Source organism: Anaerotignum neopropionicum (assembly GCF_001571775.1).
GTDB classification, from domain to species: Bacteria; Bacillota; Clostridia; order Lachnospirales; family Anaerotignaceae; genus Chakrabartyella; species Chakrabartyella neopropionicum.
Genome location: NZ_LRVM01000005.1, coordinates 57,672 through 173,014 on the forward strand (window position 1 = coordinate 57,672; position 115,343 = coordinate 173,014).

General features: G+C 40.3%; 116 protein-coding genes, 2 tRNA genes, 1 other RNA gene, 2 pseudogenes and 1 other annotated feature (1 of these 122 only partly in view). Of the genes and pseudogenes, 32 read left to right on the forward strand and 89 right to left on the reverse strand.

Annotation, left to right across the window (positions count from 1 at the left end):
- Nucleotides 1–23: 23 nt before the first annotated feature.
- Both CLNEO_RS08915 and CLNEO_RS08920 read left to right on the forward strand, forming a co-directional pair.
- Nucleotides 24–545, forward strand: coding sequence for a peptidylprolyl isomerase (locus CLNEO_RS08915; RefSeq protein ID WP_066087592.1), 522 nt, complete (start codon nt 24–26; stop codon nt 543–545).
- A gap of 75 nt (nt 546–620) precedes the next feature.
- Nucleotides 621–704: transfer RNA gene (locus CLNEO_RS08920), tRNA-Leu, on the forward strand.
- A gap of 57 nt (nt 705–761) precedes the next feature.
- Here CLNEO_RS08920 and CLNEO_RS08925 read toward each other — a convergent pair.
- Nucleotides 762–1,238: a spore coat protein gene (locus tag CLNEO_RS08925; RefSeq protein ID WP_242864193.1), complete on the reverse strand. Its 477-nt coding sequence runs from the start codon at nt 1,236–1,238 to the stop codon at nt 762–764.
- A gap of 321 nt (nt 1,239–1,559) precedes the next feature.
- Here CLNEO_RS08925 and CLNEO_RS08930 point away from each other — a divergent pair, with 321 nt between their 5' ends.
- The 4 genes from CLNEO_RS08930 to CLNEO_RS08945 all read left to right on the forward strand — a co-directional run bounded on the left by CLNEO_RS08930 (nt 1,560) and on the right by CLNEO_RS08945 (nt 3,979).
- On the forward strand, nt 1,560–2,192 hold the full coding sequence (locus CLNEO_RS08930) for a CatB-related O-acetyltransferase (protein ID WP_066087595.1): 633 nt from the start codon (nt 1,560–1,562) through the stop codon (nt 2,190–2,192).
- A 163-nt stretch (nt 2,193–2,355) separates the two neighbouring features.
- Nucleotides 2,356–3,012, forward strand: coding sequence for a DNA alkylation repair protein (locus CLNEO_RS08935; RefSeq protein ID WP_066087598.1), 657 nt, complete (start codon nt 2,356–2,358; stop codon nt 3,010–3,012).
- Between the two features lie 48 nt (nt 3,013–3,060).
- On the forward strand, nt 3,061–3,456 hold the full coding sequence (locus CLNEO_RS08940; protein ID WP_066087601.1) for a polyketide cyclase: 396 nt from the start codon (nt 3,061–3,063) through the stop codon (nt 3,454–3,456).
- Between the two features lie 82 nt (nt 3,457–3,538).
- A complete protein-coding gene (locus tag CLNEO_RS08945) occupies nt 3,539–3,979 on the forward strand; it encodes a hypothetical protein (RefSeq protein ID WP_066087604.1) in 441 nt (146 codons plus the stop codon).
- A gap of 343 nt (nt 3,980–4,322) precedes the next feature.
- Here the strand turns inward: CLNEO_RS08945 and CLNEO_RS08950 are convergent, their stop codons facing one another.
- The 5 genes from CLNEO_RS08950 to polA all read right to left on the reverse strand — a co-directional run bounded on the left by CLNEO_RS08950 (nt 4,323) and on the right by polA (nt 10,861).
- Nucleotides 4,323–5,276, reverse strand: a complete 954-nt coding sequence (locus tag CLNEO_RS08950; RefSeq protein WP_066087607.1) for a galactose-1-phosphate uridylyltransferase — start codon at nt 5,274–5,276, stop codon at nt 4,323–4,325.
- Between the two features lie 10 nt (nt 5,277–5,286).
- Complete coding sequence (locus CLNEO_RS08955) at nt 5,287–6,894, reverse strand: ABC transporter substrate-binding protein (protein WP_066087610.1); 1,608 nt, start codon at nt 6,892–6,894, stop codon at nt 5,287–5,289.
- A gap of 15 nt (nt 6,895–6,909) precedes the next feature.
- Nucleotides 6,910–7,464: a lytic transglycosylase domain-containing protein gene (locus CLNEO_RS08960; RefSeq protein WP_066088057.1), complete on the reverse strand. Its 555-nt coding sequence runs from the start codon at nt 7,462–7,464 to the stop codon at nt 6,910–6,912.
- Between the two features lie 131 nt (nt 7,465–7,595).
- Nucleotides 7,596–8,189 carry a dephospho-CoA kinase gene (gene coaE / locus CLNEO_RS08965; protein WP_066087613.1) on the reverse strand — a complete coding sequence of 198 codons (594 nt, stop codon included), beginning with the start codon at nt 8,187–8,189 and terminating at the stop codon, nt 7,596–7,598.
- A gap of 17 nt (nt 8,190–8,206) precedes the next feature.
- Nucleotides 8,207–10,861 carry a DNA polymerase I gene (gene polA, locus CLNEO_RS08970; protein WP_066087616.1) on the reverse strand — a complete coding sequence of 885 codons (2,655 nt, stop codon included), beginning with the start codon at nt 10,859–10,861 and terminating at the stop codon, nt 8,207–8,209.
- 192 nt (nt 10,862–11,053) lie between these two features.
- Between polA and CLNEO_RS15825 the strand changes: the two genes are divergently transcribed.
- From CLNEO_RS15825 to CLNEO_RS08990, 5 genes are all read left to right on the forward strand, one after another.
- On the forward strand, nt 11,054–11,269 hold the full coding sequence (locus tag CLNEO_RS15825) for a hypothetical protein (protein WP_162266469.1): 216 nt from the start codon (nt 11,054–11,056) through the stop codon (nt 11,267–11,269).
- 283 nt (nt 11,270–11,552) lie between these two features.
- Nucleotides 11,553–12,554, forward strand: coding sequence for an ABC transporter substrate-binding protein (locus CLNEO_RS08975; RefSeq protein WP_066087619.1), 1,002 nt, complete (start codon nt 11,553–11,555; stop codon nt 12,552–12,554).
- A 472-nt stretch (nt 12,555–13,026) separates the two neighbouring features.
- On the forward strand, nt 13,027–14,412 hold the full coding sequence (locus CLNEO_RS08980; protein WP_066087622.1) for a beta/alpha barrel domain-containing protein: 1,386 nt from the start codon (nt 13,027–13,029) through the stop codon (nt 14,410–14,412).
- Nucleotides 14,413–14,427: 15 nt separating this feature from the next.
- Nucleotides 14,428–16,356, forward strand: coding sequence for an aconitate hydratase (locus CLNEO_RS08985; RefSeq protein WP_066087625.1), 1,929 nt, complete (start codon nt 14,428–14,430; stop codon nt 16,354–16,356).
- 131 nt (nt 16,357–16,487) lie between these two features.
- On the forward strand, nt 16,488–17,486 hold the full coding sequence (locus CLNEO_RS08990) for an isocitrate/isopropylmalate dehydrogenase family protein (protein ID WP_066087628.1): 999 nt from the start codon (nt 16,488–16,490) through the stop codon (nt 17,484–17,486).
- Nucleotides 17,487–17,572: 86 nt separating this feature from the next.
- On the opposite strand, the gene CLNEO_RS08995 is transcribed toward CLNEO_RS08990, so the two are convergent.
- The 16 genes from CLNEO_RS08995 to CLNEO_RS09075 all read right to left on the reverse strand — a co-directional run bounded on the left by CLNEO_RS08995 (nt 17,573) and on the right by CLNEO_RS09075 (nt 37,727).
- Nucleotides 17,573–19,144, reverse strand: coding sequence for an S-layer homology domain-containing protein (locus CLNEO_RS08995; RefSeq protein ID WP_066087631.1), 1,572 nt, complete (start codon nt 19,142–19,144; stop codon nt 17,573–17,575).
- A gap of 82 nt (nt 19,145–19,226) precedes the next feature.
- Nucleotides 19,227–19,439, reverse strand: a complete 213-nt coding sequence (locus CLNEO_RS09000) for a hypothetical protein (RefSeq protein WP_066087634.1) — start codon at nt 19,437–19,439, stop codon at nt 19,227–19,229.
- 67 nt (nt 19,440–19,506) lie between these two features.
- Nucleotides 19,507–21,081: an acyl CoA:acetate/3-ketoacid CoA transferase gene (locus tag CLNEO_RS09005; RefSeq protein ID WP_066087637.1), complete on the reverse strand. Its 1,575-nt coding sequence runs from the start codon at nt 21,079–21,081 to the stop codon at nt 19,507–19,509.
- A 109-nt stretch (nt 21,082–21,190) separates the two neighbouring features.
- A complete protein-coding gene (locus CLNEO_RS09010; protein WP_066087640.1) occupies nt 21,191–22,315 on the reverse strand; it encodes a 2-hydroxyacyl-CoA dehydratase subunit D in 1,125 nt (374 codons plus the stop codon).
- 16 nt (nt 22,316–22,331) lie between these two features.
- Entirely contained in the window at nt 22,332–23,600 is a 1,269-nt protein-coding gene (lcdA, locus tag CLNEO_RS09015; RefSeq protein WP_066087643.1) for a lactoyl-CoA dehydratase subunit alpha, read from the reverse strand.
- Between the two features lie 15 nt (nt 23,601–23,615).
- Nucleotides 23,616–24,395, reverse strand: coding sequence for an acyl-CoA dehydratase activase (locus tag CLNEO_RS09020; protein WP_066087646.1), 780 nt, complete (start codon nt 24,393–24,395; stop codon nt 23,616–23,618).
- Nucleotides 24,396–25,472: 1,077 nt separating this feature from the next.
- Nucleotides 25,473–26,882, reverse strand: a complete 1,410-nt coding sequence (locus CLNEO_RS09030) for a peptidoglycan D,D-transpeptidase FtsI family protein (RefSeq protein WP_066087652.1) — start codon at nt 26,880–26,882, stop codon at nt 25,473–25,475.
- Nucleotides 26,875–28,254, reverse strand: coding sequence for an FtsW/RodA/SpoVE family cell cycle protein (locus tag CLNEO_RS09035; RefSeq protein WP_066087655.1), 1,380 nt, complete (start codon nt 28,252–28,254; stop codon nt 26,875–26,877). Before CLNEO_RS09035 ends, CLNEO_RS09030 begins: the two co-directional genes overlap by 8 nt.
- Nucleotides 28,255–28,258: 4 nt before the next feature.
- Nucleotides 28,259–30,688, reverse strand: coding sequence for a DUF3656 domain-containing U32 family peptidase (locus tag CLNEO_RS09040; protein ID WP_162266470.1), 2,430 nt, complete (start codon nt 30,686–30,688; stop codon nt 28,259–28,261).
- Between the two features lie 179 nt (nt 30,689–30,867).
- A complete protein-coding gene (locus CLNEO_RS09045; protein WP_066087661.1) occupies nt 30,868–31,416 on the reverse strand; it encodes a cell division protein ZapA in 549 nt (182 codons plus the stop codon).
- A 423-nt stretch (nt 31,417–31,839) separates the two neighbouring features.
- Nucleotides 31,840–32,394, reverse strand: a complete 555-nt coding sequence (locus CLNEO_RS09050; protein WP_066087664.1) for a 2-oxoacid:acceptor oxidoreductase family protein — start codon at nt 32,392–32,394, stop codon at nt 31,840–31,842.
- A gap of 1 nt (nt 32,395) precedes the next feature.
- Nucleotides 32,396–33,148 carry a thiamine pyrophosphate-dependent enzyme gene (locus CLNEO_RS09055; protein ID WP_066087667.1) on the reverse strand — a complete coding sequence of 251 codons (753 nt, stop codon included), beginning with the start codon at nt 33,146–33,148 and terminating at the stop codon, nt 32,396–32,398.
- Nucleotides 33,148–34,206, reverse strand: coding sequence for a 3-methyl-2-oxobutanoate dehydrogenase subunit VorB (locus CLNEO_RS09060; protein ID WP_066087670.1), 1,059 nt, complete (start codon nt 34,204–34,206; stop codon nt 33,148–33,150). Before CLNEO_RS09060 ends, CLNEO_RS09055 begins: the two co-directional genes overlap by 1 nt.
- Nucleotides 34,207–34,223: 17 nt before the next feature.
- Complete coding sequence (locus CLNEO_RS09065; RefSeq protein ID WP_066087673.1) at nt 34,224–34,439, reverse strand: 4Fe-4S dicluster domain-containing protein; 216 nt, start codon at nt 34,437–34,439, stop codon at nt 34,224–34,226.
- Nucleotides 34,440–34,467: 28 nt separating this feature from the next.
- Nucleotides 34,468–35,145 (reverse strand): ATP-binding protein, encoded by a 678-nt coding sequence (locus CLNEO_RS09070; RefSeq protein ID WP_066087676.1) that lies wholly within the window; start codon nt 35,143–35,145, stop codon nt 34,468–34,470.
- A 473-nt stretch (nt 35,146–35,618) separates the two neighbouring features.
- Nucleotides 35,619–37,727, reverse strand: coding sequence for a glutamine synthetase III family protein (locus CLNEO_RS09075; protein WP_066087679.1), 2,109 nt, complete (start codon nt 37,725–37,727; stop codon nt 35,619–35,621).
- 294 nt (nt 37,728–38,021) lie between these two features.
- Here CLNEO_RS09075 and CLNEO_RS09080 point away from each other — a divergent pair, with 294 nt between their 5' ends.
- A complete protein-coding gene (locus tag CLNEO_RS09080) occupies nt 38,022–38,282 on the forward strand; it encodes a hypothetical protein (RefSeq protein ID WP_066087682.1) in 261 nt (86 codons plus the stop codon).
- 140 nt (nt 38,283–38,422) lie between these two features.
- Here CLNEO_RS09080 and CLNEO_RS09085 read toward each other — a convergent pair whose 3' ends face one another.
- From CLNEO_RS09085 to CLNEO_RS09155, 15 genes are all read right to left on the reverse strand, one after another.
- Nucleotides 38,423–38,632: a hypothetical protein gene (locus tag CLNEO_RS09085; RefSeq protein WP_066087685.1), complete on the reverse strand. Its 210-nt coding sequence runs from the start codon at nt 38,630–38,632 to the stop codon at nt 38,423–38,425.
- Between the two features lie 51 nt (nt 38,633–38,683).
- Nucleotides 38,684–40,360, reverse strand: a complete 1,677-nt coding sequence (ilvD, locus tag CLNEO_RS09090) for a dihydroxy-acid dehydratase (RefSeq protein ID WP_066087688.1) — start codon at nt 40,358–40,360, stop codon at nt 38,684–38,686.
- Between the two features lie 114 nt (nt 40,361–40,474).
- Nucleotides 40,475–41,410 (reverse strand): AEC family transporter, encoded by a 936-nt coding sequence (locus CLNEO_RS09095; RefSeq protein ID WP_066087691.1) that lies wholly within the window; start codon nt 41,408–41,410, stop codon nt 40,475–40,477.
- A gap of 64 nt (nt 41,411–41,474) precedes the next feature.
- Nucleotides 41,475–42,425: a phosphoglycerate dehydrogenase gene (locus CLNEO_RS09100; RefSeq protein ID WP_242864194.1), complete on the reverse strand. Its 951-nt coding sequence runs from the start codon at nt 42,423–42,425 to the stop codon at nt 41,475–41,477.
- 1 nt (nt 42,426) lies between these two features.
- Nucleotides 42,427–43,815 carry an NADP-dependent phosphogluconate dehydrogenase gene (gndA, locus tag CLNEO_RS09105; protein WP_066087696.1) on the reverse strand — a complete coding sequence of 463 codons (1,389 nt, stop codon included), beginning with the start codon at nt 43,813–43,815 and terminating at the stop codon, nt 42,427–42,429.
- 84 nt (nt 43,816–43,899) lie between these two features.
- Nucleotides 43,900–44,523 carry a bifunctional 4-hydroxy-2-oxoglutarate aldolase/2-dehydro-3-deoxy-phosphogluconate aldolase gene (eda, locus tag CLNEO_RS09110; RefSeq protein WP_066087699.1) on the reverse strand — a complete coding sequence of 208 codons (624 nt, stop codon included), beginning with the start codon at nt 44,521–44,523 and terminating at the stop codon, nt 43,900–43,902.
- A gap of 17 nt (nt 44,524–44,540) precedes the next feature.
- Complete coding sequence (locus CLNEO_RS09115) at nt 44,541–45,491, reverse strand: phosphoglycerate dehydrogenase (RefSeq protein WP_066087702.1); 951 nt, start codon at nt 45,489–45,491, stop codon at nt 44,541–44,543.
- A gap of 11 nt (nt 45,492–45,502) precedes the next feature.
- Nucleotides 45,503–46,141, reverse strand: coding sequence for a bifunctional 4-hydroxy-2-oxoglutarate aldolase/2-dehydro-3-deoxy-phosphogluconate aldolase (locus tag CLNEO_RS09120; RefSeq protein ID WP_066087705.1), 639 nt, complete (start codon nt 46,139–46,141; stop codon nt 45,503–45,505).
- A 35-nt stretch (nt 46,142–46,176) separates the two neighbouring features.
- On the reverse strand, nt 46,177–47,175 hold the full coding sequence (locus CLNEO_RS09125; protein ID WP_066087708.1) for a 2-dehydro-3-deoxygalactonokinase: 999 nt from the start codon (nt 47,173–47,175) through the stop codon (nt 46,177–46,179).
- 63 nt (nt 47,176–47,238) lie between these two features.
- Entirely contained in the window at nt 47,239–48,522 is a 1,284-nt protein-coding gene (locus CLNEO_RS09130) for a TRAP transporter large permease (RefSeq protein WP_066087711.1), read from the reverse strand.
- A complete protein-coding gene (locus tag CLNEO_RS09135) occupies nt 48,516–49,010 on the reverse strand; it encodes a TRAP transporter small permease (protein ID WP_066087714.1) in 495 nt (164 codons plus the stop codon). Before CLNEO_RS09135 ends, CLNEO_RS09130 begins: the two co-directional genes overlap by 7 nt.
- A 193-nt stretch (nt 49,011–49,203) precedes the next feature.
- Nucleotides 49,204–50,253, reverse strand: a complete 1,050-nt coding sequence (locus tag CLNEO_RS09140; protein WP_066087717.1) for a DctP family TRAP transporter solute-binding subunit — start codon at nt 50,251–50,253, stop codon at nt 49,204–49,206.
- Nucleotides 50,254–50,308: 55 nt separating this feature from the next.
- Nucleotides 50,309–51,733: a gluconokinase gene (locus CLNEO_RS09145; protein ID WP_066087720.1), complete on the reverse strand. Its 1,425-nt coding sequence runs from the start codon at nt 51,731–51,733 to the stop codon at nt 50,309–50,311.
- A 24-nt stretch (nt 51,734–51,757) separates the two neighbouring features.
- The gene (gene dgoD, locus CLNEO_RS09150; protein WP_066087723.1) at nt 51,758–52,906 is read right to left on the reverse strand and encodes a galactonate dehydratase; all 1,149 of its coding nucleotides are present in this window, start codon (nt 52,904–52,906) and stop codon (nt 51,758–51,760) included.
- Between the two features lie 12 nt (nt 52,907–52,918).
- Nucleotides 52,919–53,935, reverse strand: coding sequence for a zinc-dependent alcohol dehydrogenase (locus CLNEO_RS09155; protein WP_066087726.1), 1,017 nt, complete (start codon nt 53,933–53,935; stop codon nt 52,919–52,921).
- Between the two features lie 471 nt (nt 53,936–54,406).
- On the opposite strand from CLNEO_RS09155, the gene CLNEO_RS09160 reads away from it, so the two are divergent.
- Together CLNEO_RS09160 and CLNEO_RS09165 are read left to right on the forward strand one after the other, a co-directional pair.
- Nucleotides 54,407–55,099: a GntR family transcriptional regulator gene (locus tag CLNEO_RS09160; protein ID WP_242864195.1), complete on the forward strand. Its 693-nt coding sequence runs from the start codon at nt 54,407–54,409 to the stop codon at nt 55,097–55,099.
- A 163-nt stretch (nt 55,100–55,262) separates the two neighbouring features.
- Nucleotides 55,263–56,021, forward strand: coding sequence for an SDR family NAD(P)-dependent oxidoreductase (locus tag CLNEO_RS09165; protein ID WP_066087731.1), 759 nt, complete (start codon nt 55,263–55,265; stop codon nt 56,019–56,021).
- A 342-nt stretch (nt 56,022–56,363) separates the two neighbouring features.
- Here CLNEO_RS09165 and nadC read toward each other — a convergent pair whose 3' ends face one another.
- From nadC to nadA, 3 genes are read right to left on the reverse strand one after another with little or no spacing between them, the layout of a single operon-like run.
- Entirely contained in the window at nt 56,364–57,221 is an 858-nt protein-coding gene (nadC, locus tag CLNEO_RS09170; RefSeq protein ID WP_066087734.1) for a carboxylating nicotinate-nucleotide diphosphorylase, read from the reverse strand.
- The gene (locus CLNEO_RS09175) at nt 57,187–58,500 is read right to left on the reverse strand and encodes an L-aspartate oxidase (RefSeq protein WP_066088060.1); all 1,314 of its coding nucleotides are present in this window, start codon (nt 58,498–58,500) and stop codon (nt 57,187–57,189) included. Before CLNEO_RS09175 ends, nadC begins: the two co-directional genes overlap by 35 nt.
- 54 nt (nt 58,501–58,554) lie before the next feature.
- Complete coding sequence (nadA, locus tag CLNEO_RS09180; RefSeq protein ID WP_066087736.1) at nt 58,555–59,460, reverse strand: quinolinate synthase NadA; 906 nt, start codon at nt 59,458–59,460, stop codon at nt 58,555–58,557.
- A gap of 554 nt (nt 59,461–60,014) precedes the next feature.
- On the opposite strand from nadA, the gene CLNEO_RS15830 reads away from it, so the two are divergent.
- Nucleotides 60,015–60,158 carry a hypothetical protein gene (locus tag CLNEO_RS15830; protein WP_157723534.1) on the forward strand — a complete coding sequence of 48 codons (144 nt, stop codon included), beginning with the start codon at nt 60,015–60,017 and terminating at the stop codon, nt 60,156–60,158.
- The gene (locus CLNEO_RS09185) at nt 60,155–61,333 is read left to right on the forward strand and encodes a YibE/F family protein (protein WP_066087738.1); all 1,179 of its coding nucleotides are present in this window, start codon (nt 60,155–60,157) and stop codon (nt 61,331–61,333) included. The genes CLNEO_RS15830 and CLNEO_RS09185 overlap by 4 nt, the downstream gene beginning before the upstream one ends.
- Nucleotides 61,334–61,699: 366 nt before the next feature.
- On the opposite strand, the gene CLNEO_RS09190 is transcribed toward CLNEO_RS09185, so the two are convergent.
- The 16 genes from CLNEO_RS09190 to murA form a co-directional block, all read right to left on the reverse strand.
- A complete protein-coding gene (locus CLNEO_RS09190) occupies nt 61,700–62,224 on the reverse strand; it encodes an ECF transporter S component (protein ID WP_066087740.1) in 525 nt (174 codons plus the stop codon).
- Nucleotides 62,225–62,247: 23 nt separating this feature from the next.
- Nucleotides 62,248–63,729: a 4Fe-4S dicluster domain-containing protein gene (locus CLNEO_RS09195; protein ID WP_066087743.1), complete on the reverse strand. Its 1,482-nt coding sequence runs from the start codon at nt 63,727–63,729 to the stop codon at nt 62,248–62,250.
- A 584-nt stretch (nt 63,730–64,313) separates the two neighbouring features.
- Nucleotides 64,314–65,969 (reverse strand): sensor histidine kinase, encoded by a 1,656-nt coding sequence (locus tag CLNEO_RS09200; protein ID WP_066087746.1) that lies wholly within the window; start codon nt 65,967–65,969, stop codon nt 64,314–64,316.
- Nucleotides 65,966–66,640, reverse strand: coding sequence for a winged helix-turn-helix domain-containing protein (locus CLNEO_RS09205; RefSeq protein WP_066087750.1), 675 nt, complete (start codon nt 66,638–66,640; stop codon nt 65,966–65,968). The genes CLNEO_RS09200 and CLNEO_RS09205 overlap by 4 nt, the downstream gene beginning before the upstream one ends.
- Before the next feature lie 14 nt (nt 66,641–66,654).
- Entirely contained in the window at nt 66,655–67,314 is a 660-nt protein-coding gene (locus CLNEO_RS09210; RefSeq protein WP_066087753.1) for an HD domain-containing protein, read from the reverse strand.
- Nucleotides 67,311–67,979 carry a phosphate signaling complex protein PhoU gene (gene phoU / locus CLNEO_RS09215; RefSeq protein WP_066087756.1) on the reverse strand — a complete coding sequence of 223 codons (669 nt, stop codon included), beginning with the start codon at nt 67,977–67,979 and terminating at the stop codon, nt 67,311–67,313. The genes CLNEO_RS09210 and phoU overlap by 4 nt, the downstream gene beginning before the upstream one ends.
- 2 nt (nt 67,980–67,981) lie before the next feature.
- Nucleotides 67,982–68,731 (reverse strand): phosphate ABC transporter ATP-binding protein PstB, encoded by a 750-nt coding sequence (gene pstB / locus CLNEO_RS09220; protein ID WP_066087759.1) that lies wholly within the window; start codon nt 68,729–68,731, stop codon nt 67,982–67,984.
- A complete protein-coding gene (pstA, locus tag CLNEO_RS09225) occupies nt 68,728–69,597 on the reverse strand; it encodes a phosphate ABC transporter permease PstA (protein ID WP_066087761.1) in 870 nt (289 codons plus the stop codon). Before pstA ends, pstB begins: the two co-directional genes overlap by 4 nt.
- Nucleotides 69,597–70,436: a phosphate ABC transporter permease subunit PstC gene (pstC, locus tag CLNEO_RS09230; protein WP_066087764.1), complete on the reverse strand. Its 840-nt coding sequence runs from the start codon at nt 70,434–70,436 to the stop codon at nt 69,597–69,599. Before pstC ends, pstA begins: the two co-directional genes overlap by 1 nt.
- A 336-nt stretch (nt 70,437–70,772) precedes the next feature.
- Complete coding sequence (locus CLNEO_RS09235; RefSeq protein WP_066087766.1) at nt 70,773–71,678, reverse strand: substrate-binding domain-containing protein; 906 nt, start codon at nt 71,676–71,678, stop codon at nt 70,773–70,775.
- 258 nt (nt 71,679–71,936) lie between these two features.
- A complete protein-coding gene (locus CLNEO_RS16420; RefSeq protein WP_278276623.1) occupies nt 71,937–72,059 on the reverse strand; it encodes a hypothetical protein in 123 nt (40 codons plus the stop codon).
- 213 nt (nt 72,060–72,272) lie between these two features.
- Nucleotides 72,273–73,388 (reverse strand): cell division protein FtsZ, encoded by a 1,116-nt coding sequence (ftsZ, locus tag CLNEO_RS09245; protein ID WP_066087771.1) that lies wholly within the window; start codon nt 73,386–73,388, stop codon nt 72,273–72,275.
- A gap of 117 nt (nt 73,389–73,505) precedes the next feature.
- Complete coding sequence (locus CLNEO_RS09250; protein ID WP_066087774.1) at nt 73,506–73,874, reverse strand: small basic family protein; 369 nt, start codon at nt 73,872–73,874, stop codon at nt 73,506–73,508.
- Complete coding sequence (locus CLNEO_RS09255) at nt 73,874–74,590, reverse strand: DUF881 domain-containing protein (protein ID WP_066087776.1); 717 nt, start codon at nt 74,588–74,590, stop codon at nt 73,874–73,876. The genes CLNEO_RS09250 and CLNEO_RS09255 overlap by 1 nt, the downstream gene beginning before the upstream one ends.
- Nucleotides 74,591–74,616: 26 nt before the next feature.
- Entirely contained in the window at nt 74,617–75,402 is a 786-nt protein-coding gene (locus CLNEO_RS09260) for a cell division protein FtsQ/DivIB (protein ID WP_066087779.1), read from the reverse strand.
- 5 nt (nt 75,403–75,407) lie between these two features.
- Nucleotides 75,408–76,661 (reverse strand): UDP-N-acetylglucosamine 1-carboxyvinyltransferase, encoded by a 1,254-nt coding sequence (gene murA, locus CLNEO_RS09265; RefSeq protein WP_066087781.1) that lies wholly within the window; start codon nt 76,659–76,661, stop codon nt 75,408–75,410.
- 132 nt (nt 76,662–76,793) lie between these two features.
- On the opposite strand from murA, the gene CLNEO_RS09270 reads away from it, so the two are divergent.
- Entirely contained in the window at nt 76,794–77,723 is a 930-nt protein-coding gene (locus tag CLNEO_RS09270) for a P1 family peptidase (RefSeq protein WP_066087784.1), read from the forward strand.
- 86 nt (nt 77,724–77,809) lie between these two features.
- Here CLNEO_RS09270 and CLNEO_RS09275 read toward each other — a convergent pair whose 3' ends face one another.
- The 11 genes from CLNEO_RS09275 to CLNEO_RS09330 form a co-directional block, all read right to left on the reverse strand.
- Nucleotides 77,810–78,376 (reverse strand): GrpB family protein, encoded by a 567-nt coding sequence (locus CLNEO_RS09275; RefSeq protein ID WP_066087787.1) that lies wholly within the window; start codon nt 78,374–78,376, stop codon nt 77,810–77,812.
- A 101-nt stretch (nt 78,377–78,477) separates the two neighbouring features.
- Nucleotides 78,478–78,927: a SufBD protein gene (locus CLNEO_RS09280; protein ID WP_066087790.1), complete on the reverse strand. Its 450-nt coding sequence runs from the start codon at nt 78,925–78,927 to the stop codon at nt 78,478–78,480.
- 61 nt (nt 78,928–78,988) lie between these two features.
- Nucleotides 78,989–79,201, reverse strand: a complete 213-nt coding sequence (locus tag CLNEO_RS09285) for a hypothetical protein (protein WP_066088062.1) — start codon at nt 79,199–79,201, stop codon at nt 78,989–78,991.
- Between the two features lie 111 nt (nt 79,202–79,312).
- Complete coding sequence (locus CLNEO_RS09290; protein WP_066087792.1) at nt 79,313–79,522, reverse strand: hypothetical protein; 210 nt, start codon at nt 79,520–79,522, stop codon at nt 79,313–79,315.
- A gap of 369 nt (nt 79,523–79,891) precedes the next feature.
- The gene (locus CLNEO_RS09300) at nt 79,892–80,251 is read right to left on the reverse strand and encodes a NifB/NifX family molybdenum-iron cluster-binding protein (protein WP_066087798.1); all 360 of its coding nucleotides are present in this window, start codon (nt 80,249–80,251) and stop codon (nt 79,892–79,894) included.
- Between the two features lie 75 nt (nt 80,252–80,326).
- Nucleotides 80,327–81,184, reverse strand: a complete 858-nt coding sequence (locus tag CLNEO_RS09305) for a nucleotide-binding protein (RefSeq protein ID WP_066087800.1) — start codon at nt 81,182–81,184, stop codon at nt 80,327–80,329.
- Nucleotides 81,181–82,020, reverse strand: a complete 840-nt coding sequence (locus CLNEO_RS09310; protein ID WP_066087806.1) for a 4Fe-4S binding protein — start codon at nt 82,018–82,020, stop codon at nt 81,181–81,183. Before CLNEO_RS09310 ends, CLNEO_RS09305 begins: the two co-directional genes overlap by 4 nt.
- Entirely contained in the window at nt 82,017–82,379 is a 363-nt protein-coding gene (locus CLNEO_RS09315) for a NifB/NifX family molybdenum-iron cluster-binding protein (protein WP_066088065.1), read from the reverse strand. Before CLNEO_RS09315 ends, CLNEO_RS09310 begins: the two co-directional genes overlap by 4 nt.
- Before the next feature lie 1,120 nt (nt 82,380–83,499).
- The gene (locus CLNEO_RS15420) at nt 83,500–84,783 is read right to left on the reverse strand and encodes a DUF3825 domain-containing protein (RefSeq protein ID WP_157723536.1); all 1,284 of its coding nucleotides are present in this window, start codon (nt 84,781–84,783) and stop codon (nt 83,500–83,502) included.
- A 294-nt stretch (nt 84,784–85,077) separates the two neighbouring features.
- Nucleotides 85,078–85,150 (reverse strand) — tRNA-Thr (locus CLNEO_RS09325).
- A gap of 540 nt (nt 85,151–85,690) precedes the next feature.
- Nucleotides 85,691–86,110 carry a YjdF family protein gene (locus CLNEO_RS09330; RefSeq protein WP_066087808.1) on the reverse strand — a complete coding sequence of 140 codons (420 nt, stop codon included), beginning with the start codon at nt 86,108–86,110 and terminating at the stop codon, nt 85,691–85,693.
- Nucleotides 86,111–86,658: 548 nt separating this feature from the next.
- Here CLNEO_RS09330 and CLNEO_RS15840 point away from each other — a divergent pair.
- The gene (locus CLNEO_RS15840) at nt 86,659–86,823 is read left to right on the forward strand and encodes a hypothetical protein (RefSeq protein WP_157723537.1); all 165 of its coding nucleotides are present in this window, start codon (nt 86,659–86,661) and stop codon (nt 86,821–86,823) included.
- A gap of 115 nt (nt 86,824–86,938) precedes the next feature.
- Here CLNEO_RS15840 and CLNEO_RS09335 read toward each other — a convergent pair whose 3' ends face one another.
- The 14 genes from CLNEO_RS09335 to CLNEO_RS09400 all read right to left on the reverse strand — a co-directional run bounded on the left by CLNEO_RS09335 (nt 86,939) and on the right by CLNEO_RS09400 (nt 97,259).
- Nucleotides 86,939–88,717, reverse strand: coding sequence for an S-layer homology domain-containing protein (locus CLNEO_RS09335; RefSeq protein ID WP_066087809.1), 1,779 nt, complete (start codon nt 88,715–88,717; stop codon nt 86,939–86,941).
- Between the two features lie 195 nt (nt 88,718–88,912).
- Nucleotides 88,913–90,850: a tape measure protein gene (locus CLNEO_RS09340; RefSeq protein ID WP_066087813.1), complete on the reverse strand. Its 1,938-nt coding sequence runs from the start codon at nt 90,848–90,850 to the stop codon at nt 88,913–88,915.
- Nucleotides 90,850–91,311, reverse strand: coding sequence for a hypothetical protein (locus CLNEO_RS09345; protein WP_066087816.1), 462 nt, complete (start codon nt 91,309–91,311; stop codon nt 90,850–90,852). Before CLNEO_RS09345 ends, CLNEO_RS09340 begins: the two co-directional genes overlap by 1 nt.
- 5 nt (nt 91,312–91,316) lie before the next feature.
- Nucleotides 91,317–91,496 carry a hypothetical protein gene (locus CLNEO_RS09350; protein WP_066087819.1) on the reverse strand — a complete coding sequence of 60 codons (180 nt, stop codon included), beginning with the start codon at nt 91,494–91,496 and terminating at the stop codon, nt 91,317–91,319.
- Between the two features lie 91 nt (nt 91,497–91,587).
- Nucleotides 91,588–92,133, reverse strand: a complete 546-nt coding sequence (locus CLNEO_RS09355; protein ID WP_066087822.1) for a sigma-70 RNA polymerase sigma factor region 4 domain-containing protein — start codon at nt 92,131–92,133, stop codon at nt 91,588–91,590.
- 268 nt (nt 92,134–92,401) lie between these two features.
- A complete protein-coding gene (locus CLNEO_RS09360) occupies nt 92,402–92,695 on the reverse strand; it encodes a hypothetical protein (RefSeq protein WP_066087825.1) in 294 nt (97 codons plus the stop codon).
- Between the two features lie 20 nt (nt 92,696–92,715).
- Nucleotides 92,716–93,456, reverse strand: coding sequence for a hypothetical protein (locus CLNEO_RS09365; protein WP_066087828.1), 741 nt, complete (start codon nt 93,454–93,456; stop codon nt 92,716–92,718).
- Entirely contained in the window at nt 93,456–93,815 is a 360-nt protein-coding gene (locus CLNEO_RS09370) for a hypothetical protein (RefSeq protein ID WP_066087831.1), read from the reverse strand. The genes CLNEO_RS09365 and CLNEO_RS09370 overlap by 1 nt, the downstream gene beginning before the upstream one ends.
- Nucleotides 93,816–93,829: 14 nt before the next feature.
- The gene (locus CLNEO_RS09375; RefSeq protein ID WP_066087835.1) at nt 93,830–94,081 is read right to left on the reverse strand and encodes a hypothetical protein; all 252 of its coding nucleotides are present in this window, start codon (nt 94,079–94,081) and stop codon (nt 93,830–93,832) included.
- Nucleotides 94,082–94,170: 89 nt separating this feature from the next.
- A complete protein-coding gene (locus CLNEO_RS09380) occupies nt 94,171–94,536 on the reverse strand; it encodes a hypothetical protein (RefSeq protein WP_066087837.1) in 366 nt (121 codons plus the stop codon).
- Between the two features lie 1,227 nt (nt 94,537–95,763).
- Nucleotides 95,764–96,039, reverse strand: a complete 276-nt coding sequence (locus tag CLNEO_RS09385) for a hypothetical protein (protein WP_066087840.1) — start codon at nt 96,037–96,039, stop codon at nt 95,764–95,766.
- Nucleotides 96,040–96,043: 4 nt separating this feature from the next.
- Nucleotides 96,044–96,415, reverse strand: coding sequence for a hypothetical protein (locus tag CLNEO_RS09390; RefSeq protein ID WP_157723538.1), 372 nt, complete (start codon nt 96,413–96,415; stop codon nt 96,044–96,046).
- 29 nt (nt 96,416–96,444) lie between these two features.
- Nucleotides 96,445–96,888 (reverse strand): hypothetical protein, encoded by a 444-nt coding sequence (locus CLNEO_RS09395; protein ID WP_157723539.1) that lies wholly within the window; start codon nt 96,886–96,888, stop codon nt 96,445–96,447.
- 149 nt (nt 96,889–97,037) lie between these two features.
- Nucleotides 97,038–97,259 carry a helix-turn-helix transcriptional regulator gene (locus CLNEO_RS09400; RefSeq protein WP_066087850.1) on the reverse strand — a complete coding sequence of 74 codons (222 nt, stop codon included), beginning with the start codon at nt 97,257–97,259 and terminating at the stop codon, nt 97,038–97,040.
- A 153-nt stretch (nt 97,260–97,412) separates the two neighbouring features.
- Between CLNEO_RS09400 and CLNEO_RS09405 the strand changes: the two genes are divergently transcribed.
- The 4 genes from CLNEO_RS09405 to CLNEO_RS09420 all read left to right on the forward strand — a co-directional run bounded on the left by CLNEO_RS09405 (nt 97,413) and on the right by CLNEO_RS09420 (nt 100,041).
- Nucleotides 97,413–97,916: a helix-turn-helix domain-containing protein gene (locus CLNEO_RS09405; protein ID WP_066087852.1), complete on the forward strand. Its 504-nt coding sequence runs from the start codon at nt 97,413–97,415 to the stop codon at nt 97,914–97,916.
- Nucleotides 97,917–97,925: 9 nt separating this feature from the next.
- Nucleotides 97,926–98,603 carry a copper amine oxidase N-terminal domain-containing protein gene (locus CLNEO_RS09410; protein WP_066087858.1) on the forward strand — a complete coding sequence of 226 codons (678 nt, stop codon included), beginning with the start codon at nt 97,926–97,928 and terminating at the stop codon, nt 98,601–98,603.
- Between the two features lie 182 nt (nt 98,604–98,785).
- Nucleotides 98,786–99,802, forward strand: a complete 1,017-nt coding sequence (locus tag CLNEO_RS09415) for a tyrosine-type recombinase/integrase (RefSeq protein WP_066087861.1) — start codon at nt 98,786–98,788, stop codon at nt 99,800–99,802.
- A 23-nt stretch (nt 99,803–99,825) separates the two neighbouring features.
- Nucleotides 99,826–100,041: a hypothetical protein gene (locus CLNEO_RS09420; protein ID WP_066087864.1), complete on the forward strand. Its 216-nt coding sequence runs from the start codon at nt 99,826–99,828 to the stop codon at nt 100,039–100,041.
- Between the two features lie 302 nt (nt 100,042–100,343).
- Here the strand turns inward: CLNEO_RS09420 and ssrS are convergent.
- Both ssrS and CLNEO_RS09430 read right to left on the reverse strand, forming a co-directional pair.
- Nucleotides 100,344–100,533: non-coding RNA, 6S RNA (gene ssrS, locus CLNEO_RS09425), on the reverse strand.
- Nucleotides 100,534–100,581: 48 nt separating this feature from the next.
- Nucleotides 100,582–101,040 carry a signal peptidase II gene (locus tag CLNEO_RS09430; protein WP_066087868.1) on the reverse strand — a complete coding sequence of 153 codons (459 nt, stop codon included), beginning with the start codon at nt 101,038–101,040 and terminating at the stop codon, nt 100,582–100,584.
- 150 nt (nt 101,041–101,190) lie between these two features.
- Between CLNEO_RS09430 and fba the strand changes: the two genes are divergently transcribed.
- The 3 genes from fba to CLNEO_RS09445 all read left to right on the forward strand — a co-directional run bounded on the left by fba (nt 101,191) and on the right by CLNEO_RS09445 (nt 104,648).
- Complete coding sequence (gene fba / locus CLNEO_RS09435; protein ID WP_066087872.1) at nt 101,191–102,138, forward strand: class II fructose-1,6-bisphosphate aldolase; 948 nt, start codon at nt 101,191–101,193, stop codon at nt 102,136–102,138.
- Between the two features lie 62 nt (nt 102,139–102,200).
- Entirely contained in the window at nt 102,201–103,100 is a 900-nt protein-coding gene (locus CLNEO_RS09440; RefSeq protein ID WP_066087875.1) for an MBL fold metallo-hydrolase, read from the forward strand.
- Nucleotides 103,101–103,289: 189 nt separating this feature from the next.
- A complete protein-coding gene (locus CLNEO_RS09445) occupies nt 103,290–104,648 on the forward strand; it encodes an MATE family efflux transporter (RefSeq protein ID WP_066087878.1) in 1,359 nt (452 codons plus the stop codon).
- Nucleotides 104,649–104,831: 183 nt separating this feature from the next.
- On the opposite strand, the gene CLNEO_RS09450 is transcribed toward CLNEO_RS09445, so the two are convergent.
- The 6 genes from CLNEO_RS09450 to CLNEO_RS09475 form a co-directional block, all read right to left on the reverse strand.
- A complete protein-coding gene (locus CLNEO_RS09450) occupies nt 104,832–106,007 on the reverse strand; it encodes a M20 metallopeptidase family protein (RefSeq protein ID WP_066087882.1) in 1,176 nt (391 codons plus the stop codon).
- 181 nt (nt 106,008–106,188) lie between these two features.
- A complete protein-coding gene (locus CLNEO_RS09455; RefSeq protein WP_066087885.1) occupies nt 106,189–107,064 on the reverse strand; it encodes a MetQ/NlpA family ABC transporter substrate-binding protein in 876 nt (291 codons plus the stop codon).
- A 75-nt stretch (nt 107,065–107,139) separates the two neighbouring features.
- On the reverse strand, nt 107,140–107,817 hold the full coding sequence (locus tag CLNEO_RS09460; RefSeq protein WP_066087888.1) for a methionine ABC transporter permease: 678 nt from the start codon (nt 107,815–107,817) through the stop codon (nt 107,140–107,142).
- Nucleotides 107,814–108,845, reverse strand: a complete 1,032-nt coding sequence (locus CLNEO_RS09465; RefSeq protein ID WP_066087891.1) for a methionine ABC transporter ATP-binding protein — start codon at nt 108,843–108,845, stop codon at nt 107,814–107,816. Before CLNEO_RS09465 ends, CLNEO_RS09460 begins: the two co-directional genes overlap by 4 nt.
- A gap of 72 nt (nt 108,846–108,917) precedes the next feature.
- Nucleotides 108,918–109,167: a binding site (T-box leader), on the reverse strand.
- Nucleotides 109,168–109,499: 332 nt separating this feature from the next.
- Nucleotides 109,500–109,799, reverse strand: a complete 300-nt coding sequence (locus CLNEO_RS09470) for a hypothetical protein (RefSeq protein WP_066087896.1) — start codon at nt 109,797–109,799, stop codon at nt 109,500–109,502.
- A gap of 72 nt (nt 109,800–109,871) precedes the next feature.
- Nucleotides 109,872–110,330 carry a S1 RNA-binding domain-containing protein gene (locus tag CLNEO_RS09475; RefSeq protein ID WP_066087899.1) on the reverse strand — a complete coding sequence of 153 codons (459 nt, stop codon included), beginning with the start codon at nt 110,328–110,330 and terminating at the stop codon, nt 109,872–109,874.
- Between the two features lie 102 nt (nt 110,331–110,432).
- Between CLNEO_RS09475 and rlmD the strand changes: the two genes are divergently transcribed.
- The 7 genes and pseudogenes from rlmD to CLNEO_RS09510 form a co-directional block, all read left to right on the forward strand.
- On the forward strand, nt 110,433–111,794 hold the full coding sequence (gene rlmD, locus CLNEO_RS09480) for a 23S rRNA (uracil(1939)-C(5))-methyltransferase RlmD (protein WP_066087902.1): 1,362 nt from the start codon (nt 110,433–110,435) through the stop codon (nt 111,792–111,794).
- 48 nt (nt 111,795–111,842) lie between these two features.
- Complete coding sequence (locus tag CLNEO_RS09485; RefSeq protein ID WP_066087905.1) at nt 111,843–112,631, forward strand: alpha/beta fold hydrolase; 789 nt, start codon at nt 111,843–111,845, stop codon at nt 112,629–112,631.
- 204 nt (nt 112,632–112,835) lie between these two features.
- A pseudogene (locus CLNEO_RS09490) lies at nt 112,836–113,162 on the forward strand (permease); the annotation flags it as partial.
- Between the two features lie 15 nt (nt 113,163–113,177).
- A pseudogene (locus CLNEO_RS09495) lies at nt 113,178–113,404 on the forward strand (thioredoxin family protein).
- 173 nt (nt 113,405–113,577) lie between these two features.
- Nucleotides 113,578–113,880, forward strand: coding sequence for an ArsR/SmtB family transcription factor (locus tag CLNEO_RS09500; RefSeq protein WP_066087913.1), 303 nt, complete (start codon nt 113,578–113,580; stop codon nt 113,878–113,880).
- 84 nt (nt 113,881–113,964) lie between these two features.
- Nucleotides 113,965–114,978: a permease gene (locus tag CLNEO_RS09505; protein WP_066087915.1), complete on the forward strand. Its 1,014-nt coding sequence runs from the start codon at nt 113,965–113,967 to the stop codon at nt 114,976–114,978.
- A 32-nt stretch (nt 114,979–115,010) separates the two neighbouring features.
- Nucleotides 115,011–115,343: the 5' portion of a thioredoxin family protein gene (locus CLNEO_RS09510; RefSeq protein WP_066087918.1), read on the forward strand. Its footprint extends 210 nt past the window's final position; only the first 333 of its 543 coding nucleotides appear in the window; the start codon lies at nt 115,011–115,013; the stop codon falls past the right edge of the window.

Genomic DNA, 115,343 nt, shown 5'->3' on the forward strand with positions numbered 1-115,343 from the left:
TGAACTACGAAAGGAAGACTATCATGGCAAAAAATCCAGTTCTAACATTTGAAATGCAAAACGGTGGCGTAATTAAAGCGGAGCTTTATCCGGAAATCGCCCCCAATACGGTAAATAATTTTATTTCCTTAGTCAATAAAGGCTATTATGACGGATTGATTTTTCACCGTGTCATTAACGGCTTTATGATTCAAGGCGGCTGCCCCGACGGCACAGGCATGGGTGGCCCGGGCTACCAGATTCGTGGTGAATTTTCCATCAACGGCGTAAAAAACGATTTGAAGCACGATAAGGGTGTGCTCTCCATGGCTCGTGCAATGAACCCCAACAGCGCAGGCTCTCAGTTCTTTATCATGCACGAAAAATCTCCTCATTTGGATGGACAATATGCTTCCTTTGGTAAGGTAATCGAAGGACAGGAGGTTGTGGATGCCATTGCTACAACTGGTACCAGCCGCGGCGACCGCCCCGTTGAGGATCAAGTGATGGCAAAGGTAAGCGTTGATACCTTTGGAGAAGTGTATCCCGAACCGGAAAAAATGTAATTTTTCAAAAAAAATTTAAAAAAACTGCTTGCATTATAAAAAAATTTATGATAATATAAGCAAGCAGTTTTCCTTGCGGATGTGGCGGAACTGGCAGACGCACCAGACTCAAAATCTGGCGGTAGTGATATCGTGTGGGTTCGAGTCCCACCATCCGCACTTAAAAAGAGTTGTCTAATTTGACAACTCTTTTTTATGTCTTAATATTGCCTTTACTTACGAATACATACTGTTTACTGACATATAATCGTAAATCATTTTGCCGTGACCCTGCTCCTCTTTTTGAATATGGTTCAGAATATTGCGTATTTGTTCATCTTTAAATTCAAAAACGCATGTATCATATAGATGAGAAACATGTTTCTCAGCGGAGAGCACATCCGTGCATAAATAGCTGTCATTTTGCTTCTCCGTCGTATTCGCCGGCCCATAGGCTGCAGTAAACGTGGGCTGTGACTGTGCTTTTCCGCCCTGCGCAGGAATTGTTCCGTTTTCAATTTGCGTAAGGGTGTCATAATGCTGCTGCTCAATTTGTGCAATTTGAGAGAACAAATTCTTAAGCTGTGAATCAACCGCTTCTGAGGAATACTTTTTATATTTATCTACGCAAAGTTTTTCCTGTTCCTTTAAATCTTTTAAAAGGGTCGTTTCTTTTTGTGTTAATTGCATTGCTTTGTTTTGTGTTAATTGCATATTTATCACCTCGGTTTTTAGTATGCGCAATACGAAATCAATCTATACTTTAGGCAAATCTCTTTTTATGGGCTTTGCAAAACTGAATAATATAATGAAACTCCTATAAATTTTTCCTCCTAGCAGTTGCTTTTCAAACCAAAATGAATCATAGTTCAAATTGCAAAAGCTTAAACCATTCTAGTCCAAATCCTTTTATTGTTTTTATTTTTATGGTATAATTAGACAAATGATTTAATAATTATAAGCTGGTGATAAAATGAAAAGGTGCATTGTAATTACTGAAATAGTTGAATAAAAAATAAACCTTAGGAGGTTTTTATGACTATTTCAGATAAAAAAATATTTCCGCGAAAGAATGATTTTGAAACGGTGTATTTAAAAAATATCGTTTTTAATCCTAATATTCTGGTTGGCGACTACACAATATATCATGATTTTTGTTCTGACCCCAGAGAGTTTGAAAAAAATAATGTGCTGTACCACTATCCAATTAACCAAGATAAATTGTTTATCGGTAAATTTTGTTCCATCGCCTGCGGTGCGAAATTTCTTTTTAACAGCGCCAATCACACGCTAAAATCCCTCTCCACCTATCCGTTTCCAATTTTTTTTGAAGCGTGGAATTTAGACAAAAAACAGGTTGCATCTGCTTGGGATCATAAAGGTGATATTGTAATTGGCAACGATGTTTGGATTGGATATGAAGCAGTTATCTTATCCGGCGTTCATATTGGAGATGGCGCAATCGTTGGTTCAAGAGCAGTGGTAACAAAAGACGTTCCTCCATACACAATTGTTGGCGGCATTCCTGCACAAGAAATAAAAAAGCGTTTTAGCGAAGAAACGATAGGAAGTTTACAAAAGCTGCAATGGTGGAATTGGCCTTACGAAAAAATCCAGAAATTTCTCCCCTATATTATGAATGGGGAAATTGACAAATTATTATTTTGAATTCATTCTTGAATGATCCCCTTATACTCTGGGTTTAATTTAACAAAAGCCAGAAGTCAGAATTTCCGGTAAAAAGAATCTCTTTTTTACCGGATTTTATTATGCTATAATGCTTAAGTATTGTAAAATATTTACAAATAAAGCATGAAATGAGGAGTAGTCTATGAGATCTGATACTATTTTTTCAAGCATGGAAAACCTAAAAAACGAAGATGCTGCAATAAAAATGTCGGCCTATATGAGAAATCAGTTTTCCTTTTTAGGTGTGCGTCCACCAGAGAGAAAATCCGTTTGTAAAGAGATTTTTCGGGTAGGAAAGAAAAACAAAACAATTGATTGGGAATTTCTAGACGACTGTTGGGAAAACAAATATCGAGAAATGCAGTATATTGTCTTGGATTATTTGTCGGTAATGCAAAAATTTTTAACCTATGATGATGTACCAAAAATCAAGCACTATGTAAAAACCAAGCAATGGTGGGATACCATTGACGGCCTGGACAGAATTGTTGGAGATATTGGAATTGTAGACGACAGAATAGATGCACTCATGCTCACCTGGTCAAGGGATGAAGATTTTTGGATACGGCGTCTTGCCATAGACCATCAGCTTTCCAGAAAGGAACGAACGAACAAAGAACTTTTGGAGGAAATTATTCTCAATAATTTGGGCAGCAATGAATTTTTCATCAATAAGGCTATCGGTTGGAGTTTGCGGGATTATTCCAAGGTGAATCCCCATTGGGTGGGAAATTTTATTAAAAAATATCAAGATGAAATGAACAGCTTAAGTATACGAGAAGGCAGCAAATATCTTTAACCATTTAACTATGCCCAGCTTTTAGAAAACAAAACAAGGAGTGAAATCATGGCAACTTCAACAATACAAGCTACCTTTCCATGTGATATCCAAAAGGTTTGGAATATGGTAACTTCTCTGGAAAACATTTCATGGAGAAGTGATTTGTGTAAAATTCAAGTTTTAACTCCCACGAAGTTTGTAGAGTATACCAAGGAGGGTTATTCCACAACCTTTACCATTACTCGAACCGAGCCCTGTCAATGTTGGGAATTTGATATGGAAAATAACAGTATAAAAGGGCATTGGGCAGGTGTTTTTTCCTATCAAAACGGCAAAACAACCATTATTTTCACCGAAACCGTTGACGCAAAAAAAGTTTTGCTGAAACCATTTTTGAAAATATATTTAAAAAAACAACAGCTTGCTTATATATCGGATTTAAAAAAAGCATTACAAAACTAATTTTGCGGTTCCGAACGAAACAAAAACATAAAAAATTACTACTTATTTTTTAATGTCTGTTTGAAAAAAAAGGAGGACAATTATGTTTCAAAAGAAAATATTATTATGCCATCTACTCTTACTTATGGCTTGCAGCGGATGCGGTGCAAAAGAGGTAGAAGCAGAAAATCCGTTTAAGATAGATACCTCCGATTACAAACTTTTGCGCCAATCAACAGAGGACTACAACTCCATCGAAGTATATCAGCTTGATGGCGAAATTGTTGTAAACGCAAGGTCAGAAGCTGCTTTCTTTGACGGGGCACAATTTACTGCGACGACAGAAAATGAGTTATCTGCCGACAATGTAGAAATCACTTGGACCACCATAGGCGGAGGTACTGAAAAAACGGAACACAACGCAAGAATTATCGCAGAAATCATTATTCAGGAGGATGAAACAGTCATCCTTGACGAAAAAGTAAATTTTATGAAAAAGGGCTTTGATGCCGTTGGGGATGCAATGAAAAACTCCATGAAATGAAGATACGGATTCTGCCGCAACAAACACTATTCCTTAAGGAGGCTAGAAAATAACTTAAAAGCACGGGCAGGCAAAACATATCCCAGTGAGAAAAATTATGGTACGGAACAGTCAGTTAGTCATGGCAATATCATCACCGCAAACGGCACAGCAGCTTTGGAATTTGCAAAAAGGGTCCTGCTTGCGTTAAGGTTTGCCTCGGAAGAAAAGATCATAGAATGGTACAATTTTCATAAGCTAGGTTTTTACCTCTCCACGATGCTTAAATATAAATTTACAAAATTTAAAACGCCTGATTGCAAGGACTTTCCTTATCATTCGGGCGTCTTTTGTAAGCATCTATTTAATCTTTTTTACGATAATATTCCGCCGCATGTTCCGGTAAAATAGAATTGATATAACTTCCTGTAGCATACTCGAAACCAGCAAAGCCGCCGATTCTGGGCAAAATTTCAATATGCCAGTGAAAGTCCCCATTCACCTCGCCATCAATCAGACAAATATTATACCCCACATCCTTGCGTAAGGACGAAATTTTTGGCAAAAGCCCGTGAAATAAAACAGATAAAGATTTTAATTCCTCAGCCTTCACATTGGCAAAACTGGAAATATGCCTTTTGGGACAAATCCAAAGCTCATAGGGAAACCGAGAGGCATAAGGTGTAATTACTAAAAAATGTTGGTTTTCCTCCACAATGCGTATGCCCTGTTCCTTTTCATAAGTAAGCATTTTGCAAAAAAGACAATCCTCCTTTTGCATATACCGCCGCATCAAATCCTCCCGCTGGGGCATAACAGGCAACCCAACGATCTGCCAATGGGAATGGCAAATACTCATTCCTGCCGAAGGGCCGCAATTCTTAAAAATCTGTATATATTTCACTTCCTCTGACGAAAGCATTTTGCAATATCTCTGCTGCAATACAACAAAAACCCGTTCTAGCTGTGCCAAAGAAAAATGGTCAATGGTCTCCTCATGATGGGGCGTATCCACCAAAACCTCATGGATTCCCTTGCCTAAAATATGTTCGTAAAAAAGGGTTTCCGACTTTCCTTCCGCCTCTTTATCCACCGTGGGAAACATATTGGGGAACACACGAATTCTCCAGCAATCATCCTCTCCATCTTGATAAAGGGGGGGAGTTGTTTTATCCTCATGTCCGCCGCAAAACGGGCACTCCTCGTTCCCACTGCATTTCCGCTCAATTTTATGCAGAAATTCATAGGGACGGTTTTTCCTATTTTGGGCATAATGCGTCCACTCTTTGGTAAAAGGATTTCTTCTCACTTCGGACATAATCTCCCCCCTATTCTTTTTCACTTCCGAAAGTCCACAGATTTATGGAATTATAAATATTTTCTTCCGTAGGTACAATTTCGCCGCCAACACGATGGGAGGTAAGCATCGCCTTATTGCGAAAAGCAATGCTAATATAAGGCAGCTCCTCAGCAATGCGCTTTTGCAGGCTGCTGTATGCAAGCAAGGTTGCCCCCTCCCCAACGGCTTCATTTGCCGTCTTAAGCAAGGCATCCATCTGCTCATCCTGATAGCCTATATAATTTAAGCTTCCGTTTGTGCCAAAAAAATCATACAAATTGGTGACAGAGGACATCTGCCATCCACCAACAACGAGGTCAAAATCCCCATGAATAAATTTTTCCTGATATTCGTCAAAGGGCAGAATATCCAAGGAAACCTCGAAGCCTAAGAGGGTTAATTCGTCCCCCAGCTTCGTAGCAATCTGCCGTCTTGCACTGTTTTCCTCATTTGCTAAAATAGTAAGGTGGAGCTGCTCCTGCCCGTTTTCGCCGTCTTTTTCCAGCCTGCCATCCCCATTTTTGTCAATCCACCCCACATTTTTCAATAAGGTTGCTGCCATATCCGAATCATACTCAAAAGGCGCAACATTTTCCTCATACAGCCATGAGCTTGGGCTTACTGGTGTGTTGGTGAGCCTTGCATATTGCAAATAAACATTATCATAAATTGTTGTTTTGGGCACCACATAAGCAACTGCTTGGCGCATATTTTTATCCTGAAATAAATCTCTATGGAAGTTAAACCCAATAAAATCATATTGGTTGGAAGTAAATTGATATACCCCCACTGCTCCTTCATCGGCATAACGCCCTGCATCGCCGGCATCCGCCACCAAAATATCCGTCATCTTCTGGTTAAAGGCGTAAACATCCGTTTCTGCGCCTCCCGTGGTACGAACGGAAATCGTTTCGATTTCAGGCTTTTGCCCATTATAGGAAGGGTTTAACGTCAATATCATTTCCGACGCCACAGAATATGCTTTCATTGCATAAGGCCCGCTGCCCATAGGCGTAAGATTCACTTGGCTTTTCGGGTCAGTCTGCCCCTTGTAGTATGCTGCGGAAATCACCGGAAACTCTAACGCCGCTAAGTTCTTACTAAACGGGGTGCGAAAAGAAATGTCTATGGAATACTGCCCCGTTTTACGGTAGCTAGAAACATAATCCAACACCCTTTTGTATACGGAATCCTCCTCCGCAGCCTGAATGGTATCAATGGAAAAAGCCACATCATCCGCAGTCAAAGGCAAACCGTTTTGCCAAGTAATGTCCGTGCGAAGCTGCAAAGATAGGGTTAACCCATCCCCAGAAAAGCTCCAGCTCTCCGCAACCGAAGGGCAAGCCTTTCCTGTTTCATCGAAGGCAAGCAAGGGCTGATAAATTAGCTTTAGTATGGTATCCACCGTTTCTTCTTTGTTTCGCAGCGGATTTAAGGTTTCCGGTACACGCATGGAAAGAGTCAAAACATGGGTTTCCCCTTGACTTTTCTCTACATCCCCGATAACCGAAAAATTATTGTTTACTTCTCCGCCTTTCCCGCAACCCGAAAAAATAAGAACGCAAAGAAGGGCTAAAATCATTATTTTTTTCTTCATATGTGCCTCCAAAAACTATAAACCATAAAAAAATTCATAAAGCCTTTGCACAATTTCAACTTTTCTCACATAGCTATTGGTTTCCGGAAAAGGAATCATTTCCAGATGATAGCCATCCTCACTGTATTGATTATCACTAAGCCACTGGCTTACCTTTCCGTGTCCCGCATTATAAGCCGCCAAAACCGTAGGCTGAATCCCGCTGAATTTTTCCTCCAACCATTGCAGATACCATGTTCCCACTGCAATACTGGTTTCTGGGTCCTTTAAATCCAGGGTTTCCTCGTCTAAATAATCCAGGCGGCTGGCAACCCACCATCCCGTTTCCGTCGTTACCTGCATCAAGCCCTTGGCGTCTGCCCTGGAATGGGCATCGGGATCAAAACGACTTTCGCAAAAAATAACAGCGAATATCAAGGATTCCTCCACATCATACAGCTTTGCATATTTTTCAACCTGTTCTTTGTATTTGATGGGCAGCACTTTAGGTAATACTATAAAATACCCCAATGCCGCCACTACCAAAAGCAGAACAATCCGGGTAAGTATTTTTCTGATTAAACGAAGCATATCTTCACCCACGCCTTTAAATTAATGTTTTTTTTCATAAATCCCCCGAAAGATAAATCACTAACTGCCTTTTTACATTTTAAAATACTTGCACAGCTTTCAAAACAAAAAATCTGAATACCTTTCTATTGCTATGCATATTTTTTCATTAAATTTTTTACCTGCACTTGTACCTGTCCTAGTGTGCCGCTGTTATCAATCACCTCTTGTGCATAGCGTTCATACTCCTCCCAGGATTTTTGGGTTGCAATACGTGCCTTAGCCGTTTCCCATGTAATGCCGTCGCGCTCAATCACACGGCGGGCACGAACCTCCTCGTCGGCATAAACAACCCAAACGGCATCACAAACTTCCACAAGCCCTGCCTCCACCAATAATGGCGCATCAATAATCATCAATTTTGCCTTGCCTAATTCCTTGGCCTCTTGGATTTGCCGTGAAATCTCCCGTGCGATATATTTATGGGTACAGCGGTTCAAAAATTCCAGTTTTTCTTTCTCCCGAAACACAATTTCTCCAAGCTTCCGCCGAAAAATCTGGCCATCCTCTTGTAAAATTTGCAACCCAAAATAGTCCACCAGTTCCTCATAAGCCGGCTTTCCTTTTTTTATAATTTCATGGGCAATTTCGTCAGCATCAATAACGGCGGCGCCTGCATCCCGAAGGCATTGGCTCACAATGCCCTTTCCGCTGCCCGTCCCCCCTGTTAAACCAATTACTTTCATGGCATATCCCTCATTTTTTATTTTGCCTCAAACCAAGAATTCCCTTCATGTACCTCTACATCTAACGGAACCGAAAGCTCTGCCGCCTGTTCCATGTTCTCTTTTAAAATCCTAGCCACTGCTTCCCTTTCCTCGATATAGGTTTCAATCAGCAGCTCATCGTGCACCTGCAAAATCAAGCGAGAGCGATAGCCACCTTCTTTCAGCGCTTTATGCACATGAACCATAGCAATTTTTATAATATCCGCTGCACTGCCTTGAATGGGCATATTCATGGCCACACGCTCCCCAAAGGAACGCTGCACAAAATTATTACTCTGTAATTCGGGCATGGCCCTTCTTCTGTTCCAAAGTGTGGAAACATAGCCCTCCTCTGTGGCATGCTGAATGGTTTCATTCAGATATTTTTTGATATTGGGATACTTTGCAAAATAAGCGGCAATATACTGCTCTGCCTCTTTTCGGCTAATTCCCAAATCCTGACTTAAGCTAAAGGAACCAATGCCATAAACAATCCCAAAATTCACCGCCTTTGCATTGCTTCTTTGTAGCGATGTCACCTCATCAAAGGGCACATGGAACACCTGTGATGCCGTTAGCCTATGAATATCTTGATTATTACGGAAGGCATTGATCAGGGTTTCATCTCCCGCAATATGGGCAAGTACCCGCAACTCAATCTGGGAATAATCCGCGTCCAAAAAGCAAAACTCTCTGTTTTCAGGAATAAAAACCTTCCTTAACTCTCTACCCAATTCCAAACGCACGGGAATATTCTGTAAATTTGGCTCTGTGGAGCTGATTCGCCCCGTGGCGGTAATAGTCTGGTTAAAGGTAGAATAAATTTTCTCTGTTTTTTCGTCCATTACAGCCAAAAGACCGTCAGCGTAAGTGCTTTTCAGCTTTGCTAGTTGACGATAATACAATATTTTTTCCACCATAGGATGCTCGTATTTCAATTTCTCCAAAACATCAGCAGCAGTAGAATAGCCTGTTTTTGTTTTCTTTCCGCCTTTTAAACCCAGCTTTTCAAACAAAATAACACCCAGCTGCTTGGGGGAATTCAAATTAAATTCCTCGCCGGAAAGAGAAAAAATTTCCTTAGTAATGATATCAATACTTGTTTCCAAGTTTTTCTGATACAAAAGTAAGGCTTCCTTGTCCACTTTAATCCCATACTCCTCCATATCAGCAAGGACATAAATGAGGGGCATTTCTATATCATAAAAAAGCTCAGTCTGCCCATTTTCCGCAAGCTGCTTTTCCATAATTTTTTTCGCTTCAAAGCACACCTTGGCTTGGGTTACAGCAAAGTTTTTCCTTTCCTCTTCAGAAAGGATACAAAAAGCCTTTTTGCTTTTGCCCTTGCCCAAAACCTCCTCCCCAGAAGGGAAAACCTGATTTAAAAATGTCTTTGCCAAGTCATCATAATCATAAGATGAGCCTGTGGGATTCAAAATATAAGCCCCAATGGCAGTATCAAAGGAAATCTTCGGCATTTCTCCAATAGAAGCTCCTAATATTTTGAGGTCTTTCTTGATGTCATGACCAATTTTTATAAATCTATCATCCGAAAAGAATGGTTTTGCCAACGCAAAAAACTGTTCCTCCGTCAATTCCTCTCCAACTTCAAGCCAAACGCCACCCAAATCCTCTTGATATAAGGCAAGGCCTTGGCACACGCTTTCATCCATTAAAATAATATATGCCGTTTCCTTATTTTCTAAGTTTTGAAAAAAAATCTTTGCTTCGTCAAAAGAATACACACCATGAAAATCTTGTATTTGCGTGGTCTGAACCTCGTCCTTTTCAAAACGGTCAAACATGCTTTTCAATTCCAATCGCTTTACCAAATCGTAGGCAGTTGCGTTAAACATATTTCCAATTTTTGTACCCTCTTTATCCAAGGATATGGGCATATCCCGAATAATGGTGGCCAAAAATTTACTAAGTCTTGCCTGAGCTTGAAATTCCGCCAAGTTTTCCGCGGCCTTTTTAGGCTTTACCTCCGATGCATGGGCAATGGCATTTTCCAAATCATGATATTCCCGAATGATTTTTGCAGCAGTTTTCTCCCCAATTCCAGGAACACCGGGAATGTTATCGGAAGCATCCCCCATCAAAGCCTTTACATCTATAAATTCCAACGGTGTAACACCGTATTTTTCCACAACATCCTTTGCATAGTAATCCTCTGTTTCCGTGCGCCCACCCTTTGTTTTGGGTATACGCACCTTTAAAGTTTCGCTGGCAAGCTGCAATAAATCTCTATCGCCAGAAACAACAACGGGCACAACCCCCTGTTCTTCAGCCTTGGCAGAAAGCGTCCCTAAAATATCATCAGCCTCATAGCCCTCCATTTCATATGTCTGAATGTTCATGGCTTGAAGCATTTCCTTCAGCAATGGCATTTGCGTCCGCAATTCATCGGGCATACCCTTTCTTGTTCCTTTATAACCACCAAATTCCTTATGGCGAAAGGTTGGTGCATGCAAATCAAAGGCAACCGCCAAATAATCCGGCTTTTCCTCATCCATTAGCTTAAAAAGAATATTTAAAAATCCATATACGCCGTTGGTATACTGTCCCGCACTATTCGTCAAGAGGGGAACTCCATAAAAAGCACGGTTTACAATGCTATTTCCATCTATCAACATTATTTTTTCAGTCATAATTGATCTCCTATTTCAGTCAAAAGTATTCGCAAAATCAATACATAATTTTACTCATAACGAACGGTGTTTTTAACACCTCAGAGCGCAGACAAACCTTGGGCGTTGCCCAAACCCACTTGCTTTTTGAAAAAAGCAAGACCAAAAACTTTTATGAAACCCGCATCCTATGCGGGTTTAGGCCGGCCAAGGTTGCAATGGCAAAGAAAAGTACCATCTGTTTTGCGCAGCAAAAGTGATGACCCCTCACTGCCAAGATTGGGCAGACAGCGAAGCTGGCTTTTGCGCAGCAAAAGTGATGACCCCTCACTGCCAAGACAGGGCAGACAGCGAAGCTGGCTTTTGCGCAGCAAAAGTGATGACCCAAACCCTTGTAAGTATTTGAGGGCAAAGCCCTCAAGGTTTTGATTTTGCCTACAGTCCGCGATGTTTACAACGCCTTTGTATTCCTTAGGCGTTTGTGCACAATTAAATACATTCCGCCAGTACCCACACGATTAAAAACGTGGGCGTTCGAAGTCAGTTAAAACCCAATTTAAAGAATTTATGCGTAATTCACCATACTATTATTTATTATACACCAAATCCTTATAAAAACCTATTACAAAAACCGAAAATTTCCCAAGGACAATTTGAATTTAATGTCCTTCTTGCATATAGTAACAATGAAAATATCCGCAGGAGGTCATTTATGAAAAAATTCATTTCTCTTTTGTTAGCAGGTTGCATGGCATTATCCCTATTGGCAGGGTGCTCTTCCCAGCCCACTGCCCAGGCGGAGCAGACTCCCGTTCGGCTTAACGAGGTTGTGCATTCCGTCTTTTACGCACCTCAGTATGTTGCTATGGAATTAGGCTTTTTTGAAGAAGAAGGACTGGATGTATCCGTTGCCATCGGAAACGGTGCAGATAAATCCATGACGGCACTGCTCTCCAACGCTGCCGACATCGCTCTTTTGGGTACGGAAGCCGGCATCTATGTTTATAACGAAGGCAAGGAGGATTATCCTAAGGCCTTCCTGCAATTAACCCAAAGAGCAGGCAACTTTCTTGTATCCCGCGTGGATGAACCCGATTTCACATGGGAAAATCTCCAGGGCAAATCCGTCATCGGTGGTAGATTAGGCGGTATGCCCGAAATGGTTTTGGAATACGTTTTAAAGGAAAACGGTTTGAAATTAAATGAAGATGTTGAAATTATCAACAACATTGATTTTTCCTCCACCGCAGGCGCATTTACTGGAAATGTGGGGGATTATACCGTGGAGTTTGAACCCGTAGCAACCACCTTGGAAAACAGCGGCAGCGGCTATATTGTTGCCTCCTTGGGTGCAGCCAGCGGATATGTGCCCTACACCGTTTATATGGCAAGGGACGATTTTATGAACGAACATCCAGAAACAATCGAAGCCTTCACAAGGGCAATTTATAAAGGCCAGCTTTGGGTGAAAGATCATACCTCCGAAGAAATTGCCAATGTAGTTGCGCCTCAGTTCCCTGATTCCGATGCTAAGACCTTAACTACCATTATTGAGCGTTATAAAGCACAGGATACGTGGAAGGCAGACCCCACCTTCTCAGAGGATGGCTTTAACCTGATTCAAGATATTATGGAGCAAGGCGGACAGTTGACACAAAGAGTGGCCTTTGCTGATTTGATTAGAACAGACTTTGCAGAAAAAGCGATTAAATAATCGTTCGCTTCACATTATGAAAACAGCCCGATTGCCTTGGTTAATTTTACCGGCATTGCGGGCTGTTTTTACTTGCGCAACAAAGAGTTATACAAATGTAATCCGTATAAGTATTTTTCTCTAGTTATAAAATATAAAATTTTACAGCTTTTCCTTTTTTCGTCATGCATATTGATCACTCTTCATAAATTCTTCATAAAACAGAAGAATACTAAACAACCTCCTAAAATCAATTATTAATTTTTTTCATATATTCGATAAGTTAGCACGGTAATATTATTAATTTAAATCAAATCAATTCTACAAACATTTGCAATTTTGTTGTAATATAGGCACTTTTTCGTAATTTGCCCTTTTTTATATATTAATATTATCAATTATTTCATATTGACGGACCGCCAATTTATTGATATATTTTATAAATAAAAAACTTGTTGCTGTGAACATAATATTAGGAAATAGGGGGGATAAAATGCTTTCTTTCAACAAAAAAAGCAACTTATTGGAACTTGGACAATATAAGTATAGCTTGCAAAATGTAGAAAAACCCAACCTTTATCGGGATAATTTTAACTACGACGAAATTCCCAAATGCACCTTTAATCATCGTTTAGTTCCCATGAATCCACCAAATGAAATTTGGATGACAGATACTACCTTTCGTGATGGGCAGCAAGCAAGAACGCCCTACACAGTAGAGCAAATTACAACCCTTTACGAAATGCTCAGTCGTTTGGGCGGGCCAAAAGGAAAAATTCGTCAATGCGAGTTCTTCCTTTACAGCGAAAACGACCGTAAGGCAATTCGTGCCTGTCAGGAGATGGGACTGAAATTTCCCGAAATCACTGGTTGGATTCGTGCCACAAAAGAGGATTTTAAGTTAGTAAAGGATATGAATCTGCAAGAATGCGGAATTTTGGTAAGCTGTTCCGACTATCACATTTTCAATAAGCTGCACAAAACAAGAGAACAGGCTTTGCATGATTATTTAGAAATCGTTAAAGCGGCTTTGGATTATGGAATTCGTCCCCGCTGTCATTTTGAGGATGTGACAAGAGCGGACTACTACGGTTTTGTGGTTCCTTTTGCTACGGAATTGAAAAAACTGATGGACGAATACCAAATTCCCATAAAAATACGTTTTTGTGATACCATGGGCTATGGCGTCCCCTTCCCAGGCGCAACCCTCCCCAGGAGCGTTGCGGGCATTATTTACGGCATTAATCACTTTGCTCAAATTCCCAACGAATTAATTGAATGGCACGGCCATAACGATTTTTATAAAGCGGTAGTAAATGCTACAACGGCATGGCTTTATGGCGCAAGCTCCGTAAACTGCTCCTTGCTTGGAATCGGCGAACGAACGGGCAATACGCCTTTGGAGGCAATGGTCATTGAATACGCTCAAATGCGTGGTACGCTAGACGGTATGGACCCAACGGTGATTACTGAAATCGCTGAATATTATGAATCTGATCTGGGCTACCAAATCCCTGACAGAACACCTTTCGTAGGCAGAGATTTTAACGTAACCCGCGCGGGAATTCATGCGGACGGTATGGCGAAGGATGAAGAAATTTATAATATTTTCAATACTGCAAAGATATTAAACCGCCCCATTGGCGTTGAAATCAATAAAAACTCTGGTTCTGCCGGCATTGCTTACTGGCTGAACCAATACCTTGGCTTAAAGGACGAGAAAATAATTCACAAAAACTCTCCCGAGGCAACGATTCTGCTAAATTGGGTGGACAGTCTGTATGAAGACGGGCGCGTTACCTTCATCAGCAAAGAAGAATTAATTGAAGCAATGAAAACCCTGACACCTCATCTATTCGCACTGAAAAAGAAAAAATAAGGAGGAACCAAGTACATGAACCTTACAGAAAAACTTATCAGCAGCCATCTGATTAGCGGAAATATGATCGCCGGCAAGGAAATTGCCATCAAAATTGATCAGACTTTAACCCAGGATTCCACCGGAACCATGGCATATTTGCAATTTGAAGCAATGGGCATTCCCCGCGTAAAAACAGAGCGTTCCGTTGCTTATATTGACCATAATACACTGCAAACAGGCTTTGAAAATGCTGATGACCATAAATATATCCAAACAGTAGCAAAAAAACATGGAATTTATTTTTCCAAACCCGGAAACGGCATCTGTCATCAAGTGCATTTGGAGCGTTTTGGCAAACCTGGCAAGACCCTTTTAGGCTCCGACAGCCATACACCCACAGGCGGTGGTATCGGTATGCTTGCTATTGGTGCCGGCGGTCTTGACGTTGCCGTTGCCATGGGCGGCGGCGCCTATTTTCTGGCGATGCCTAAGGTTTGCCGTGTCAATTTAACTGGTTCCTTACAACCTTGGGTAACGGCTAAGGATGTTATTTTGGAGGTACTTCGTATTCTTTCCGTAAAAGGCGGCGTTGGCAAGGTTATGGAATACAGCGGCAAAGGTGTAAAAAGCTTGAGCGTTCCCCAAAGGGCAACCATCACAAACATGGGTGCAGAGCTGGGCGCAACCACCTCTGTTTTTCCCAGTGATGAGGTTACAAAGACTTTCTTGGAAGCGCAGAATCGAGGAGAGGATTGGATTGAGCTTTCCGCTGATGCTGACGCTACATATGACGAGGAAATCACCATTGATTTAAGCCAAATCGTTCCCTTGGTTGCCTGTCCTCATAGCCCTGACAATATTAAAAAGGTAAAGGAAATTCAAGGCTTGGCAGTGGATCAGGTTGCCATTGGCAGCTGCACCAACTCCTCCTATACGGATATGATGACCGTTGCGGCTTTACTGAAGGACAAGACCGTTGACCCTAACGTAAGCTTGGTGATTGCCCCCGGCTCCAAGCAGGTTATGAATATGCTGGCGGCAAATGGCGCCCTTTCGGATATTATTTCTGCAGGTGCGCGTATTTTGGAATGCGGCTGCGGCCCTTGCATTGGCATGGGGCAATCTCCCGCAACCAACGCCGTTTCCTTAAGAACCATCAATCGTAATTTTGAAGGCAGAAGCGGTACAAAATCCGCCCAAGTTTACATCGTAAGCCCCGAAACTGCCGTTGCCAGCGCCCTTAGCGGCAAGCTGACAGATCCCCATACTCTAGGTGAAGCGCCTTTGGTTTCCATGCCTGCTCATTTTATGGTGAATGATAACCTAATTATTCCGCCTGCCCCAGAAGGAGAAACTGTAAATGTGGTAAGGGGACCAAATATTCAGCCCTTCCCTAAAAATACAAAAGTGCCTAAAGATGTTGACGGCGGCGCATTGATTAAAGTGACGGATAATATCACCACTGATCATATCATGCCCTCCAATGCGAAGCTGCTTCCTTATCGCTCCAATGTGCCTTATTTGGCGGATTATTGCTTAACTCCTTGTGACCCTAAATTCCCTGCTCGTGCAAAGGCAGCAGGAGGCGGCTTCATTATTGCAGGGCAAAACTACGGCCAGGGCAGCAGCCGTGAGCATGCGGCTTTAGCTCCCCTACAGCTGGGTATCAAGGCTGTTCTTGCAAAATCCTTTGCCAGGATTCATATGGCAAACCTGATTAACAACGGCATTTTACCTTTGGTTTTCGTAAACGAATGGGATTACGATTCCATTCGCCTGGGTGATGAATTTTCAATCAAGTATGCGGCAGACCAAATCAAGAGTGCCGTTAACGGTCAAGATGTAATCGTAACACATTTGCGCACAGGTGCAGAAATTCCTACACGCTTGAATATTTCCGAAAGACAGAGAGATATTCTCTTAGCAGGCGGTTTGTTAAACTATACAAAAGCATCCAACTAATAAAAACCTTATTTTTTAGCATACAAGCAATGCGATTCAGTCGGCGCTTTCCGGCTGTATACGCTTGCCTAAAAAACGATTTTAGAAGTCTATGAATCTTTAATTGGTTAATATTCCAGGAGGAAATAAAAATGGCATATCATGTAACTTTAATTCCCGGAGATGGCAGTGGCCCCGAGGTAATTGCAGCAGCAAGAAAAGTTGTAGAGGCAACAGGGGTTGACATACAATGGGAAGAGGCCCAAGCAGGCGCAGCGATGATTGAAAAATATGGTACACCCCTGCCCGATGAAACAATTGCATCCATTCGTAAAACAGGCGTAGCCTTAAAAGGACCTATCACCACTCCCGTTGGTACAGGCTTTCGCAGTGTAAACGTTGCACTGCGTAAAACCTTTGATTTATATGCAAACGTTCGCCCTGCAAAAACCTATCCCGGCGTTATTTCAAAGTTTGAAAATATTGATTTGGTTATCGTTCGGGAAAATACCGAGGACCTTTATGCCGGTATTGAACGCATGGTAGATGAAAACACCGCTGAAAGCATAAAACTTTTTACGAGAAAAGGATGCGAACGTATTATTCGCTATGCCTTTGACTATGCCGTAAGAGAAGGCAGAAAAAAGGTAACCGCTGTGCATAAGGCAAATATTATGAAATGTACCGATGGCATGTTTCTTGATATTGCCCGGGAAATTGCCAAGGAATATCCGCAGATTCAGTTTAATGACAGCATTGTAGATGCTATGTGCATGCGCTTAGTAATGTACCCTGAGGATTATGATGTATTGGTATGCCCAAATCTTTATGGCGACATTGTTTCCGACCTCTGTGCCGGCTTGGTGGGCGGCCTTGGGCTGACCCCAAGTGCAAATATCGGAGTGAATGGCGCAATTTTTGAGCCTATTCATGGCTCTGCGCCTGATATTGCAGGGCAACACAAAATCAATCCCACAGCAGCAATTCTTTCTGCGTCCTTAATGCTTGCCCATCTAGGCGAAGGAAAGGCTGCAGCAAGCATAGAAAAGGCAGTTGAAAGGGTAATTGGCGAGGGCAAAATCCTTACCCAAGATATGGGCGGCACTGCTTCCACAGAGGAGTTTGCCGAAGCAATTATCACCGCTTTATAAAAAATTATTTTTATTAATCAACTTTAAAAGCTCGTACTTCATTTTCGAAGTACGAGCTTTCTTTTACCTATGAATTTTCTGCTTTTTTAATTGTTCACCACAGTACCACCACAAAAATCAACGGTAACATAAAGATACTTCCCTCGTTGTATTACACCAATGCCAACGGAATCCGCCGTTGGATCTAGCAAACTTCGAAATTGAGCCGCTGTTCTGATCCACTGCTGGTACACGTTAGTAACATCTCCCATTGGCTTGGCAATGACTTCGGAAGCACTGGTAAAAGAAATTTTCTCAGCCAGAATTCTGGTAAACGGACTACTTCCATCGCTTCCCGTATAGCTAAAATAATCTTTTCCTACCATATCAGTGCTATGGGCTAATGCAACCTTCGAAAGCTTTTCAACCTCCGTCAAAAGAGGTAGCCCCTGCTCCTTGCGCTTTACCTGAATTAAATCAAGCAATTCCAACTCTACGACTTTACGCTCTGCAACTGTCAAACCACTACGCACATTGTTGCCATATGCAAATTCTCTACTCTGTAGCAAAATACCCCGAATTGTACCCTCATAGTCCAAAGGAAAACTAGCGTAGGTTGTATCCGTCTCAATAATGCCACTATGCTCCACCAGACTGATATAATTCATTTGCTTAATATCAGCTGAAGTTCCGTCGCCATCTGTCCCTAAGTAGGAAAAATGCTTTGTCGGTACAAATATTTGTATCACTTTATCATCTTTCAAAGTTACAAAAAAGTAATTATCGTAGCCTCCCACATAGACATACCGCTTCAGACCAAATACCGTAGTATCGATTCTATCCGGCTGCCCCCAATCCTCCGTTAGTTGTTTTGAAGTTGTTGCCAAAGACACAGCCTTGTCATTGATATACACTGTTTGATAATCATATTTACTTTTTATGCTATCCCCAGTGGGGATCTGCCCTTCTTCTACCGGAGCTTCTACAGGTACTTCATTTTCCAGGTTTTCTTCTGTAGTATCCACCGGGTTTTCTTCCACAGGAACATCAATTTTGCTCCCGAAACTGAAGTTTTTTTCTGCATAATGATATGCTTTTTCCATGCCAATTACAGCTTCTTGAAACGTTAATGCTCTCATAGGATAAAATTTCCCATCATCGTCCCCCACTAAAATCCCAGAAAACTTTATTTTATTAATAACTTCAATGGACGGCTTCATTAAATTAGAAATATCGTTAAACGCATATTGCTCAGCCCCTGTTGTTAAGGTAATGCCCCAAGCGTTTAACATCCTGTTTAGCATAATTGCCAGCTGTTCTCGTGTCAGGCTTTTATTTGGCTCAAACTTTGTTGGCTCTGTTCCGCTAATAATGCCAGCTTCATACGCCAAAATAACCGATGTATCATCACAATCAGTAAAAGGACTTTTATTTTTCACAGTCAGCTTCTCGCCCTTAGTTTTTTCATATAAAAGCACTACAATTCTACAAAACTCAAGTCTGGTTATAGTCCTTTTCGCATCCAGAAGATCCTCATCCGTAATCAGTCCCTGATTATATGCCAACTCTAAAGAGGCCGTTGCCCATGGCTCCGCGTTTGTTGCCACAGATCCAAAAACTGGAAAGGCAGTGCCCATTATCATAAGCAGCGCCAAAATTACTGTAATAAGCCGCTTCACGCTATCATCCTCTCTATCTTTTTTTACCGGCCGCCTGGTGGAACCTCAGGCTTTTTCTGCATTACTGAAGCCTGTTTTTGTCTCAGAAACCAAATATATTCTTTACATTTTTCCGGCATATTATTCCAAAAAACAAAATCACACCTTGTATTCCTGAAAAGCTTGTAGTAGGAAAGAATATCACTTTAAATTCTAAAACGACAAGGACTTTTTTAGAAACATAAATATTATACCATAATATCAAAAAAACGCAAAAAAAATTCAAAATTTGACGTTTTTTAATCTTTTTTTCCAATTCAAAAACCCCCTGTTTTCTTTCGAAATACAGAGGGTTAATCTTATCTTTAATTAGTCAAGTAGAATCAAGCCTTCATTTCCTTCAGACCCATTAAGCCTTCTGCAAACAAAGCAGCATCCATCAATTTGATTTCGCCGTTTGCATCCCTATCAATAATAGGAGTAAACTCCATAACATCAAGAATTTGTGTTTGCAGGTCAATACCAGGTGCAATTTCAGCCAAATGCATACCGTCTTCTTTCAGTAAGAATACGCATCTTTCCGTAATATAAGTTATCTGCTGCTTGTTTGCAAGAGAAACATCACCATTAAAAGTAATCTGTTCAACAGATTTAATGAATTTTTTCTGTTTACCTTCCTGTGCAATAATAACTTTGCCATCTTCTATTTTTACCTTCAAGCCGCCGGCTGTGAAAGTACCGCAGAAGAATACCTTAGGTGTATTTTGTGTGATATTAATAAAACCGCCGCAACCAGCGATACGAGGGCCAAATCTGGAAACGTTTATATTGCCTTTTTCATCGCATTCAGCTAGTCCTAAATAGCAAAGATCCAAACCACCGCCATCGTAATAATCGAATTGATAACCTTGATCAATAAGCGCATCAGGGTTATAAGAAGCACCAAAGCGAACGCCGCCAGCTGGAACACCACCAATCGCACCACTTTCAGCAGTTAAGGTCATAAAATCAACGATACCTTCTTCATCTGCAACACTGGCTACATATTCAGGTGCACCAACACCTAAATTAACAGCAACATCTTTTTCTAATTCCATAGCACCACGACGACCAATAACTTTCTTTGCGCTCAAAGGAAGGGGCTCTCCTACAACCTCTGGTCTTCTACATTCGCCTGATAATGCTGGGTCATATTCACAGTCTAAAGATTGTTGATGATCTTCTGGGTCAGCTACAACAATATAGTCAACATAAATTGCCGGAACCTTTACATGACGTGGGTCAAGCGTTCCAGCTTTCACTACTTTTTCAACTTGAACTACCACGATACCGCCACTATTTTTAACAGCTTGGCACACAGAAGTTCCTTCCAGCGGTGCAACTTCTTTCTCAAACGTAACATTTCCACTTTCATCAGCGTAAGTACCACGAATAAGAGCCACATGAATAGGAAAAGCGGGGTAGAATAAATATTCTTGACCCTTAATCTCTACTAATTCAACAATATCTTCTTTGGTAATCTCATTAACCTTACCGCCGCCATTTCTTGGGTCGATAAATGTACCTAAACCAACTTTTGTAAATACACCTGGTTTATGAGACGCTATATCACGAAACAGATGACACAACGCACCTTGAGATACATTATACGCCTCCATTTTATTTTCTAGCGCCATTTTACCCAAAGCGGGAACCGTTGCCCAGTGGCCAGCGATGTAGCGTTTTAAAAGACCTTCATGAGCGAAGTGCTCAGCGCCTCTCCCATCTCTGTTGCCTTGAGAACCACAATAAACATAAGTAATGTTTTTGGGTTCACCTGTTTCCAAAAATCTTTTTTCTACAGCTCTATCAAGAGCTTCAGGGATTCCGTTTCCAACGAAGCCGCTTGTTGTAACTGTATCACCGTCTTTAATAAGCTTTGCAGCTTCATCAGCGGTAATTATGGGAACCTTTCTCATCGTCAAAAATCCTCCTAAATCTTAATCTATTTTGTATTTTTGCTTATCACAATACACTGGCGCAGTCACCCACCCCAGTGTATTGTATTTACAGCAATCGTATGTTCAATTACAGCATTTCTACGAAGGACTGCAATCTTGTCTTAACCTGCTCAAAGGAAGAAACTTCCTGGTCAACTTCAATCATCAGACTCTTAATGCCTTTTTCTTCGAATTCTCTGTACATTACAGGGTAATCCCATTCTTCAGGATCACAGAACTTCATCATTGCAACAATAATAGCATCTGCGCCTGTCTGAATTGTTTTGTTGATCAACATCTTGCCGCGGCCTTTCTTTGTATCGGTAGCAACGGAGCAACCATACATTTGCTGCCAAGACTTAGCCAATCTGTAAAGAGGTCCCTCTTGGCCATCAAGAACATCAACACGAATTTGTCTGGATTCTTGAGCCAAATCGTCATCAACAATTGCAATTTTAAATTCGTTGAAGATATCAAGCAGTTCGTTGGGCTCAAGCAAGATGCCAGTAACAACAACCTTCTTGCCATCCCAAGGCTGCGCAGGAGTAGCCTTAACTTCAGCAATGAGCTCTTTCACAAGTGCTGTGTGTTTTTCTTTCAGCATAAACTGTCTTGCTTTGAATACAGCATGACGGCTTACAGCGTCGATTACCTGAGGGTATTCAGCAGCAACCTGTACAAATTCACGCATAACTGCTCTATTTTCGTTGTAAACAACGATAGAATTTTCCAATGCACCATTTGTAATTTTTACACCCAAATTAGCTTCCAACTGGGTCTTTATCAATTCATATTCTGTAACTAAGAACTGATTAGCTGCTTCCAGGCCTCTGTTTTGAGGATGTGTAAATACAATTACAGGGGATGTGCCTTTCCATTTCTGGCTCAAGCATTTCAATGTATCACAAGGTACAGAGAAAATAACTGTTGCAAGGTCATCATAAGCGCCTTCACACTGCAACTCCATAACCTGCTGCATAATTGAACAAGCAAATGCAGGAAGGTATGTACGAGCTTTGGAAATTGATTTGCCCTGTGCACCCCAGATGCCCATAGGCAGGTAACCTGTTGCGTGTACCAATTCTTCAGGAGCATAAATAGGCATAATGCCTACAGCGCCCTTGCCTGTTTCAGCTTTATAATCATCCATTGCTTTTTTAGGATTTGCCGCAATGTCTTTTAATTGGGATAAAATAGCTTCTACTTTACTCATCGTTTTCTCCTCCTTATTATTCTGCTGCTGCCATGTTGGCTTCCATCATTTCAACCAGAGCCTGAACACGTGTATCGAACTGTGCGGGAGAGAATACGCGAGGATCTGTCTGGTCACCGTCAACGCTTACATAAGGCAAACCATTCTTTTCTTTAATGATTTCAGCTGTTTCAACGTTCAGGAAGCTCATAAGCTTGCAGCTTCTGTTCAGGTGGTAGATTGTACCGTCAACCTTGCCTTTTTCCATGATAGCCAACAAAACATCAACCTTGTTTTGTAAGCAGGTATTGATATAAATTCTTGTATAAGCTTCTGCCATAGAGTGCATGGATTCATCGTTTGCATCATAGTGCAAATCCCAAAGTGCAGGGTAAGCTGTGCCTGTCATGATAGAATTGAGACCCTTCATGGACTTAAATGTGTGACCCAAGTGAGGCCATACAGCAATACCTTCCCACTGGAAACGTGTTTTTTCAGCGCCCTTAAATGCATAGATACCAGCCTTCAAGTTTTCTTCCAATTCATCAGCAAATGCTTTAAATGTAATTTCAGCATAATCTAAGGAACGGCAAGCAACGATGAGCGCCATGTAGTTGAACAGGTCAAAGCCGTTCAAAGGTGATGGCTTATACTGAGCCATATCTGCGATTCTGTTCCAGTGATATACAGAACGCTGTGTCTGGTCTTTTACTTCTTTAAACTTCTTCCAGTCAAAAGGTCTGCCGCAGATTACTTCCAGCTGAGAAATAGCGTTTCTGAACTGGTCTGCAATGTAGGCCTTTGCATATTCAGGAATAGGCATTGTATGGTTAAAAGGAACATCGATAACGATGCAAGGAATATCCAACTCTGCTGCAAGGTTTTCATACCATTTCAACAATGTATTACAAATGTTGTTACAAGTAATTACCAAATCAGGGAGAGGAACATCTGCTGCAGGAGAGTTAACCAAAACTTCAGGCTTCACACCTGTAATCGCAGTTTCTTTCAGGCATTCCATGTAACCCATGTTTACTCTACCATAAGAACAGCAGTCAATATTGTAGCCTTTTCTATCAGCAACTTCAAGCATATCCATAGCGCCTTTTCTTGCGCCAATGCCTGCTGCGTGAGTTTCAGGGTAGATCATTGCAATCCCCATTGTTACGCAGAATTCAGGAGGAGCTACAGAAGCAGACCAGCAAACAAGATCGCCTCTTGCTTTTGCTTCTCTTGCATCCTGATCAGCCCTGTTTTGGAAGTAGGCTAACAATTGTTTTGCTTTCATGCCTTGTGTTAAACTCATTCTAATCCCTCTTTCTTATTTTTTTTGTGCCGCTTCATATGCGAACAACGCCGCACCCAGCGCGCCTGTCGTTTGTGGATTCGGTGCCACAATTACATCTGTCTTCAATACACCAGCTACAGCTCTGACAACGCCTGCGTTTTTTGCAACGCCGCCTGTCATTACAACGTCTTTTTCAACGCCACCTCTATAAGCTAAACCACAAGCTCTGCTGGCAACCGAAAGGTGAACACCTTTAATGATATTATTTCTGCTTACGCCGTTAGATAACTGAGAAATAACCTCAGACTCTGCGAATACTGTGCAAGTACTGCTGATTGGTGCAGTATCCGTAGCTTGTTCATCTAAACCGGCCATTTCATCCAGAGTCGTTTCCAAAACTCTTGCCATTACCTCCAGGAAACGCCCTGTACCTGCCGCACATTTATCATTCATAAAAAACTGCTTTATACCACCCTTGTCATCCAGACGAATTGCTTTTGCATCCTGTCCTCCAATGTCAATGATGGTGCGTGCAGTGGGTACCAAAAAAACAATGCCTTTTGCATGGCAACTGATTTCACTGATTTGCTTATCAGCACCAGGAAAATTAAATCTGCCATAACCGGTTGCGACGATATAAGAGATATCCTCTCTTGTCAGTCCGCTTACCTCATAAGCCTTTTCAAGAGCCTTCTGAGGACCCGAAGAGCCCGTTCCAACCTGAACAACCTCAGCAGCTACAATGTCCTTTCCGTCCTTCAAAATTAAAACCTTTGAAGATGCAGAGCCAACATCAACGCCCATTGTGTACATCTTTTGTCCTCCTTCAAACATTATTTGTATTTGTGATGCAATAAAATAACATTTGTTTTTTCAATTTTTAAAGTATTTCTAACTATTTTGCTGTTAAAACACCCAAAAAATCACTTTACAGCATCAAATTATAGTAAGAAATTATAGTAAGGTTAGTTTGCTTTGGCAACAGAAAAAACCTATATCTAATCTTTCTTTTAAATATCAGAATATAAGCTAAATTATCCTAAAAAAGCAATCATTCATGTCCTTACATGAATCTACCTTGTTACCGTTTTGATTATAACACTATTAAAATTTTATTGCAACCTAAATTGTTAAAAATTTATTATTATTTGAAAATTTTTTGGTACTCTCTGTGCAAATTATTCATGCAACAGACTTCGTTTTTTGAAAAAAACAAAATGCAGTCTCAAATTTTTTAACATTATAAATTCTTTTTTAGTAAAAAACAGTCCTTTAAAAATGAATCCAACGATTTTTGTTAATTTTTTTCATAAAATAATCTCTTTTTCTCAAATCAGCAGCAAGACAGTTGTTTTTTTAAAAAACCCCGTATTTCAAGGATTTTCAAAGATGCTTATTAGAAAATCTTTCTTTTTTCAGCACAAATTTCAAGTTTACAATCCAAAAAAATTAAGTTTTGTTTTTTCCAATATTATGAAGAATCAAAAACTTCTCTCTTTTAAAAAAACAATTTTGTGAAGGGCTACCTTTAATAATAGTAGATTTTCCATCCGACAGACATCTCTATAGTTTTGCTAGAAAAACAAAATGCAAAACCTAAGGCTTTTTCAATACAGTTTTTTCTTTCACAATTTTTTGTTAAAAATTACGCAAAAACCCTTTTGTTTCTCTTAGTAATAGGTGTTTAAATTTAACATTATTACTTAAAAACACATAGCCTCAAAGAACTCTTTCCCCGTAAAAAACCCTTTGTCTGAGAAACGTCGTCTGGAATCTGTTTTTGTTTCTGTTTTAATACAATAATTCTTTTATCGGACGATCCCTATATAAAAACTTCACATTATTAGCATGTTTTTCAGGGAATTAACTGTTTATTATTTCAATTATACGCTATTCTTTATTCTCCATCTGCTTTAGTGCTTCCTGAATTACCTTCCCGGCAATGGGTGTGGCACTGCCATAGGCATTAGAATTTTCAATTAAAACAGCCACTGCAACCTTCGGATCCTCCGCCGGCGCAAAACCTACGAACCACGAATGATCATTCCCCGTTGCATTCTCGGCGGTACCGGTTTTTCCAGCCACCGTAACCCCTTTGATGGATGCGGCAGATCCTGTGCCATTTTCTACAACAGAAACCATCATATCTTTTAATGCAGTTGCCTCCGCCGTTGTACATATTTTCGTCAGCTTTTTGGGTACGGTGTATTTCCCTACCTTACCATTGGTATACTGAATATGATCCACAATGTAGGGTTGCATCATAATGCCTTCATTCGCAATAGCCGCTGCAAGCATTGCCATATACAAGGGTGTTACTGCCGTTTGACCCTGACCAATTGCCGTTTCCACAAGCTCGCTTTGCGTTGCATTTGGGTTTAACCCAATTTTATTTTTGCTGTAAGCCAATTCAAACCCTAAAGGTGTTTCTATTCCAACCCGTTTCATTACCTCTCCCAGCTTCGACGCACCAAATTCCGTTGCCATTTGGGCAAAATAACCATTGCAAGAAACGGTCAAGGCCTGCTTCAAATCTACGGTTCCATGGGCCTTCTTGTTATAACAATGAATCACCTTATTTTCAAAGGATGCTCTCCCTGTGCATTCATAAGTTCTGCTTTGCCAATCCTGAATATTTTCCATAACTGCCAAGGAGCTTACCAGCTTAAACGTAGACCCCGGAGGGTATAAGCCTTGGGTCGCCCGGTTGACTAAAGGGCTATTCTCGGCATCCTTCAAATTTTCCCAATTGGCACTAACGGTATTGGGGTCAAAATCGGGATATGCCTGCAAGGCAAGAATTCTTCCCGTAGACGGTTCCACTACCACAACTGCACCCTTAGCATTTCCAAGAAGATTACCTGCTACAGTTTGAATATCCATATCCACCGTAACCACAACGCTGTTGCCTACCAATTCCTTTCCTGTGGCAATTGACATAACACGTTGCAAAAATTCATTGTGCAGCTTCATCATTTCAAAATTTTCCGCAGCTTCAACGCCAGTTTTTCCAACACTACTATACCCCGTAATATGGGCTGCCATGCGGGAACGCAGATATTTTCTTACATACGTTCCATCATTTTGCAATACACTGGTTGCCAGCACCTCACCGTCTATATCAATAATATCCCCACGACGAATTGTATTATCCACATAACGTAAACGTGTATTATAAGAATTTGTGGAAATTGCCACACGATCCATCAGAACCAGCTTTCCCATGTACCCCAATAAAAGGAAAAAGCACAGCACCAAAAGCCAAAAAATTCGTCTTATGCTTCGTTTCATATTATTCATAACCCTGTCCCCCTTCCGTTTCCAAAACAGGAGAGGTTTCCTCATCTGCATCATGCTGTTCACAGTATACGCAAACCCATTGCAAAAGCCCCATCATCATCAGACTGACCAAAACAGAGGTACCGCCATAGCTTACAAAAGGAAGGGTTACCCCTGTCAACGGAATCAGCTTAATGACTCCGCCGATAATAATGAAGGCTTGAAAACACAGCATTGTTATAACGCCAAGCGCCAAAATGCTATAATATCTTCGCTTGCAATCCAACGCAATTCTCACACCCCGATATAACAGCATAATAAAAATGCAAATCACGCCGGCGCCAAAAAGGGCACCGAATTCTTCACAAATTGCAGCAAAAATAAAGTCACTTTCCACAACCGGAATACTTTTAGGCATACCTTTTGTTAAACCGCTACCCAAAAAACCCCACGTTGTTATGGCAAACAATGAGTTTACAATTTGGTAGCCGCCGCGATCAATGTCCACCCAAGGATTTTGCCATGCAGCAACACGCACCCGTACATGAGAAAAAATTTTGTAAGCAAAAGTTGCCGCACCGCTTGCGCAGATCATGCCCAAAAAGAACAAAAACTCATTTGCCGTGGCAATATAAAGCATAACCATGTAGGTCATAAAGAAAATCAAGGCACTTCCCAAATCTTTTTGCAACACCAAAAGTAGAACTACCCCTGCACTGAGCACGCCGGTAACAATAAATTCCTTCCATTCGACCCTTTTGCGAAAAACACTGGCTAAGTAAAAAACAAATAAAAATTTTATCAGCTCTGAGGGTTGAAATGTAATCCCTCCCACTCGCAACCAGTTTGTGGAGCCGTTACGCTCCACACCAAATATTTTCGTACAAAACAATAATCCAAAGCAAATAATTATAAATGCCCATTCAAACACCTCAAAGCGAGGAATCAACCGAAAGAAGGCCGGCAGCAGCAACATCCCCACCAAACCGATAATCATCCACATTAATTGCTTGTATGCCAAGACTGGCGCAAGCCTTTGGAGCATAATCAGGCTTGTATCCATTAAAAACAGCATCCCTGTCCAAATGAGAGGACAGCCTTCATAATAAAACCGATCCAGAAAATGAATGGCCGCCAACAAAAAAACGCAACCCACCGCACCAAATAATACAGTCTGCCAATTATATATCCCCAGTTCCCGATTATATGCCAAAATCAAAAAAGCAGTAATGTGCATCAAAATAATAAGGCGCCTCTGAATAGAAACCGCATGATAAGGGCTGCCCAAAAAGCCGCCCTGTTCATACGCAATATAAACAATGCCCTGCCACAAAAAGAAGCCAATATAGAAAACAAATAAAAATCTGCTAAGCATAATCAACAGATCTAACATAGCCTCACTCCACTCCGCGGAAGAAATGCCCCTTTGTATTTCCCTTTTCCTTCATTTCCTCCAAAAGGTTTCTTGTTTCTGCACTTATTTTATTTGGATTTTGCGTCATTTCTGCATATGCCTTTGTGATTTTTGCCGCACGCCCAGCGCCTTCTTTGGTAAATTCCAAGCGCACACTACCCGTTACGCTTTCTAAAATTTCATCATAAAACTTCAGCGTAAATAATGGCTTACTGTTCAATATGGTGCACACACAGCGTTCGCAATCCGTCATCAGCGGGAACTTCAAGCCCTTTCTGTCCCGCAAGAAATAAAGCTCGGTATTATTCCTTTCGGAACAGTAGAGATGCCCCTCTTTTTCCCCTGCATAATTGCCAATGGGGCATTGCTGTGTCTTCATAAGAGGGAGGTACCCATACACAACCATTTCGCAGTCCTTATCGCCCATGACATTGATTTCTTGGAGATTTGCTTCCACGGAAAGGCAAACCTCATCCGCCCCTTGCTGCTTCCAAAAAGCAACGCCCTCTTCATTCATTACATTTAAAGAATAGTCCACCGTGATTTTCTTCCCACTATCCTTCACCATGCCAAACTGCCCCGCAGAGCGCACCAAAAAACCGTCAATTTCAGTTTTTTTCAGGCTCTCCACCATTGCATCCTCAATTTCCTTTCGCCACTGTCTGCTGATTTTAGGCAAAGCAGCATAAAGACTTACACCAAAACGTCGGCAAAGCTCCAATGCAGAAGGCAAATTCCGCTCCATGTCAGCGGAAGCTTCATAGTAAATCACCCGCAAACCTTTTATGCGGACAACCGCCTCAAGCTGTAAGAAATCCGTTACCAAAACGTGTAACTTTTTTTGAAGCAAATTTTCTTTTTTTCTTTCTTCCTCTTTTTCCTCTCCCTGAAGGCTTGAGCGCTTTGTACTTTTCAAAATCGCCTCCTCCAAGGCTTCTACAGCCATTCTTCTTAATTGATTTAGCGCCCCGATACTTACATAAATATCGTCATCCGCCTCAATCTCCAAGCTTTCCAAAGCAAATGGTGTCGATCCCATTTTTTCCGTTTGCTGCTTTAGCTTTTCCACCGTGGTAGGCTGATTTTCCGCCCTCTCCACCGTATCTCCCGTCACATAAATGTTACTACCTGTCATATCCCAAAGCTGTAATGCCAAGGGCTGACCTTTTTTTGCTTTTAATAAACCAAAAATAGACTTCTTGCGGCTATCCTTTTCCCATGTTTTGCGAAGGGCATCATTTAAGGACTTCCCGTAGGTTCGATAAACAACATCATTTTTTTCAATCTCCCCCTCCAGTGTCAGAGAAATAACTTCTCCTGCCTTGGAAACCTTGGAAATATTTGTCCCAACATGAGGGCCGTTGCTTGTCCAAATCTCAATACCGTCACCGGGCACCAATGGTTCACGGGTTCGAATGGTAACACGTTTATGCTTGGGAATATAATTGTCCACAAACCCAATCTTTAAGCCCCAAGTTTTCGGTCGTTCCACGCTCATCATGTCCTTGCCGCCGGCGGAGGTGTAATAACCTTCCGTAAAGCCACCTCGGTTAAAAAGCTGCGTCAAGGTTTTCACATCCTGAGGGGAAACCTCATACTGGGCTGGATGCTCAAAATACAAGTCTATATATTTTCTATAAATAGCAGTAACGCCTGCCACATACTCAGGATTTTTCATCCGCCCTTCAATTTTAAAGGACGTGATTCCCGCCTCAATTAATTGCGGCAAAATTGTTACCGTCTGAATATCCTTAGGGGAAAGGAGATAGCCCTCCTGCAATTTATCCGCACCCTTGTATAAGGTATAAGGCAAACGGCAGGTTTGCGCACATTTTCCTCGGTTACCGCTTCTTCCGCCCAAAATACTGCTCATGACACATTGACCGGAATAGCTGACACAAAGCGCCCCGTGAACAAAGGTTTCAATTTCCGCCTCACTTTGAACAGTAATCTCTTGTATTTCTTCTAAAGAAAGCTCTCGGCTTAAAACAATTTTAGAAAAACCCAAGCTTTCCCAATAACGAACATCCTCAAGAGAATTGGCGGTCATCTGGGTGCTTGCATGCAAAGGAAAATCCGGATATTTTTCCTTAATGAGTTTTGTGGCACCGCTGTCTTGCAAAATTAATGCATCTACGCCCATTTTATATAGCTTGCCGATAAAATCAATAAATTCCTTTAATTCCTTATCCTTATATAATGTATTTACTGTTACATATACACGAACGCCTCTCACATGACAATAATCGCAAGCCTCTTCCAATTCCTCTAACGAGAAATTCCCCGCATACTGTCTGGCACTAAAAAGCTTTCCTCCTAAATAAACAGCGTCACAACCATTGTTTACCGCCGCTTTCAAACTCTCCATGGAGCCTGCCGGAGCCAATAATTCAGGCTTATTCCTTACCGACATTTTCATTCTCCTCTCTTTATGAACAGACCAATTTTATATCCTCTTTATTATTACCAAAAAAACAAATCACCCTTCGTTTTTATCATAAATAAACGAAAGGCGAGAATGTCGGCACATGCAACATCCTTAAAAAGAAGAATAAAAAGTCTAATTTCTTTACAATGCAATCTTTTCGTTTTTTACCTTCTACGATATTTATCCTTTTTTGATTTTTTAGCCGCATTTTTTCCTGTCTGTCCGCCTTTTAAGCTCATGGCATTTGAATCTGTGGAATTCAAATCTGCGACTTTCAAATCCCCAGGAGGAAGTTTTTGGTCTTCCTCATCGCCACGGCTGACAGTTTCTTCTTTTTGATTGAGCACAAGCTGTCCTGCTGTTTCTTGCCATTGATCATCCGTTAATTCAACCAGTTCTGCTTTCGCCTCGTCCAGTTCCGCTTTTGTTTTATCTAGTTGTGAGGTCAACTCCTCAAGCCTTGCTCTAAGACCCAAATTGCGCCCTTCCAGCTCTGCATTTTTATCTTTTTCCTTAAAATAATCATCTGCAACATTTAAGGCCGCCAACACATAAGCCAAACTGGTGTCCAGCTTCACCGCCGCCGCATTTGTGCGAATTTCCCCTATTTTTTTATGAATATAGGCAGCCACAGCCTGCATATGTGCTTCCGTTTCCTCCCCCACCAGTGTAAAGGATTTTCCGTCCACGGAAATTTTTATTCTGTTTTTCAAAAAACTACACTCCTCTCCTCAGCCCTTCGCAAAACAACATTTAAAAACCGTTACACAATTTCCATTTACAAAATTTCCCCTATGAAATCCCCAAAACAAAACGCTTCCTTTTTAACGCATAACGGTCCATACCGCAGCATCACTCAGCAGAAAAAGCCTTTCTTCTGCCGTTTATGAAATGCTCTCCCACAAATAGGAATTGCTATAACCCCCTGCAAATCCCTGTGTCAATCAAGCTCTATTCATCTATTTCCTTCACAATTTGTTTCTTTTCACAAATTTCATAACATTTTATGGAAACAAATTTGTTTTATAATTATAACATATCAAGTGCCGCTGCGAAATGCTTTTTTATAATAAAAGAAGACCTCTTGACCAGATTTTTCTCGTCAAAAGGCCCTCAATATTTAGGAGATTCAAGTATTATTTGTAGTTTTGTGCAAATTCATAGCCCATTATAAATGCTTTTTTGTTATCGGGAATAAATTTTGCTTTGCTGCCCTCAAATACATGGGTAAAGGCATCGTCAATGCTTTCCACCTTTACAGTATTAATTGACTGAATGACAGCACCTAATAAAATGATGTTTGCTAATTTCGCGCCACCAAATTCCTGGGTGGACATTGTATTTGCAGGTACATTTAAAACACGAATATCCGCCTTATCTTCTTTCAAAGCTGCCAAGTCGGAGTTCACAATTAAAACACCGCCTTTTCCAAGAATATCTACAAATTTATCCAAAGAAGGCTGATTCATTGCAATTACGCAATTTGCATCGCTGGTAACTACCGGAGAGCCGATAGGTTCGTCGGATACGATTACATGGCAGTTTGCAGTCCCACCACGCATTTCAGGGCCATAAGAGGGGCACCAGGAAACCTCGTGTCCTTCCAGCATACCTGCATAAGCCAAAATCTTACCCATAGAAAGAGTACCCTGGCCGCCAAAGCCCGCACAACAAATTCTCTGTGTATTCATATTATTTGCCCTCCTCTGCAGTGATATCTTTATAAACGCCAAGAGGATAGTAAGGGATCATTTTTTCTCTTACAAATTCCATGGATTTCACCGGTGTCAAACCCCAGTTTGTAGGACAGGTGGAAACAACCTCAACAAAGGTAAAACCTAAGCCTTGTCTTTGAATTTCCAAAGCTTTTTTAATGGCTCTTTTTGCCTGTGTCACCTGCGCAGGTGTGGATACACTTACTCTTTCAATATAAACAGGGCCGTCTAAGGTTGAAAGCATTTCGCATACACGAATGGGGTTACCGTTAATTTTAGGGTCACGCCCAGCCTTTGCCGTTGTTGCCTTCATACCGGGTAATGTTGTAGGCGCCATCTGTCCGCCCGTCATCCCATAAATACCATTATTAATGAAAATGGTGGTGATTTTTTCTCCTCTTGCAGCGGCATGAATGATTTCAGCAGTACCGATGGAAGCAAGGTCACCGTCGCCCTGATAAGTAAGAACGATTTTGTCGGGATGTACTCTTTTAATCCCCGTTGCAGTCGCAGGAGCACGGCCATGGGCACACTGAATTGCATCAAAATTAAAGTATTTATTGGCAAATACGGAACAACCAACAGGTACAGCCGCAATTGCGTTTTTGTCTTCGCCCAATTCCTCCAGGGCTTCTGCTACAAGTCTGTGAACGATGCCGTGTGCACAACCAGGACAATAATGCAATTTTACATCAGTTAAAGCCTTTGTTTTTTGAAATACAACTGCCATTATTTGTCACCTCCCATAACCCTCTTACCAAACTCAACGATTTCATCCACCGCAGGAACAACACCGCCTGTTCTGCCATAGAATTCAATTTTATTTTTATCATTGCAAGCATAAGCAACATCCTGAACCATCTGACCCATGCTCATTTCAACGTCCATATATTTCTTAATCTTCTTATCTAATTTTTCAAAAGCCTTTGCAGGGAAGGGCCACAATGTTTTTGGTCTGATCATCCCTACCTTGTAACCAGCTTCTCTTAAATAGCTAATTGCACTTCTCACAATTCTGGAAGATGTGCCGTAGGAAACAAAAGCATATTCTGCATCCTCCATCAAATATTCTTCCCAAGCCTGCTCATTTGCTTCAATTACCGCATATTTTTCAAAGTGACTCTTATTCCAAGCTTCGCATTCGTCAGGTTCAATAACCAAGTTCTGAATCATATGCTTTTCGCCATCACCCTTGCCCGTTAATGCCCATGTTTTGGGAGCCAATTCTTTTTTGCAAACATAATTAAATTCAACTGGCTCCATCATCTGACCAATCAAACCATCCGCCAAAACAATAACAGGTGTGCCGTAATAATCAGCCAAATCAAAGGCTTCCATAACCATATCAACAGCTTCCTGAACGGATGCAGGAGCTAAAACAATATCATGATAATCGCCATTTGAACCGCCTTTTACTGTCATATTATAATCAGCCTGACCAGGTTGAATTGTGCCCAAACCGGGGCCACCGCGCATCATATTGATAATAACCGCAGGCAAACCAGCGTTGGAAATATAACCGATTCCTTCTTGCTTCAAAGCAATACCTGGGGAAGATGAGCTTGTTAATACACGGGCACCTGCACCAGCAGCACCATAAACCATATTGATTGCGGCAACTTCAGACTCAGCCTGAACAAAAACACCGCCAACCTTGGGTAATTCACTGGATAAGTATTCCGGAACTTCACTCTGAGGAGTAATCGGATAGCCGAAGAAATATCTGCAACCCGCCTCAATTGCTGCCTTACCAACTGCTTCGTTGCCTTTCATTAAAACCTTTGCCATTGAAATTTCCTCCTCTCTTAATCGAGCTTTTCTACTGTAATTGCACAGTCAGGGCACATCTTTGCACAACTTGTGCAAGCGATGCAGTCATCATTTACTACTTCTGCTGGGTTGTAGCCTGAAGCATTAATTTTCGTTGTGGAAAGTTGCAGCACATGCTTGGGACAAACAGATACACAAAGCTCACAGCCCTTACAGAGCGTTTCATTGATCGTTACTCTACCTTTTGCCATTCAAATACACCTCCATAAATCTTTAAATTTACATCCAGGTTTGTCTCATATATAACTTCATAGGGAACAACTCCCCGGCAAGACCAAGCGGTACCTCTTCGGCCATGAGTTCTTCTACATAAGAAACATACCTCACAGCGACGCCTGTTTGTTTGGTTACTTCTCTCAAAATGGCATCTCCATCGAAAAGACACTGGGCATTGGTTTCACGAATTAGGTTTGTGTTGTTAATGAAGCCGGTCACCTTTAGACCCGAAGCACACTCAAGCTTCTCCATCTGCTCGATTACACCCTCAGGTGTAGACGTATCGGGACGATAAGTATTGACTACCATAAAAAAATCCACTTCCTCAGGGTCCAAAATAGGTTTTAATCGACCTAGCACCATTGTGCCCACATCGTTTCCGCCCAAATCGACGATATAATCGAAGCTACGCTCCCTCGCCGGCATTGTCATGGCAGCAGAAACCGCAGGCACATCCAGCCCAGCCCCTTCAATTGAAGAAGCAATGACCATAACACCTGCTGCCTCCATCTCCTTCTTTTTTTCCCTAGAACGGAAATAAACATTCACGATATCCAAATCAGCAATGGCAATTTTGCGGCCCATTTGACTGAGCTTCATGGTATAATTTACCGCAAATTCTGTCTTCCCACTACCGTAGTGACCTGTAATAATACGAATTCTTTTATCATCAGTAAGCATGGCATTCACCTCATTATTAAAACATGCACCGATATATACGTCAAAAAATGTGAAGTTTGTACAAAATCAATTTTCAGCTATTCATCATGAACAAATTAAATAAATTTTATACAAGTTTTTAATGCAAATTATTACTATTTTTTCTTTTGTCTGTATACATTATAACGCATTCATATTTTATTTGCAATAAAATCAGTTATTAATTTGTCAAGTATCTAAAAAAAAACATTAAACTTTCTTTTTTTCTGTTTAAAAAAACGATTTACCTGCATTTCTTTTGTTTATTTTAGATATTTCATTGCAATTTTATCTTTTCTTTTTATGGTTTTTTTTACTTGTCTTACAACAGTCGGTTCTTGATAGCAATTCCTTTAACGCTTATAATTCTCCAATAAAAAACCCATTTTCTCTCAAAAGTTTTGAGAAAAAAATGGGTTTTTTTCTAAAAATTATTATGTTGTCCTACAACAAAATTATACATTATATAGCAGCTCCCCGTAGGTAGGGAAAGGCCATGCCTTTTCATCCACCAAAAATTCCAGTCTATCGGCAGGCACACGTAATTTTTCCATGGCTGCAAAAACACGATCACGGTAGAACACTGCTTGTAAACGACTGTCAGCTTTCAGCTGTGCCGCCTCATGAGTAACCTCCGCCAGCTGTTTTAAGGCTTCATGGAATGCTTTGATATTCTCATTGATTTCCTGCAACAGCTCTGTCTCTACGGATGCATCAAAACCGGCGGCTTTCATTGCTGCCAAAGAAGCTGCCACCTCTCCTGCATACTTTACAACAGCGGGACGAATCTGCTTCGATGCAATATCAATCATCGCTTTGGCTTCGATATTGATTTGTTTGATATAGCTCTCATACATAATTTCTGAGCGAGACTGCAATTCCACACGGCTCAAAACCTTATGGCGTTCAAATAATTCAATTGATTTTTCTTCTGTCAAATAAGGAACAGAATCCACCATATTTGTAATATTGCTAAGACCTCTGCGCTCCGCTTCCTGCACCCAATTATCGGAATAGCCATTGCCGTCGAAAATAATCCGTTTATGGTCAATATAGGTTTTGCGAATCAACTCATGCATGGCTGTGTTGAAATCCTCCGCCTTTTCCAGCTCCTCGGCAAACTCTTCCAAAACATCGGCAACAATGGTATTCAATACAAAATTAGGACCCGAAATAGAGCCTGAGGAGGGCGGCATACGGAACTCAAACTTATTGCCTGTAAAAGCAAAGGGAGAAGTTCTGTTTCTGTCCGTTGCATCTCTTTTCAAGTAAGGCAGGGTGTTTACACCAACACGCATTTTTCCGCCCTGAATGCTTGTGGTTGCTCCGCCATGCTCAATCTGGTCAAAAATATCCAAAAGCTGATCTCCAAGGAAAATGGAGATAATAGCCGGGGGGGCTTCCTGTTTGCCTAAACGGTGGTCATTACCGGGGTTTGCCGCCGCCAAACGCAATAGCTCAGCATATTGATCCACGCCTTTAATAATGGCAGTCAAAAATACCAAAAATTGAGCATTTTCATGGGGTGTTTTACCCGGGTTCAAAAGGTTCTGGCCATCATCAGTCCCCAAAGACCAGTTGTTATGCTTGCCGCTGCCATTTACCCCTGCAAAAGGCTTTTCATGAAGCAGACAAGTCAAATTATGATGCCCTGCAATACGCTTCATCGCTTCCATCACCAGCTGATTATGGTCAGCGGCACGGTTGCAATCATCGTAAATAGGCGCAAGCTCATGCTGCGAAGGCGCAACTTCATTATGCTGTGTTTTTGCAGTTACCCCAAGCTTCCAAAGCTCTATGTTCAGCTCACGCATAAAGCAGGCAACTCTTTCTTTAATACTGCCAAAATAATGATCATCCAATTCTTGTCCTTTTGGCGGTGCGGCACCAAAAAGGGTTCTGCCTGTAAAAATCAAGTCTTTCCTCTGGTTATACATACTACGGTCGATGAGGAAGTATTCTTGCTCTGCCCCCGAATATACATTAATCTTCTTGGCAGTTGTATTGCCAAACAGGTGCAAAATGCGCATTGCCTGCTTTGAAACGGCCTCAACAGAGCGTAGTAGGGGTGTTTTTTTGTCCAATGCTTCCCCTGTATAGGAGCAAAATGCTGTAGGAATATATAAGGTAATCCCTGCCGCATCCTCTCTTAAAAAAGCAGGAGAAGTACAATCCCACGCTGTATAGCCTCTTGCCTCAAAGGTTTGGCGTAAGCCGCCGGAGGGAAAAGAAGATGCGTCCGACTCACCTTTAATTAATTCCTTGCCGGAAAACTCCATAATTGCCTTACCATTATTTGGTGGTGCCAAAAAGGAATCATGCTTTTCCGCAGTGATACCTGTCATTGGCTGAAACCAATGGGTATAATGGGTTGCTCCTCTTTCCACCGCCCAATCCTTCATGGCATTCGCAATAATATCTGCGATTGAGGAATTTAGCATTTCCCCCTTTTCAATGGTATTTTTTAATTCCTTGTAAACCTGTTTTGGCAAATGCTCACGCATCATTGCGTCATTGAACACGTTCATGCCAAAAATTTCGGGTATTGAAATTTTTTCGTACATACACTTGTCCTTTCTAGATTAACTTTCATTCTTCTTCATTTTACCATACGTTTTATTATACAAGCGCAAAAAAGGTTTTGCAACGATTTTGCATTCTGCGCTTGGAGAAATCCCATCTGTGATATTTTTTGTAAACTATATTGGTATTTTTTATGCAAATTTGTGCCTAATTATGTGTTTTTTATTTCTCCAAAATCAAAAAACATTTATTCGTCTTTTGGTATAATTTTACCATTGATAAGGAACGTTAGTTCTGATATAGTAATATTAAGTTCGATTGAGGAGGCATTTTGTATGAAGCTTATAAATAAAAATATTGATATGATTTCTTGGACATCTAAGGATGGAGCAGTTACTCCCGTACGTTTTCGTATGGACGAAAACGGAGAAGCAATAACCGTCAAGGTAGACCGTATCATACAAACAGAAAAAAACAAATTTGGTGGTAGTCCCACTCTTTGTTTCCTCTGCAGCAGTATTATTGACGATATAGAAAAAATATATGAACTCACCTGCAATTGCGATAGTCAAAAATGGCTGCTAAAAAAAATATAATTAAAAATACACTTTATCTATAAAAACGTCATACTTTAAATTGTTATATAAATATGGATTTCCAACTTAATTTTATAGCTTCTATAAAAAAACCGGCTATCAATAATGATAACCGACTCAGACTATAGAAAAACCTATTTTTAAGAACGGAAGAATTGAGAAGCGAAGAGTTTCTCAAATGGAATCTCTAGGATGAGCTTTGTCAGCTTGAAAAAAGCTTGAAAGAACCGAGCTTTTTTTAAAGGGTGTCGACTAAGTCGACACCCCAAGCCTAATGACAAACCTTGGGCGTTGCCAAAACCCACTTGCTTTTTGAAAAAAGCAAGATCAAAAACTTTTACTAAAATCATTTTGCAAAACCCCAAACACGTTTATCGCCATTACATCGATCACCTCAGCGTTCAATCTCTTACAGGAATAATCGCCCCTTGGGATGCAGACTTTACATTTTTATAATACTGATATAAATAACCTGTTGCCTGAGGCATTTTACAACGTTTTCCTTGGCTACGTCTTACCTCAAAATCAACCTCCGCAGAAATTGTCCCGTTTTTTACATCCACAACAATCACATCCCCATCCAAAAGATAAGCAATGTTTCCATCGTCTGCCGCCTCAGGACAAATATGCCCAACAAAACAGCCATTATTGGAACCAGAAAATCTGCCATCAGTAATGACACAAACCTTACTTCCCAAGTTCATCCCTACCAACAATTTCATTGCCTTATACATTTCGGGCATCCCCGGGCCGCCCTTAGGGCCTTCGTTGCGGATTACCACAACCTCCCCCGCCTTTACCTCGTGGTTCCGAATTCCACGCAAGGCATCCTGCTCACTTTCAAAAATCCTTGCGCTTCCTTTAAAATATAAAGCTTCCTCAGGAATCGCAGATGGCTTCGTAACAGCACCGTCTAAGGCTAGATTGCCCGTTAAAATGCCAATACCGCCCCTACGATGCACAGGGTTTGATAACGGACGAATGACATCAGGATTATAGTTCCTTGCTTCCTTTAAATTTTCCCGTAAGGTTCGCCCTGTACAGGTCATTGCCTTTGTATCCAGAAGTTCTTTCATTTCCTTCATAATTGCCTGCACGCCGCCCGCCTCATAAAAATCCAGCAAGGTATACTGCCCTGCAGGAATCATGGGCACCAAATGGGGCACATCCTTTGCGCCATTTCCAAAATCGAAAATCGTAAAATCAATTTCTGCCTCATAGGCAATGGCAAGGAGGTGCAGCACTGCATTGGTAGAACCGCCAATGGCTGAATTCACCTTTACCCCATTCAATATTGACACCTTTGTAATAATATCTCTGGGGCAAATCCCCTTTTCCACCAAGTCCATAACCGCCCTGCCGCTTTCATAAGCCATTGCCAGCCGCTTGCTGTAAACAGCAGGAATCGCCGCCACTCCGGGTAACGCCAAGCCCAATGCCTCCGCCAAGCAGCACATAGTATTCGCCGTCCCCAGCATCGCGCAGGAGCCTGGGGTTGGGACCGCATTATTTTCAATCCAATCAAACTGCTCCTGGGTAATCAGCCCCGCCTTTAATGCGCCCTCAGATTGCTGAATAATGGAATGGTCTATGTATTCCCCACCGTAGGGATTGTTTTCCTTCATTCTGCCGGGTAAGGTAGGTCCTCCGTTGATAAAAACCGCGGGAAGATTAACACGAACCGCCCCCATAAGCATACCGGGCACAATTTTATCGCAGGAGCCAATTAATACCATGCCGTCCAACCGATGAGCCTCCATCATGGTTTCAATTTCGTTTGCCAAAACCTCTCTGCCTGGAAGAATATGTCGCATGCCTTTATGTCCCATGGCAATGCCATCACAAGCACCGATAACCCCAAACTCCACCGCCATACCGCCGGCAGCACAAATCCCCTCTTTCACCCTTTGGGAAATCTGCTGCAACAAAAAATGCCCCGGACAAACGGAATTATATGCATTTACCACCGCTATCATGGGTTTTTTCATTTCGCCATCGGTAAAACCGCTGCTTTTATATAAAGCCCTTACATTTGCCCACTCCGGGCCCCTCAATATGTCCTTACTTCGAATAATCATGCTTACCTCCTTAACCTTTCGCCCTTTCAAAAGGTCTTGGATAACCTTTTTAGAGCAAGGCTTCTTCTCAATTTCCAATTTTTTAATGTGAAAATACCATTCCCTTGCTTTCCTTTATAAGAAGAGCATAAAAATGAGGGGCATTGTAAAAATACAAAGCACTGTACTTACAAAAATATACTTGCTTGCCAACGCTTCATCCTCACCAAATTCCGCCGCCAATATTGCACAAAATGCCCCAATGGGCGTAGACAATCCAACCACAATTACGCCCAAAATCAGGTTGTCATGAATAAATGGTTTTAATATTATGTAAGAAGATAACGGCATAAAAATCAAACGAAAAAAGGAAACCGGATATGCCCATTTCTCCGTAATCATTTCTTTGAAATTAAATTTTCCAAGTATTCCGCCAATATAAATCATTGCCAAGGGAGAAAGCATTCCCCCCACCATACTCACCGTATCCTTCATTGGTCCAGGCAGACGAATATTCAGAACAAAAAGCAAAATCCCCACTACCGTTGCCACATTTACAGGTGCCTTCAACAGCTTTTTCATATTCACCTTGTTGTTATCAGGATTTGCTGAGCATTTTTGCAACACAACCACTCCTAAGGTATAAGACATAATATTAAACGCAAAGGTGGCAAAGGCACAGTAAAACACACTGCTTCCGCCAAAAATCATGGCAATCACAGGAATGCCCATAAAGCCGATATTTGCAAACATATTGCTGAAAATCCAAATACCCTTTGCATTTTCCGGCACTTTTAACAAACGGAAGGAAACCCACCCTACAACAAGCCCCCACAGATGCATAATTACGCAAACGATAAATACCACAGCGCCTTCTCGAAACAATGTGGGAGTATAGTCAATTTGCAAGGAAGAGATGATAAAGCAAGGAATAATGATACGCGTCAAAAACCCAGCAAAGTCCTCCATAAAGCTATCCCCGACAATTTTTTTCTTCCTACAGAAATATCCAATCAGAAGCAGAAAAAATATAATCATCAACTTGTCCAATACCGTTATAATTGCATCCAAGTACCTTCATCTTCCTTCCCCAATACACTTTTGATATACGCTTTTTGTATACAATTTTATCCTATTATTGGTTTACTGTAAAGATACATTTCCCCTTTTGGATAATATCCAAAATATTTTGCGCCGCCATGAATCCCATTTTGCTGCTTGCCTCGTAGGTAGCCGCTCCTGCATGGGGCGTAATGGTGCAGTTGGGAAGCTCTAATAATGGGCTGTTGTAAGGGGGTTCCTCCACCGTTGCATCCAAACCAGCAGCACCAATTTCTCCATTTTTCAAAGCTTCAAACAATGCGTCCTCGTCGATAATTCCACCACGGGCAGTATTGACAATAACCGCTTTGCTTTTCATTCTTTGAAAAATTTCCTTATTGAACATATTTTTTGTTTCCTCATTTAACGGTGAATGAATGGTAATAAAATCCGCCTCTTTTACAATGGTTTCAAAATCAACGTATATAGCCCCAGTTTCTTGAGCAAAGGCTTCATCCTGATAGGTATCGTAGCAAAGAATGTCCATGGAAAAGCCCTTACATCTTTTTGCTACACCTTTTCCAATTCGGCCTGCCCCAATGACACCAAGGGTTTTTCCAAACATTTCCACCCCCGTAGGTCTTTGCTGATTGCCATCCTTAATACAGTTATCCATATAGCTTACGTTTCTTGCCGCTGAAAGCATCAGTGCCATCGCCATATCCGCCACAGAATCGCCGTTTGCGCCAGGGGTAATGGTAACGGCAATGCCCCTGGCCTTTGCCGCCTGGATATCAACCTTGTCATAACCAACGCCATAACGGGAAATAACCTTGAGCTTTTTTGCCGTTTTCAAAAGCTCCGCTGAATAGTCCTCCAAGCCGGCAATAATGGCATCCGCATCCACAATTTCCCTTATCAGCTGTTCATTTATAGGGCCGTCCGCCGCTACCAGCTTCTTGACTTGAAACCCGTTTTCCTCCAATAATTTTTGTGCTTTCTCATCGGCACTGCCAAAAGACCTTGCTGTAACCAATACTTTCATTTTATTCTTCTCCTTCCATCCAAACAGTATGAAAACTGCCCTCTCGATCCGTTCTTTCATAGGTATGGGCGCCAAAGCAATCTCTGAGTGCCTGTACCAGGTTGACGTTCATTTTTTCTGTGCGACAGCTATCATAATATGAAACAACCGATAGCAATGTGGGAACGGGAATGCCCGCTTCTATGGCTTTGGCTGAAATTTGCCGCAAAGCCTGCTCCCTCTTACCTAAATCCCCAAAGCTTTGAGATAGCAAAATATTTTTTTCACTTTCCTTTAACGCCTTGGTAATGTGCTGCAAAAGTTCACTACGAATAATACAACCCTCTCGCCAAAGGGAAACTGCCAAAGGCAGGTCAATTTCCCAACCGTAATCCTCGGAGGCTTTTTGAATCAATGCAATGCCTTGGGCATAGCTTACAATCATGGCAAGATAAAGGGCATCCTTAAGCTTTTCCTCGTAATTATCTAAGGTTATCGGCTTTGTAGTTGCATGCAGCACTCGGCTTCCCTCTTTACGCAGCTGTGTATCCTTTGAAAAATATCTGGCAAACACCGCCTCTGAAATCGTGGGTACATACACCCCTCGGGCAACCGCTTCCTCTAAAGTCCAGCTGCCTGTACCTTTTTGCTGGGCCACATCCAATATTTTTTCCACCAATGGTGTGCCATCCGTGTCCTTTATGGCAAGTACACCAGCAGTAATATCCACTAAATATGAATTCAATTCCGTATGCTTCCATCGGGTAAACATTTCCATAATTTCTTGGTGGCTTAGGGTAAGCCCCTCTTTCATCACGGAATAAAAATCCGCTATAATCTGAATCATGGCATATTCAATGCCGTTATGCACCATTTTCACATAATGCCCTGCACCCTCTTTTCCAAGGTAGCTGCAACAATATTCATTGCCAATCCTTGCCGCCATTTTTTCTAAGATATGCCCGCAGGAAACCCAAGCCTTTTCACTTCCACCCACCATCATACTTGGGCCTGTCAACGCCCCCTTTTCTCCGCCGGAAACCCCTACCCCCAAGAATTCAATCCCTTTTTCCAAAAGTGCGTGATATCTTCTTTGGGTGTCCTTAAAATGAGAGTTTCCACCGTCTATCAAAATATCTCCTTCGTCCAAAAGGGGCAATAAACTTTCAATAACACGATCCACCACATCCCCTGACGTTACCATCATAAAGAGGACTCTTGGGCGCTTCAAACTGTTTACCATTTCTTCTTCCGTAGAAAAAACGGCAAACTCCCCCTGTGCTTGAAATTTTTGTCTTTCTTCTTCACTTTTTCCAAAAAGGGCTGTACGAAAGCCCTTTGAAATCAAATTTTTCCCCAAACTGCTTCCCATAACACCAAGACCGTAAACGGCAATTTCAAACTCCTTCATAACTTCCCGCCTCCTTTTTCTTCCTATATAAAACAGTCGGCTTAGGCTTCTTGCACCTCTGCCGACCGTTGTCATATTCTTGTGTTATCCCTGTACCAATTTTACGGCTGAGGCAGTGATTTTTTGAATTTCATCAAATTTCTTTTCTTGAATCAAGCTATCCTTTACCATCCAACTGCCGCCGCAAGCAATGATTTTTGGGTTTTCCAAATATTCCATAATGTTTTTTTCACTGATGCCACCGGTGGGCATAAAACGAATATTGCCAAAAGGCCCTGCCAAAGCCTTAATGGTATTCAAACCGCCATAAGCCTCTGCGGGAAAAAATTTTACAACAGGCAGATCTAATGCAATCGCCGTCATTACCTCTGTGGGCGTGCAAACGCCCGGAAAAACAGGAATGTTATTTTCCTGAGCAAATTTTACCACTTCCACACTCAAGCCAGGGGATACAATAAATTTTGCCCCTGCCTCCAGTGCCAGCTTCGCTTGGGCAACATTTATGACGGTACCTGCGCCTACCAGCATTTCAGGGATTTTCGCCATTGCTTTAATGGCTTCATAAGCCGCTTCTGTACGGAAGGTTACCTCCGCAATGGGCAATCCCCCTGCAATCAACGCTTCCGCCAAAGGCTTTGCGTCCTCTATGTTATCAATTTTCACAACGGGTACAATTTTCAGTTCTTCAATTCTCTGATTGATGTCCATAATCCTTACCTCTCTTTTTAAACAATTACAAAACGTGGTTCTTCTCCATTCAGTACCTTTGCAACGTTTTCGGCACAAACAACGCTGACTGCACTGATTGCCTCAATGGAATACATGCCGATATGGGCAGTTACCACAAAATTCTCCAATTCCAACAATGGGCTGTCCTTTTCCATAGGCTCATGCTCCATTACATCAACAGCACAGCCGCACAAATGCCCATTTTTCATGCATTCATACAAATCCTGCTCCTGAATAATGCCACCTCTGCCTGTATTAATCAGGTAAGCCTCTTTTTTCATTTTCATGATGCGTTCTTTATCAAACAAATGCTTCGTGCTGTCTGTCAAAGGCACATGAATGGAAATAATATCGCTATTTTCTGTTACGGTATTCAAATCTGTCAGCGTTACAAAATCCTGAAATTCCTCAGGTATCTCGGTAACAAAGGGATCATAAACCAAAACCTTCATAGAAAACCCCCTTGCCCTTCTTGCAACATTTTTTGCAATGGCACCAAAGCCGATTAAGCCCAAGGTTTTTTCAAAAACGTCCTTCCCGATAAAGGTTTCCCATGCGCCCCTATGTACTCGTTCATTGGTGATGGATATTCCCCGGGAGATATTTAAAATATGGGCAAATGCCAAGTCGGCAACGGCGTTTGCGTTCATTGCCGGCACATTGGTAACACGAATTCCCAATTTTTTGGCATCTTCCAAATAAATATTGTCTAGCCCTGCACCATGCTTTGCAATGATTTTCAAATGCTTGCAACGTGCCATATCCTCTGGGTAAAAGGGATGGGCGCCAATAATCAAGCCGTCGTATTGGGAAATTACCTCTTTGAATTTTTCCTCGTCAAAATCCCCACCCATCAAGGTGTATTCTATGCCTGCGCCTTCCAAAACCGCAAAGGGCTTGGGGCTTGTTTTCCCGAAGGATCTAGAGGTGACTAATACCTTCTTCATCGCCTCGCCCCCTACTTTAAGCCGTATTCTAACGCCAATTTTTTGATTGCTTCAAAATCTCCCGCTTCTATCAGCTTTTTATTTACCAAATTTCCTCCAACACCAACGCCAACACAGCCAATGTCTAGGAAATCTCGATAATTGGAGGCATCCACGCCGCCTACGGCAGTCAAAGGAATCCCATCAATGGGACCCATCAAAGCCTTCACATAGGGAAGTCCCAAAGAAGCTGCCGGAAACAGCTTCACAATATCCGCACCCCAATTATAGGCTGCAATTACCTCAGAAGGGGTTACTGCACCGGGAATAGAAATCATGCCCAAGCTTTTTGTTGCCTTGATTACGGCCTCATCCACGTTAGGAGAAATGATATATTCCGCGCCCGCCTCTTTTGCACGGGACACATTTTCCGGTGTCAATACCGTTCCGGCACCTACAGCAACCGAATCGCCGAAATGCTCCTTTATCATACGAATTGATTTCAATGTATCTAAGCACTTTTCCTCACTTTTTAAACTGAAGGTTACCTCTACGCAAGTTATTCCGCCGTCATTTAACGCTTCTACCGTTTGAATCATGTCCTTGGAAGAAATTCCTCTGACAATGGCAACCACCTTACCATCTAAAATTCTTTGCAGTGTATCTGCCATAAAAATCCATCTCCTTTTTTTCTTTTGCAGCTATGTTAGCCCTCTTCTAAAATCCTCGCTAACTCCAAATAACCATATAATCCAAAACTTTCTCCTGCTCTGCTTGACACAATTTCCACGTCAATTTCCGGAAGAATATGCTGCGTAAGGATTTTATATGCTTCTATATAATTCTTGCCGCCAATAATGACCGCTTTTTTCACGCCACGCCACTCTCGATCCACCTTGTATTTCAGCATATCAATGACGCCGCCGGAAATAATGCCAGAAAGCAGGCAATTTCTGATCTCGTTTTCACAAACATCAAAAACCTTTGTTGCATGAATGATATATAACGCCCTAGCCAAACCGTAGGTTTTCACCATATGATAGCCTTGCAATATATATTCCTTCGTCAAAATAATGTCCTCGTTGGTCATCTCTCCGCCAAGAATGGTGTCCTTCTTTATGGCATAGTTTAGCTCCCCTGTAAAATTGGACACAATATCCGTAATTGTGCCGTTTTTCACATAAAGCAAATGCGTATGGGAGCCAGGAGAAATCATCACGCAATCTTCCTCCTTTGGAATGACGCCACGGGCAACCATTCCCACAACCTCAATTTCTTCCCCTCTGACGTTATTCATTTGATGGATATTTTCCATCGTTACTATCTGCCCCCGCTGGGCAGTTTTTACCCCTGGAATGAGATTTAAATCCCGGTGGAAATATTTTTCCTCAAAATGAACATATCTTTGCTCCAACAGCTTTTTGGCGTCAACGGGTGTGCTGATATGCACAACTTCAATAATCCCAAAGGGATTCGTCACCATGCCGGAGAGCCATATGCTTTCAATATCTCTCTCCTGCAAGCTATTTTTTTCCAAAACACGGTCATAAATTTCCTTTAAACCGCTTAAAAGCACGTCATTACTCCCAGAAATAGCCGAATCCTTTGTACCCACATTTGCAATAATGGTATCAACAGACCGCTTGCCCTTTACTAAGTAAAGCTTGGAGTTTGACGTGCCGGAGTCTATATAAATATGGTACATTTCTCACACACCTTTCTATTTGTAATCCGCAGCCAAAACGGCTGCGGATTATTTCACACAAATTTATTTTGCAAAAAGATTTGGTAGAAACATAGAAATTGGTGAGATATATGTAATCATAAGAAGGCAAGCAAGCATGACCAATATAAACGGTATAATCCCCTTTGTAACCGTTTCTAATGGAGACGCACCCACACGGGAGGCAACAAAGAGGTTGATGCCCAAGGGTGGTGTAATAAAGCCGATGGCCAAGTTTACAACCATAATAATACCGAAGTGTACTGGGTGAATGCCGATGGAGGTTGCCACAGGTAGCAAAATGGGTGATAGTACCATGATTGCCGGCGTGGTATCCATAAAACAGCCTACGACTAATAACAAAATATTAATTAACATCAGAATTAAAAAGGTATTATCTGTTGCATTGATAATTGCATTGGTAATCATGTTTGGAATTTGCTGAATGGTAAGAATTTTTGTAAAAGCGGTGGCACAGCCCAAAATAACCATAGTTGTTGCCGTCGTTGAGCAAGCGTTACCCACTGTTTTAAACAAATTTTTGAAATCCAATTCCTTATGAATAAAAACACCACAAACAAAAGCGTAAACCGCAGCTACTGCCGCCGCTTCTGTTGGTGTAAATACACCTGCATAAATACCACCTAGGATGATAACGGGGTTAATTAAAGCCCATTTTGCATCCCATACCGCCTCCAACTTTTCCTTTGCTGTATAAACCTTTTCGTCGCCCTTCCAGCCCTGCTTTTTTGCATAGAAATAGCAGAAGAAAATCAACGCAAATCCAATTAAGAATCCGGGCAAAAACCCTGCCAAAAACAGGTTAGAGATGGAGGTGCTAGTGGAAACACCGTAAATAACCATGGGAATACTAGGAGGAATGATTACACCGATAGAACCGGCACAGGCAACCAAAGCAAGGGTAAACTTTTTGCTATACCCTTTTTCCAGCATCGTAGGTACAACCATAGAGCCTACCGCCGCTACCGTTGCAGGACCCGACCCAGAAACCGCCGCAAAAAACATACAAACAACTACGGTTACAATGGCAAGACCGCCTGTGATTCTTCCAAAGAACACGTTACACACGTTCAAAATTCTTTTGGACACACCGCCAGCGCCCATCAATTCCCCCGCCAGAATAAACAAGGGGATTGCCATAATAGGGAAGGAGTCACAGCCTGTAAACAATGCCTGAGGTACATATCCCAGAGATAACCCTTTTGTAAAAGAAATTGACAAAAGAGATGCCAAGCCAATGGCAATACCTACGGGTACGTTCAAAACCAGGAATATGGCAAGTCCGCCAAATAATGCTGCCATTACCATGATTGCGCTCCTCCTTTCATAATGCCTTTAATCTTAATAAAAATTACTTGTATCTGTCGGATTGCTGTCAATGCAAAGCCCACCATTGGCGCGGAATACATAAACCACATAGGAATTTGCATCGCGGGAGATTTCTGATTTAATTTTACCTGATGCATTACAACGTCATATGCTAAATACACAATAACTACGGAAAATACCAGGAATAATACATCACCTAAAATAATGACGAAGGGGCGAAGCTTCTTGGGGAACAATCCCAAAGCCGCCTCAATTTTAATGTGCTTCATTACACGGGCACCATAGCTAATCCCCAGATAAATCAGCCAAATAAATACATATCTTGCCATCTCCTCGGACCAAACCAAGGAACTGCCAAAAACGTATCTCATAATTACCTGAATAAAGATCAGCACGGTCATGATAACCATCAGAATCGAACAAATTGCCAATTCAAACTCCTCATCCAGCCACTTTAAAAATTTCATTGTTCCACCTACTTTTTTCATAAATTTGAATGCAATCCTTTGCCTATTCGTAAATTTTTTATTTTTACTCCTAACAACTGATCTCCCGCATTTGTAAAACAGGGCTTTGATAAGACTGTATTGCTTTACCAAAGCCCTTTCTTTTGTAATCTAGCGCTCTAAAATCCCAATAAATAATTAGTTTTTCCTTCTCTTATTCGGCAAGCATTGCATCCAAATAGTCAGGGTGTCCCATTTTCTTCTTAACCAAATCAAAGATATTGTTATCTGCTACAACCTTCTGCCATTCAGCCTTTTCGACATCCGTCAGCTCTACCACGGTTGTGCCGCCTGCTGCGAATTTTTCAAGAATTTCTTTTTCCAATTCCTGAGAACGTTCTCTCTGGTAAGAGGTGGATTCTGCCGCTGCCTTTAAGATTGCATTTTGCTGATTCTCAGAAAGAGAATTGAATTTATCCAGGTTCATGCAAACGATATAAGGAGTATAAACATGCTGTGTTAAGGATACATACTTTTGAACCTCAACGAACTTGTTGGCATCAATGATACCCAAAGGATTTTCCTGTGCATCTACAGTACCCTGCTGTAAAGCGGTAAATAATTCAGTAAACGCCATAGGTGTAGGGTTTGCGCCGAAAGCTGTCCAAGCAGCGATATGCACTTCATTTTCCATGGTTCTTACCTTAAAGCCTTTTACATCCGCAGGGGTCTTTACGGCAATTTTATTATTTGTAAAGTTACGGAAACCGTTTTCCCAGAAAGCCAAGCCCTTCAGACCAATGCTTTCCATGCCGTCAAGAATTTGCTGACCCACTTCGCCGTCCAATTTCGCATAAGCATCCTGGGAATTTAAGAACAGGTAAGGTGAATCAAACAGATAAAAATCGGGGTACATTGTTGCCAAGGGGCTTGTAGAGGAAACACCGATATCAATGTTACCCATAGCTGTTGTTTCAATTACTACACGGTCATCCCCCAGCATATTATCGGGGAACAGGTTTACTACAACAGATCCGCCGGATTCTTCCTCTGCAACTCTTTTGAAAACTTCGCCTGCATCCTTGCCGGAAACGGAAGTAACGTTGGAAAATACCAATTCTACAGTTTCTTCGCTGCCTTGTGTGTTTTCCCCACCCGCTGCACCGCTGTCTTTTGGGGGAGTGCTGCCGCCGCAGCCTGTTACCATTGCAACCGTAAGTACGGATGCCAGAGCCATTGCCAAACCTTTTTTGAATTTTAACATAGTTTTTTTCCTCCTTGAAATATAACGCCATTGTTTTTTATTGGAATTTTTCTAATTAGCCTTGCTCTTTTGTTACTTCATACCAATATAAATATTTTTGGTACTTCTTGCGGTAAAAATCCTTTCGTTCCGGATTGGGTGTAATCACCTGAGAATAATTGCTTTTGAAATCCTTCGCATCAGGAATAATTCCCAAAAGCTCCATCCCCAGAGCCACCGAACCAATTAAAGAGCTGTGCTCCACCTCGTCAATGGTCATCTCAATCTGAAATATATCTGCACACATTTGTGTCCAAATCTTAGATCTGATAATGCCTCCGGAAAGCATTACTTTTTTTGGCTCTCCGTTTAATGCGATTAATTGCTCATAGCACTGATAAAGATTAAACAAAATTCCCTCTTGAATTGCCCGATAGGAATCATAGACGGAATGGCTTGGCTTTAAGTCAAAAAAGCCACCACCCCTTTCATCATTCCATCCGGGACATCGCTCACCAAAAAGAAACGGTAAAAACACTGGTACATCCTCTATATTCCTACATCCGGACTCCATTTGACTATAGGAAAAATTTTCCTCAAAATATTTACTTTTAAACCAATCAATACAATTGCAGCAGCCGCTGGTTGCCGCTCCGCTCAGCCATGATTTTGGTGATAAGTAGCACCATGTGCTGGGCTTTTTGGGTAAAACCGGCGCTTCGGTGCTTAGCCTTAGGGCGCCGCTGGTTCCTACGGAAAAACTCATAACGCCTTTCTCAACAGCCCCTGCCCCAACTTGATTTAGGCCGCCGTCGGGATTGGTGGCAATGACAGGCGTCCCTTGTGCAAGCCCTAAAAGGGCGGCCCCTTCCTCATTTAGCTTTAAGGTATCTTGATATGTAATTATTTTTGGAAGCTGCTCCAACCGAATTCCATTTTCCTCTAAAATATCCTCATCAAAGGTTTTTGTGCGGATATTCAACAACCCCGTGCCCGAGGCAACGCTGTCTGTCACAACCCACTGCCCCGTCAAGCGGTAGGTATTATATGTTCCTTGCCCTACAAAACGGTAATTTTCCAACGCATAACCCAACTGTCGTAAAAGCTTGATTTTAAACACAGGATATATGGCATTTACCATACAACCGGTTTTTTGATAAAAACGATTCACATAAGCCTCGTCTTTTCTTAATTCCTTGCAAATATCCGCAGCACCTGTATAAGACCACAAATAAATTGGCGTCTGTGGCTCCATGTCTTGATTGCAAAGCATCAAACTATGCCAGGTACCACTAAGAGAAACCATATCAATTTTTTGACCTTCACACATTTTTTTAGCTAAATACACGGTTTGATCAAAGACTTCCTTTGCATCGTGTATTGTCACGTCGGCATACTTTAAAATGTATGGTACCGATTCCACATGGAATTTACCGGTATCTGTATCATATACCATAGCTTTTGCAGAGGTAGTGCTGGATTCTAATGCTAAAATCTTCATTTATCCTTACCCCCAACATGTTTCTTACCATTCGGCAACCGTTCCATCGCTGTTTCTCCAAACGGGATTTTTCCAGCTGTGACCTATCTTCGCCTGTTTTTTTACAAATTCTTCGTTAATTTCAATACCCAAACCTGCTCCTTTTGGAATTTTCACAACCCCATTCCCATAATCAAAAACACTGGAATCCTTCAAATAATCCAAAAGATCACTACCTTGGTTATAATGAATTCCCAAGCTTTGCTCTTGAATAATGGTATTTGGCGTGCAAGCATCCATCTGTAGGCAGGCCGCCAAGGCAATGGGTCCTAATGGACAATGGGGCGCAACCGCCATGTCGTAAGCCTCTGCCATTGCTGAAATCTTTCTGCATTCCAAAATGCCGCCGGCATGAGAAAGATCGGGCTGAATAATATCTACAATTCCTTGCTCAAAAATTTTTTTGAAATCCCAACGAGTAAACAGCCTTTCTCCCGTTGCAATGGGTGTTGAAGTGTATTTTGCAACCTCCTTCAAAGCCTCATAATTTTCACTGAGAACAGGCTCCTCAATAAACATTAGGTGATACGGCTCCAATTCCTTCGCCAATACCTTCGCCATGCTTTTATGTACTCTGCCGTGGAAATCTACAGCAATTCCAAAATCCTTGCCGCAGGCTTCTCTGATGGCAGTCACCCTATCAATCACACCTTCTACTTTAGAAAAACTGTCAATATAGTGCATTTCTTCCGTTGCATTCATTTTGATTGCCTTAAATCCCAAATTCTTTTGCTGTAATGCGGCATTACCCACATCGGCAGGTCTATCGCCGCCAATCCAGCAGTAAACGTCAATATTATTTCGGCAAGCACCGCCTAACAATTCGTAAATTGGTGCGTTATAATATTTCCCTTTGATGTCCCATAAGGCCTGCTCTATACCGGAAATGGCACTGGTGATGATGGGGCCGCCGCGATAAAATGCCCCCCGATACAGGGTTTGCCAAATATCCTCTATTTCTAAAGGATTTCTCCCAATGAGATATTCAGACATTTCCTTTACACACGCGGCTACCGTAGAAGCTTTTCCTTCCACAACAGGCTCACCCCAACCAAAAATACCTTCATCCGTTTCAATTTTTAAAAAAAGCCATCTGGGTGGAACTTGGTAGAGCTTTAAGTCAGCAATTTTCAAATGTTCAGCCCCTTAAAAGTCCTGACAATCAACCAAAACCTTGCAAGTACCTGCCGAAGGGTCTGCAATCATATCAAAAACCTTTGGACTATCCTTTAAAGAAACAACATGCGAAACGATATTCTCCAGATCCTCATTAATCACCTCGGAATAGGTAACTGCCTGTGCGAATTCCTCCTTTGTATAAACACGGGTACCAATTAAAATCTGCTCCTTGAAATTCAGATCCCTCAAATTCACCATATGAGGATGTTTATGCACCGCCGTCATACAAATGGTACCACCTACACGGGTAATATCCGTCATCTGTAATGCGGCAATTTCTGCCCCGGAACATTCAAATAATAAATCTGCGCCTTCTCCCGCAGTTGCAGCCTTCACAATCTGTTCCAGATTTTCGTTCTTCACGTTAACAGGAATCATGCCAAAGGCTTTTGCTTTTTCCAGCTTTTTATCATCCACATCGGAAATGAAAACCTTGCCTGCACCCATATGTACCAGCATCATGCCTGTAATCATCCCAATAGGGCCAGCACCGATAACCACACAAATATCCAAAGCCTTCATTTTTGCCTGATGAATGCTTCTTACGATAACAGCTAAGGGCTCAATCACCGCCGCCGCCTTATCAGAAACGCCATCGGGTACCTTGAACATAACGTCCTCATCCACATAGGCGTATTCGCAAATGCCGCCGTCCACATCAATGCCGATTAAGCCCAAGGTATTGCAAACGTGGGCGTTTCCCGTTCTGCAAGGAAGGCAGTGTCCGCAGGATAATAAAGGAAACGCAACCACACGATCACCTTTTTTAAACTTTTTGCCGTCTTCCTCCACCGTTCCCAAAAATTCATGTCCAAAAATCAAGGGTGCTTTTGCTCTGGGATGGGTTCCTAAATAAATTCCCATATCGGAACCACAAATACCACAATACTTCATCCTTACTTTGACCGCACCTTCCTTTGGCAATGGCTCTGTAACATCCAAAACCTCTGCACTTTTTGGTCCGGTATAAACCAAAGCTTTCATCTGCTTTCAACTCCTTTATTTGGTTCTGATTAAGATTTTGTACGCTCTAAAATCACAGATCTAAAATATTTTTACATGCCCAAAAAATTTTTTTAGCAATATTAAATATTTTATTAATACAAGTATATATTTTTAAAATGCATTCGTCAATATTATTAATATACCAATAAATTTATTTTGTTTTTGTGAAAATCTACTAAACCAAAAATAAAACTCTTGTTACTTTTACGATTTCTTAAAAAATTTACTAAAATAGGAGCAAGAATATTATGATAAAATAACATTGACAGAAGTATGTTTAAAACTTAAATTAAATATATAAACTTTTTAAAAAAATTTTTATATTCACCAATAAAATTTAATTTTATACGTTTTTTGTTATTCCAAAATGCATTTAAAATTGTTATAATGATAAATAATACAGTAATTACCCATTTTTAAATGCCAAATAAAATTTTACGGAGGATTGCCATGGAAAAACAAACAACGAAACTCACATTAGCGGATACCATTTATTCCAATATTCGTGAAGACATTACCCAGCACGTTATTAAGCCGGGCGAAAAAATTAACGTGAAGGAGCTGTCGAAGCGGTACGGCGTTAGCGAAACCCCCGTAAAATTTGCATTAAACCGCTTAATTTCCGAAAAAATTATTGAGAACTTTCCTCGTCAGGGCATGAAGGTGCATAGTGTCACCTCGGAAGAGGTGGATGAAATTTTTGATACCCGTTTAATGCTGGATTTGTATTATTTGAAACAAATTATCTTAACCGTTAGCTTTAACGATTCATTAAAAAACGAGTTTCGGAAAAATATTGAGGAACATTTACAGCTTGTAACCGATTTATGCCCCGAATCTCCCATCGAGGACTACCTTCGCAATTATGAATTGGACTATAAATTCCACGAGTTGTATTTAAAGTGCAGCGGCAATCAAAAGCTTGTAGAAATCTTTCATTATATCAATCCATTTTTATATTCAAACTTTATTTTTCGCAGACAGTCAAAAGTAAAGGATATCAGCGGCGTCAAAGAGCATTTTGTAATTCTTGATGCAATTCTTGCAGAAGATGAGGTTGCCTTAAGAGATGCCTTGACTGTTCATATTATGAATGCAAAAACTGCCATTGGGTTAATTTTAAAGGTTGACAAAATTATCTGACCTTTTCTTCGTAGGTTCCCTCTTTGAGCGCCTTGCAGACGAAGCCTTTGGCAAGGAAAAATGCATTATGCCACTGTTGTTCCACACAAATACCGCAATCATTCGTTTGCGTGGCTATTGCAATGTAACTTTGTAGTTTTAACTTAAGAGAGGAGCTTTACACATGGTAACATTTGATTTGACAGGAAAAAAAGCAATTGTAACGGGTTCCACCAGAGGGCTTGGGCGAGGTATGGCAGAAGGGCTTATGGAAGCAGGGGCAGAAGTGGTAATTATGGGCACCTCCGAAAAAGCATTGGCGGTTGCCGCAGAATATACAGAAAAAGGCTATCTTTGCCACGGCGTTGCCGCCGATTTGGGAAACAGAGAGCGTCTTGCAGAAGGGTTTCAGGAGGCTTTAGAGAAATTAGGCGGAACCCTTGATATTTTTGTAAATGCAGCAGGCATTCAAAAGCGTCATTTTTGCGAAGAATTCCCCATGGAGGATTGGGATGCTGTTATAGATGTAAATTTAAATGCTGTTTTCATGCTGTGTCAGCTAGCAGGCAGAGAAATGATGAAACAAGGATATGGAAAAATTATCAATGTAGCTTCTATGCTCAGCTTTTTTGGTGGCTTTACCGTGCCTGCCTACGCAGCTTCTAAGGGTGCCGTTGCCCAGCTTACAAAAGCACTTTCCAACGAATGGGCTTCCAAGGGAATCAATGTGAATGCCATAGCTCCCGGCTATATGGCAACGGATATGAACACTGCTTTGATTAACGACCAGGGCAGAAATAAAGAAATTTTAGGCCGTATTCCCGCAAAACGCTGGGGAAGCGGGGAAGATATGAAGGGTGTTACCATTTTCTTGGCTTCCCAAGCGTCCGATTACTTAAGCGGTGCAATTATTCCCGTTGACGGTGGTTACTTAAGCAAATAATCTGAAAAGATTTTTCATTTACTTTGTCTCCTTACTTTTTTCATTCTAAAAAAGGCGGTTTAACTTTTGAACCGCCTTTTTGCTTTTTAAAAAACCAATTTTCTTAGACATTAAATCAAAAACCTAAAGTGTTGCCCCATTACTGCCCAAGGCAGGGTAAACGGCGTGACCGGCTTTCACGGAGTAAAAGCAATGACACAAATTCACTTGCTTTTTGTAAACAGCAAGATAACATCTTTTATTTTTTGGATTTCGTATAAACATAATTGCAATATTAAACTATGGCAATTTAACTCTTCCATACTCAAAAAGCGGCAGTCATTTGGCTGCCGCTTTTCATTATCAATTCAAGCTCTTCAAATTTTTTAAGGAAAAATCCAATATTGGTGCAGAATGGGTCAAAGCTCCACTAGAAATATAATCCACACCAATTTCACAAAGCTCTTTCAGACGTTCTTTGGTCACATTTCCCGAACATTCCGTTTGCGCTTTGCTCCCAATGCGATCCACCGCTTTTTTCAAGGTTTCATTGTCCATATTATCCAGCATGATAATATCCGCGCCTGCTTGTAGCGCTTCATCAACCATTTCAAGGGTTTCCGCTTCCACCTCAATTTTACGCACAAAGGGCGCATATTCTTTGGCCAGTCTTACCGCTTCAGCAATGCCGCCGGCTGCCCCAATATGGTTGTCCTTAATGAGGATACCATCGGAAAGGTTGTATCTATGATTATTCCCTCCACCAACCTTAACCGCATATTTCTCAAAAATACGCAAATTTGGTGTGGTCTTTCTTGTATCCAATAATTGGGTTTTATAGAGCTTCATTACCTGAACACATTCATTAGTATAGCTTGCAATTCCGCTCATTCGCTGCAAAAAATTTAAGGCAGTGCGCTCACCGGTTAATAATGCTCTTACATTCCCATAAACAATTCCCACCATTGTTCCATTTTGGAGAAAATCCCCATCCTTATATTCGGTATCAAAGCGGGCTTGAGGATCAAGCAGCTCAAAAACATGACGAAATATATCAAGCCCCGCAATAACGCCCGTCTGCTTGCAAATCAATTGAACACAGCCTTGTTTTTCGGGAGAAACAATTGCATTTGTCGTAATATCTTCGCTGGTGATATCTTCCTTCAGCGCAGCCCTAATGTAATCCTCAAAATGAACCTTCATGCTTGCATAAGCTACCATATTCAACACTTCCTTTATTCAATTCATTCCAAACCAACTTATGATATTCTTGCTCCAGTTTTTCCGTATTGTACTGATAATTTTTAACAATCATCTCTGTATCTGAAAGCTCAATATTTTTAAGGCTTTCCCCAATCACATGAGCTGCCCTTTTTGAAAAAACTAATGCCTCCAAAAGTGAATTGCTTGCCAAACGGTTGGCACCATGGACACCGTTGCAGCTTGTTTCTCCCACCGCAAATAAATTTTTCATAGAGGTTTCGCCGTCAATATTAATCTGGACACCTCCCATAAAATAATGCTGTGCCGGAGTGACAGGAAGAAGGTCTGTTGCCAAATCATAGCCTTCTTCTAAGCATTTTTCATATATATTGGGAAACCGTTCTTTGATTTTTCCCTTAGGAATATGTCTGAGGGACAGATAAACATAATCGGAATCGTCTTTTTTCATTTGCTCAAAAATCGCCTCACTTACGACATCTCTTGGCAGCAATTCATCCACAAAACGCTGGCCTTGTTTGTTCAGAAGCAAGGCCCCTTCTCCTCTGACGGCTTCTGAAATCAAAAAGCTCCTGCCTTTTTCTTTAGAATAAAGGGTTGTAGGATGAATTTGAACATAATTCATATCAAGCAGCTTCACATTATGCTTTATCGCAATGGCGATTGCATCCCCAGTAATATGCTTCATATTGGTGGAGTGTTCAAACAGCCCGCCGATTCCCCCTGTCGCCCACACCACGGCACGAGAAGTTATGTTATAAATTGCATCCCCATCCTTTAAAACCACGCCTGTGCAGGTAGAATTTTCCTCCATAATATCAATCATCGTCACAAATGGGAGGATTGTAATGTTGGGTTTCTTTTTTACCTCCTCCAACAGCTTTTCCGTAATTTCCTTCCCCGTAACATCCTTATGGTGTAAAATTCTGTTAACAGAATGAGCGCCCTCTCTCGTGTATGAAAAATCAGCGCCTGCACTATCAAAATTCACGCCCAGTTCAACCAAATCCTCAATGATGCTGCGTGACGAGCGAATGAGCACTTCAACAGACTTTTTGTTATTCTTATATCTGCCAGCCTTTAATGTATCTTCAAAATATGCCTCATAATCCTGAGGATCTCTAAGTACAGAAATTCCGCCTTGGGCTAAAAGGGAATCACTGTCCTCGGGGTGTTTTTTCGTAATTATAATAATTTTATAGTTTGCCGGTATGTTTAAAGCACAAAACAAGCCTGCCACTCCTGTTCCAACAATTACAACGTCTGCTTCCTTTTTCACAATGATACCTTCTTTCAAAATATCCTTTGTCAATCATCCTTTTTCAACGTTTGATTACTCGGCCAGTTCATGCATTTTTGTTAAAGGAGCCTGGGCTTTTTGCCTTAATTCTTCGTTTAAAAGCATTTCGTTTTCCATGGAATTTAAAACATCATAAACCTTTTCCAGTGTGTTCATCTTCATACCAAGACATTGCTGTTTTTCATTTACAAGGTAAAATTTTTTATTTGCATTTTCACTCCGAAGCTTATGCAAAACCCCATCCTCCGTGGCGATAATAAAGCTTTCGCCGCCGCTTTTTGTGGCATAATCAATAATTTCGGAGGTACTTCCAATATAATGAGCTAGACTTAAAACATCAATACTACATTCGGGATGGGCTAAAACTTCAGCCTCAGGATGCGCCTGCTTCGCCCTTTTAACATCTTCCATGCGAATATCCTGATGCACAGGGCAGTAGCCATGATGGAAAACAAAATGTTTATTCGGCATCTTCGTAGACAAATACGTCCCCAAATGATTATCAGGAATAAACAAAATGTTTTTCTGGGGCAATTTTGAAACGATTTTAAATGCATTGGAGGAAGTTACGCATACATCGGAATGCGCCTTGATTTCCGCACTGGAATTAATATAGCAGACAACCGCAATATCATCATACTTTGCTCTAATATTGTCTATGGTTTTGGCATCAATCATATGCGCCATGGGACAGTCTGCCTGCTCGTCCACCATAATAACATGTTTTTCGGGGTTTAAAATTTTTGCACTCTCCCCCATAAATTTTACGCCGCAAAACAATATGTTTTTTTGCGGAACTTCCGTTGCCATTTTGCTCAAATAGTAAGAGTCGCCAACATAATCTGCAATATCTTGCACTGCTCCTTCTACATAATAATGTGCTAAAATCGCCACTTCCTTCTTTTCTTTTAGCTTTTTAATTTCTTCATTTAAATTCATTTTTCACCTCAAGTATGATTAAAAACCATGATTATTGATGAAGCTTTTCATTTTCATTCAATACGATACAGTTTAGCATTGCTTCAAAATCCAAACAAATACATATTCTTTGTATACATATTCACTACTATTATATAGATAATTTCAGGATTGTCAATAAATGTCCCACCTAATTTTGATGCTGTTGTCTGGCATTGTATGGCATTATTTCTAACTAAACATCCCAATCAACGAATGAATTCAATCACTTAAAAAGAAAATTTATATTGCCTACATCTTGCATTTTCATTCATATAATCAATTATCAAGTCAAACGCATCCTTATGGCTCTTAAGTGTCTCCAAATAAAGCTTTGCACACAGACGTTTTTTAGCTTTCTACTCCATACGATACTAACGGGGCAATGCTTGTAAAATCAAATTTTTGCAGTTATAATTATAATCAATATTGGAATAATCCATTCATTCCGCCACCATAGCATTTGTCCAAATTTCCTAGGTTCACCCTAAGTTTTTGTCAAAAATAAATCTTGAAAAATAAAATGAGGTCTTCAAATGAATGTTTTGAATTTATCTATTACACAAGGCAAAAAGAAAATAAAACAAATCATCAACACCTTAGTGGTTAATGAATTGGCAAACAAATTCACAAGCTATGAACCGACTATTCTTGATAGAAAGTGCGGTGAAATCATATGAACTACAAAAATATGATTGTCTGGACGGTAACCGTCTTTTTGTCTACTATATATATTTTTTTTGGTCATACGATTGCTTCAAAAAATCTTACGGTTATGGATAGCCAGCAAGCCTATTCTGCAAAAGCAATCGTTTTGCGTATTGAAGATGAAGTACAAGGGGAATCTTATGAGGGCATTGCGCCAATTGTGACAGATACAACAATCCTATTCACTTGTAGGCTATTAGAAGGGGACCATAAAGGGGAAGAAATCCTTGCTGCTCAGATTGGCGACTCCTCCTTTTCGTCTGCAAAACAGAAAACGATTTCCGTTGGTGACAAAATTATCGTATATAACTATCCTGTTGAAGACTATGGAACAGAGTGGATCTTCGGTAATTATGTACGTTTTGATACCTTACTGATCTTTGCAGCTGGGTTTTTTGTTTTGTTGTTGATATTTGGATGGGGAAAAGGAATCAACACCATCATTTCGCTGACATTTACTTGTTTGGCGATTTTCATGGTATATATCCCATCCATATTAAGCGGTCAAAACATATATATAAGCACTTTAATCACTTGCGGTTTTATTACAATCATGACCATTGTGATTACAAACGGATGGAGCAAAAAAACTTTGGCCACCATACTCGGCTGTTTGTTTGGCGTTTGTGTGGCTGCCTGCCTTTCCCTTATCATGGACAGCGTTTTGCATTTAACCGGTGTAACAGATGAAAACTCTATTTATTTGACCTTACTGCCTTCGCCTGTCAATTTAAATGCCATTATTTTTGGCAGCATTGTTGTAGGTTCTTTGGGTGCAGTCATGGACGTGGCAATGGATATTGCCTCCTCCCTCTATGAGATATGCCAGCACTCCGATAGGTTATCCTTCGCAAGACTTGTGAAAAGTGGTCTTACCATCGGGCGGGATATTATGGGCACCATGTCAAACACATTGGTGTTGGCCTATATTGGAAGCTCTCTTTCTATTGTATTATTGTTAATTACCTATGCCGATTCAGTTTCTTCGTTGGTAAATAGAGAACTGATTATTGTTGAATTTATCCAAGCGCTCATCGGAAGCACTGCAATTTTGTTTACCATTCCCCTTACTGCAATCATTTGCGGAATGATTTATGTGGGGAAAGGAAAGCAACCGCGGAGAGTACGCAAACATAGAAAATATTAATTTCCAAACAAAAAATCAGTGGGCAATTTTTATGCACACTCAGAGAGTAGACAAAGTCAAAAACCTTGAGGGCTTTGCCCTCAAGCACCCACAAGGGTTTCACCCTTGACCCACCTAAACCCGCATAAAATGCGGGTTTAATAAAAGTTATTTGTCTTGTTTTTTACAAAAAGCAATCGGGTGGTCATCACTTTTGCTGCGCAAAAGCCAGCTTCGCTGTCTGCCCTATCTTGGGCAGTGAGAGGTCATCACTTTTGCTGCGCAAAAGCCAGCTTCGCTGTCTGCCCTATCTTGGGCAGTGAGAGGACGGCGCCCAAGGTTTTTTGACAGTAAAAGGGTGTCGACTTTGTCAACACCCTTTTCAAATCAATTCTTTTGTTCCACAAAATACCAATGCTTTATTCTTGTATGAGTCGCAAAGGCAATTACACAACCGATTGCCGCAGTAATAAACTGAGTAATAGAGAAAGATGTTTTCACACCACCCACCATTTTTTCGGGTACAGCTGCGCCAAAAAGAGGCAACACCCCATACCAAACCAACAGCCAAAGCACAACCGCCTTTAGCATCGCCCCAAGGGCAAGCCATGCTATAAGCTTTTCCTTCTTCCCTCTACTCGCCAATAATACTAAGGTTAAATTCCCCAGCATAATTACAAATACCATAATAGGCATCAATTGTAAAATAGGTGTCTGACCCATAAAATAAGCAATCACTGGGGTAAGCACCGCTATAATTACACCACTTGAAGTCCCTGCCGCTAGAGTTGCCATAACCAACAGCGCGTTGACTGCAGCGCCGGTAAGATAAACAGAAATCCCCTTCATGCTCTGAAATACAATGCACATCGCCAACAATAGGGCGGTAAATACCAACTGTTTTGTTTTCATTTTGCCTCCTTGGGATATACCCCTTATTTCTCTTGCAAACCAAATCTTCTTTCCATGTTGATTGCAGTTAGATCATATTCTGCTATACCTTCAAAAGGGCTCTCTGTTGCGGCTTCTTTGCCATAACGATTCAAAAGCTCAATCCCCCTTTGATCATGGGATAAGGAAGCCGCACCGCCGGTGCAGCCATTTTTGCAGGCCATGCCCTCCAAAAAATTTGCATTCAACTTGCCAAAGGATGCCAGCTTCATATTTTTGATACATTCATCAATCCCGTTGCAGTAAATTGGTTTAATTTCCTTCTCAATGCCCTCCATCTGCGCAACCTTTATAACGCTTTCAGCTACGCCGCCTGTTCTTCCGAAAATTCGGCCAAAACCAGAAGGCGCACCGGCACTTCTTTCCTCAAGTTCTTCCAAATTAAGCTCCTTGGCATCAAACATAGCCTTTAATTCTTCAAAGGTTAAAACAAAATCAACGGCTCCTACCAAATCCTCATGCTTAATTTCATCCTTCTTCGCTATGCATGGCCCAATAAAAACAATTTTGGCCTTTTTATCCTTCTTATGGATGGCTCTGGCAAGGGCAATCATAGGTGAAACCGTTGTTGATACATGATCCATAAATTGTGGATAATTTCTCTGGATGTAATCCACAAAGGCTGGACAGCAAGAGGTTGTTTTCCAGCCCTTTTCGTCAATGGTTTCCGCGAACTCTTTGGTTTCTTGCACAGCAACCATATCTCCGCCGATTGCTGCCTCAATCACATCATAAAATCCTAAATCCTTAATAGCGGCAAAAACCTGCCCCATTTTCACCTCAGGAAACTGACTGGCAATTGCAGGAGCAACAATGGCATAAACATGATAGCTTGTATTATTCCACGAATTTTGAATTAAGTCCAATATATTTAAAACAAAGGATTTATCCACAATTGCGCCAAACGGACATTGATACACACAAGCACCGCAGGTAATACATTTTTCATGATCAATGAATGCCTTCTTCTCCTCATTTATTTGTACGGCACCTACAGGGCAGGAGCGGATGCAGGGTCTTTTAACCTCGCTAATGGCATTAAAAGGACAGACCTGCTTGCAGCGTCCACATTCAATGCAAAGCGCCTGATTGATGTAAGAACGGTGGTTTACAATGGTGATTGCATTTCTAGGACAAACCTCCTGGCATTTGTGCCCTAAGCAGCCGCGGCATGCCTCGGTAACAACAAAACGATCAATTGGACATTCATCACAGGCGGAGGAAAGCACATTAATAATACGGTTATCCTTGGTAGGCTCTAAAACTAAATGTACACGTTCTTCAATAATATGTCGTTCTTTATAAATACAACATCGAAACATTGCCTTTGGTCCGGGGATAATGGCCTCTGCAATTTCTCTGTATGAATTAATTGATTTATCCAGTGTTCCATGAAAAAAGCGCTGCGCAACTTCTTTAATCACTAGGTATTTGATATATTGAACGTTGCTTTCAAACTCCTTCATTTTTTGCTCCTCCTCATAATATTATAAAAATACCCAATGCCCTGAAATCCCATTTTAATTTCAATAGAAAAAAACAAATTTTCCAATCTGTTCTTTTCCAAGAATGCTTAAATAGAATTTTGGTTCTTGTTTGCCACAAAAAAGCAACGATTATTGGATACAATATGCGACGTTACTTTTTTTTAAAAATAAATAAATTTTTTTTGTTACTACTTTAAGCAATTCCCTACTTATGGGCTAATTCTAGCACAAATTTATTTCGCATACAAGATATTTGTCATCGAAATATCCATAATAATGAACAAAATTTTAGTGTCATTTTAATGCTATATGCCTGATATGGAGAGGAAAAATTTAAGAACCCAGTAATTTTCTAACATAAAAAACACGACCATCAAGAAATTTTTAATGTGCTATCCACCTGGAATTTCAAAAAAACGCATAAAAAAGACCTTTTATCGATTCATAAAAGGCCAGAGGAAAGATTATCTTTATTAACAGCTAACGACACTCCCAGCGACGCTTTCCCTGCAAAATTACTTAAAGCGGGTATTTCCATGAGAAAAAAGGGTTCATAAATCATTTTATTTGGGAAAAACAAGCTTCATTTTTGTTCCCTTACCCAGTTCACTGGTTAAATTTATTTTTGCATCATGGAGCATCGCACCATGCTTCACAATGGAAAGTCCTAAGCCTGTACCCTCCGTTTCCTTGGAACGGCTTTCGTTTGCCCGATAAAACCGTTCAAATACGCGGGATTGATTTGCCGGCGCAATACCCATTCCCGAATCAGAAACCGTAATCACAATTTCTTTTTCTTTGTTTTCCATGGAAATCGTCACCTTTCCGTTTTCATAATTATAGCGAATGGCATTATCGCAAAGGTTGTAAAGCATTTCCTGCAAGACCTGTTTCACACCTGTGAAGACCGCTGGCTGTGTGACTACGGAAATGGTTATTCCTTTTTTTTGGGCAATGGGTTCCAGCCGTTTCACCGTTTCTTGAACCAAAACCTCTAAATCCACTGCTTCTTTTTCCATAATACTTTGTTTTTCATCCAGCTTGGAAAGCTTAATAATGTCTTGAATCATTTGGATCAATCTTTGTGCCTCATCATAAATTTTACCTGCAAATCTGGGTACATCTTCTCCTTGCACCATTCCATTTTTCATTATTTCTGCAAAACCTGAAATTGAGGTTAGGGGTGTTTTCAGTTCATGGGAAACATTTGCTGTAAATTCTCGGCGAAGCCTCTCCCGTTCCTCTTGCTCAGTAATGTCAAAAAGCAATAAAATTGCCCCTTCCAGAGTATCCTCCTGAAAAACCGGGTTAGCAAAAATCTTGCAAATTTTCCCATCTATTTGAATCGTTTCTTCCCGATGGACACCCGCCAATGCGGATTCCACCGAGCGGCGAAAGCCCTCGCTACGGTTGAGCTGAAACACATTGGCCTGGGCCCTTGATGTTTCAATTCCCATCAGCTGCATCGCACCAATATTATAAGAAAGGACATCCCCTTGGGCATCTAAAACCAAAAGTCCTTCCTGCATATTCGAAGTAATTGTATCAAACTCCTGCTTTTGACACTTTAATTCTCGCATCTGCCAATAAATTTGCTTATTTTGAACGGCAATTCGCCGCAGCAAAGGCGTCAGTTCATCATATACAACCGCCAGTTCCGGCTGTTCTAAATCAATATCATTAATCGGCTTAGTAATTTTTTTTGCCGTTTTTAGAGCCAAAAATATAGAAAAGAAAATTGCCAAGGCTAAAATAAATGCCAAAGGCTGTGTCATCGTAAAAAAAAGTGCAACAGGACTGATCGTCAATTCAGAAATGCGCACAACAGTATTATTCTCCAGCTTTAAAGCATAGTATACCGTTTTCTCTGAAAGCGTTTTGGAATAGCGACCGCCAAACCCCTCGCCGTTTTCAAACGCAGCAACAACCTCTTCCCGTGCCCTATGATTGTCCATTTTTTCCGGATTGGCCTTGTTGTCAAAAAGAACCATCCCATCCTCATCAATCCAAGTGATCCGTTCAGAGGATATTGGCATACGCTCAAGATACTCAAAACCACTGGCTTGTATTCCTGCTCCAATAAAAACTGCTTGGCTGCGCAAATTATCCCGACGCTCCGCAGAAAAATAAGCATTCATCATGCCAAAAACCAACCCAATTGCTGCCAGCATCATAACCATGGCTACACCGAAAATGGCCCAGAAAATTCGCCTTGTCACAAATTTCCTCCTATCTTATATCCAATTCCCCGCACTGTTTCAATATATTGACCACAACCGCCCAGCTTTTGGCGAAGGGTTCTTATATGCACATCAATGGTGCGGTTTTCACCATCAAACCCATATCCCCAAATACGGTTCAGTAATTGATCCCTTGTCATAACTCTTCCCTTGTTTTCCAGAAGCAGGCAAAGAAGCTCAAATTCCTTTAACGTAAGGACTACTTCTTTCCCATCAACCGTAACTTCATGACGAGATTGGCTGACAGACAACCCCCCAAGTACATATTCTGCCACTTCATCCTCTTGCTCCGTTCGGCGCAGCAGGGCTTTTACACGAGAAAGCAACTCCATCATACCAAAAGGCTTCGCTACATAATCATCGGCACCGCTATCTAAGCCAATTACCTTGTCAAATTCACTTCCCTTTGCCGTAAGTAAAATGATAGGTGTTTTTTTCGTTTTTGAAGACGCCCGAAGCTTTTTGAGGATACTGATTCCATCCTCCTCCGGCAGCATTAAATCTAACAATATTAAGGAAGGAACCTCTTTTTCCAGTGCAGCCCAAAAAGCGGAGGGTTTTTCAAATCCTTCCGCATCAAACCCGGCACTGTTTAAAGTATAAGCAACCAGCTCTCGAATACTGTTGTCATCCTCAACCAAATATATCAAAGCATAACATCCTTTCAAATTAAAGACTGTTCGTTTATCATCAGCTTAAAGTGTAAGTCCAGCTTTTCCGCTGCCTTCCGGCACATAATCATACGCCCTAAAAATATTTCAAAATAATCCATGACTGATCCATAACGTGTATCAACCGTCAGCTTCAGCTTAATAATCGTATGTTCCTCATTGATTTTCAAAACCGCCTTTTTCACGGAATAATTTACTCTGTCGTGAATATCAAAGGTGGTTTTATCCTGATTTCTTACACGGCTTCGGCGTACGTCAGACTTATCAGCCAAAATCAACGCCGCTGCAATGGCGTTTACAGAAATTCCCGTGCCCTCGTCATGGTTGCCGATTGCCGTTACCACTGTTGCAATATCCTCCGGTGCCATATCCAGATTGTCAAGAATACGAAACGCCATAACCGCTCCGCTTTGGGAGTGATCCACCCTGTTTACTAGGTTTCCGATATCGTGCAAATATCCGGCAATTTTCCCCAATTCCACTTCCTGAGGAGAATAGCCCAATGTTTTTAAAATGTATTCCACCGACTCTGCAACCTTAGTTACATGGGCAAAGGAGTGCTCCGTATAGCCCAATGCTGCCAATGATTCGTCCGCTTTTTTAATATAGGTGCGGATCCCTTCAATTTTTCTTATTTCTTCGTATGTTATCATTTATTCCCTTCTTCCATTGCCATTTTTACGTGACTTCCTGTAATGGAATATTCAACCCACTCAGCAATATTTGTCGCATGGTCGCCAATACGTTCCAGATATTTTGCAATCATAATTAAATCAATGCAAAATTCCCCATTTGCCTTATCCTTACCGATTAAGTCAATCAATTCCTGCTTAACTTCCACAAATAAATTATCCAAAACATCATCGTATTCCATAACGCTTTTCGCCAGCTTCATATCCTTATTTACAAAGGAGTCTACGCTTTCCGTTACCATTTTTATTGCTGCAATCCCCATATCTCGAATATGCACTTTACTTTTTGTGTCATTGTCCTTTAAAAAAGCTGTGATTTCTGCAATATCTGCCGCCTGATCACCAATACGCTCCATATCGGAAATCATCTTTAATGCGGAAGATATTAGGCGTAAGTCCCTTGCAACAGGCTGTTGTTGAAGCAAAAGGCGCATACATAAGGCTTCAATTTCCCTTTCTTTGCGGTCAATTTCATTTTCCTTTTCTGATGCTATCTGTGCAGCAACATCATCGTTTTCCAAAAAAGCTTTCATGGATGCATTAATCGCCTCTTCGCACAAAGCACCCATTTTAATCATCTCTACATCTAATTGCTCTAACTGTGAGTCAAAACGACTTCTAACCATAATCAGCCAAACCTCCCTGTGATATAATCCTCTGTACGTTTATCCTTTGGCATTGAAAAGAGCTCTTCCGTCTTATCAAATTCAACTACTTCGCCCAAAAGAAAAAAGGCTGTATTGTCAGAGATACGCGCTGCCTGTTGCATGTTATGCGTAACCATAACAATAGTGTACTCCTTTTTTAATTCTAAGGCAAGGTCTTCAATGCGGGAAGTTGAAATGGGGTCTAAGGCACTGGTGGGTTCATCCATGAGCAAAACCTCCGGCTGTACCGCCAAAGCACGAGCAATACAAAGTCTTTGCTGCTGTCCTCCACTCATCCCCAAAGCATTTTTTTTCAAACGATCCTTTACTTCATCCCAAATTGCTGCATCACGAAGTGCCTTTTCCACCATTTCGTCCAGCTTCACCTTGGAGCGAACGCCATGGGTACGCGGGCCAAAGGCAACATTATCGTATATCGTCATAGGAAATGGATTTGGCTTTTGAAACACCATGCCTACCCTTTTGCGTAAAAGGTTAATATCCATGCCTCTATAAATATCTTCTCCATCCAATAAAACCGTTCCTGTGATTTTACAGCCTTCAATCAAATCATTCATACGGTTTAATGATTTTAATAATGTAGATTTTCCGCAACCAGAAGGTCCAATATATGCCGTGATTTCTTTTTCAGGAATCTCCAAATTTACATTTTTCAATGCATTAAAATTGCTATAGTGCAATTCCAAATCCGAAATGGATATTTTACTCATTCCTTTACCCCTACTTTCTTTGCAATAAACGCTGAAAGCGCATTAATCCCAATGACCAAAACCAATAAAACAACCGCCGTTGCATATGCTTGATCGATATAAAATCCTTCATTTAAGAGAGCATACATATGCACCGCCAAGGTTCTGCCCGATTGCATTACACTAGAAGGGACAACCGTAGCTGTACCTGCCGGATATAACAGCGCCGCAGTTTCACCAACGATACGTCCTATGGCCAAAATAACACCCGATAGGATACCCGGAACCGCAGAAGGCAGGACAATGCGAAATACCGTACGCAGCTTTCCTGCCCCAAGGCCAAAGCTGCCTTCCCGATATGCATCGGAAACAGAAAGCAAAGCTTCCTCCGTGGTACGCATAATCAATGGTAAAATCATAATGGACAACGTTAACGCACCACCTAACATACTGTATCCCCAACCAAAGTGAATATTAAACAAAAGATACCCAAATAAACCGAATACAATAGAAGGAATACCCGCTAAGGTTTCTGTTGTCAGGCGAACCACAGGGATTAGGCGGTTTCCTTTTTTTGCGTACTCTGCCAAATAAATTGCGGAAAAAATGCCGATGGGTACTGCAAAAATTAGGGAAAGTGCAGTAATGATAATGGTATTGATAATAGCGGGCATCATAGAAACATTTTCGGTGTTGTATTTCCATTCAAACAGCTCCGGCGTAATGTTGGGTACGCCTTTTATAATTATGTAAACAATCAACGAAATCAAAACGCCAACCGTAATGATTGCTGACAAAACAACCAGAGTCAAAAGCAAAGCAGAAAAAGGATCTTTTTTATAGCCTTTAATTTTTTCCCTCCAAGTAATATGATTCATTGCTTCCATCATATGTCCCTCCTTTTCAAAAAGGAGAAGCTAAGATTGATAATCAAAATGAACACAAACAAAACAACTGCCGTGCCCAAAAGCGCCTCTCTATGCAAATCCGTTGCATAGCCCATTTCCATAACGATATTAGCCGTCAAGGTTCTTACACCGCTAAACAATCCCGTAGGAAGAATTGCTTGGTTACCGGCAACCATAATTACCGCCATGGTTTCCCCAATGGCACGGCCAATGCCTAAAATAACCCCTGCAAAAACCCCCTGCTTTGCCGCAGGCAGCACAGTGAAAAACACACTTCTTTCGTGGCTGATGCCCAACGCCAATGCGCCTTCATAATACGAATCAGGAACAGCACGAATTGCTGCCTCCGAAACCCCAATTACCGTGGGTAAAATCATAACACCCAAAAGAACAGAAGCCGTCAAAATCCCCTTGCCACTTCCGCCAAATAAATTTTGCATCAATGGCACAAGCACAACCAAACCAAAAAAACCATATACAATGGAGGGGATACCTGCCAAAAGCTCGATGGCCGGCTTAATCATCTTATAAAGCTTTCCCGGGCAAAAATGTGACAAAAAAGTTGCACATAAAATTCCCATGGGCACACCAATAATAATTGCCCCTGCGGTAACATAAATGCTACCTACAATCATAGGAAAAATGCCAAATAATTCATTGGAGGGTTTCCATTTTGTTCCTACAAGGAATTGAAAAATACCAATTTTCTGAATTGCCGGTACACCGTTTGCAAACAGGAAAAAACAAATTAGTGCTACTGCAAGAATAGAGATACAGGCAGCAGCCAAGAAAACCCATTGCATTGCCTTTTCTTTCATATAATTCCTCCTCGAGCGCAAAAGTATATAAACCATGGAAACCCATCTGTTTTACACAAACCGCCCTTCGTTATCCTTTGATACACTTTGTTTTATTTATACAAAATGACGGTTCCTTCCTGGAGGCCCGTCGTTTATACAAAACAAGATCTAAAAGCTTTTATAAGATACAGCGCAATGTGGAAAACCATTTATGTATGCTATGCTTTAAAGATTAAGGAAAAAAGAGTTGGGATTGTTGTTTGCTTCCATTCTTATATGCCTTTAGATCTTGGGTGTTTTTACTTGTACTCGGACTTATTTGTTTCAATAAGCCCTTCATCTAGCGATCCAAGCTTATTGAGCAATACTCCAGTCTGTTGCATTCCCCGTATAGATATCCTTTACCTGCGCTGCTGTCAAGCCCTTAACAGCATTTTCTTTGTTTACAATCACTGCAATGCCATCCACTGCAATTACCGTAGGGGTAATGCCCTTCTCCAACTCACTGTCCTTTAATTCTCTGGAAGCCATACCAATGTCGCAAATGCCTTCAATTGTGGAGGTCATACCTGTTGTGGAATCGCTCTGCTGAACTTCTACGGTTACATTAGGATTTACTGCGGCATATGCCTCTTTTAATTTTTCCATAACAGGAGTTACTGAGGATGAACCTGCTACTATAATTTTTCCTTCAACGCTTGCTGCTGCATATGTACCTGTGTTACCCTGGCTTATGTATCCATTTTTTTCCACAACCGCCTGACCCTCTGCACTCATAATGAAATTGATAAAATCTTGTGCTGCGGGAGAAGTTTCAGCCTTTGTTGCAATGTTGAATGGTCTGGAAATTTTGTAGCTGCCATTTTTAATGTTATCAACTGTTGCTGCAGCACCGTCAATTTCCAATGCCTTAACAGAATCGTTCAAAGAGCCTAAAGAAATATAGCCGATTGCATCTTTGTTGCCTGCAACTGTCTGCATCATAACTGCTGTACTGTTTGTAATTTCTGCTGAATCTACGGTGTAGTCCACTTTAGTGCCATTTGCATCTTTTTCTTCAACGCCAAACAATTCAATAAATGCTCCTCTGGTACCGGAACCGTCCTCTCTGGAAATAACGGTAATTGCTGCATTATTTACCTCTGACTCCTTAGGAGCCTCCGCTTTGTTGTCTGCCGCACTATTGCTGGAACTGCCGCAACCTGCCAACGCACCTGCTACCATTAACATAACCAAGCCTAAGCCTATTTTCTTCTTCATTATTTTCCTCTCCTTTTTGTTGTTATCAATTAGATACAAGGAAAGTATATCTAGTCTATGTTAAATGAAAAATCATCCCTTTGTTAAATATATGTTAAATCGCATTTGGCGGCGGAATTTTGTGTTTTTCCCGTGGATTTTTTAGGACTTTGTATGTTTTTATCTTTTCATTTTTGGATTCATTCTTTCTTAAAATTAGTAGGCCGTTTCCCTTGACTACGGCTAGGGAGAACAGCATCAATCTCTCCGGCTGTCCTGTCAGCGAAACACCCACACACTTAACCTCTCCGTTCTTGGCAATCCCGCAGCCTTGAACATGGCTTTTTCTTCACACTGGGATGGCGATGAAATGAGATAGCCGCCCTCTTGTACTTGCCCCATGAAATTTCTCATAATACAAAGCATTTTCTAAAACTTCAGTTTTCCCTTTTATCATTAAAAATAATTACAAATTAAGGAGCATTGGAAAACAAGCATAAAAAAATCGGCAGTCAATGAATACCACTGTCTGCCGATATATTTGCATAAATTTTACTATAGCTTCCCAATTCACATACAAAACCACAGTTACACTTATTTATTATTTTGTATGTATCAAAATTTCTTTCTGGTTAAAAAGTCAGGAATCTTAATTTCGGATTCAAAATCATCCAAATCTGCAAATCTCTTTGGACGTACTTCCTCCTCTTTTTCCTCCTGTGCTTCTTCCTGTGCCCCAGAAGATACCTCGGCTCTTTTCACCTCAGGTGCAGACATGTCGCCATCAAGCCCTGTTGCAATCACAGTAACAATAACCTCATCCTCAAGCTCATCATTGATGGTTGTACCAAAAATGATTTCAGCATCGGGATCAATTGCTTCTCTAATCAAATCAGCCGCTTCTTCCGTCTCCAATAAGCCAAGGTTCATATCGCCGCTAAAGTTGATCAATACGCTCTTTGCACCTTCAATGGTTGTTTCCAGAAGCGGGCTTTGAATTGCCATTTTTGCAGCAATTTCCGCCTTGTTCTCACCGCTGGCATGACCAATTCCCATGTGGGCAATGCCCTTATTTGCCATAACTGTACGAACGTCTGCAAAATCCAAGTTAATTACACCTGGCTTGGAAATCAAATCTGCAATGCCCTGCACGCCTTGGCGCAAAATTTCGTCAGCCTTTTTGAAGGCAGCAGTAAGGGTTGTTTTCTTATCAATGATACTCAATAGTCTTTGGTTTGGAATGATAACCAAAGTATCAACATTTTTCTTTAGCTCCATGATACCTTTTTCGGCGTTACTCATTCTTTTCTTACCTTCAAAGTTAAAGGGCTTGGTTACAACGCCTACTGTTAAGATACCTAATTCCTTGGAAATTGCAGCAATTCTGGGAGCCGCACCGGTACCGGTACCACCGCCCATACCTGCGGTAATAAATACCATATCAGAGCCACGCAAAGCCTGGGCAATTTCATCTTGTGTTTCAGTGACAGATTTTTCGCCAATCTCAGGATTTCCGCCTGCACCAAGGCCCTTTGTCAGCTTTTCACCAATCTGAATTTTTGTTGTAGATCTAGCCTTTGCAAGGGCTTGTCCATCTGTATTAATTGAAATAAATTCAACTCCATCTAAACCATCTTCAATCATTCTGTCAACAGCGTTGTTGCCGCCGCCACCAACGCCGATTACTTTTATCTGCGCTACACTGCTCATTGGGATATCAAACTCGAGCAAAAAAATCCCCTCCTAATTATCAAGAAATACATAATATTATATAATTATACACGAAAAAATCAATACTTACCATAGCAAAAGGAAACAATTCAGAAAAAATTTGGAATTTTTAACGCATTATTCTTCCTTTTCCGTTACTACTATAATCTGTTTTTGGCTTTTCTTCAATAAAAATCTTCGAATCTGACTAAAATTATTAAAAATTCGAGAGCCAAAAACAACAATTGCCGCTATGGAAAGATTAATATCAAGCTGATTTCCCAGCCAAACCAAGCCAACCGCAAGAATTCCGTTGCAAAAAAATCCGGTTGCAAAAATTTTCAGATCAAATTGTTTTTGTAAAATAGCATAAATTCCGCCCAAAACAGAATCAAGGCAAGCCAAAATTGCCACCGCAACATATCCCGAATATCCATAAGGTATCACCACTTTGCTGGCCACACCAATTAACACACCGCAAATTAAACCCAAAATAGGCGCAATCATCACTGGTCCACCTCCTGCTCTAAAACAGGTACTTTATAAAGCACTGTTTGTATAAAGGGCGGAACCACAACCTCCGCTTCTTTTTTAATGGTAATTTCAATTCCCCAAGGTGCCAAATTATCCACCACCCCTCCCGGAAATTTTAAGGCAGACTGCAAAATATCACCATCGCCCACCGCCAAAACCTCAAATGGCGCAGCAACCCGTTCGCCATTTACCATAACAATGGAGCCGGCACAGCTTACACTGCTTTTTCCTACAATACGCTGCCCATTGATCGAAACAGCCTCGGCTCCCGCCACGTTCAGTTCGTTCATTACAGCTAAAAGATCCTCGGCATGCACCAAATATGCGTTGCTGTCGCCGCCTTTTTTAATACTGCTGTCATTCATGGTTACACGAACCCCCGCACCCCGAACCTCTGTCAGCCCTGCAAATGCCCGCAGCTGCCCAATTTCACTTTGTAAATTTTCAACGGTTGCACCAAAATTCAGACCATTTTCATAGTCCTTAATTATTTTTTCCTTTTCTTCTAAACGTGCTTGTAAAGCTTCTTTTTCTTCCTGCACCTTTTTTAAAGTTGCCGTCAGCTCTGTCAATCTCTGATTTTCCGTCAAACTGTTTTGCTTTTTTACCGTATTATACTGAATGCCAATAATCATACCCAAAAGTATACATATCAGCGTTAGCGCAAACAAATAATGGTTCTTTCTCATAGCCTGTCCCCTTTTTTCTTTGAAGCTTATGTGAGGTACTGAAAAACAATAGGTTTATTCAAATCCCGAAGGTCTAATGTTCCTCTGTCCTCCGTAGGAATTGTTTTCATAATTTCACCGATAATACGAATTTTTTGGTCCGCATCCTTCATATCTCCCAAACGAATTTCAACCTTATTAATATAGGCATAAACACTCTTAGGATCCGTCACATCAATTTCCACAACAAGATTCAAAAGATTATATTTTTTCATAAGCTGCGACATTTGCAAAACCACCAGCAGAGATTCCTTATTTTCTACCGGTAAAACCTCTCCTAAAAGAAAGCTGTCAAACTTAAGTCCCGTTACAATGGGTAACGCATCATGGTATGCATTTTGCGTTTCCAGCACTCTGCCTTCTTCATCTATGTAAAGGTATGCACCCATATAAGGCACATATCCTCTTACCTTGCGCTCTCTCACCCGAATCACCATGGTATTGGGCAGTTCAGCCTCAAGCTTCACCTCAGCAATGTAAGGATCTTGTTCCAATATTTTCTCGGCTCTGCCCTTTCCAAATAAAATCAAATTATCCCCATGAGAAAGAGAAATTCTTTCTGCCAACTCTGTAGTGGTAAAGTGTTCCGCCCCCTCGGAGTGAATTTCTTTGACCGCAAAAAGGGGAGAAAATAAAACGCCGGCAATGGCAATTACAAGCAAAAGAAACCCGATGACAAATTTAGAATTTATCCCCTTATTGGGTTTTTGATAATCATCAATATCTTCAATTAATTCAATGTTTTTTATACGTTTCTTTTTTTTCCCTAACATTTTTTTCACTCCATTAGCCGTACATTGCCGCCCAATAAAGAAAAGGCGTTCTCAATCTTTTCATAACCACGTTCCACATATTCCGCGCCGAAGATAACACTTTTCCCCTCTGCCGCCAAAGCCGCAATCAAAAGAGCTGCTCCTCCCCGCAAATCACGGCCATAAACCTCTGCCCCATGCAGTCCAAGGCAGCCCCGAACTTGCGCAATTCCTTCTTTAATAACAATATCCGCCCCCATCCGACAAAGCTCCTCAACATGATGAAAACGAGCCTCAAACACCGTTTCACTAATCATACAAGTTCCCTTTGCCAATGTCAATAGACTCATAATTATGGGCTGCATATCCGTTGGAAATCTGGGGTATGGCCCGGTAACCAGTGAAAAATCTGATTTTAGCTGTTTCGGCGGCCTCATACAAACCCGATCCGGTTCAAAAATAAAATTACAACCTGTTTTTTGCAAAACTTCAACTGTGGTTTCAATGTCGTTTTTTTCAGCTCCCAATAAGCAAATCTCTCCCCCTGTCATGGCAGAAGCACAAAGAAAGGTGCCTGCTTCAATACGGTCAAACGGGATGGAAAAATAAGAACCATGAAGCTTTTTTACCCCTTCTATCATAATAGAAGGGGTTCCTTCGCCGTAAATTTCAGCTCCGCAGGCTCGTAAAAACTGAACCAAAGCAACAATTTCCGGCTCTCTTGCCGCATTATGAATCACCGTCACCCCTTCCGCTTTTGCCGCCAAAAGCAAAATGTTCTCCGTTGCCCCTACGCTTGGATATTTCAGATAAATATGGTACCCCAAAATATGAGGTGCCAAGCAATGAAAAAGTCCATCTTCCTCCCTAATTTCCACACCCATTTTTTCAAAAGCGCTCAGATGAATATCAATGGGGCGTTTCCCTATGGCACAGCCCCCCGGATGCCCTAAAACTGCTCGCTTTTCCCGGCCTAAAAGGGCACCAAGAAAAAGGATGGAGGAACGCATCTTTTGTACGGTTTCCTCCCGAATTTTCACATCATGGATTTGCCTTGTATCGATGACTGCCGTCCTGCCTGTAAGCTCCACCTTACAGCCTAACGTCTTTAAAATGTCCAACGTTAGGTAAAAGTCTCGAATCAACGGGCAATTTTCCAGCACCACTTCATCCTCCGCAAGAAGTGTTGCCGCCAAAATGGGTAACGCCGCATTTTTACTCCCTCTTACCGCAAACTCACCGCTAAGTGGCTTTCCGCCCTCAACCAAGTAGTACCCCATGCTGTTCCCTCCAAAAAGCATCTTACCCTTATTGTATCGGCGGACATTTTCTTTGGTGCATATCCAACGTCATTCAGGTTTACAAAAACTTGAAAACCTTGTAATATGGAAGAAAAAAGGGAGGACAAACCCATGAAGCATAATATTTTAGATATTAAAGGCATAAAGGTTGGCCATGCGCAAAACCAAGAAGGGAAAACAGGTGTAACGGTAGTGATTGCCACAAATGGCGCCGTTTGCGGCGTTGATGTCCGGGGTGCCGCCCCGGGAACAAGGGAAACCGACCTACTAAACCCCATCAATGCCATGGAAAAAGTAAACGCTGTTGTTCTTTCCGGCGGCTCTGCCTTTGGACTGGAAGCCTCCTGCGGCGTAATGAAATATTTGGAAGAAAAGGGAATGGGCTTTGACGTAGGTGTTACAAACGTCCCTATTATCCCTGGGGCTGTTCTTTATGATCTGGAGAACGGCGACGCTTTTTGCCGTCCCGATCAAGAAATGGGCAGACAAGCATGTGAAAACGCTTCCGACGAAAGCTTAGCCGAGGGAGATGTGGGTGCAGGCTGCGGTGCAACGGTGGGTAAACTTAGAGGAACGGCAGGATGGTGCAACAGCGGCATTGGCTCATGGGCCGAAACAACGGAAAACGGCATTACCGTTGCTGCTTTGATTGCCGTGAATGCCTTTGGTGATGTTTTGGAAAACGGGAAAATCATCGCCGGCACAAGGGATGAAAACGGAAACTTTTTGGACACTGCCCAAGGGATTATCAATCATGCCTCCACCCTTTCCTTTCGTGGAAAAAATACCACCATCGGCGTCATTGCAACAAACGTAAAGCTTACGAAAGCCCAAGGGGCAAAGGTGGCAGGTATGGCCCATGATGGGCTTGCAAGATGCATTTCTCCTGTTCATACTACCATGGATGGGGACACCTTGTTCTGCCTCTCCACAGAAGAAATCATCCTCCCCACCGCCCCTGTGGATTTGGTAGGAATACTGGCGGCAAAGGTCACAGAACAAGCGGTACTTCGCGGCGTAAAGGCAGCAAAACCATTTTAATACTGTCAAAAATTACAGCACTAAACTTAAATTCAGGGTGTCATCGTCTAAAACGAAACACCCTGAATTTGTGTTGTCTATATAAATCAATATCTATTTCCATACTTCTTTTTTGCCCTTTTTGTATGCTCCAAAATGAAGGTAGCCTTACTTTGGGTATATCCGTCACGGTCGTGTTTATATTTTTTCCATAAAAATAATTTTAATTTTTCGTACTCCTTTGCGATTTCTGGATTGTCATCTAAAAAATCCCGAAAATAAAGCTCATCATTATCCCCTAAATATCTTAAATGCAGATGAAACACTTTTTGAGCAAATCCACTTACCGAATATCCCTTGTTCAGTGAAATCCGATTTTCACTTTCTGACATAGAGATATAGCCATGAGCAATAAGAACATGTTTCGCCTCATTTAAATCACATTTTGGAGATACCTCCACAAGAATATCAATCGTTGGTTTCGCCCAAATTCCTTTTATGGACGTACTTCCTATATGACTAATTCGTATAACTTGCTTTTGCGAAAATAGCTTATGCAGGTCAGCCTCTTCCTCCTCAAACCAGTCCTTCCATTGCTCTTGGTGTTCTGTTAAAATAATAGGAAATAACTGCCACAATTCCTGTAAGCTCATTTCTGATAAAGGCTTCGACATACACAGCCCTCCTCCCCTATGCCTATATAGATAACCAATTTACCATTATATTAAGGTGCCCTCGTTTCAAACGATAACACCCTAAATTTTTGTTGTTTCCTTTATGAAATCTTACTGATCTCCTTCAAGGCTTTTTGAATATCCTTTGCAACCAAGGACTGCATACTTTCTTGATAACGTTGGGAATTGCCATGAAACAACGCATTCATTACACAATCCTTTAAGTCCGGTTTGGCTTTTACAACGAGGGGCAAAGCTTGTATGCATTTCCTTGCCGTAATGGGTTTTTCATCCATAATATGCTCCAGATATTTGTCAATCATTTCATCAATCTTATTATCCTTATCCCACTTTGCATTTGCCGCAATCAGAAAAATTCCCCTTGTGCGTAAATATGAATTTCCATTGTCCAGCAACTCTGCGAAATCATCGAAAAATCTATAAACATCATTCCCTCGGTTACTCTCTTCTTCCAGATGTTTCAAACATTGATAGGCATATTTGTCATCCTTACTTCTTAAACCTTCCACCAAAATTTGAATGTTATCCATGCCCTTCACCTCGCAAAATAAAACTTTTTTTGATACCGGTGCTATTATATATTACAAAGCTTCATTTTGAGCTCAAAGATTTTATCCAATTGAAAAAGAGAACCACCAAGAAAGCTGTGATATATCCAACCACAAGAGAAAGGATTGCTTGCTTCCAAATTGGCGGATAGGTATCGTTATATAACTCAGTAAAAATCAGTCTGGGCAAAATGCATTTCCCTATGGCTACTCCAATGCTGATACCAATTGCGCTTTTCAAAGATTTACGAATCATGGTTTTTTCCTCAATTTCCACATCAAAATTAATTTCATTCAATTGTCATTATAACATAAAAACATGGCTGCATTCAAAAATTCCCTGGCGAAATGATTGAAATAACAGCAATTAAATATTGATTTTATTAAAAATAACTGTCTGCGTCTTCATAGATATTTTTCCCACTTGATAGCCATACTCCGTTAGTTCCTTTTTGTAATTTAAAAAAGAATGGTCTATAGGTATTCCTGCAATATCCTTGATTTCATCAAAGGTCAATTGAAATGTGGTGGTGCCATTTTTTTGCACATATTCCCATAATAAATTGTATTTACTCATACTATAATGCCTCTCTTCCAATTTTTACTTTTATTTTATCACATTTTTCAAAGCTTCAGAAGTTTTCGAAAGCACAATTTCAATGACGTCATACGGGCTAATCCCCTTTTTAAGAAGATAGGCGTGCATAATTTCCTTTGCCCAATCAAAGCTTTTGCAATTACATAAGGAAATTCCTTCTGTTTCGGCAGCACTCTGCCCAAAATATATGGTCAAAGGCCGTATGACAGTGCTTCTCAAACAACACCTTCCATTCCGAGGAGGAATGGGGAATTAATTTTCCATTTCGTTTATGGCATTTCCTCGAAACAAAAAAGGCAATCGCATTTTTTGTGATTGCCTTTTACAATGATTTCCTTAATAATTTCCTTAATGATTTCCGCATTCGTCGGCATGCGAATGATCATGGCAAACCGAACCAGTGGATTTTAATTCGCCTTTCAGATAGCTTTCCACAGCCTGCTTTGCATCTCCCTCTGCACCCACAATGACCTCAATATTTCTCTCGTTGAATATTTCAATGGCACCGCCACCCATTCCACCGGAAATAATTACCGCTACCCCCATATCTCCTAAAAAATTAGGCAAAAAACCAGGTTTATGACCAGGATTTGCTACTCGTTTTCCGTCTGTAATCTTTCCGTTTTCTGTATCAAAAACATAAAAACTTTCGCAATGCCCAAAATGCTGTGACACCAATTCTTTCATACATGCTACTGCAATTTTCATATTCATTCTCCTTTTCTTATTAAACGTTTTAAAAATAATTGCATTATAAAAAACCAATTTTTTTAAAAATTAATCTCAAAAATATTCCTTGATTGCTTCGTAAACCTGATACAGAGCATCTCCTGCCGGACAGCTTATCTGCGCCAAGCTGTGACCTTCATTAATGGCAGTGGATGCCTGCTTATCATAGGGAATTCGCCCCACAAAGGGGATTCCTTCCTTGGAGCAAAGTCTTTCTATTTCCTCCGTATTCTCAATGCAAGTATCAAATTTATTTACGCAAACCACAGTCCTTGTTTGAAAAATTTCCGCCGTTTTTAGAATGCGCTTCATGTCGCTGATTCCCGAAAGAGAAGGCTCGGCAACAATCAAAACCAAATCCACACCACTGATTGAAGCAATGACCGGACAGCCAATCCCCGGTGACCCGTCAATGATGGCGAGTTTTGCCGTATCAGGGGCATTCTCCAGCTGATTTTTCACCTCCGTCACCAACTTCCCTGACGTTCCCCGCCCCATTTTTAGCTTTGCCGTAGAAAATAAGCGTTTCTTTTGATAGAGCATCAATTCCCCAGCAATATCTTCCGCCATGGTAACAGCGCCCTGGGGACAGGTATACATACAAACACCGCAGCCCTCGCAGGCATAAGGATTTACAGAAAACTTTTCTCCCTCTTTGATAATGGCATCAAAACGGCAATTTTTATAGCAAATGCCGCAGCTCTTACACTTTTTTGGGTCAATAATCGCTTTTTCGGAGCCATAATAATCTGTCCTTTTCGGCTCACTGTTTATGCCTGCAACAAGGTGCAAATTTGGTGCATCCACATCGCAATCGGAGAAAGCCTGGGCTTTTGAAAAATCAATCAATGCCGCGGCAGTAGTGGTCTTTCCCGTTCCACCCTTGCCACTTAAAATCAGGAGTTTTTTCATTTTTCCACCTCCCCTTTGATTTTTTCCAAAAGCGCTAAAAACTGTTCCCCTGTTTCTTCATCCTCTTCACAAGCAATTCCCGCCCTTGCCCCAATCCGTGCCAATTTTTCTTTATATGGAATGCGGCAAAGTACAGGTATATTGTTTTCCTTGCAAAAACTTTCTAACTGAGCATATACATGATCCCCTTTATTTATCACAATCCCACAGGGTTTTTTCAAAAGCGTTACCAACTCGTACACCATTTTAAAATTATGCAGGCCAAAGGCAGTTGCTTCCACAACAAGAACGCAGTAATCCGCCGTTTGCACACTTTCCATGACTGTACACGCGCTTCCCGGAGGGCAGTCGATTATCATTGTTTTTTTTTCGGCGTTTTCTGCTTTTAGTGCATTTCGTATCACAGGAACACCGCTCGCCTCGCCCACATTTAAAATCCCCGTTACAACCTGAACCGTTCCGTAAAAGCCGCTTTCTACCACCCCAATAGGACGCTCCACCTCGTAAATCGCCCCAGTGGGACAGACTAGAGAACAAGCACCGCAGGAATGACAGACCTCCTGGAAAACAATAGGCTTATTTTTAATCAAGCTCAAGGCATTAAATCGGCACAAATCCACACATTTGCGACAGCCAATGCATTTTTCCTCAAAAAGGCGAGGCAAAAGGGTATGCACTTCATCTTCTTTTATGTTTTGCGGCTTAAAAAACAGCCGTCCGTTCGGCTCCTCCACGTCGCAATCAATATAGACAGCATTTTTTGCCGTTACCGCAAGGTTCACCGAAACGAAGGTTTTTCCTGTTCCGCCTTTTCCGCTTAAAACCGCAATTCTCATATTTTCCCATGAAAGCCTGCATGAAAATGTGTCATTTGTGCAAGCTGCCCTTTCTCAAACTCGTCAATATTTTCCTTGGCAGTTACCTTCGTTGTTTTGTAAACCATGATCTTAGCGGCATGGAAAACCTCTGCGGCATTTTCGCCGCTACGAACAGTAAGTAAAACATTGGCAGCCCCATCAACAATAGCCTGCGCCGCCTTTATGCCTGCGCCGCCCTGTGCCGCTGCCGCTGGATTTGGGATAAATTCCGTTTCCCTGCTTTCCGTATCATAAAACAAAAAATAAGGTGCTCTGCCAAAAGAAACACATACCTCAGCCTCCACACGCATTTCATTCACAGGAATTGCAATTTTCATAAAAAAACTCCTTTCGTTTTTGTTTTCCAAACAGCCAATAAGCAAAAACCCTATGGCAATCAAAAAGGTGCATTTCTTATCACCCCTTATAAATCCAAATCTGTTTTTGTCATATGCCATTTATTTTATTGTACGACGATTGATGTCATATGTCAATAATCCTTTCGCAATTCCTCACGATTTTTTTATCAAATTATTTATCCCCCAATTTTTATTACTTTTTCATATTCTTAAAAAAATTGAGATCGAGGCTAATCATTAATTGATTAGCCCCCACCTCTCACACCACCGTTCGTACGGTTCCATATACGACGCTTCTCTCGTCTACACAAACTTTCGAGTAATAAATAAAAAAATAAATAACTCCTAGGTTGTTAATGTTTGGTTACCTAGACTTTTACTTAGAATAGGGCTGTTGGAAATTCTCCAATAGCCTTTTCTTTTGTTTGCAAACTTCCATGCTTTCCGTTCATTAATTCCATGCTGTTTCGCCTTTTAAGTTTCTTCTGACTTTCTTCCATTGTTTCCAATAGACCCCGCGGATAGTTTAAGGCTTTGGCTTATGCAGCAGCCTTGCCAGATCTATATATACCTGATATGACTTCTGTTCGTGAGTCCAGAAGTTTGCCTCCAGCTTCCTCAGATTTCCCGTTGCCGAGGCCACCCTTGCTCTTGGCTATGTGCTTGGCACTACTAACCCGCACGCGGGACTTTCACCCGTTAGAGTGCGCCCATGCTGGGCACACTAAAAAACCTCTGATTTTAAAAAACAAAGGTTTTTCAAGCTACTGGTGGGAATCGAACCCACGGCCTGCTCATTACAAAAGCATTTCATCATACTCAAAATCCTTAACTTTCAAGAGTTCCCGACTTATTTGAAATAATGCCTTTTAGTAAATTGTAAAACATAAAAATTGCAAGGGTAGGGCATTGGTTTCCCTCCAATTTCTCGTGAGAAAAAATCAATCTTTTTCCCCATATGACGTGCATATTCTGTATCTTCCAAACCATAACCCTCACGCTAAAATATTGTGAAACCAGCCTTTTAAAAACAAAAAGTGTGCATTTCTCACAGATTTTCTTTTAGAAATTCAGGCTTTTACAGTAGCCATTTGTTATTCTATATATTCTGAATTTCATCATCATTTGACATTTCTGTTATAATATTTGGATTTAGCCATGAATCATCAGGTTTACATATTAAACGTGCGTTATTATAAGCCATAGAAAGTTCTAATATCGTTTCGGGTATATAGTAGTCCCCTACTCTATTTAAAACAAGGGCAAAATCAGCTTCTTTCCCATATGTCCCCTCTAAGTATATAGGCATCAAAAACTGTATTTTTCCAATTTCATTTTCTCTCTGCGGTCTATATTGTGGAACTACATATTTATAATTTCTGGTGGCAATTGTTTTGGCAGTCTTAATACCTGCCTCTAATTTACTAGCAAGTGATGGAAGTTGTGATTCATCGAAAGTATTTTTGTACTGTTCTGGAAATCTATTTCTCTCTATACCATCGACAATTGAATGATTTAACTTCTCTTCCGTCATATCAATTTCCAACCTTGTGTCAAATATAATATCATTTATATCAACAAAAAACTCTATAACATGAGGCCATTCCTTTATGTCATTTGATAAGAAATTATATTCAGTGGTCAGTTTTATTTTACTATCTATTTTACGTGGATTATTCAATGCTACAAAAGTACCATTTTTTTCATATACATCACCAATAATGATTACATCTTTCGCATATTTTGTTAATAGTCCAGAATTGAAAATACAATGTTTTCTATCTTCTGAAAAAACAATTTTATGATGATTTTTAGTTGTGTCATCATCATATTCAATGAAAAGTTTACTAAACACTTGTGTAATATACGATTCTAAAATAGGATATTGCGTTTTTGTACGAAAGCAAGAAGTATCTATTTCTGCAAAGTCCCATTTTTCTCCAGGCATCAATTGACTATGTAAAGTACAAATAAAATCATTTGCATCTTGATATGAGCGAAACTTAATTAACCCCATATTATAAGCATTTAATCTGTTAAAAAGTTCTTTTTTTGTGCAAAAATAAACCCCACTCCATCTACCATATTTATCTTTCTTGAAATAAGCAATAATATTATCGTTATTCAAATTTAAATACCCAGTATCAATAAATTTAATTCTTGTTTGTGAGTTGAATTCTTTCGCTTCACTTGGGTTACCATTTTTATATTCATAAAATCCAACTTTGCCAGAATTAATTTCGTTTTGTACAAAAGTATCTAAGTCTGTACCAGTCACAGTTGCTCTAGTAATTTTCTGTAAATCCGAGATGTACACAGTTTCATTACTAATATACCCTAAAGAATATAGCCCAGATTTTGTTTCGTCATAATACTTTTCCATGCAAGCAAACCTCCAATAAATTTTCTATAAAACTTAGTCAAAAAATAAAATCATTTAAAATCCAACAATTTTCTTAATTAATTATAGCACAATAGTTTACAGACTAAAACAAAGGTAATATGTCTTTTGAATTTAGATATAAAATTATGCCTTTGCATACAAATTTCAAAAATAATTTCATTTCCATAAACTTTTAACTACAAGTACCTACCTACCATTGTTGCCCATGTTACCTCAATGGTCAACAAACTTTTGGGCAAAAAAAAACCTCTTAACATAAGTTAGAGGGTTTGAAGCTACTGAGGGGACTCGAACCCCTGACCTGCTGATTACGAATCAGCTGCTCTACCAGCTGAGCCACAGTAGCACATTCATTGATTCCGTTTTTTCGATAAAACGGCATGCCAAAAATCGTGACATCGTTGCAATTATAGCATAGTGTAAAATAAAATGCAATCCTTCCTTGTACAACTTTACAACTTTTCAACTGAATTTTACCATCTGCGTCCATGAGGAAATTTGACTTTGTTTTGAATACTTCTATTTTAAACAAATTTCATGGAAGCATGGGAAAAACAGCTTAACTTCTTAAAAATTAGAAAATCAAGCATTTTCTCTCCTGTCGAAAAAGGTTCATTTTTTCAAAAAAAGATCACCTCAGTCTTTGCTTAAACAGAAATACTGCCGCTATCTGTAACATCAAGAAAGCCCTTCTGGAAAATCTATCAGCCAAACAATCAATTATCTTTCCTGTATTATAAAACAGAGTAAGCATCAAGCACAATGCCTTATTATGAATTATAAACGCAAAAATCCGCATTGCAATGCAAATTTATTGCACCACAAACGGACTTTTTTGTTCTTGTTAGCATTATCTGCATTCCGCCATTCCTATTGCAAAGCAAAGTCAATGTCCTTTATGCTTTGCCTTACGTTTTTCCTGGCGCAATTCAAACCGCCTCTCTTTTTGGGCTTCTTTTTGCTCACGAGAGTATTTTTTGCGTTCCAATTTTCCTTGCTCCTGCTGAAGCTTCAGCGCTTGCTGCGCTTTTGTTCCGATGCCTTTATTTTGCAGCTGATTTTTTATTTCTCGCTGCATTCGCTTCGGATTAATTCGCTTTTGGGCAATGCGCTCAACCTCCATGGATTTACTAAATCTCAAGCCTTTCCAGTTCATGAGGAGAAATTCGTATACCTCATAATCCTTTGGCTCCGCACCAAAAGTAATCTTGCTGACCTCATATTTTCCGTCTGCTTCACGCTCATAGATGCCGATCCAAAAAGGTTCCTCAAAAAAAACAGTAAGCTTTGCCATCGTTTGATCCATGTTTATCCCTCCTTATTCATTCATAACAAAGAACGGACAACCAAGGAGGCAGGTTACTGACAGCTACCGCTGCGTCCGGACTACCAACCGGATCTGTGTTTTTATCTTCGCTGTTTATCATTATATCATAAATAAGTTCAATTTACCAGTGTAAGAAACGCAGTGTTTTCAAGGGTTGCTGAACTTTTATCCTGTATAATTTTAGTCTAAAATGACCCCCATTAGTAACATGATAGTAACAACAAACCACTTCCAAATGAAGTAATTTTATTCATCCTGGAAGTGGTCTTTTTCATCATCAATGTATGTCATTTGTGATTGCTTCTGACAACTCATATAATGGTCAAATTTCAATTTTAGGGTGTTACCCCTTACAAGTTATCATTGAAATAAAACAAGGCTTAAATGACCAATTTTAATGATGAACCAGGTGACCTTCATCATCACATTTTTGAAGTTATCTTTTCAATTCTTAATTATAGCACATAGTTCAATAAAGTGGTATAATATTCTAAAGTTCATTGAACCATTGAAAGGGGTGTGTATTTATGCTTGACCAAATGCTGAATCAGTATGCAGACAAATTTGCTGACAACTTTCCAACCTTCTGTGTCAGGGAAATGGATGACGAAGAAATCACCAAGCTGATTCAGAAGGCACTTGATACCAATACACCTTTTGATGTTGTCTACAAGAAAGAAATTGATTATTGAAAGCACCCTTGGAAGAAGAAATCCAAAGGTGCTTTTTTAGTGCAAAAATCAAGGGTACAAATATATCAAGACCCTTGAAAAAAGGTCATATAAGCGAAAATATGAGGTTGATTTTTTACTGTTTTGACCATTTGAACATGGTATTGATGAAATTCAGCATTTCAAGCCTGGACACTTCACCATCAGGGTTGAATTGGTCATTGTATTCAAACCAACGATAAGATATAGCAGTGTTCAAAGAATCCTTTGCCCAATGCTTGGTGATTATCTTCCATTCAGAATTTGGTTTCGCAAACTTTGCCATGATGTTGACCATTTCACCCCAGGTGACATTCTTATCAGGGTTGAACTTCCCATCAGCACCCACTGAAATCAGACCTGCATTTGTCATGCTGTTGACCGCTTCATAATACCAAGCATTGGATGCAACATCCTTGAAGCTGCTCTTGTCCGAATAAACAGCAGTCCTACTTTCAGGGGTCAGAAGTCTATACACGATTTGAATAAACTGTGCCTTTGTTAAAGTGTCTTTTCCCCCAAGCATACCATCAGTATAACCAATCAGATATTCTGTCTTTGTGGTGTCCAGGACAGCCTTCCCATAGGATAGCACAACAGCCTTCTTGGTTTCAAGTTGGGTCACTGTTGTGACAGTAGGGGTGTAATGTGAATGACTGCTTCCACCACTGCTGTTGTTATTGGAAGAAGGTGGTGTCACTGGTGTTGGGTCAGGTGTAGGGGTTGGAACTGGTGTATATTCTTCAACTTTGTAAGTCTTCCCATTGGTCAACCCAACAATTTCTGTTCCAGTCAATGTTCCTGATTCTGATTCCAATGATGTCAGTGTTCCATCTGCTTTCACATAGCTTGTTGTTCCATCCACTGAAATCTTGTATTTCTTACCTGATGTAAGACCTGTGATTTTTCCATCACCTGCCGTTCCCAGGGATGCTGAATCAAGGATGACTGCTGTTGGTGGGGGTGCAGGAAGTTCAAAGTCTAATTTTAAGAAAGAACCACCTGCTACATCAGTGAAATCTGACACCCAACCTTTGACAATTATGTTATCATCAGCATATAAGGCTTGTAACACTTCCAAGTCTTGTTCATGGGTCAGTGTTCCAAATTCGTCATTGGCAATGTCAGCACCCCCATTTGTAGCTGTATTTTTGAAAATCTTGCTGTCAGTGATGGTCAACACACCACTGTTATAAATTCCACCGCCAAGGTTGCCTGAACTGTTTCCAGTGATGGTGCTTGATGTGATGTTGCATGTTGATGACGGTGATGCAATCAGAATTGCACCGCCTTTTCCAGTAACATGACCATTTGTGAAGGTGCAGTTTTCAATATGGGTTGGTTTACCTGAATTGATTCTTATATGACTTCCATCCATACTGCTGTTGGAATCAAAGGTGCAATTCTTGAAATATACTTCACCATCACCAATTGAAACAGCACCACCAGGCATTGGTGACACAACATTCTTTATGGTCACATCCTGGAAGGTGACATCTGAACCGATACTGATGAAGGAAAAGTTTGATGATAGTTCAGCACCATCAAAGGTGATATTTTGCACCAAGAAGGGTGCTTCTGAATAGGACAATGCCAAATAACTATTGCCTGCTGTTCTTTTCAGTGTGATGTGCTTGCCAGGGTCACCAATTACTGCATCAGCAAATAATTCAATTTGACCCTTGAACCCAATGACATCCCCATCCTGTGCAGCTTGGATTGCTGCTTGCAGTTCTGCCAGGGTACTGACCTCAACTGTGACTGCTTCATCCCCTGATGCAGCCATCACTGGTAATGATTGAAATATCATCATTACACCTATTAGACACATGGTCAATAGGATTTGTTTAAAACTGGTTTTTCTTGCTTTGTTCATCTCTGTGAACCTCCTGATATATAATATTTTGCTGCATAATTGCAACACCTAATATTATAAATGGGAAGGTCAATTTCTGTCTTCTCTTGTCAAAAGAAAAGACCCCTGAACCGAAGTCCAAGGGTCTAAATTATGTCATAATAAATTCAAAGTGTTGATTTTGCTGTGTTAGCAAGGTGTTTTGTTACTAATGTGTTACACATGAACACCTTCTGCTGCTTTTTCCATTGCTTCATTCATACCATTCACCATATAGTCCACAATACCATCAAGGTCACTCTTTTCATTGACAATGTTTTGTATTCCACCCATGTCAATTTTGATTTCTGCTGTGGTGAACCTGTTCACCGCTTGTGTTTCAGCAATGTCACGCATATATTTCAAATCTTCTTCTGATGCTGTGACTGCATCCTTCATGTCACCAGTGTTTCCTGCTATGTCATCAAGGTTGGAAGCCATTGCATCAAAGCCATCATACATGGATGAATCTTGTTTTGCTGCTGCTTGAATCTGTGCTGCATCAATTGCAGCTTGTCTTTCTGCTGTTGCAGCAATTGCATCTGATTTCATCTGATTCAAAGCCATATCCCTTGCACTGATTTTTGCAGCAACATCATTTGCATAGTCTGTCAGTTCAGCATTCCTTGCTGCCTTATTTGCCTGATTTTCAAGTTCAGCAGTAGTTCCAAAGGAAACCTGTGCAACTGCTTCAATGGAAACCCCAGGAATCTTGTTCAGGACAGCAATGAAATCATTGATGATGCCAATAGCACCATTGACCATGTTTTCCAAGGTCATCAGGACACCTGCTTTCATATCACCCATAAAGTTTTGAATAGCAGTGCTGACAGTCATCACTGTCAACTGGAACTTATTGAAGCTATTCATGACCCAGTTGACACCAGTCATAATTCCAATCCATGCCCAATCACCTGCGGTCTTGATTGCATTCATAGCAATCATCCAGGCAATTTTGACCCCACCAACAGACTGAACCCACTGATAGAGTTTAGCAACCAGGAATCCAATCAGAATTGCAATCCAAAGGATAGGGTTGGAAAGCATGGTGACAATCAATGCTTGGTTTGCTGCCACTGATAACCATGTTGCAGCAGCAGAAATTCCTGTTATCAAAGCATAAGCAGCAACAGCAGCAGCCAATCCCCAAAATACAGGTTCTATTGTAGACCAGTTTTCATGAATCCATCCTGCACCCTGTGCAATTATTGAGAGGATAGGTTGGAAGGTCATCAGCAAGTCATTCTGAATACCTTGCCATGCTTGGGCAAATGTAACAGGCATTGATTCAAACTGTGCATTGACTTCATCTGTTGCTGACAATAATGCATTCTTGACAATATCAGCAGTGATTTGTCCATCTGCTGCAAGCTGCCTGATTTCACCAATTGGTTTCCCAATGTAATCTGCTATTTCTTGGATAACATTTGGAGCAGATTCAAACACTGCATTGAGTTCTTCCCCCCTCAACACCCCTGAACCAAGTGCTTGTGTCAACTGTAAAGATGCACTTTGCATTTCCTGTTGACTTGCACCTGCAATGACAAACATTTTGTTCAAGTTCTCTGCAAATGCAATTGTTTCATCATTGGAACTGAAAGCATCACCTGCCCTTTGTCCTAACTTTGCCACAACATCAGCAGTTGCGATATATGACCCCCTTGACCTTTGTGCAGATTCAAAGATTTTCTGTTGAAGTTCATCAGTGGTTTGAAGTCCATCATTCATCAAGTTCAATCTTGCTGTTGTTTGTGTCATGGTGTCAGATAAGTCCATGACCTTCCCAATGGATTGAATAGAAGCATAAGCTGCAACCATGCTCAATGCCTTTTTAGCAAGACCATCCATTGCTGAATGCCCCTGATTCATCTGATTATTAAGGTTTTCTTGCTGCTGTCCTGCCTGTCTGATGCTTTGTTCAATTTCTTCCATTTGGGTGTTCGCCATGTCAACAGACCGCCTTGCATTATCTATTGCAGTTGTGTCAAAACCATGATTCACTGCATTGTCAACAGACTGTAATGCACTGGTCATCTGTTCCACTGCACTAATAACATTGTGCAGTGGGGAAGACATTCTATCTACTAAGTTAATTTGTGTTGCGATACTTGCCATTATTTCACCCCCAGTCTTTTAAGTAATTTTTTCATACCAATCAAGAACCAATGTTTCTTGATGTATTGCTTTTCAACAGTTCTTCTTTCAGATTCCCATTTGCAAAGATTCTGATAGATTGTCCAGTTTCCAGTGATACTGTTATCTGACCAAATGAACTTGATTATTTGGTCATCAGTCATGTTTTTGATGCTTGGTACAATAGTTCTGATGACTTTGCAGAATCCCTGTTTAGAATTCAGTTCAGCAGTGTTCAAAGACATTACTGCTTGAATGAAGGGAACATATACTGAATAACTCACTGCTTTGTTCAAGATGTATGTTCCATCATTGGTCAAGACTGCAAGACAGTCAGTTGATTCCTGATTCTTGAAGGTCAGTTCTTTGATATAACCAACCTTCACAAAGTTGAAGTTTACTGCCCAAACCTTTTCACTTATGACTTCTATGTTCTTATTCATGTTTTTCACCTGCCTTTCTTTTTCCTGCGATAATAAGGTTTGCGTTCAGCATTTACACTGGAAAGAACCACATCATCACGCAATAGCAATTTCCCCAAATCCTTTTGTGATAGTTGTTGTGTTATTTTGGTGTCACTATCATCAGCATGTAAAAAATAGTAGATGACTTTGTGTTTTTCTTCCATTTTCAGCTTCCTTTCTGATGGAATCATGAGGTCATAAATTCAAACCCCTGATTCCACTTGGTTTTTATGGTCTTTTGTTACTAATTGGTTATTAGTTGAAGATTGTTTCAAACACATCCACTGGAAACAATCTGATTTGCAGTATGTTCACCAGTCGGTTTTTCTGCCTTGATATGGTTGAAACATCAACTTCAAAATGTTCAGCAATTTCTTCCCTGGTCTGACCTTCAAAATACTTCATTGGTATGATGTCAAAATATGGGTCATCAGCTATTCCATTCAGTGCAATGTCAATTTCTGAAATGTATGATTCTGTTTTAATAATGGCTTTTTTAAGTTGGTCAATTGCATTGTCTTTCTTTTCAAGTTCTTGACTAAGGTCAGACAGTGGTGCATTCTTACTCCACTGAACAAAACTTTTAGACTTACAAGCCACACCATGCTTTTCAATATCCTGAATTTCCTGATGCTTCTGCTTGACAGCAGCTTCAAACTTTGAGTAAGAATAAAGCAAAGTTTCAGTTTTCTGAAAAGGTGTCTGACCTTCTTTTTTCATCAAACCTTGCTTTTTCAATTCTTTGACAGTTGCATCTGTTGTGGCTTGGATTGTCTGTTTCACTAATTCTTGTATGTCCATACTGAACCCCTTTCTATGTTAAAGGGGAAACAAGGCTGCTTTCCCTGTTTCCCCTTGTTGTAATGGTGTTATTAGTAATGATATTTTTTCACAAGTACATTTTTTTCCTGGTTCAGTCCAGTGATTATGTGTCTTTCAGTTACATCCGAAATACCAAAGGGAAGGGAATCATTACATAATAATTTCAAGACCCTGCAAATCAAGGCTTTTTCAGGTCATTTGTTACTAACCTGTTATTATTGAAGTGTTTTTGAAAGTTAATTTTCAATTATCCTTCAACTGGTGCAGGGTTGGTTGCGGTGTAAGGCTGACCATTTGCATCAAAGTCCTGGTTTCCTTTGGTGAATACACTTTCAGTTACAACTACCGTTTTCCAGCCTTCACCCATTGAGAAATTACATGAAGTTGTTCCATTGGTCTTGATGTAATGACTTCCATTCATATAAACCATCTGACCAACTTCATATGTTGAATAGTCTTGAATTTTGAACATCTTGCAAGTTTGATTCTTTTCATCAAATTCAGTCCTGGTCATTCTTACACATAAATCTAATTCTTTCATTCAAATCACCATCCTTTCAATTATTCTTCATTATCCTGGTCATCATTGGGAACTTCCTGAAAGAAATCATTCTTTTCAGCAATTTCTTCAATGATGGTTGAATAATTGATGATTGCATCTTCATCCTGGATTTGACCATATCCATCTACTGGAATAGTGAATGTTTGTCGATTAACAACATACCTTTCACCAAAGCCTTTCTTATGAAGGAAGATTCCATTTGCAATGGATTCAACTTCATTGAAAGTGTTCAGTGCTGTTTCAATCTTGTTCAATTTACCAAAGGTCTTTGGAAATGTGCTTGTACCAGTAGCAGTTTCAAGTTCAACATGCTTTCCAATTACTCTTTTGAAGACCTTCATCTGCTCATGGTCATCAACGAATTCCTTCAAGATTTCAAAAGCAACATCATCAGTGATTTCAGTTCCTTCAATTTGAAGAAGCTGCAAGGCATTGTTCACAAGAACCGCCTTATCAGTAATGACTTTGGGTTTCTCAAAAAGCATTGGAAGAACCTGCTTCTTTGCATCAGCAATGACCAACTTCAACTTCTGATTCAGAACCTTACCATTTTTTTCATTTGCACCAATAGCAGTATCAACTGCTGTCTTTGCAGCTTGCATGGTATATTCAGGGGTGTACTTATTAGGGGTTTCATTGAGTTCTTCAAATGCCTTCTTGATTTCTGCTGCACATAAGTCAGTAATAGCATGATAGGCTTCAATGATTTCTTTGATTTTCTTTACCAGTTCTAATTTCATTATTCTTCATCCTTTCTTTTTTGAATTGGCATGTATAATCTATCTACTGCATGATTTGTTGATTCTTTACCTGGATACCGCCATGATTCAGCTTTCATGACATCTGTTTCAGAATAGTAAAGCTGTTTGTTTCCATCTTCATCAGTGCCATATGTCAAATATGTTCCTTTGGGGTATCTTCCACCAGGTAACCATTCAGGATATAGTTCTGTAAATTCCAATGCTTCTATGGGTTTTAATCGTGCCCTGTTGAGAAGAAAAGTAACTGCACTTTCCAACTGCTGTGTTTTATGGTTTAGCAGTTCAATCTGCTGTTCCTGTTCTTCCAGTTGTTCTGCAAGTTCATCTTTGTTTTTCATTTCAATCATCCTTTCTAAAATGGGTTAGTCAGCAGGGGTTGTCCTGCTGCTTGTAGTTGGTTGTTGATTCCCTGATATATTCCATCAATCTTGGTGTTGTAGAACTTTTGAACTTTGTTCAATGCCTGTTGTTTTTCATCAGGGGATAGTTCCAACAAGCATCTTCCAACACTTTTGTGTGTGCTCTTATGAATCTTGGTCATTGCTTGCTGTTTTTCTATATTTAATCGAATGACTTCATCCAATTGTTTCTGTACATCAATCAAGCTGCATCACCTTCCTTTTTATGGTTTAATAAATTCAAAACCTTGATTTCAAAGGCTTTGAAGGGTGTTTTGTTACTAACCTGTTATTATCAGGCTTTCCAATCATCCAAATCCAGGTTAAATGACATTGATTTGGATGTGTTTTGTTCAATAGATTCTGAACCTTTCTTGAACTTGGTCTTTTGTGTGATTGTCCTGGTGCTGCAATGAATCTTTGCTTTGTTCCCATCCTGAAAGTAGTGTTTAGAAACCCTTTCAATCTGATGGCAACAAGGGCAAACCACATAATAGAACCCACTGTCATATGCAAAAGGTTTTACATCCTCAAAATGCTTGGTTCTTTCATCCATATATAGAATTTTGTTAGTCCTGCCACATAACACCTTGATAGCGGTCACATGCTTCAAATTCAGTTCAGCTTGATTAGTGAAATAAATTCCAAATCCCATATTCATTTGAATCACCCCTTTCTATAAATTTGTTTGGTTTATTATAAAAATTCTCTAGTTTTGCCTAGTAGTTTTGAACCTCAACATTCTTCAACATTCCCCCTAGTAATTTTGAAGGTCAACAATTGTCAACATTCTTCTGTCCTTTTTAGGGGGTGAAAAATGTGAACATACTTTTTTAGGGTGTCCCAAATATCCCGATAGTGAAAATTACTTAACAATACTTAACAGTTTTTGAATGCTAACATTTACTAACCTGTTTTTAGGGACTGCGAAATGTGTGGATATACCTTATCAGGCTTCATATAAAGGTCATATAGGAATTTTCTTTGTGTCCTTGATGATTTGGTTGCCCTGGTCACTTACTGGTCAATATAAGCAACCAGGGCATCAAACCATGTGACAAAGAAAACAAGGTTATCAGGCTTTTTTTAATAGCTAATGCACACCTGATTGTCAGGTAAATCAGGAATTGAAAGGGGGTTTCCTCTCTTTCATAATTTTTTAGTACCTGACATGTATATTATACTAAATATGGGCATCATTGTCTTGCAAATACACAACATGTGGTTATAATTATAAAAATACCTACTACATATAGTATTTTTGAATATTAACTTTCAAAATTGTTCATGCACCTGTTCAATGCTAGAAAAGCAGTGGAACAATCACAACCCTTGATTTTACAAGGTTTCTCAATAAATTTTGTTCAAGTGTTCAAGGGAAATCCTATACTTACTATATATAATTATTTTTAGCGTAATTTTTTGATGTTTTTCTCTTATATATAAAGAAGTTAATAGTGACATTGAACGCTTGAACAGCACCCAAACAAACCCAGTATTCACAAGGGTTTTAACCTGTTCAATGTCAGCCAGTTCATATTGAACACTGCCTTGAACACTTGAACAGAATTATACTTATATCCACCGCTGTGACGGATATGAAGTAGCTAAACACTACCCCTTTAATTGAAATAAAGAACAGGACAAACCATCCCAACCATATGTCTGTACGAAATTCGTACCGACATCAAATAACCTGATTCTGTAAGCATCACTAACGATACATTTGGATTTCCAATCAATTTTTCATTCGGCATATATAACTTGCCGAACTCTTTTCAGGGAAAAATATTCCCTAAACTCATTCGGGGACAAATTGTCCCCGACTTCTTTTCTACTGATAAAAAAGACCTGCACACACAATTGATGTTGTGATGCAGGTCTTAACTTAACTTTCAGATTTTCGATTCTTATAGGTGTCAGCTATTATCTTTGTGACCCTGTCCTTACTCAATCCAACCTTTTCTGCAATATAGTCATATGTTCTGCCTGAATTCGCCAGGTTCAAAATATACTGATACTTTGCTTCTGTTGATTCAAATTCTAATGCAACAGGGTTATTTGACACATAAATGTACATACCAGGGTAATGTTCTTGAATTAACTTTGCTATGTCTTCACCCAGGTCTTCCTTGACCTGTCTGATGTTTACTGTAACAGGCATCTAATCACCTGCCTTTTTTAATGAATACCCTGGACTTGACACCCCAAACCCTTGTATCAACAACTGTATATCCAAAGTATTTATTGACGAACCTTGCAAAGTCTTCTTTGGCAAGAACATTGAATTTGAAGGAATCACAAAGTTCCTTGTATAAGTCATAAATTGCACATGTTCTGAATCCATCAAAATCTTGATTGTTTTCCATAACCGCCAATACCATGAATGAATCCTTATATTCCTCAACATAGCGGAACGATTTTTCATATTCCTTTGTCACAATATATCGGATGTCAGTAGAAGGTCTGAACTTCCTTTTTGACACTTTTTTTAGAACAATGTCAACCTTCAAATCAAGTGCTTTTTCATAAGCTGCCAAGTATTTTTTTCTAATGCTGTCTAACATGATTATTCACCAACCTTTCCATCAAGTTCAATGAACTTGTTCAAAGCCATCATGACATATTTTTGAAGGTCATTTTCCTGTTCTGCTTTGACCACCAAGTTCTGACCTTTGAAACCATCAAGCATGACATTATAGATTTCATAAGCAGCTACATCAGAACCTGCTGCATCAAGCAATCTTTGAATTAACATTAAAGTCATCAACCTTTGAAGCTGATTTGCATATTGCTTATAACTCATGAAAGTAATTTCAAATTCATCTTTGATTTCCAAGGAACGAAGAAACTCATTGCATTTATGAATTTCAAATCCATTACTTAAAGGAAATTGATGAACTACACCATCCACTGATTCAGGGGATTCCTCATGCACATACACTGAAAGAAGTTCCCCAGTTGTGTTATTTGATAGCATCATGCCAGTAATATTGTTCTTATTGATTTTCATAATTTGTACCATCCTTTCATCCTATTTGTTTTCAATTATTTTGTTGATGTTCTTCTGAATCTCATCAAGTAATAGATTGATAAGTTCCATTGAATGCTTTTTGCTCATCAGCTTCACCTTCCTATTCAATTTTAGCTTTCTTGAATCCCTTATTTTGTTTCAGTAAGTGTTGCAGCACCTGTTCCAAAAAACAATTCTTGTACTGGACAATCCAATATTGCTGATATTTCCTTCATTACCTTGATACTTGGATTTTTGCTTTTGCCATTTTCAAGATTCATAAGATATTGAGGGGTAATTCCAACTTGCTTGGCAACATCCTTTTGCTTCAATCCAAGTTCAATTCTTTTCAGCTTTAATTTGCTTACCATTTTGTCACATCCTTTCTCAAAACTAACCATATCGGTTGTAATTAAATAATACTACCAATTCGGTTAATTGTCAATAAGTTTTACAAACATAATTGACATATTGGTTGTTTGGTGTTACTATTAAGACACCAAAATAAAAAGTGAGGTGATTTTGTGATTGGTGATTGCATTAAAATAGCAAGGAAAAATGCAGGTATGACCCAGGAAGACTTAGGAAAAGCAATTGGAATGTCAGGTGTCGCAATAATGCGTTACGAAAAAGGGCAGCGTGAACCTAATAAAAATGTGGTTGAAAAAATTGCAAAGGCATTAGGGGTAAACCCTAACTTCTTAATGGATTGGGATGAACAGTACCCTGACATTGCAATTGAAGTGGAAAAGCATGAAAGATTTGTTTCCTATATGAAATCCCTTGGGTTTGATGTGGTTTACTATTCTGAACCATGCACTATTCCAATTGAAGCAGTTCCCAAGGAATTCAAAGATGAAGTCCAAGGTTCTTCTGTTGAAAGTGAAACTTTTTCTGTTTCAATTATGTACGAAGGTGACCCTTTAACATTAACAGAAGATGAATTCAGTGAACTTCAAAAGCAAACAGCAGAATCAATTGAACATCAGCTTTGGAAATTTAAGAAAATCCAAGAAAATGAAAGGTAGGTCACTAATATGAAAAGATTAAAACTTTGTGTATTAACTATCATTGCTATTTTACTTTTACAAAGCCAAGTTGTTTTTGCAGCAGACCAAGAAATCAATATTGTTGTAAATGGAAACCCCATTGAATTTACAGAAAATAGTGGTTATCCCTATGTAGATGAAAATTCAAGAACAATGGTTCCTTTGCGTATAACTATGGAATCAGCAGGTTGTTCAGTTGGTTATGACAAGACTAATCAAGTAGCAATTGTTATTTCAGAACATGACAGGGTTGAAGTACCAATTGGAACAGACTATATTTACAACAATAACGAAAAGCTTCAAAATGACACTTTTGCAGTTGTGAATAATGGAAGAACTTATTTACCCATAAGGATTGTGTTGGAATCCATGGGGTATACCGTTGAATGGGATAGTAAAACAAAAACTGTAAATGCCTATAACTTCACTATTAGTGATGAATTTGTGCCTTATAGCACATCAAGCCTTGAAACCTTAGTTAAAAATGTTCTTAGTGGTGATGTAGTATACATTGGTGGACAGTATTATGCTACACCTGAATATGTAAAGCAGATAACCAATACTGTTATTCAATATACAGGTGATGATTTGAACACTTCAATTTATCCACAAAGTAATAGATTTGACTTTACTGATTTTGATTCAAACAGTGTCGAATGGAAATGAAAAAAGGTCACCCACTGACTGCAATCAGTAGATGACCAAAATAAAAGAATCCCCAGGCTGCAACCCAGGGATTCAAGAAAGCACCAAATCAAGATGAAGCTGATGAGCAAACAAGATGAAATGGTCTACATTACATTTTACCATTTCATTCTTGAAAAATCAATTGAAAGGAATGGTAAATTATGCGTAATCCGAACGGATGGGGCAGTGTTGCGAAACTGTCAGGAAATAGAAGAAACCCTTTTGTGGTGAGAAAAACAACTGGATGGAATGACAAAGGACATCCAATCTATGAAACTATTGGCTACTATCCAACAAGGGAAGCAGGGATGATTGCCCTTGCTGAATACAATAAGTCACCTTGGGATATTGATGCCGAAAAGATAACCCTGTCATCATTGTTTGAACAGTGGTCTGAAAAGAAACTTTGCAAGATGAGTAAATCAACGCAAGGTTCACTGAAATCTGCATACAAGCACACCAAGCCACTTTGGAACATGAAATATAAGGAAATCAAATCATTCCACATGCAAGACATCATTGATGGGTGTGGCAAAGGATATTCCACCCAGTGGGCAATCAAGAACCTGTTTGGTCATCTTGATAAGTTTGCACTTGAAGTGGATGTCATCAACAAAGGGTATGCCCAACTGACCACTGCTGAACCAATTCCTGAAACAAGCAAAGAACCATTCACTGATGAAGAAGTTCAAATCTTGTGGAAGTTCCAGGGTGAACCTTGGGTTGATTCAATCCTGGTGTTCCTATACACTGGTTTCAGGCTTAGTGAATTATTGGGATTGAAGACAGAAGACATTGACCTGAATGCAGCTACAATTCAAGGTGGTGTCAAGACCAGGGCAGGAAAGGACAGAATTGTTCCAATCCATCCCAAAATATATCATTTGATTGAAAACCGTGTTCAGGAAGGCAATCAGTACCTTTTCAGCTACAATGGCAAGAAGATTCCCCCTGTAACCTATTACACATTTTGGAACACTGTGATGGAAAGCCACAACATGAAGCATACACCGCATGAATGCAGACATACTTTCAGAAGTAGACTTGACAGTGCAGGTGCTAACAAGAAATGTATTGACCTTATGATGGGGCATAAATCCAAAGAAGTTGGTGAAAGAGTTTACACCCATAAGACACTGGATGAACTCAAAGAAGCAATCCTTTTAATTGCTTCCTAAATTGAAAGGAATAGGTGAATAGCATGGGAAAAATAATCGAATTGAAGAAACAACAAGAAATGAAAATGACTTACAAAATTACAATAAAAGATGATTGTTCTGAACACTCATCTGTTTTCTATGATGAAGACTTAAAACAATACATTGTTACACTTTGCACATACTCTTTTGATAGAATTACCATACTCAAAAATCAAGCAATGCACAAGTTGAACACTGGACTTATTGAAGCCTTGTAATGCAAAATAAGGTGCTGCATATTGGGATGCAACACCTTATTTTTATACCGTTCAGAATCGAAAATCAGAATTGAACTAATATCACATTAGTAACAAATTTCAGACAAACCCAGTGTTTTCAAGGGGTTGTAAAAGTATTTACAATATTATATCATTTTAAAAAACTATTTAAAGTAAAATATTTTACATTTTTTATACAATTTTTCTGTTTTATAAAAAAAATGGGCCATGTCTGTTTGATCCCAGACACAACCCGTAATTTTTTTATAAAACCACAAAACAAATATATATTCTAAGCATAAATATATCCCAAAGTGCCGTCCTTACCGCTTGACACCTAGCCTAAGCCAGGTGGGTAACCGCAGCCAAAGCATCTGCCTTCCCCCGCCCAAAGGGAATTATCTTGGGGCCTGACATAGCTTTTGCATATAGGAATCCCGAGTCAGTTGTGTAGGTTCAAATATGGTAAGTTCTCGAACACTTCAGGAATTTGTATTTACATTATACAACGCAATTCGCAATTCTTCAATAGGGAAACTTCTACATATTTGTCGAATCCTTTATGGAAACCATTCCCACTAAAATTGCTCCAAAGAGCAGTGCAACATCGGCAATATTGAAAATCGGGGCATTTTTTCCCTTATCAATATATATAAAATCCGTCACATAGCCCTTTTTCCATCTTTCCAAAAAATTCCCATAAGCGCCACCAAGGGTTACGGCCAGTGGAAATGCATACCGCTGTGTATCTTTTTTGCCAAAACAAGCCAAGAGAAAAAATATACTGTAAACAGCCGTCAATCCTCCCGTTATGCTAAGAATAAAATTCTTTTTCCCTGCAAATTTATGATATGCCATTCCAGAGTTCTTTATGTGCTGGAAATACAGGAGATTTTCGGAAACTTTTTTCCTCTCACCTCGCGGCAAGCGTGAATCTGCCCATTTTTTTGTTCCCAAATCCAAACCCAAAACACCAAGAAAGACCAAAAAATTTTTCAAATTGCTTCACCTCATTCTATAAAAATTGTATTTTTTGCCACAAAAGGCGGTATAACTTCTCGATTTCCCTTGCCACAACCAAACTACCGTATTATAATTTTATTACAGGAGACAATCATTTGTAAACAAAAAAGAGAGAGGTGTTATAAAATGGCGTTGGTTACAACAAAAAAAATGTTTGAAAAAGCTTTTCAAGGCGGCTATGCCATCGGCGCATTTAATATTAATAATATGGAAATCATTCAGGGAGTGGTTGAGGCCGCAAAGGCACAAAACTCTGCCGTTATTCTTCAGGTTTCTAAAAGTGCGTTAAAATATGCTCATCCTAAATATTTAAAGGCCATGGTAGATGCAGCTGTGGAAGAAACCGGCTTGGATATTGCCCTGCATCTGGATCACGGCTCTGATTTTCAAGTTTGCAAGGACTGCATTGAATATGGCTTCACCTCAGTCATGTTTGACGGCTCTCATTTAGATTATGAAGAAAACATAGCACAAACGAAGGAAATTGTTGAATATGCCCATGCAAGAGGCGTTGTTGTGGAAGCAGAGCTAGGCAAGCTTGCAGGTGTAGAAGACGAAGTAAAGGTTGATGCGGCGAATGCGACCTATACAGATCCCGATCAGGCCGTTGATTTTGTAAAACGCACGGGCGTAGATTCCTTGGCAATTGCCATTGGTACCAGCCATGGCGCTTATAAATTTAAAGGTGAAGCAAAATTGGATTTTGACCGTCTGGAAAGCATATCGAAAAAACTGGAGACAGAAGGCTTCCACAATTTCCCCATTGTTTTGCATGGTGCTTCTTCTGTAGATCAAAACTGTGTTGCAATGTGTAACGAATTTGGTGGAAATATTGCAGGTGCAAAGGGAATCCCTGCGGAAATGCTGAGAAAAGCCTCAGCAATGGCCGTTTGCAAAATTAATATGGACACTGATCTTCGCTTGGCAATGACGGCGGCAATTCGCAAATCCCTTGGAGAAAATCCTTCCGCATTTGACCCTCGTGGTTATCTTGGCGCCGGCAGAGAGCTAATCCACTCATTGGTTGAGGATAAAATCAAAAATGTAATTGGCTCTACAAACTCCATGAACTAAACAAAAATTTTGCAAAGCTGTTCCGAAAATCGGAGCAGCTTTTTCTGAAAAGGAGGCATTTTATGTACGAATTAATTCAGGTTGCGGAAAACACCTTTTATATCAACTGCCCCTCAAAAATTGGGGTCTACCGCGCTTCAAAGGAGGCGGTCTGGTTAATTGATAGCGGAAATGATAAGGATGCCGGGCGAAAAATTCAGAAAATCTTAGAACAGCAAGGTTGGAAGCTAAGTGGAATTATAAATACACACTCCAATGCCGACCATATTGGGGGGAACGCTTTATTGCAAGACAGGCTAAACTGTCCTATTTATTCTACCCCTATGGAAAACGCCGTAATTGAAAGCCCTATTTTGGAGCCTTCTTTTCTTTATGGCGGTTATCCGTTTCAAAAGCTGCGAAATAAATTTTTAATGGCTACTCCCTCCAAGGCTCAGGATATTTCTTTGGCAGCACTTCCCCATGGCATGGAGATTTTCCCGTTGGGCGGGCATTTCTGGCAGATGATCGGGGTAAGAACACCGGATAACATATACTTTTTAGCTGATTCTGTTTTCAGCGAAGCAATTTTGGAGAAATATCATATCAGCTTTAACTATGATGTTACGGCTTTTTTTAAAACCCTTGATTTTCTGGAAACCCTTGAAGGTGTGCTTTTCATCCCTGCCCACGCTGAGCCCACGGAGAATATTCGCCCCTTGGTAGAAATAAATCGAAGGAAAGCCAATGAAATCCTTCAAGAATTACTAAATTTATGTGACGTCCCAAGGTTTTTTGAGGAACTTCTTCACTCTATATTTGAAAAATACGCTTTAACCATGGATTATGCACAATATGTTCTGGTAGGCAGCACCATTCGCTCCTACCTATCCTATCTTTACGATGCGGGAAAGATGGAGGCTTTTGTGGAAAACAATTATCTTTTTTGGAAAACAATCAACCAAGCTTCTTCGGCAAAATAACATAAACAGTATCCACTTCCTTTCATCCCCAAAATTCATATTGACAATATTATTATATCGGCGTATCATAGTTTAGTATCGCATGAAAAAGCCAAAAAACACCCAAAAAAGCGCTGTTTCGGCAGCGCTATAATTGCGCAGATTTTACAACTATATCGGGATTTCAATACGAAAAAAGGGGGTTACATAATGAGTTCCGTGGCTACAGAAATAAAGGAAAATAAAATGGGAACTATGCCCGTGAACAAGCTACTTTTTGGTATGTCTGTACCTATGATTATATCCATGCTGGTGCAAGCACTGTATAATATTGTAGATAGCGCTTTCGTCGCTCAAATCAGCGAAAATGCATTATCCTCAGTATCTTTAGCCTTTCCCATGCAAAACTTTATGATTGCCGTAGCTGCAGGCACAGGGGTTGGTACGAATGCTTTGCTTTCAAAAAGCCTGGGTGCCAAAAAGTTCGATATCGCCAATAAAACAGCCAGTGTCAGCATCTTTTTAGCTGTTATGAACTGGTTACTATTTGTCTTTATTTGTCTTTTCTTTACAACACCGTTTTTAAAGGGACAAACAGATGTTATAGAAATCATAAAAGGTGGCGAAGTTTACCTTCACATTGTCCTAATTGGATCATTAGGAATATTTATTGAGGTTGCAATGGAGCGCTTATTGCAATCCACAGGGCGAACAATGGATGCTATGATTAGCCAAAGCATTGGTGCTTTGGTAAACATTGTTTTAGACCCTATCTTTATTTTCGGTCTATTTGGCATACCGAAAATGGGTGTGGCAGGTGCAGCCATTGCCACCGTTATTGGGCAATTTATTTCTTGCACGGTTGGTGTTACACTAAATTTAAAAAGAAACCATGAAATTCGTATTAAAATAAAAGAAATGCTGCCAAATAAAGCAATCCTTAAAAGCATTTACGTTGTTGCACTACCTTCAATTTTAATGATTTCCATTGGTTCCGTTATGATTTTTTGCATGAACCGCATTTTGGATGGCTTTACTTCAACGGCGATTGCTGTTTTTGGCGTATACTTTAAGCTGCAGAGTTTTATCTTTATGCCGGTTTTTGGTCTAAACAACGGCATGGTTCCAATTATTGCTTATAACTATGGAGCAAAAAATAAGCTGCGTATTCATCAAACAATAAAATTAAGCGTAATTGCCGCAATTGTCATTATGATTGCTGGATTTGCTACTTTTCAAATTCTTCCAGAAAGACTTTTGGCCATGTTTAAGGCCTCTGAAAACATGATCGCCATTGGTGTGCCGGCTTTAAAAATCATTTCCTTTAGCTTCCTTCTAGCCGGATATAATATCGTCGCCAGCTCCGTGTTTCAGGCGTTGGGCAATGGAATTTACAGCCTAATTATCTCCGTCGTAAGACAGCTGGTTGTACTTTTGCCGGCAGCTTATATTTTGGCACGTTTGGGCGAACTAAATATGGTTTGGCTTGCATTCCCCATTGCGGAAGTGGTGGCCTTTGCCCTTTGCTCTTTTTTCCTTGTTCGAATTATGAAAAGGTTGGATTTTTAAACTGTAGGTAAAAATATATTTACACTAAGGTTAACGAGAAACCCACTATTTCAACACAAAAATTTTACAGATTTTTATGCAAACAAAGCCCGTATTGCTTGGATTTATAAAGAATCCTAAATAAAGCAATAGGGCTTTTTTTATTCATACAAAAATTGAATTTTCAAGGCATGCAAAGGAGCTTTACGACTGCAAAACCCATAAAGCGTAATCTACATATAAATTGCAAGAAATCAGCATTGCCTCCTCATCAATATCAAACAAACCGTGATGATGGGCAACCCTTGTATTTGGATTTTCATCATTTCCTGTGCCAATAAAAGCATACATTCCTTTTGTTACAGCCAAATAATCGGCAAAATCATCGGCGCCCAAAGCCTTCTCATAATCCGTCACAATATTAGAACGATCAATGAATCCTTGGGCAACGGCTATCACTTCATCTACCGTTTGGGCATCATTCACCAAAGGGGCTGCAAAATCCAAAAAGGTGACCTCTGCTTTTGCATCGTACATTGCTGCGGTTTGCTTGGCAATCTCAACCACTCTTTCATTAGTAAATTTGCGTACTTCCGGCAAAAAGCTTCTGGTTGTCCCCTCAATTTCCGCTTTTTCCGCAACAATATTATACTGGGTACCCGCCTTGATTACACCGACACCTACCACTACGGTTTCCAACGGTGCCGTACTTCTTGCCACTATGGATTGTAAGTTTACCACAATTTGCGCTGCAATATAAGCTGCATCCACCCCCAAGTGAGGCATAGAAACATGGGCACCCTTTCCCGTTATTTCTATTTTAAAATAATCACAGCTGGCACACTGGGGACCTTTTGTCAAGGCAACCTTTCCGCTTGCCAATCTGCTTGCCACATGGGCGCCAAATACCCTTTCACACCCCTCCAGCAAGCCACCTTCAACAAAAAGTCTTGCTCCTTGGCCAATTTCCTCCGCCTGCTGAAAAAACAGTCGAATCTGCCCCGAAAAATCATTCTCCATGGATTTTAAAACCTTTGCCGCCCCAAGCAAGGTTGCCGTATGAGCATCATGACCGCAGGCATGGCAAAAGCCCTTTCTTTGGGAACGATAAGGCACGGTTTTCAAATCCTCCATGGCAAGGGCATCCATATCCCCCCTGAGAGCAACGATTTTTCCTTGAGGAGATTTTTTCCCGTCAATCCATGCATACACACCCGTTTTCCCCACCTTTGTGTGAGGAATGCCCAAGGAATCCAGTTCCTCCTCAATTTTCTTACAAGTTTCATATTCCTGCAGGCTCACCTCGGGATGGGCATGAAAATGCCTTCTCAGCTGAACCATATAATTTTTTTCCTTTATAATATAATCCTTTAGTGCCATATCCTTACCGCCTTTTCTTAAATGCATTTATTTTAAAGAAAAATACAAAACAGACGAGTTCATCGGCAAAGGCCGACAAACCCATCTGTTTTCACTGGATGGGAACCCCCCTCCTGCACTTCAATGTAAATCACTATTATGAAACCCCATACTTATCAAATTATTCTTATTCAGACTATTTTTACTTTTCCCAAACACAGATAAAAGCACCTTTATATTCTTCGTTAATTGTTTTTTCAACTTCTTCTGTTTGGTATGCTTCAACAACCTTCTTGTATACTTCATTGTCTTTATCTGCTGTGCGGGATACAATTACATTAACCAACTTGGGAACCGCTTCGTTTACCGTAGGATCAACATTTTCCGTAGCAATTGTATCCTCAATAGGATCTAAACCTGCTGTATAAGCGTTGCCGCCGTTAATAATTGCCGCTGCACAATCGGGTAAAATGTTAGCCAAGGTTGCGGATTCAGCTTCCAAAATTTCAATCTGCTTATTGTATTTTGTAATATCTTGCTTTGTAGGAACAAAGCCCTTTGCAGGATCACATTCGATCAGACCTACTGCTTCCATTAATTTTAAAGCACGGCCGCCATTTGTCAAATCACTGGGGATTGCAATTACATCACCGTCTTGAATATCCTCAACGGAAGAAATCTTGTTTTTATTGTGATACATTGAGATAGGGGAAATAAAGGTATCTCCAATATCTACAATATCGTAGCCCTTTGTTTCAATTTCATTCGCCAAAAATGCTTTATGCTGGAATGCATTCAAATCAACCTCACCATCGTTTAACGCACGGTTGGGTGCTGCATAATCTGCAAATTTCACAAGTTCAACTCGAATATTGTCGCCTGCTAATAATTCGTTTATGGTTTCCCATTGGGCATTGTATTCGCCTACCACGCCAACCTTTACTACTGTTACTGCTGCGCTGTCATCCCCTGCCGGTGCATCTTTTTGTGCATTCCCCGCGGAACCGCAGCCCGCCAAGGCCAATACAACGGTAGTTGTCAATGCCGCCGCCAATAATTTTTTCAAATTCTTTTTCATCATACATCTCTCCTTTTTCTTATATGTTTTCTTAATTTTTCTATGCTTAAAATGTTTCCATTAAAGAGCCAACCGTTAGTGTGTTGTTTTTCTGATAATTATATTTCCAATTCCTTGAAAAACAGTAATAATCAGCAAAATAATTGCAACCGTTATCCAAATCATATCTCTATACCCCATCTGATGCCCATAACGAATGCCAAAATCCCCCAAGCCGCCGGCGCCAATCGCCCCTGCAATGGCAGTAATACCAATTAAGCTTACAAAGGTAATCATTGTTACACGGGTGATGCCCGGGATGCTTTCCTTCAGATAAACACTGAAAATGATTTCCCAAGGGCCAAAGCCCATTGCCTCACTGGCCTCAATTAAGCCATAATCCACATCCGATAAAACAGCTTCAATCTGTCTTGCAAAAAAAGGAACCGTTCCGCCAATTAGAGCAACATAAGACCCAGTAACACCCGACCCTGTGCCAACAATGGCGCGACTGACGGGGATCAAAAGCACCATCAAAATAATAAAAGGAATGGAACGAATGATGTCAATGGCTTTATCCAAGAACTTATACACGATAGGATTTTGCATAAGCCCATGTTTTTTTGTAACAATCAGCAGCACTCCCAGAATCAAACCAAAGAAAAAGGCAATCGTTCCGGAAATAAACAGCATTTGAAAGGTTTGCTTCATGCATTTTAATAATTCTCCTTGCAGAGATTGCAAATGTGGCGCAATGTTATATAAAAAACTCATCCCCGAATTACCTCCATCTCAACATTTCTAGCCTGAATATATTGTAATGCCTTTTCCATATTCTCGGCCTCTCCGCTTAAAATGACAACCAGCTTCCCTATGGGTTTATCCTTCAAAATATCCACATTGCCAAAAATGATATTTGCCTGAACTTGATATTTCTGGGCCAAATAGGAAATCAGAGGTTCTCCGGCATTTCCACCCGAATATGTAAGCAGCACTAGCTTTTCGCCATTCTTTATCTGTGTCAATTCATGTTTTTCCTCAAGAAGCTCGTAAATTTTATTAATGTTGCTTGCCGTATCCATAAAATCTCGGGTTAGCTTTTCCTTGGGATGAGAGAAAACATCAGCGGTTTCCCCTTCTTCCACCACGTATCCCAGCTCCATAATGGCAACCCTGTCGCAAATATCCTTTACAACTGCCATTTCATGGGTAATCAAAACAATGGTAATGCCCAATTCGTTATTTACCTTTTTTAATAGGTTCAAAATAGATTTTGTGGTTTGAGGGTCCAAGGCACTGGTTGCCTCATCGCAAAGCAAAACCTTTGGATCATTCGCCAAAGCCCTTGCAATGGCCACTCTTTGCTTTTGCCCCCCCGAAAGCTGAGATGGATAAGCATCGGTTTTATCCGACAATCCTACAAGCTCCAATAAGGATAATATTTTCTCATGCTTTTCCGTCTTTGACAGCTTGCTTTTGCGCAAAGGAAATGCAATATTTTGATAAACCGTACGAGAACGCAAAAGATTAAAGTGTTGAAAAATCATACCGATTTTTCGTCTTTCCTCTCTTAATTGTGCTTCCGGCAAGCCCATCAGATCAACGCCGTCGATGAGTACCTTCCCCGCCGTAGGTCTTTCCAAAAGGTTAATGCAGCGAACCAATGTGGACTTCCCCGCACCAGAAAATCCGATAATACCAAAAATCTCCCCCGCATCAATATTTAAGCTTACGTCCTTTACCGCATGAATCTCCCCAGCACCTGCACCAAAGGTTTTGCTTACTTTCTCCAGCTGAATCATACCGTTCTCCCTCCTTCTCCTTTGTAAAACAACTCGAACTATAAAAAAGCTCCCGCCCTAAATGACCTTCATCATTAGGGCGAGAGCATAGCTTCGCGTTACCACCTAATTTTGTTTGTTCCTCACGAAACAAACCTTAACGAGTACGTCCAAAAAATCGGATTATACCCTGACACTATAACGGGCGCGCCCGTCATGATCTAAATCAATTCGACCATGCGACTCCAAGACCATCTTCATAAGCCCATCTTTATCCTCTTTCACCAAACGAGGACTCTCTGCAAAAGTATCCGCCTACTACTCTTCTCTTCCATGTCTTTAAATTTTTAATTGGATTAATCATAATACAACATTTTTTTCTTGTCAATACTTTTTATTTGTTGATTTTAATATAGAGATCTCTTGTAATTATGCAAAAATTACCGAAAATCGCAAAGTGTTCTGTTGCTAAATATACATTTTGCAATTTTTTTTACATGTTTTCACAGTATTCACATTGAAAACGTCAGTCCTTGCTTCAAAAAAATTTAGCATTTCTATATTTTAAAATACATAATATAAACTGTTTTTCACAAACTTTCAAACTATTTCCCGGGCATTGGCGCAGCTTTTTCCATAAGAAAAGCCCTTTTGCAAATGCAAAAAGGCTTTTCTTTATTTCTTATTCATGTACCGTTCGTTACAACGGGCAAGAAAAAAAACACAAACAGCCAATAATGCAATAAATATCCAATAAAACATCTTGTGAAAAGGGAAAGCAATATCAATCAAGGCCTTGCCTACAAAAATCGTCCCTACTGCCATATGCAGGATTCCTATTTCCTTTAAATATGCAGCCAATTTTTTAGGCTCTATCTTCTCTAGTGAACGCCGCGTATAAAAAATTGTCTTTCCAAACAACGCAAATATTCCTCGAGCATAAAAATATATCCCTATAACAAAAAACAATGACATATTATCCCTCCCACTGCGCCGTCTGTTTATTGCATCTAAAACAGTTTCATGGTAAGATGTTTAAGCAATATTTTAATTGGAGCGCTTGTTTGTTCTTTTATTCAAGCTGGTATGACGCTCGTTTGACTGCTTCGCCCATTCCTTCATTTTTTCTTCAAAATCCGAAGTAGCATTGATAGAGGATTGGGGACGGAAATACTCCTCAGCAGGGCTTGCGGGCTTTTGTGTCTGATTTGGCTTACGGAAAGGCTTCTCAGTTTTGTGCTGAGGCTTTGGCTGACGTTCTTCCTTGGGTAACGCATCCCGAATAGACAATGCAATTTTATGAGATTCCTCATCAATAGAAAGAACCTTAACCTTTACAATATCGCCAACCTTTACATGGTCGTTGATATCTTGTACGAAGCTGTTGGCAACTTGAGAAATATGCACTAACCCTTGTAATGAACCTAATGAAACAATTGCGCCAAAGGGTTTAATGCGTACAATCTTTCCTTCAACGATACTGCCTACTTCTAATTTTTCAGACATTCCAATATACACTCCCGTTCAGAATTTTAAGATTACTGGAACAGTATACCATAGATGACACTTGAATACAAACAAAATCTAACTACTTTCGGAGGAGAATTTATGAAGAAAAAAGATATCATTACCATCCAAATTGAGGATGTTGCCTTTCCAAATAAAGCCTATGGTTTTGTTAACGGCGAAAAGGTTATTGTCAAAAACGCTATCCCCGGGCAAACCATTGAAGCCCAAATTATTAAGAAAAGAAGCAGTGGCATTGAGGCAAGACAGCAAGCTGTGTTAGAGCATTCTCCTCTGGAAAGACCAGACGGTGTCTGTTCTCATTACACCCTTTGCGGCGGCTGCACCTATCAGCCCTTGCACCACGAGAATGAATTAAAATTAAAGGAGCGTCAAGTGAAACGCTTATTGGAACAAGAAAAGATAGATGTAGAAAACTGGGAAGGCATTGTCCCCGCTCCCTCGGAAAAAGGCTATCGCAATAAATGTGAATTTTCCTTTGGGGATGAAGAAAAGGACGGCGACCTGGCTCTAGGAATGCGCAAGCGCATGAGCCATTACGAGGTTGTCACCTTAAAGGATTGTAATATTATTGATGAGGATTATTTAAAAATCATCAACGGTACTTTGGCGTTCTTTCAAGAAAGAAACGTTCCTTTTTATCATAAGCTGCGCCACGACGGCTCCCTGCGCCATCTAGTAGTAAGAAAGGGTAACGCCACGGGGGAAATTCTGGTCAACTTGGTTACAAGCAACGAGGTTCCCTTTTCCACCGAGGAATTTAAAAATATGCTTTTGGCCCTGCCCCTTTGTGGCTCTCTTTGCGGTATCCTTCATTCTGTAAACGAAAGCGTTGCCGACGTTGTACGCAGTGATGAAATGACGGTGCTTTACGGCAGAGATTATTTCATGGAAAAGCTGTTTGATTTAGAATTCAAGGTTTCCGTATATTCCTTTTTTCAAACCAACACAAAGGGTGCTGAAAAATTATATTCTATCGTCAAGGAATTTGCAGGAGATGTTTCCAATAAAATGGTGTTTGACTTATATTGTGGTACGGGTACCATTGGGCAGATTATGGCGGAGGCTGGCTCAAAAAAGGTTGTGGGCATCGAATTGGTGGAGGAAGCCGTTGCCAGCGCCAACGAAAATGCTGAAAGAAATGGGCTGACAAACTGTACCTTTATTGCCGGCGATGTTTTGCAAAAGGTAGACGAATTGACGGATACACCTGATTTAATTATCGTTGACCCTCCTAGAGATGGCATTCATCCAAAGGCAATCGGAAAAATCATTGATTTTGGCGCCCCTGAAATTATTTATGTTTCCTGCAAACCAACGTCTTTGGCAAGAGATTTAGTTGTCTTTCAAGAGGCGGGATATCAGGTGGAACGGGTAAAATTGATGGATATGTTTCCAAGGACGGTACATTGTGAGGCTGTATGCCTGCTAAAAAGGGATTAAGCGGTTTAAAGAAATAATAGAATTCAATTGTGATATGGAGGAAATTATATGCCTTACTTTAAATTAAGAGGGAAATCTTGTTATTACGAGGAACATGGGGATGGTACACCGATTCTCTTTTTACATGGGAATACGGCTTCATCCAACATGTTCATGGGAATTAAAGATTTGTTTACAAATAGTTTCAAAGCTATTACTTTGGACTTTTTAGGACATGGAAAATCCGATAGGTTAGAAAATTTTTGCACGGATCTTTGGTATGATGAAGCATTGCAAGCAATCGAATTTATAGAACACATGAGATACGGAAAGGTTCACCTAATTGGAAGCAGTGGAGGTGCGTTGGTTGCAATAAATATTTCGCTAGAACGCCCGGATTTGGTTGGAAAGGTCATTGCGGACAGTTTTGAAGGCGAGCAACCATTAAGGGAATTCACACAAAACGTAATTGCTGATAGGGAAGCTTCTAAGCAGGAAGAAGGAGCGAAGTCATTTTACTGTGCAATGCATGGCGAGGATTGGGAAAGTGTTGTGGATAATGACACATATGCGATTCATGAGCATGCGAAATCAATAGGGAAATTCTTTCATAAACCGATAGAAACATTAAATGCAAACATACTACTCACTGGAAGTCAAGAGGATGAGTTTATAAGCTTTATAGACCCGAACTATTTCACCCGGGTATATACTGAAATGATTGAAAAGATTGGGCATGGAGGTATACATATCTTCAAACAGGGTGGACACCCAGCGATAATGTCAAACAGTGAGGAGTTTAGAAAAGTTGCAGAAGCATTTTTTCAAGATAATGACTGTCGGAAGTTCAATTGTTGAAGAAATTTAAAGAAGCTAACAATTTTTTATACTCTGGATATATTACTTGAGAAAGTTGCGTTTTTTACATTTATTTTCAATTGGACTCATTGTGGAATTGGTTTTATATTTCAAAAAAGATGAGTTACTTGAATGGTGTAGGGCAACTTTTGATTTAGCAAAGAGAATAGTTCCCCTTTTCATAATCGGCGTTTTTTAGCAGGTGTTATTGAAGCGGTGATCCCCCTTGAATATATGGTGAAATTTGTAGGAAATAATTCTTTTGGAGCCAATGCAATCGCAGCAGTTTTTGGTGCTTTCATGTATTTTGCAACGTTAACAGAGGTACCGATTGTCAACAACTTTATGGCTCTTGGAATGTTAAAAGGCCCAGCAACAGCTTTGCTTCTTGCAGGCCCATCACTTAGTTTGCCTAATATGATTGTCATCGGTAAGGTAATGGGTATTAAGAAAACGCTTACCTATGTTGGATTAGTGATAGTTTTGTCGGCATTGATTGGAATGCTGGCAGGATATATAATTTATGTTTAATGGAGGATCATAAAAATGGTAATTAAATTTTTAGGTTCAGGTTGTGCTAAATGCAAGCAGTTAGAGGCTAACGCGCAGCAGGCTGTCAAAGAATTAGGTATTGATGCAACCATTGAGAAGGTAAAGAAATTCAGGACATTGCGGAATACAGCGTAATGAAAACTCCTGCATTGGTTGTAGACGAGCAAGTGAAAGTAATGGGCAAGGTTCCATCAGCTGAGGATATTAAAAATTATCTATAAAGTAAAAGAATTGACCGCAATATTAATACGAATAAAAATAGTACTACAGCTTATGACAGTGAAACTGTCAACATCTGTAGTATTTTTTTATATAATAACAATATCATATTGACAAAATTTGATTTGATGTATATACTTCTATATATCAAATATTTTAGATATGAGGTGAAAATTTGGAAACGTTAAATGAAAAACACGCAAAAGTATTTAAGGCTCTTTGCGATGAGAAGCGACTGCATATATTAGAGTTGCTGCGCAATGGTGATAATTGTGCATGTGAACTTCTTGAAAACATAGATATTGGACAGTCTTCCCTTTCTTATCATATGAAGATACTTGTTGAATCGGGCATTGTTGAAAGCAGGCAGGAGGGCAAATGGACGCATTATAAAATTTCAGAACAAGGCAGTAGCAATGCTATTCATCTCTTAAGGGAACTTACATCAACAAACTGTACTGGTAAAAAAGAGAATTAAAGCAAATAATTAAAAATATTAACATAAATTATTTGTATAAGAAATATGAATATATTTTAGACTTAAAAGAGAGGTTGATGCTTTATGGAGATAATTAAGGATGTATGGGACTTTTTTCAAAATCAAATACTTGGCATGAAATGGTTAAACGAATTAATTGGGAATGGTTTATCAGCATTAGGGCTTGATATAAATAGCCGTTGGATAGGAAGTATCCAGTTTTTTGCATATGACGTTATTAAAATAACGGTGTTATTGTGTTTCTTAATATATTCTATTAGTTATATACAGAGTTACTTCCCACCAGAGCGTAGCAAAAAAATTCTGGGTGGGTTCCATGGTATTGGAGCAAATATTGTTGCGGCACTCTTGGGGACAGTAACCCCCTTTTGTTCTTGTTCCTCTATTCCGTTGTTTATCGGTTTTACATCAGCGGGATTACCTTTAGGTGTCACTTTCTCTTTTCTTATTTCATCACCAATGGTTGATCTTGGCTCACTCGTTTTACTGATGAGCATCTTTGGTGCAAAGGTAGCTATTATTTATGTCATTGTGGGGCTAATTATTGCAGTTGTTGGTGGTACAATTATTGAAAAATTGCGCATGGAAAAGCATGTGGAAAGTTTTATTTTGACAGCTGGGAGTGTAGATATTGAATCACCCGAGCTTACCAGAAGAGATAGATTGACATATGCGAAGGAACAAATGCTTTCCACATTTAAAAAAGTGTTTCCTTATATCCTTATTGGGGTAGGTATCGGAGCAGTCATTCATAACTGGATTCCTGAAGAATGGGTTGCAAACGTACTGGGTAGTGAAAATCCGTTTGGCGTAGTTTTAGCAACTTTCATCGGTGTTCCGATGTATGCTGACATTTTTGGTACCATACCAATTGCTGAAGCATTATTTTACAAAGGTGCTCAACTTGGAGCAATTCTGTCCTTTATGATGGCAGTAACAACATTATCTCTGCCTTCACTGATTTTGCTGCGAAAGGCTGTAAAACCTAAGCTTTTAGCTTTATTTATTGCTATTTGCACAATAGGTATCGTAGTTGTAGGTTACTTGTTTAACGTAATTCAGACGATTATTGTTTAGAAAAAATGAAATGATGGAGGGAATTACTGCTTATGAATATGAAAAAAATAGATACGAAAAAGCTGTTAGGTAAAATATTGGTGCCGGTATTAATTGCGGCGACACTTATACTAATATGGATCGTAAAAACCCATCCAACATCTACTCCCATTGATGAACAAACTGGAATTGTTACGGACTTTGCACTGGAAGCAACTTCCATTGATCTTGATATACTGAAGGAATACAACCTGCCTATTATCATTGACTTCGGAGCGGATTCCTGTATTCCATGCAAGGAAATGGCTCCTGTACTAAAAACGTTAAACGCGGAAATGCAGGGCAAAGCAATCATCAAGTTTGTTGATGTTTGGAAAAACGGAGAC

Coding starts and splice junctions, on each gene's coding strand:
- CLNEO_RS08915 (WP_066087592.1), top strand. CDS start 24: ATGGCAAAAAATCCAGTTCTAACATTTGAAATGCAAAACGGTGGCGTA.
- CLNEO_RS08925 (WP_242864193.1), bottom strand. CDS start 1,238: ATGCAATTAACACAAAACAAAGCAATGCAATTAACACAAAAAGAAACG.
- CLNEO_RS08930 (WP_066087595.1), top strand. CDS start 1,560: ATGACTATTTCAGATAAAAAAATATTTCCGCGAAAGAATGATTTTGAA.
- CLNEO_RS08935 (WP_066087598.1), top strand. CDS start 2,356: ATGAGATCTGATACTATTTTTTCAAGCATGGAAAACCTAAAAAACGAA.
- CLNEO_RS08940 (WP_066087601.1), top strand. CDS start 3,061: ATGGCAACTTCAACAATACAAGCTACCTTTCCATGTGATATCCAAAAG.
- CLNEO_RS08945 (WP_066087604.1), top strand. CDS start 3,539: ATGTTTCAAAAGAAAATATTATTATGCCATCTACTCTTACTTATGGCT.
- CLNEO_RS08950 (WP_066087607.1), bottom strand. CDS start 5,276: ATGTCCGAAGTGAGAAGAAATCCTTTTACCAAAGAGTGGACGCATTAT.
- CLNEO_RS08955 (WP_066087610.1), bottom strand. CDS start 6,894: ATGAAGAAAAAAATAATGATTTTAGCCCTTCTTTGCGTTCTTATTTTT.
- CLNEO_RS08960 (WP_066088057.1), bottom strand. CDS start 7,464: ATGCTTCGTTTAATCAGAAAAATACTTACCCGGATTGTTCTGCTTTTG.
- coaE (WP_066087613.1), bottom strand. CDS start 8,189: ATGAAAGTAATTGGTTTAACAGGGGGGACGGGCAGCGGAAAGGGCATT.
- polA (WP_066087616.1), bottom strand. CDS start 10,861: ATGACTGAAAAAATAATGTTGATAGATGGAAATAGCATTGTAAACCGT.
- CLNEO_RS08975 (WP_066087619.1), top strand. CDS start 11,553: ATGAAAAAATTCATTTCTCTTTTGTTAGCAGGTTGCATGGCATTATCC.
- CLNEO_RS08980 (WP_066087622.1), top strand. CDS start 13,027: ATGCTTTCTTTCAACAAAAAAAGCAACTTATTGGAACTTGGACAATAT.
- CLNEO_RS08985 (WP_066087625.1), top strand. CDS start 14,428: ATGAACCTTACAGAAAAACTTATCAGCAGCCATCTGATTAGCGGAAAT.
- CLNEO_RS08990 (WP_066087628.1), top strand. CDS start 16,488: ATGGCATATCATGTAACTTTAATTCCCGGAGATGGCAGTGGCCCCGAG.
- CLNEO_RS09005 (WP_066087637.1), bottom strand. CDS start 21,081: ATGAGAAAGGTTCCCATAATTACCGCTGATGAAGCTGCAAAGCTTATT.
- CLNEO_RS09010 (WP_066087640.1), bottom strand. CDS start 22,315: ATGAGTAAAGTAGAAGCTATTTTATCCCAATTAAAAGACATTGCGGCA.
- lcdA (WP_066087643.1), bottom strand. CDS start 23,600: ATGAGTTTAACACAAGGCATGAAAGCAAAACAATTGTTAGCCTACTTC.
- CLNEO_RS09020 (WP_066087646.1), bottom strand. CDS start 24,395: ATGTACACAATGGGCGTTGATGTTGGCTCTGCATCTTCAAAGGTTTTA.
- CLNEO_RS09030 (WP_066087652.1), bottom strand. CDS start 26,882: ATGAATAATATGAAACGAAGCATAAGACGAATTTTTTGGCTTTTGGTG.
- CLNEO_RS09035 (WP_066087655.1), bottom strand. CDS start 28,254: ATGTTAGATCTGTTGATTATGCTTAGCAGATTTTTATTTGTTTTCTAT.
- CLNEO_RS09040 (WP_162266470.1), bottom strand. CDS start 30,688: ATGTCGGTAAGGAATAAGCCTGAATTATTGGCTCCGGCAGGCTCCATG.
- CLNEO_RS09050 (WP_066087664.1), bottom strand. CDS start 32,394: ATGAATACACAGAGAATTTGTTGTGCGGGCTTTGGCGGCCAGGGTACT.
- CLNEO_RS09055 (WP_066087667.1), bottom strand. CDS start 33,148: ATGGCAGTTGTATTTCAAAAAACAAAGGCTTTAACTGATGTAAAATTG.
- CLNEO_RS09060 (WP_066087670.1), bottom strand. CDS start 34,206: ATGGCAAAGGTTTTAATGAAAGGCAACGAAGCAGTTGGTAAGGCAGCA.
- CLNEO_RS09065 (WP_066087673.1), bottom strand. CDS start 34,439: ATGGCAAAAGGTAGAGTAACGATCAATGAAACGCTCTGTAAGGGCTGT.
- CLNEO_RS09070 (WP_066087676.1), bottom strand. CDS start 35,145: ATGCTTACTGATGATAAAAGAATTCGTATTATTACAGGTCACTACGGT.
- CLNEO_RS09075 (WP_066087679.1), bottom strand. CDS start 37,727: ATGTACGAAAAAATTTCAATACCCGAAATTTTTGGCATGAACGTGTTC.
- CLNEO_RS09080 (WP_066087682.1), top strand. CDS start 38,022: ATGAAGCTTATAAATAAAAATATTGATATGATTTCTTGGACATCTAAG.
- CLNEO_RS09085 (WP_066087685.1), bottom strand. CDS start 38,632: ATGATTTTAGTAAAAGTTTTTGATCTTGCTTTTTTCAAAAAGCAAGTG.
- ilvD (WP_066087688.1), bottom strand. CDS start 40,360: ATGATTATTCGAAGTAAGGACATATTGAGGGGCCCGGAGTGGGCAAAT.
- CLNEO_RS09100 (WP_242864194.1), bottom strand. CDS start 42,425: ATGAAAGTATTGGTTACAGCAAGGTCTTTTGGCAGTGCCGATGAGAAA.
- gndA (WP_066087696.1), bottom strand. CDS start 43,815: ATGAAGGAGTTTGAAATTGCCGTTTACGGTCTTGGTGTTATGGGAAGC.
- eda (WP_066087699.1), bottom strand. CDS start 44,523: ATGGACATCAATCAGAGAATTGAAGAACTGAAAATTGTACCCGTTGTG.
- CLNEO_RS09115 (WP_066087702.1), bottom strand. CDS start 45,491: ATGAAGAAGGTATTAGTCACCTCTAGATCCTTCGGGAAAACAAGCCCC.
- CLNEO_RS09120 (WP_066087705.1), bottom strand. CDS start 46,141: ATGGCAGATACACTGCAAAGAATTTTAGATGGTAAGGTGGTTGCCATT.
- CLNEO_RS09125 (WP_066087708.1), bottom strand. CDS start 47,175: ATGTACCATATTTATATAGACTCCGGCACGTCAAACTCCAAGCTTTAC.
- CLNEO_RS09130 (WP_066087711.1), bottom strand. CDS start 48,522: ATGGTAATGGCAGCATTATTTGGCGGACTTGCCATATTCCTGGTTTTG.
- CLNEO_RS09135 (WP_066087714.1), bottom strand. CDS start 49,010: ATGAAATTTTTAAAGTGGCTGGATGAGGAGTTTGAATTGGCAATTTGT.
- CLNEO_RS09140 (WP_066087717.1), bottom strand. CDS start 50,253: ATGTTAAAATTCAAAAAAGGTTTGGCAATGGCTCTGGCATCCGTACTT.
- CLNEO_RS09145 (WP_066087720.1), bottom strand. CDS start 51,733: ATGAAGATTTTAGCATTAGAATCCAGCACTACCTCTGCAAAAGCTATG.
- CLNEO_RS09155 (WP_066087726.1), bottom strand. CDS start 53,935: ATGAAAGCTTTGGTTTATACCGGACCAAAAAGTGCAGAGGTTTTGGAT.
- CLNEO_RS09160 (WP_242864195.1), top strand. CDS start 54,407: ATGGAAAAACAAACAACGAAACTCACATTAGCGGATACCATTTATTCC.
- CLNEO_RS09165 (WP_066087731.1), top strand. CDS start 55,263: ATGGTAACATTTGATTTGACAGGAAAAAAAGCAATTGTAACGGGTTCC.
- nadC (WP_066087734.1), bottom strand. CDS start 57,221: ATGGTAGCTTATGCAAGCATGAAGGTTCATTTTGAGGATTACATTAGG.
- nadA (WP_066087736.1), bottom strand. CDS start 59,460: ATGAATTTAAATGAAGAAATTAAAAAGCTAAAAGAAAAGAAGGAAGTG.
- CLNEO_RS15830 (WP_157723534.1), top strand. CDS start 60,015: ATGAATGTTTTGAATTTATCTATTACACAAGGCAAAAAGAAAATAAAA.
- CLNEO_RS09185 (WP_066087738.1), top strand. CDS start 60,155: ATGAACTACAAAAATATGATTGTCTGGACGGTAACCGTCTTTTTGTCT.
- CLNEO_RS09190 (WP_066087740.1), bottom strand. CDS start 62,224: ATGAAAACAAAACAGTTGGTATTTACCGCCCTATTGTTGGCGATGTGC.
- CLNEO_RS09195 (WP_066087743.1), bottom strand. CDS start 63,729: ATGAAGGAGTTTGAAAGCAACGTTCAATATATCAAATACCTAGTGATT.
- CLNEO_RS09210 (WP_066087753.1), bottom strand. CDS start 67,314: ATGATAACATACGAAGAAATAAGAAAAATTGAAGGGATCCGCACCTAT.
- phoU (WP_066087756.1), bottom strand. CDS start 67,979: ATGGTTAGAAGTCGTTTTGACTCACAGTTAGAGCAATTAGATGTAGAG.
- pstB (WP_066087759.1), bottom strand. CDS start 68,731: ATGAGTAAAATATCCATTTCGGATTTGGAATTGCACTATAGCAATTTT.
- pstA (WP_066087761.1), bottom strand. CDS start 69,597: ATGGAAGCAATGAATCATATTACTTGGAGGGAAAAAATTAAAGGCTAT.
- pstC (WP_066087764.1), bottom strand. CDS start 70,436: ATGAAAGAAAAGGCAATGCAATGGGTTTTCTTGGCTGCTGCCTGTATC.
- CLNEO_RS09235 (WP_066087766.1), bottom strand. CDS start 71,678: ATGAAGAAGAAAATAGGCTTAGGCTTGGTTATGTTAATGGTAGCAGGT.
- CLNEO_RS16420 (WP_278276623.1), bottom strand. CDS start 72,059: ATGGGGCAAGTACAAGAGGGCGGCTATCTCATTTCATCGCCATCCCAG.
- CLNEO_RS09250 (WP_066087774.1), bottom strand. CDS start 73,874: ATGATTGCGCCTATTTTGGGTTTAATTTGCGGTGTGTTAATTGGTGTG.
- CLNEO_RS09255 (WP_066087776.1), bottom strand. CDS start 74,590: ATGAGAAAGAACCATTATTTGTTTGCGCTAACGCTGATATGTATACTT.
- CLNEO_RS09260 (WP_066087779.1), bottom strand. CDS start 75,402: ATGTTAGGGAAAAAAAAGAAACGTATAAAAAACATTGAATTAATTGAA.
- murA (WP_066087781.1), bottom strand. CDS start 76,661: ATGGGGTACTACTTGGTTGAGGGCGGAAAGCCACTTAGCGGTGAGTTT.
- CLNEO_RS09270 (WP_066087784.1), top strand. CDS start 76,794: ATGAAGCATAATATTTTAGATATTAAAGGCATAAAGGTTGGCCATGCG.
- CLNEO_RS09275 (WP_066087787.1), bottom strand. CDS start 78,376: ATGTCGAAGCCTTTATCAGAAATGAGCTTACAGGAATTGTGGCAGTTA.
- CLNEO_RS09280 (WP_066087790.1), bottom strand. CDS start 78,927: ATGGATAACATTCAAATTTTGGTGGAAGGTTTAAGAAGTAAGGATGAC.
- CLNEO_RS09285 (WP_066088062.1), bottom strand. CDS start 79,201: ATGATTCGTAAATCTTTGAAAAGCGCAATTGGTATCAGCATTGGAGTA.
- CLNEO_RS09290 (WP_066087792.1), bottom strand. CDS start 79,522: ATGAGTAAATACAATTTATTATGGGAATATGTGCAAAAAAATGGCACC.
- CLNEO_RS09300 (WP_066087798.1), bottom strand. CDS start 80,251: ATGAAAATTGCAGTAGCATGTATGAAAGAATTGGTGTCACAGCATTTT.
- CLNEO_RS09305 (WP_066087800.1), bottom strand. CDS start 81,184: ATGAAAAAACTCCTGATTTTAAGTGGCAAGGGTGGAACGGGAAAGACC.
- CLNEO_RS09310 (WP_066087806.1), bottom strand. CDS start 82,020: ATGAGAATTGCGGTTTTAAGCGGAAAAGGCGGAACAGGAAAAACCTTC.
- CLNEO_RS09315 (WP_066088065.1), bottom strand. CDS start 82,379: ATGAAAATTGCAATTCCTGTGAATGAAATGCGTGTGGAGGCTGAGGTA.
- CLNEO_RS15420 (WP_157723536.1), bottom strand. CDS start 84,783: ATGGAAAAGTATTATGACGAAACAAAATCTGGGCTATATTCTTTAGGG.
- CLNEO_RS09330 (WP_066087808.1), bottom strand. CDS start 86,110: ATGGATCAAACGATGGCAAAGCTTACTGTTTTTTTTGAGGAACCTTTT.
- CLNEO_RS15840 (WP_157723537.1), top strand. CDS start 86,659: ATGCTTGACCAAATGCTGAATCAGTATGCAGACAAATTTGCTGACAAC.
- CLNEO_RS09335 (WP_066087809.1), bottom strand. CDS start 88,717: ATGAACAAAGCAAGAAAAACCAGTTTTAAACAAATCCTATTGACCATG.
- CLNEO_RS09340 (WP_066087813.1), bottom strand. CDS start 90,850: ATGGCAAGTATCGCAACACAAATTAACTTAGTAGATAGAATGTCTTCC.
- CLNEO_RS09345 (WP_066087816.1), bottom strand. CDS start 91,311: ATGAATAAGAACATAGAAGTCATAAGTGAAAAGGTTTGGGCAGTAAAC.
- CLNEO_RS09350 (WP_066087819.1), bottom strand. CDS start 91,496: ATGGAAGAAAAACACAAAGTCATCTACTATTTTTTACATGCTGATGAT.
- CLNEO_RS09355 (WP_066087822.1), bottom strand. CDS start 92,133: ATGGACATACAAGAATTAGTGAAACAGACAATCCAAGCCACAACAGAT.
- CLNEO_RS09360 (WP_066087825.1), bottom strand. CDS start 92,695: ATGAAAGAATTAGATTTATGTGTAAGAATGACCAGGACTGAATTTGAT.
- CLNEO_RS09365 (WP_066087828.1), bottom strand. CDS start 93,456: ATGAAATTAGAACTGGTAAAGAAAATCAAAGAAATCATTGAAGCCTAT.
- CLNEO_RS09370 (WP_066087831.1), bottom strand. CDS start 93,815: ATGAAAAACAAAGATGAACTTGCAGAACAACTGGAAGAACAGGAACAG.
- CLNEO_RS09380 (WP_066087837.1), bottom strand. CDS start 94,536: ATGAATATGGGATTTGGAATTTATTTCACTAATCAAGCTGAACTGAAT.
- CLNEO_RS09385 (WP_066087840.1), bottom strand. CDS start 96,039: ATGCCTGTTACAGTAAACATCAGACAGGTCAAGGAAGACCTGGGTGAA.
- CLNEO_RS09395 (WP_157723539.1), bottom strand. CDS start 96,888: ATGAAAATCAATAAGAACAATATTACTGGCATGATGCTATCAAATAAC.
- CLNEO_RS09400 (WP_066087850.1), bottom strand. CDS start 97,259: ATGGTAAGCAAATTAAAGCTGAAAAGAATTGAACTTGGATTGAAGCAA.
- CLNEO_RS09410 (WP_066087858.1), top strand. CDS start 97,926: ATGAAAAGATTAAAACTTTGTGTATTAACTATCATTGCTATTTTACTT.
- CLNEO_RS09415 (WP_066087861.1), top strand. CDS start 98,786: ATGCGTAATCCGAACGGATGGGGCAGTGTTGCGAAACTGTCAGGAAAT.
- CLNEO_RS09420 (WP_066087864.1), top strand. CDS start 99,826: ATGGGAAAAATAATCGAATTGAAGAAACAACAAGAAATGAAAATGACT.
- fba (WP_066087872.1), top strand. CDS start 101,191: ATGGCGTTGGTTACAACAAAAAAAATGTTTGAAAAAGCTTTTCAAGGC.
- CLNEO_RS09440 (WP_066087875.1), top strand. CDS start 102,201: ATGTACGAATTAATTCAGGTTGCGGAAAACACCTTTTATATCAACTGC.
- CLNEO_RS09445 (WP_066087878.1), top strand. CDS start 103,290: ATGAGTTCCGTGGCTACAGAAATAAAGGAAAATAAAATGGGAACTATG.
- CLNEO_RS09450 (WP_066087882.1), bottom strand. CDS start 106,007: ATGGCACTAAAGGATTATATTATAAAGGAAAAAAATTATATGGTTCAG.
- CLNEO_RS09455 (WP_066087885.1), bottom strand. CDS start 107,064: ATGAAAAAGAATTTGAAAAAATTATTGGCGGCGGCATTGACAACTACC.
- CLNEO_RS09460 (WP_066087888.1), bottom strand. CDS start 107,817: ATGAGTTTTTTATATAACATTGCGCCACATTTGCAATCTCTGCAAGGA.
- CLNEO_RS09465 (WP_066087891.1), bottom strand. CDS start 108,845: ATGATTCAGCTGGAGAAAGTAAGCAAAACCTTTGGTGCAGGTGCTGGG.
- CLNEO_RS09470 (WP_066087896.1), bottom strand. CDS start 109,799: ATGTCATTGTTTTTTGTTATAGGGATATATTTTTATGCTCGAGGAATA.
- CLNEO_RS09475 (WP_066087899.1), bottom strand. CDS start 110,330: ATGTCTGAAAAATTAGAAGTAGGCAGTATCGTTGAAGGAAAGATTGTA.
- rlmD (WP_066087902.1), top strand. CDS start 110,433: ATGAAGAAAAAAGATATCATTACCATCCAAATTGAGGATGTTGCCTTT.
- CLNEO_RS09485 (WP_066087905.1), top strand. CDS start 111,843: ATGCCTTACTTTAAATTAAGAGGGAAATCTTGTTATTACGAGGAACAT.
- CLNEO_RS09505 (WP_066087915.1), top strand. CDS start 113,965: ATGGAGATAATTAAGGATGTATGGGACTTTTTTCAAAATCAAATACTT.